This window comes from Gymnodinialimonas sp. JB5-7, from assembly GCF_055693405.1.
Genome location: NZ_JBVFUX010000012.1, coordinates 497793 through 608430 on the forward strand (window position 1 = coordinate 497793; position 110638 = coordinate 608430).

Annotated in this window: 116 protein-coding genes, 1 tRNA gene, 23 pseudogenes and 1 riboswitch (2 of these 141 only partly in view); of the genes and pseudogenes, 62 read left to right on the top strand and 78 right to left on the bottom strand. The window is 60.2% G+C overall.

The window, feature by feature from the left end:
• From ACZ1HK_RS10330 to rpsA, 4 genes and pseudogenes are all read right to left on the bottom strand, one after another.
• Positions 1-577, bottom strand: partial view of a DUF3179 domain-containing (seleno)protein gene (locus tag ACZ1HK_RS10330; RefSeq protein ID WP_472628647.1) — the 5' portion only. It extends 221 nt beyond the left edge of the window; 577 of the gene's 798 nt are visible here — the first part of the coding sequence; the start codon lies at positions 575-577; the stop codon falls past the left edge of the window.
• 141 nt (positions 578-718) lie between these two features.
• Entirely contained in the window at positions 719-934 is a 216-nt protein-coding gene (locus tag ACZ1HK_RS10335) for a helix-turn-helix transcriptional regulator (RefSeq protein ID WP_472628648.1), read from the bottom strand.
• Positions 935-1354: a hypothetical protein gene (locus ACZ1HK_RS10340; protein ID WP_472628649.1), complete on the bottom strand. Its 420-nt coding sequence runs from the start codon at positions 1352-1354 to the stop codon at positions 935-937. It abuts the gene before it with no gap.
• Between the two features lie 214 nt (positions 1355-1568).
• Positions 1569-3234 (bottom strand): annotated as a pseudogene (rpsA, locus tag ACZ1HK_RS10345) (30S ribosomal protein S1).
• A 320-nt stretch (positions 3235-3554) separates the two neighbouring features.
• On the opposite strand from rpsA, the gene ACZ1HK_RS10350 reads away from it, so the two are divergent.
• Complete coding sequence (locus ACZ1HK_RS10350) at positions 3555-3773, top strand: hypothetical protein (protein WP_472628650.1); 219 nt, start codon at positions 3555-3557, stop codon at positions 3771-3773.
• Here the strand turns inward: ACZ1HK_RS10350 and ACZ1HK_RS10355 are convergent.
• The 8 genes from ACZ1HK_RS10355 to ACZ1HK_RS10390 all read right to left on the bottom strand — a co-directional run bounded on the left by ACZ1HK_RS10355 (position 3770) and on the right by ACZ1HK_RS10390 (position 7732).
• A complete protein-coding gene (locus ACZ1HK_RS10355; protein WP_472628651.1) occupies positions 3770-4081 on the bottom strand; it encodes a hypothetical protein in 312 nt (103 codons plus the stop codon). The genes ACZ1HK_RS10350 and ACZ1HK_RS10355 overlap by 4 nt on opposite strands.
• Positions 4072-4428 (bottom strand): P-loop NTPase fold protein, encoded by a 357-nt coding sequence (locus ACZ1HK_RS10360; protein WP_472628652.1) that lies wholly within the window; start codon positions 4426-4428, stop codon positions 4072-4074. Before ACZ1HK_RS10360 ends, ACZ1HK_RS10355 begins: the two co-directional genes overlap by 10 nt.
• The gene (locus ACZ1HK_RS10365) at positions 4392-4766 is read right to left on the bottom strand and encodes a hypothetical protein (RefSeq protein WP_472628653.1); all 375 of its coding nucleotides are present in this window, start codon (positions 4764-4766) and stop codon (positions 4392-4394) included. Before ACZ1HK_RS10365 ends, ACZ1HK_RS10360 begins: the two co-directional genes overlap by 37 nt.
• A gap of 87 nt (positions 4767-4853) precedes the next feature.
• Positions 4854-5063: a hypothetical protein gene (locus tag ACZ1HK_RS10370; RefSeq protein WP_472628654.1), complete on the bottom strand. Its 210-nt coding sequence runs from the start codon at positions 5061-5063 to the stop codon at positions 4854-4856.
• Between the two features lie 97 nt (positions 5064-5160).
• Positions 5161-5673 (bottom strand): type III secretion system chaperone family protein, encoded by a 513-nt coding sequence (locus ACZ1HK_RS10375; RefSeq protein WP_472628655.1) that lies wholly within the window; start codon positions 5671-5673, stop codon positions 5161-5163.
• Positions 5674-5776: 103 nt separating this feature from the next.
• The gene (cmk, locus tag ACZ1HK_RS10380) at positions 5777-6391 is read right to left on the bottom strand and encodes a (d)CMP kinase (RefSeq protein ID WP_472628656.1); all 615 of its coding nucleotides are present in this window, start codon (positions 6389-6391) and stop codon (positions 5777-5779) included.
• 525 nt (positions 6392-6916) lie between these two features.
• Complete coding sequence (locus ACZ1HK_RS10385) at positions 6917-7327, bottom strand: GFA family protein (protein ID WP_472628657.1); 411 nt, start codon at positions 7325-7327, stop codon at positions 6917-6919.
• 54 nt (positions 7328-7381) lie between these two features.
• Positions 7382-7732, bottom strand: a complete 351-nt coding sequence (locus tag ACZ1HK_RS10390; RefSeq protein ID WP_472628658.1) for a metalloregulator ArsR/SmtB family transcription factor — start codon at positions 7730-7732, stop codon at positions 7382-7384.
• A gap of 87 nt (positions 7733-7819) precedes the next feature.
• Between ACZ1HK_RS10390 and ACZ1HK_RS10395 the strand changes: the two genes are divergently transcribed.
• From ACZ1HK_RS10395 to ACZ1HK_RS10415, 5 genes are all read left to right on the top strand, one after another.
• Positions 7820-8713 carry an acyl-CoA desaturase gene (locus tag ACZ1HK_RS10395; RefSeq protein ID WP_472628659.1) on the top strand — a complete coding sequence of 298 codons (894 nt, stop codon included), beginning with the start codon at positions 7820-7822 and terminating at the stop codon, positions 8711-8713.
• The gene (locus ACZ1HK_RS10400; RefSeq protein ID WP_472628660.1) at positions 8710-9171 is read left to right on the top strand and encodes a hypothetical protein; all 462 of its coding nucleotides are present in this window, start codon (positions 8710-8712) and stop codon (positions 9169-9171) included. Before ACZ1HK_RS10395 ends, ACZ1HK_RS10400 begins: the two co-directional genes overlap by 4 nt.
• Positions 9172-9389: 218 nt before the next feature.
• The gene (locus ACZ1HK_RS10405) at positions 9390-9656 is read left to right on the top strand and encodes a hypothetical protein (RefSeq protein WP_472628661.1); all 267 of its coding nucleotides are present in this window, start codon (positions 9390-9392) and stop codon (positions 9654-9656) included.
• A gap of 490 nt (positions 9657-10146) precedes the next feature.
• Positions 10147-10449, top strand: coding sequence for a hypothetical protein (locus tag ACZ1HK_RS10410; protein WP_472628662.1), 303 nt, complete (start codon positions 10147-10149; stop codon positions 10447-10449).
• Between the two features lie 155 nt (positions 10450-10604).
• Positions 10605-10910 (top strand): hypothetical protein, encoded by a 306-nt coding sequence (locus ACZ1HK_RS10415; protein ID WP_472628663.1) that lies wholly within the window; start codon positions 10605-10607, stop codon positions 10908-10910.
• Here the strand turns inward: ACZ1HK_RS10415 and aroA are convergent.
• From aroA to ybeY, 8 genes and pseudogenes are all read right to left on the bottom strand, one after another.
• A pseudogene (gene aroA, locus ACZ1HK_RS10420) lies at positions 10907-12262 on the bottom strand (3-phosphoshikimate 1-carboxyvinyltransferase). The gene ACZ1HK_RS10415 and the pseudogene aroA overlap by 4 nt on opposite strands.
• Before the next feature lie 96 nt (positions 12263-12358).
• Positions 12359-13051 carry a tRNA (guanosine(46)-N7)-methyltransferase TrmB gene (trmB, locus tag ACZ1HK_RS10425; RefSeq protein WP_472628664.1) on the bottom strand — a complete coding sequence of 231 codons (693 nt, stop codon included), beginning with the start codon at positions 13049-13051 and terminating at the stop codon, positions 12359-12361.
• A 31-nt stretch (positions 13052-13082) separates the two neighbouring features.
• Entirely contained in the window at positions 13083-13559 is a 477-nt protein-coding gene (locus ACZ1HK_RS10430; RefSeq protein WP_472628665.1) for an ABZJ_00895 family protein, read from the bottom strand.
• 4 nt (positions 13560-13563) lie between these two features.
• Positions 13564-14747, bottom strand: a pseudogene (metK, locus tag ACZ1HK_RS10435) (methionine adenosyltransferase).
• A gap of 6 nt (positions 14748-14753) precedes the next feature.
• Positions 14754-14802, bottom strand: a riboswitch (SAM-SAH riboswitch).
• Positions 14780-15418: an apolipoprotein N-acyltransferase gene (lnt, locus tag ACZ1HK_RS10440; RefSeq protein WP_472628666.1), complete on the bottom strand. Its 639-nt coding sequence runs from the start codon at positions 15416-15418 to the stop codon at positions 14780-14782. (Overlaps the previous riboswitch by 23 nt.)
• A 394-nt stretch (positions 15419-15812) precedes the next feature.
• Entirely contained in the window at positions 15813-16337 is a 525-nt protein-coding gene (locus tag ACZ1HK_RS10445; RefSeq protein ID WP_472628667.1) for a hypothetical protein, read from the bottom strand.
• On the bottom strand, positions 16334-17242 hold the full coding sequence (locus tag ACZ1HK_RS10450; protein WP_472628668.1) for a hemolysin family protein: 909 nt from the start codon (positions 17240-17242) through the stop codon (positions 16334-16336). Before ACZ1HK_RS10450 ends, ACZ1HK_RS10445 begins: the two co-directional genes overlap by 4 nt.
• A 31-nt stretch (positions 17243-17273) precedes the next feature.
• Complete coding sequence (gene ybeY, locus ACZ1HK_RS10455) at positions 17274-17771, bottom strand: rRNA maturation RNase YbeY (RefSeq protein WP_472628669.1); 498 nt, start codon at positions 17769-17771, stop codon at positions 17274-17276.
• Positions 17772-17918: 147 nt separating this feature from the next.
• On the opposite strand from ybeY, the gene ACZ1HK_RS10460 reads away from it, so the two are divergent.
• Positions 17919-18062, top strand: coding sequence for a hypothetical protein (locus ACZ1HK_RS10460; RefSeq protein ID WP_472628670.1), 144 nt, complete (start codon positions 17919-17921; stop codon positions 18060-18062).
• Between the two features lie 9 nt (positions 18063-18071).
• On the opposite strand, the gene ACZ1HK_RS10465 is transcribed toward ACZ1HK_RS10460, so the two are convergent.
• The 3 genes from ACZ1HK_RS10465 to ACZ1HK_RS10475 form a co-directional block, all read right to left on the bottom strand.
• Positions 18072-19085: a PhoH family protein gene (locus ACZ1HK_RS10465; RefSeq protein WP_472630818.1), complete on the bottom strand. Its 1014-nt coding sequence runs from the start codon at positions 19083-19085 to the stop codon at positions 18072-18074.
• A gap of 228 nt (positions 19086-19313) precedes the next feature.
• Entirely contained in the window at positions 19314-19679 is a 366-nt protein-coding gene (locus ACZ1HK_RS10470) for a hypothetical protein (RefSeq protein ID WP_472628671.1), read from the bottom strand.
• Positions 19680-19698: 19 nt separating this feature from the next.
• Positions 19699-20274, bottom strand: coding sequence for an OmpA family protein (locus tag ACZ1HK_RS10475; RefSeq protein WP_472628672.1), 576 nt, complete (start codon positions 20272-20274; stop codon positions 19699-19701).
• Between the two features lie 475 nt (positions 20275-20749).
• Between ACZ1HK_RS10475 and ACZ1HK_RS10480 the strand changes: the two genes are divergently transcribed.
• Positions 20750-21076, top strand: a complete 327-nt coding sequence (locus tag ACZ1HK_RS10480; RefSeq protein WP_472628673.1) for a hypothetical protein — start codon at positions 20750-20752, stop codon at positions 21074-21076.
• 40 nt (positions 21077-21116) lie between these two features.
• Here the strand turns inward: ACZ1HK_RS10480 and miaB are convergent, their stop codons facing one another.
• Positions 21117-22433, bottom strand: a complete 1317-nt coding sequence (gene miaB, locus ACZ1HK_RS10485) for a tRNA (N6-isopentenyl adenosine(37)-C2)-methylthiotransferase MiaB (protein ID WP_472628674.1) — start codon at positions 22431-22433, stop codon at positions 21117-21119.
• 143 nt (positions 22434-22576) lie between these two features.
• Here miaB and ACZ1HK_RS10490 point away from each other — a divergent pair, with 143 nt between their 5' ends.
• The 3 genes and pseudogenes from ACZ1HK_RS10490 (at position 22577) to ACZ1HK_RS10500 (ending at position 25039) form a co-directional block, all read left to right on the top strand.
• Positions 22577-23455: a hypothetical protein gene (locus ACZ1HK_RS10490; protein ID WP_472628675.1), complete on the top strand. Its 879-nt coding sequence runs from the start codon at positions 22577-22579 to the stop codon at positions 23453-23455.
• 98 nt (positions 23456-23553) lie between these two features.
• A pseudogene (locus ACZ1HK_RS10495) lies at positions 23554-23877 on the top strand (calcium-binding protein); the annotation flags it as partial.
• Between the two features lies 1 nt (position 23878).
• Positions 23879-25039, top strand: a complete 1161-nt coding sequence (locus tag ACZ1HK_RS10500) for a Hint domain-containing protein (protein WP_472628676.1) — start codon at positions 23879-23881, stop codon at positions 25037-25039.
• Between the two features lie 55 nt (positions 25040-25094).
• On the opposite strand, the gene ACZ1HK_RS10505 is transcribed toward ACZ1HK_RS10500, so the two are convergent.
• The 5 genes and pseudogenes from ACZ1HK_RS10505 to ACZ1HK_RS10525 all read right to left on the bottom strand — a co-directional run bounded on the left by ACZ1HK_RS10505 (position 25095) and on the right by ACZ1HK_RS10525 (position 30675).
• Positions 25095-25559 carry an Hsp20 family protein gene (locus ACZ1HK_RS10505; protein WP_472628677.1) on the bottom strand — a complete coding sequence of 155 codons (465 nt, stop codon included), beginning with the start codon at positions 25557-25559 and terminating at the stop codon, positions 25095-25097.
• A gap of 143 nt (positions 25560-25702) precedes the next feature.
• On the bottom strand, positions 25703-26443 hold the full coding sequence (locus ACZ1HK_RS10510) for a trypsin-like serine peptidase (protein WP_472628678.1): 741 nt from the start codon (positions 26441-26443) through the stop codon (positions 25703-25705).
• A 181-nt stretch (positions 26444-26624) separates the two neighbouring features.
• Positions 26625-27952 (bottom strand): annotated as a pseudogene (gene glcF, locus ACZ1HK_RS10515) (glycolate oxidase subunit GlcF).
• A 12-nt stretch (positions 27953-27964) separates the two neighbouring features.
• A pseudogene (locus tag ACZ1HK_RS10520) lies at positions 27965-29148 on the bottom strand (FAD-binding protein); the annotation flags it as partial.
• 81 nt (positions 29149-29229) lie between these two features.
• Entirely contained in the window at positions 29230-30675 is a 1446-nt protein-coding gene (locus ACZ1HK_RS10525) for an FAD-linked oxidase C-terminal domain-containing protein (protein ID WP_472628679.1), read from the bottom strand.
• Positions 30676-30803: 128 nt separating this feature from the next.
• Between ACZ1HK_RS10525 and ACZ1HK_RS10530 the strand changes: the two genes are divergently transcribed.
• Both ACZ1HK_RS10530 and ACZ1HK_RS10535 read left to right on the top strand, forming a co-directional pair.
• Complete coding sequence (locus tag ACZ1HK_RS10530; RefSeq protein ID WP_472628680.1) at positions 30804-31217, top strand: CopD family protein; 414 nt, start codon at positions 30804-30806, stop codon at positions 31215-31217.
• A 64-nt stretch (positions 31218-31281) separates the two neighbouring features.
• Positions 31282-31632 carry a hypothetical protein gene (locus ACZ1HK_RS10535; protein ID WP_472630819.1) on the top strand — a complete coding sequence of 117 codons (351 nt, stop codon included), beginning with the start codon at positions 31282-31284 and terminating at the stop codon, positions 31630-31632.
• Between the two features lie 341 nt (positions 31633-31973).
• Here the strand turns inward: ACZ1HK_RS10535 and ACZ1HK_RS10540 are convergent, their stop codons facing one another.
• From ACZ1HK_RS10540 to ACZ1HK_RS10560, 5 genes and pseudogenes are all read right to left on the bottom strand, one after another.
• Complete coding sequence (locus ACZ1HK_RS10540) at positions 31974-32942, bottom strand: hypothetical protein (RefSeq protein ID WP_472628681.1); 969 nt, start codon at positions 32940-32942, stop codon at positions 31974-31976.
• A gap of 7 nt (positions 32943-32949) precedes the next feature.
• Entirely contained in the window at positions 32950-35019 is a 2070-nt protein-coding gene (locus ACZ1HK_RS10545) for a hypothetical protein (RefSeq protein ID WP_472628682.1), read from the bottom strand.
• A 2-nt stretch (positions 35020-35021) separates the two neighbouring features.
• Positions 35022-37781 (bottom strand): annotated as a pseudogene (locus ACZ1HK_RS10550) (DUF4159 domain-containing protein).
• Positions 37778-38599, bottom strand: a complete 822-nt coding sequence (locus ACZ1HK_RS10555; protein ID WP_472628683.1) for a DUF58 domain-containing protein — start codon at positions 38597-38599, stop codon at positions 37778-37780. The pseudogene ACZ1HK_RS10550 and the gene ACZ1HK_RS10555 overlap by 4 nt, the downstream one beginning before the upstream one ends.
• Positions 38600-38661: 62 nt before the next feature.
• A complete protein-coding gene (locus tag ACZ1HK_RS10560; protein WP_472628684.1) occupies positions 38662-39618 on the bottom strand; it encodes an AAA family ATPase in 957 nt (318 codons plus the stop codon).
• A gap of 187 nt (positions 39619-39805) precedes the next feature.
• Between ACZ1HK_RS10560 and ACZ1HK_RS10565 the strand changes: the two genes are divergently transcribed.
• The 3 genes from ACZ1HK_RS10565 (at position 39806) to ACZ1HK_RS10575 (ending at position 41667) form a co-directional block, all read left to right on the top strand.
• Positions 39806-40387 carry a DUF1285 domain-containing protein gene (locus tag ACZ1HK_RS10565; protein ID WP_472628685.1) on the top strand — a complete coding sequence of 194 codons (582 nt, stop codon included), beginning with the start codon at positions 39806-39808 and terminating at the stop codon, positions 40385-40387.
• 104 nt (positions 40388-40491) lie between these two features.
• Positions 40492-40884, top strand: coding sequence for a VOC family protein (locus tag ACZ1HK_RS10570; RefSeq protein WP_472628686.1), 393 nt, complete (start codon positions 40492-40494; stop codon positions 40882-40884).
• Positions 40885-40965: 81 nt separating this feature from the next.
• Positions 40966-41667 (top strand): helix-turn-helix transcriptional regulator, encoded by a 702-nt coding sequence (locus ACZ1HK_RS10575; protein ID WP_472628687.1) that lies wholly within the window; start codon positions 40966-40968, stop codon positions 41665-41667.
• Here ACZ1HK_RS10575 and ACZ1HK_RS10580 read toward each other — a convergent pair.
• On the bottom strand, positions 41664-42512 hold the full coding sequence (locus ACZ1HK_RS10580) for a cobalamin B12-binding domain-containing protein (protein ID WP_472628688.1): 849 nt from the start codon (positions 42510-42512) through the stop codon (positions 41664-41666). The two genes, ACZ1HK_RS10575 and ACZ1HK_RS10580, sit on opposite strands and share 4 nt — an antisense overlap.
• A 212-nt stretch (positions 42513-42724) precedes the next feature.
• On the opposite strand from ACZ1HK_RS10580, the gene ACZ1HK_RS10585 reads away from it, so the two are divergent.
• Positions 42725-43933, top strand: coding sequence for a cytochrome P450 (locus tag ACZ1HK_RS10585; protein ID WP_472628689.1), 1209 nt, complete (start codon positions 42725-42727; stop codon positions 43931-43933).
• Between the two features lie 182 nt (positions 43934-44115).
• Here ACZ1HK_RS10585 and ACZ1HK_RS10590 read toward each other — a convergent pair whose 3' ends face one another.
• The 24 genes and pseudogenes from ACZ1HK_RS10590 to ACZ1HK_RS10705 all read right to left on the bottom strand — a co-directional run bounded on the left by ACZ1HK_RS10590 (position 44116) and on the right by ACZ1HK_RS10705 (position 61835).
• Positions 44116-44469: a 3-hydroxyacyl-CoA dehydrogenase family protein gene (locus ACZ1HK_RS10590; protein ID WP_472628690.1), complete on the bottom strand. Its 354-nt coding sequence runs from the start codon at positions 44467-44469 to the stop codon at positions 44116-44118.
• Complete coding sequence (locus ACZ1HK_RS10595) at positions 44411-44728, bottom strand: 3-hydroxyacyl-CoA dehydrogenase family protein (protein WP_472630820.1); 318 nt, start codon at positions 44726-44728, stop codon at positions 44411-44413. The genes ACZ1HK_RS10590 and ACZ1HK_RS10595 overlap by 59 nt, the downstream gene beginning before the upstream one ends.
• Positions 44729-44857: 129 nt before the next feature.
• Positions 44858-45859: pseudogene (locus ACZ1HK_RS10600) on the bottom strand (FAD-dependent oxidoreductase); the annotation flags it as partial.
• Complete coding sequence (locus tag ACZ1HK_RS10605; RefSeq protein WP_472628691.1) at positions 45744-46181, bottom strand: enoyl-CoA hydratase-related protein; 438 nt, start codon at positions 46179-46181, stop codon at positions 45744-45746. The pseudogene ACZ1HK_RS10600 and the gene ACZ1HK_RS10605, both read right to left, overlap by 116 nt.
• Positions 46178-47071: a helix-turn-helix transcriptional regulator gene (locus tag ACZ1HK_RS10610; protein WP_472628692.1), complete on the bottom strand. Its 894-nt coding sequence runs from the start codon at positions 47069-47071 to the stop codon at positions 46178-46180. The genes ACZ1HK_RS10605 and ACZ1HK_RS10610 overlap by 4 nt, the downstream gene beginning before the upstream one ends.
• Positions 47068-47499 (bottom strand): acyl-CoA thioesterase, encoded by a 432-nt coding sequence (locus tag ACZ1HK_RS10615; RefSeq protein ID WP_472628693.1) that lies wholly within the window; start codon positions 47497-47499, stop codon positions 47068-47070. Before ACZ1HK_RS10615 ends, ACZ1HK_RS10610 begins: the two co-directional genes overlap by 4 nt.
• Entirely contained in the window at positions 47500-47958 is a 459-nt protein-coding gene (locus ACZ1HK_RS10620; protein WP_472628694.1) for a flavodoxin domain-containing protein, read from the bottom strand.
• Between the two features lie 49 nt (positions 47959-48007).
• A complete protein-coding gene (locus ACZ1HK_RS10625; RefSeq protein ID WP_472628695.1) occupies positions 48008-48352 on the bottom strand; it encodes a hypothetical protein in 345 nt (114 codons plus the stop codon).
• The gene (locus ACZ1HK_RS10630) at positions 48282-49007 is read right to left on the bottom strand and encodes a hypothetical protein (RefSeq protein WP_472628696.1); all 726 of its coding nucleotides are present in this window, start codon (positions 49005-49007) and stop codon (positions 48282-48284) included. The genes ACZ1HK_RS10625 and ACZ1HK_RS10630 overlap by 71 nt, the downstream gene beginning before the upstream one ends.
• 238 nt (positions 49008-49245) lie before the next feature.
• Positions 49246-49461, bottom strand: a complete 216-nt coding sequence (locus tag ACZ1HK_RS10635) for a hypothetical protein (RefSeq protein WP_472628697.1) — start codon at positions 49459-49461, stop codon at positions 49246-49248.
• 58 nt (positions 49462-49519) lie between these two features.
• Positions 49520-51178 (bottom strand): 2,3-epoxybenzoyl-CoA dihydrolase, encoded by a 1659-nt coding sequence (gene boxC / locus ACZ1HK_RS10640; RefSeq protein WP_472628698.1) that lies wholly within the window; start codon positions 51176-51178, stop codon positions 49520-49522.
• An 83-nt stretch (positions 51179-51261) separates the two neighbouring features.
• Positions 51262-52035: an alpha/beta fold hydrolase gene (locus ACZ1HK_RS10645; protein WP_472628699.1), complete on the bottom strand. Its 774-nt coding sequence runs from the start codon at positions 52033-52035 to the stop codon at positions 51262-51264.
• On the bottom strand, positions 52035-52328 hold the full coding sequence (locus tag ACZ1HK_RS10650; RefSeq protein ID WP_472628700.1) for an AMP-binding enzyme: 294 nt from the start codon (positions 52326-52328) through the stop codon (positions 52035-52037). Before ACZ1HK_RS10650 ends, ACZ1HK_RS10645 begins: the two co-directional genes overlap by 1 nt.
• Positions 52274-53548 (bottom strand): benzoate-CoA ligase family protein, encoded by a 1275-nt coding sequence (locus ACZ1HK_RS10655; protein ID WP_472628701.1) that lies wholly within the window; start codon positions 53546-53548, stop codon positions 52274-52276. Before ACZ1HK_RS10655 ends, ACZ1HK_RS10650 begins: the two co-directional genes overlap by 55 nt.
• A 12-nt stretch (positions 53549-53560) precedes the next feature.
• Positions 53561-54748 carry a thiolase family protein gene (locus ACZ1HK_RS10660; protein ID WP_472628702.1) on the bottom strand — a complete coding sequence of 396 codons (1188 nt, stop codon included), beginning with the start codon at positions 54746-54748 and terminating at the stop codon, positions 53561-53563.
• Positions 54749-54787: 39 nt separating this feature from the next.
• A complete protein-coding gene (locus tag ACZ1HK_RS10665) occupies positions 54788-55444 on the bottom strand; it encodes a hypothetical protein (RefSeq protein ID WP_472628703.1) in 657 nt (218 codons plus the stop codon).
• A complete protein-coding gene (locus tag ACZ1HK_RS10670; protein WP_472628704.1) occupies positions 55441-56013 on the bottom strand; it encodes an AMP-binding protein in 573 nt (190 codons plus the stop codon). The genes ACZ1HK_RS10665 and ACZ1HK_RS10670 overlap by 4 nt, the downstream gene beginning before the upstream one ends.
• Entirely contained in the window at positions 55982-56506 is a 525-nt protein-coding gene (locus tag ACZ1HK_RS10675; protein ID WP_472628705.1) for an AMP-binding protein, read from the bottom strand. Before ACZ1HK_RS10675 ends, ACZ1HK_RS10670 begins: the two co-directional genes overlap by 32 nt.
• Entirely contained in the window at positions 56487-56960 is a 474-nt protein-coding gene (locus ACZ1HK_RS10680) for a MarR family winged helix-turn-helix transcriptional regulator (protein WP_472628706.1), read from the bottom strand. Before ACZ1HK_RS10680 ends, ACZ1HK_RS10675 begins: the two co-directional genes overlap by 20 nt.
• Before the next feature lie 51 nt (positions 56961-57011).
• Entirely contained in the window at positions 57012-57710 is a 699-nt protein-coding gene (locus ACZ1HK_RS10685) for a crotonase/enoyl-CoA hydratase family protein (RefSeq protein ID WP_472628707.1), read from the bottom strand.
• A complete protein-coding gene (locus tag ACZ1HK_RS10690) occupies positions 57707-58471 on the bottom strand; it encodes an SDR family NAD(P)-dependent oxidoreductase (RefSeq protein ID WP_472628708.1) in 765 nt (254 codons plus the stop codon). The genes ACZ1HK_RS10685 and ACZ1HK_RS10690 overlap by 4 nt, the downstream gene beginning before the upstream one ends.
• Before the next feature lie 70 nt (positions 58472-58541).
• A complete protein-coding gene (locus tag ACZ1HK_RS10695; protein WP_472628710.1) occupies positions 58542-60161 on the bottom strand; it encodes a TRAP transporter large permease in 1620 nt (539 codons plus the stop codon).
• A complete protein-coding gene (locus tag ACZ1HK_RS10700; protein WP_472628711.1) occupies positions 60158-60742 on the bottom strand; it encodes a TRAP transporter small permease in 585 nt (194 codons plus the stop codon). The genes ACZ1HK_RS10695 and ACZ1HK_RS10700 overlap by 4 nt, the downstream gene beginning before the upstream one ends.
• Before the next feature lie 54 nt (positions 60743-60796).
• Positions 60797-61835: pseudogene (locus ACZ1HK_RS10705) on the bottom strand (TRAP transporter substrate-binding protein).
• A gap of 404 nt (positions 61836-62239) precedes the next feature.
• Between ACZ1HK_RS10705 and ACZ1HK_RS10710 the strand changes: the two are divergent.
• Positions 62240-62536, top strand: coding sequence for a MarR family winged helix-turn-helix transcriptional regulator (locus ACZ1HK_RS10710; RefSeq protein ID WP_472628712.1), 297 nt, complete (start codon positions 62240-62242; stop codon positions 62534-62536).
• Here ACZ1HK_RS10710 and ACZ1HK_RS10715 read toward each other — a convergent pair.
• The 6 genes from ACZ1HK_RS10715 to ACZ1HK_RS10740 form a co-directional block, all read right to left on the bottom strand.
• Entirely contained in the window at positions 62521-62709 is a 189-nt protein-coding gene (locus ACZ1HK_RS10715; RefSeq protein WP_472628713.1) for a hypothetical protein, read from the bottom strand. The two genes, ACZ1HK_RS10710 and ACZ1HK_RS10715, sit on opposite strands and share 16 nt — an antisense overlap.
• A complete protein-coding gene (locus ACZ1HK_RS10720) occupies positions 62706-63161 on the bottom strand; it encodes a hypothetical protein (protein WP_472628714.1) in 456 nt (151 codons plus the stop codon). The genes ACZ1HK_RS10715 and ACZ1HK_RS10720 overlap by 4 nt, the downstream gene beginning before the upstream one ends.
• Entirely contained in the window at positions 63145-63312 is a 168-nt protein-coding gene (locus ACZ1HK_RS10725) for a hypothetical protein (protein ID WP_472628715.1), read from the bottom strand. The genes ACZ1HK_RS10720 and ACZ1HK_RS10725 overlap by 17 nt, the downstream gene beginning before the upstream one ends.
• 105 nt (positions 63313-63417) lie before the next feature.
• A complete protein-coding gene (locus tag ACZ1HK_RS10730) occupies positions 63418-64005 on the bottom strand; it encodes a MaoC/PaaZ C-terminal domain-containing protein (RefSeq protein ID WP_472628716.1) in 588 nt (195 codons plus the stop codon).
• A gap of 150 nt (positions 64006-64155) precedes the next feature.
• On the bottom strand, positions 64156-64488 hold the full coding sequence (locus tag ACZ1HK_RS10735) for a hypothetical protein (RefSeq protein WP_472628717.1): 333 nt from the start codon (positions 64486-64488) through the stop codon (positions 64156-64158).
• Positions 64409-65341 carry an aldehyde dehydrogenase family protein gene (locus ACZ1HK_RS10740; protein WP_472628718.1) on the bottom strand — a complete coding sequence of 311 codons (933 nt, stop codon included), beginning with the start codon at positions 65339-65341 and terminating at the stop codon, positions 64409-64411. Before ACZ1HK_RS10740 ends, ACZ1HK_RS10735 begins: the two co-directional genes overlap by 80 nt.
• A 78-nt stretch (positions 65342-65419) precedes the next feature.
• Here ACZ1HK_RS10740 and paaI point away from each other — a divergent pair.
• The 7 genes and pseudogenes from paaI (at position 65420) to ACZ1HK_RS10775 (ending at position 71251) form a co-directional block, all read left to right on the top strand.
• Positions 65420-65850 (top strand): annotated as a pseudogene (paaI, locus tag ACZ1HK_RS10745) (hydroxyphenylacetyl-CoA thioesterase PaaI).
• Positions 65847-67152: pseudogene (paaK, locus tag ACZ1HK_RS10750) on the top strand (phenylacetate--CoA ligase PaaK). The pseudogenes paaI and paaK overlap by 4 nt, the downstream one beginning before the upstream one ends.
• Before the next feature lie 215 nt (positions 67153-67367).
• A pseudogene (paaA, locus tag ACZ1HK_RS10755) lies at positions 67368-68346 on the top strand (1,2-phenylacetyl-CoA epoxidase subunit PaaA).
• Between the two features lie 246 nt (positions 68347-68592).
• A pseudogene (gene paaB, locus ACZ1HK_RS10760) lies at positions 68593-68877 on the top strand (1,2-phenylacetyl-CoA epoxidase subunit PaaB); the annotation flags it as partial.
• A gap of 6 nt (positions 68878-68883) precedes the next feature.
• Positions 68884-69719 (top strand): annotated as a pseudogene (gene paaC, locus ACZ1HK_RS10765) (1,2-phenylacetyl-CoA epoxidase subunit PaaC).
• Positions 69713-70174, top strand: coding sequence for a 1,2-phenylacetyl-CoA epoxidase subunit PaaD (paaD, locus tag ACZ1HK_RS10770; protein ID WP_472628719.1), 462 nt, complete (start codon positions 69713-69715; stop codon positions 70172-70174). Before paaC ends, paaD begins: the two are co-directional and overlap by 7 nt.
• 14 nt (positions 70175-70188) lie before the next feature.
• Positions 70189-71251, top strand: a pseudogene (locus ACZ1HK_RS10775) (2Fe-2S iron-sulfur cluster-binding protein).
• Between the two features lie 149 nt (positions 71252-71400).
• Here the strand turns inward: ACZ1HK_RS10775 and ACZ1HK_RS10780 are convergent.
• On the bottom strand, positions 71401-71754 hold the full coding sequence (locus tag ACZ1HK_RS10780; protein ID WP_472628720.1) for a hypothetical protein: 354 nt from the start codon (positions 71752-71754) through the stop codon (positions 71401-71403).
• A 110-nt stretch (positions 71755-71864) separates the two neighbouring features.
• Between ACZ1HK_RS10780 and ACZ1HK_RS10785 the strand changes: the two genes are divergently transcribed.
• Entirely contained in the window at positions 71865-72791 is a 927-nt protein-coding gene (locus tag ACZ1HK_RS10785; protein WP_472628721.1) for a LysR family transcriptional regulator, read from the top strand.
• A 137-nt stretch (positions 72792-72928) separates the two neighbouring features.
• On the opposite strand, the pseudogene pcaF reads toward ACZ1HK_RS10785, so the two are convergent.
• The 3 genes and pseudogenes from pcaF to ACZ1HK_RS10800 form a co-directional block, all read right to left on the bottom strand.
• Positions 72929-74131: pseudogene (gene pcaF / locus ACZ1HK_RS10790) on the bottom strand (3-oxoadipyl-CoA thiolase).
• A gap of 95 nt (positions 74132-74226) precedes the next feature.
• Entirely contained in the window at positions 74227-74916 is a 690-nt protein-coding gene (locus ACZ1HK_RS10795) for a YjbF family lipoprotein (RefSeq protein ID WP_472628722.1), read from the bottom strand.
• Positions 74907-77099 carry a YjbH domain-containing protein gene (locus tag ACZ1HK_RS10800; protein ID WP_472628723.1) on the bottom strand — a complete coding sequence of 731 codons (2193 nt, stop codon included), beginning with the start codon at positions 77097-77099 and terminating at the stop codon, positions 74907-74909. Before ACZ1HK_RS10800 ends, ACZ1HK_RS10795 begins: the two co-directional genes overlap by 10 nt.
• A 552-nt stretch (positions 77100-77651) precedes the next feature.
• Between ACZ1HK_RS10800 and ACZ1HK_RS10805 the strand changes: the two genes are divergently transcribed.
• The 23 genes and pseudogenes from ACZ1HK_RS10805 (at position 77652) to ACZ1HK_RS10915 (ending at position 93882) form a co-directional block, all read left to right on the top strand.
• Positions 77652-78131, top strand: a complete 480-nt coding sequence (locus ACZ1HK_RS10805) for a hypothetical protein (RefSeq protein ID WP_472630821.1) — start codon at positions 77652-77654, stop codon at positions 78129-78131.
• Positions 78095-78547 carry a hypothetical protein gene (locus ACZ1HK_RS10810; protein WP_472628724.1) on the top strand — a complete coding sequence of 151 codons (453 nt, stop codon included), beginning with the start codon at positions 78095-78097 and terminating at the stop codon, positions 78545-78547. The genes ACZ1HK_RS10805 and ACZ1HK_RS10810 overlap by 37 nt, the downstream gene beginning before the upstream one ends.
• Entirely contained in the window at positions 78444-78758 is a 315-nt protein-coding gene (locus tag ACZ1HK_RS10815; RefSeq protein ID WP_472628725.1) for a UDP binding domain-containing protein, read from the top strand. Before ACZ1HK_RS10810 ends, ACZ1HK_RS10815 begins: the two co-directional genes overlap by 104 nt.
• A 12-nt stretch (positions 78759-78770) precedes the next feature.
• Positions 78771-80297 carry a Gfo/Idh/MocA family oxidoreductase gene (locus ACZ1HK_RS10820; RefSeq protein ID WP_472628726.1) on the top strand — a complete coding sequence of 509 codons (1527 nt, stop codon included), beginning with the start codon at positions 78771-78773 and terminating at the stop codon, positions 80295-80297.
• Positions 80297-80563, top strand: coding sequence for a DegT/DnrJ/EryC1/StrS family aminotransferase (locus ACZ1HK_RS10825; RefSeq protein WP_472628727.1), 267 nt, complete (start codon positions 80297-80299; stop codon positions 80561-80563). Before ACZ1HK_RS10820 ends, ACZ1HK_RS10825 begins: the two co-directional genes overlap by 1 nt.
• Positions 80520-81407, top strand: a complete 888-nt coding sequence (locus ACZ1HK_RS10830) for a DegT/DnrJ/EryC1/StrS family aminotransferase (RefSeq protein WP_472628728.1) — start codon at positions 80520-80522, stop codon at positions 81405-81407. The genes ACZ1HK_RS10825 and ACZ1HK_RS10830 overlap by 44 nt, the downstream gene beginning before the upstream one ends.
• A 161-nt stretch (positions 81408-81568) precedes the next feature.
• A pseudogene (wecB, locus tag ACZ1HK_RS10835) lies at positions 81569-82440 on the top strand (non-hydrolyzing UDP-N-acetylglucosamine 2-epimerase); the annotation flags it as partial.
• Positions 82441-82601: 161 nt separating this feature from the next.
• The gene (locus ACZ1HK_RS10840; protein WP_472628729.1) at positions 82602-83465 is read left to right on the top strand and encodes a class I SAM-dependent methyltransferase; all 864 of its coding nucleotides are present in this window, start codon (positions 82602-82604) and stop codon (positions 83463-83465) included.
• On the top strand, positions 83462-84328 hold the full coding sequence (locus ACZ1HK_RS10845) for a sulfotransferase family protein (protein WP_472628730.1): 867 nt from the start codon (positions 83462-83464) through the stop codon (positions 84326-84328). Before ACZ1HK_RS10840 ends, ACZ1HK_RS10845 begins: the two co-directional genes overlap by 4 nt.
• Positions 84329-84330: 2 nt before the next feature.
• Positions 84331-84945: an aldo/keto reductase gene (locus tag ACZ1HK_RS10850; protein ID WP_472630822.1), complete on the top strand. Its 615-nt coding sequence runs from the start codon at positions 84331-84333 to the stop codon at positions 84943-84945.
• Between the two features lie 67 nt (positions 84946-85012).
• A pseudogene (locus ACZ1HK_RS10855) lies at positions 85013-85270 on the top strand (aldo/keto reductase); the annotation flags it as partial.
• The gene (locus ACZ1HK_RS10860) at positions 85260-85790 is read left to right on the top strand and encodes a sugar transferase (protein WP_472628731.1); all 531 of its coding nucleotides are present in this window, start codon (positions 85260-85262) and stop codon (positions 85788-85790) included. The pseudogene ACZ1HK_RS10855 and the gene ACZ1HK_RS10860, both read left to right, overlap by 11 nt.
• Entirely contained in the window at positions 85771-85998 is a 228-nt protein-coding gene (locus ACZ1HK_RS10865; protein WP_472628732.1) for a hypothetical protein, read from the top strand. The genes ACZ1HK_RS10860 and ACZ1HK_RS10865 overlap by 20 nt, the downstream gene beginning before the upstream one ends.
• A gap of 84 nt (positions 85999-86082) precedes the next feature.
• Positions 86083-86586, top strand: a pseudogene (locus ACZ1HK_RS10870) (glycosyltransferase); the annotation flags it as partial.
• A 124-nt stretch (positions 86587-86710) separates the two neighbouring features.
• Positions 86711-87298 carry a glycosyltransferase gene (locus ACZ1HK_RS10875; protein ID WP_472628733.1) on the top strand — a complete coding sequence of 196 codons (588 nt, stop codon included), beginning with the start codon at positions 86711-86713 and terminating at the stop codon, positions 87296-87298.
• 63 nt (positions 87299-87361) lie between these two features.
• Complete coding sequence (locus ACZ1HK_RS10880; protein WP_472628734.1) at positions 87362-88219, top strand: class I SAM-dependent methyltransferase; 858 nt, start codon at positions 87362-87364, stop codon at positions 88217-88219.
• A 24-nt stretch (positions 88220-88243) separates the two neighbouring features.
• Positions 88244-89278: a thiamine pyrophosphate-dependent dehydrogenase E1 component subunit alpha gene (locus ACZ1HK_RS10885; protein ID WP_472628735.1), complete on the top strand. Its 1035-nt coding sequence runs from the start codon at positions 88244-88246 to the stop codon at positions 89276-89278.
• 15 nt (positions 89279-89293) lie between these two features.
• The gene (locus ACZ1HK_RS10890) at positions 89294-90277 is read left to right on the top strand and encodes an alpha-ketoacid dehydrogenase subunit beta (RefSeq protein WP_472628736.1); all 984 of its coding nucleotides are present in this window, start codon (positions 89294-89296) and stop codon (positions 90275-90277) included.
• Positions 90267-91064, top strand: a complete 798-nt coding sequence (locus tag ACZ1HK_RS10895) for a hypothetical protein (RefSeq protein WP_472628737.1) — start codon at positions 90267-90269, stop codon at positions 91062-91064. Before ACZ1HK_RS10890 ends, ACZ1HK_RS10895 begins: the two co-directional genes overlap by 11 nt.
• The gene (locus ACZ1HK_RS10900; protein ID WP_472628738.1) at positions 91036-91608 is read left to right on the top strand and encodes a hypothetical protein; all 573 of its coding nucleotides are present in this window, start codon (positions 91036-91038) and stop codon (positions 91606-91608) included. The genes ACZ1HK_RS10895 and ACZ1HK_RS10900 overlap by 29 nt, the downstream gene beginning before the upstream one ends.
• Positions 91609-91850: 242 nt before the next feature.
• Positions 91851-92576, top strand: a complete 726-nt coding sequence (locus ACZ1HK_RS10905) for a glycosyltransferase (RefSeq protein WP_472628739.1) — start codon at positions 91851-91853, stop codon at positions 92574-92576.
• A 221-nt stretch (positions 92577-92797) separates the two neighbouring features.
• Positions 92798-93178, top strand: a complete 381-nt coding sequence (locus tag ACZ1HK_RS10910) for a hypothetical protein (RefSeq protein ID WP_472628740.1) — start codon at positions 92798-92800, stop codon at positions 93176-93178.
• 323 nt (positions 93179-93501) lie between these two features.
• Positions 93502-93882 (top strand): hypothetical protein, encoded by a 381-nt coding sequence (locus ACZ1HK_RS10915; RefSeq protein ID WP_472628741.1) that lies wholly within the window; start codon positions 93502-93504, stop codon positions 93880-93882.
• Between the two features lie 183 nt (positions 93883-94065).
• Here ACZ1HK_RS10915 and ACZ1HK_RS10920 read toward each other — a convergent pair whose 3' ends face one another.
• From ACZ1HK_RS10920 to ACZ1HK_RS10945, 6 genes and pseudogenes are all read right to left on the bottom strand, one after another.
• Complete coding sequence (locus ACZ1HK_RS10920; RefSeq protein WP_472630925.1) at positions 94066-94413, bottom strand: hypothetical protein; 348 nt, start codon at positions 94411-94413, stop codon at positions 94066-94068.
• Positions 94388-95113, bottom strand: coding sequence for a polysaccharide deacetylase family protein (locus tag ACZ1HK_RS10925; protein ID WP_472628742.1), 726 nt, complete (start codon positions 95111-95113; stop codon positions 94388-94390). The genes ACZ1HK_RS10920 and ACZ1HK_RS10925 overlap by 26 nt, the downstream gene beginning before the upstream one ends.
• A gap of 209 nt (positions 95114-95322) precedes the next feature.
• Positions 95323-95399: transfer RNA gene (locus tag ACZ1HK_RS10930), tRNA-Arg, on the bottom strand.
• Positions 95400-95445: 46 nt separating this feature from the next.
• Positions 95446-96831 carry a sensor histidine kinase gene (locus ACZ1HK_RS10935; protein ID WP_472628743.1) on the bottom strand — a complete coding sequence of 462 codons (1386 nt, stop codon included), beginning with the start codon at positions 96829-96831 and terminating at the stop codon, positions 95446-95448.
• 48 nt (positions 96832-96879) lie between these two features.
• Positions 96880-98297: pseudogene (locus ACZ1HK_RS10940) on the bottom strand (dihydrolipoyl dehydrogenase family protein).
• A gap of 3 nt (positions 98298-98300) precedes the next feature.
• A complete protein-coding gene (locus ACZ1HK_RS10945) occupies positions 98301-99035 on the bottom strand; it encodes a TVP38/TMEM64 family protein (protein ID WP_472628744.1) in 735 nt (244 codons plus the stop codon).
• Positions 99036-99185: 150 nt separating this feature from the next.
• Between ACZ1HK_RS10945 and ACZ1HK_RS10950 the strand changes: the two genes are divergently transcribed.
• The 4 genes from ACZ1HK_RS10950 to yidD all read left to right on the top strand — a co-directional run bounded on the left by ACZ1HK_RS10950 (position 99186) and on the right by yidD (position 100584).
• Complete coding sequence (locus ACZ1HK_RS10950) at positions 99186-99713, top strand: 2-thiouracil desulfurase family protein (protein ID WP_472628745.1); 528 nt, start codon at positions 99186-99188, stop codon at positions 99711-99713.
• A 121-nt stretch (positions 99714-99834) separates the two neighbouring features.
• Positions 99835-99972, top strand: a complete 138-nt coding sequence (rpmH, locus tag ACZ1HK_RS10955) for a 50S ribosomal protein L34 (RefSeq protein WP_152448371.1) — start codon at positions 99835-99837, stop codon at positions 99970-99972.
• A 10-nt stretch (positions 99973-99982) separates the two neighbouring features.
• On the top strand, positions 99983-100366 hold the full coding sequence (rnpA, locus tag ACZ1HK_RS10960) for a ribonuclease P protein component (protein WP_472628746.1): 384 nt from the start codon (positions 99983-99985) through the stop codon (positions 100364-100366).
• Positions 100363-100584: a membrane protein insertion efficiency factor YidD gene (gene yidD, locus ACZ1HK_RS10965; RefSeq protein WP_472628747.1), complete on the top strand. Its 222-nt coding sequence runs from the start codon at positions 100363-100365 to the stop codon at positions 100582-100584. The genes rnpA and yidD overlap by 4 nt, the downstream gene beginning before the upstream one ends.
• An 8-nt stretch (positions 100585-100592) precedes the next feature.
• On the opposite strand, the gene ACZ1HK_RS10970 is transcribed toward yidD, so the two are convergent.
• Positions 100593-101399, bottom strand: a complete 807-nt coding sequence (locus ACZ1HK_RS10970; RefSeq protein ID WP_472628748.1) for an alpha/beta fold hydrolase — start codon at positions 101397-101399, stop codon at positions 100593-100595.
• 155 nt (positions 101400-101554) lie between these two features.
• A complete protein-coding gene (locus ACZ1HK_RS10975) occupies positions 101555-102082 on the bottom strand; it encodes a DUF3833 domain-containing protein (protein WP_472628749.1) in 528 nt (175 codons plus the stop codon).
• Positions 102083-102158: 76 nt separating this feature from the next.
• On the opposite strand from ACZ1HK_RS10975, the gene ttcA reads away from it, so the two are divergent.
• From ttcA to ACZ1HK_RS11020, 9 genes and pseudogenes are all read left to right on the top strand, one after another.
• Complete coding sequence (gene ttcA, locus ACZ1HK_RS10980; RefSeq protein WP_472628750.1) at positions 102159-103022, top strand: tRNA 2-thiocytidine(32) synthetase TtcA; 864 nt, start codon at positions 102159-102161, stop codon at positions 103020-103022.
• Between the two features lie 305 nt (positions 103023-103327).
• Positions 103328-103453, top strand: a pseudogene (locus tag ACZ1HK_RS10985) (hypothetical protein); the annotation flags it as partial.
• A 47-nt stretch (positions 103454-103500) separates the two neighbouring features.
• Complete coding sequence (locus ACZ1HK_RS10990; protein ID WP_472628751.1) at positions 103501-104610, top strand: EAL domain-containing protein; 1110 nt, start codon at positions 103501-103503, stop codon at positions 104608-104610.
• Positions 104611-104797: 187 nt separating this feature from the next.
• Positions 104798-106687: a membrane protein insertase YidC gene (gene yidC / locus ACZ1HK_RS10995; RefSeq protein ID WP_472628752.1), complete on the top strand. Its 1890-nt coding sequence runs from the start codon at positions 104798-104800 to the stop codon at positions 106685-106687.
• A complete protein-coding gene (locus tag ACZ1HK_RS11000; protein ID WP_472628753.1) occupies positions 106684-107421 on the top strand; it encodes an MOSC domain-containing protein in 738 nt (245 codons plus the stop codon). Before yidC ends, ACZ1HK_RS11000 begins: the two co-directional genes overlap by 4 nt.
• A pseudogene (yihA, locus tag ACZ1HK_RS11005) lies at positions 107418-108067 on the top strand (ribosome biogenesis GTP-binding protein YihA/YsxC). Before ACZ1HK_RS11000 ends, yihA begins: the two are co-directional and overlap by 4 nt.
• Before the next feature lie 128 nt (positions 108068-108195).
• Positions 108196-109052, top strand: a pseudogene (gene argB, locus ACZ1HK_RS11010) (acetylglutamate kinase).
• A 5-nt stretch (positions 109053-109057) separates the two neighbouring features.
• Positions 109058-109705, top strand: coding sequence for a ferredoxin (locus ACZ1HK_RS11015; protein ID WP_472628754.1), 648 nt, complete (start codon positions 109058-109060; stop codon positions 109703-109705).
• Positions 109702-110202 (top strand): SixA phosphatase family protein, encoded by a 501-nt coding sequence (locus ACZ1HK_RS11020; protein ID WP_472628755.1) that lies wholly within the window; start codon positions 109702-109704, stop codon positions 110200-110202. Before ACZ1HK_RS11015 ends, ACZ1HK_RS11020 begins: the two co-directional genes overlap by 4 nt.
• Positions 110203-110294: 92 nt before the next feature.
• Here ACZ1HK_RS11020 and ACZ1HK_RS11025 read toward each other — a convergent pair whose 3' ends face one another.
• Positions 110295-110638 carry the 3' portion of an amino acid ABC transporter ATP-binding protein gene (locus ACZ1HK_RS11025; protein WP_472628756.1) on the bottom strand. It continues 454 nt past the right edge of the window, so the window shows 344 of its 798 coding nt (coding positions 455-798); its start codon lies off the right edge, out of view — the gene reads right to left on this strand; it ends in the stop codon at positions 110295-110297.

Sequence of the window (110638 nt, forward strand, 5' to 3'; positions counted from 1 at the left end):
ACTGGCATGGCGTCGCGGTCGTGTCATACGGCCGGTCGTCAATCCGCACCCCGCCCCAGGACACGAGGTGCCAGTCGATCTCCCCTTCCACCATCAATTCCTCCAGCCCAGGCAAATAGGCGGTGAAAATATCGCGCTTATGCTCAAGGTAGCCCGGATAGGCCGGGATCTCCCAAGCCATCATATGATCTGCAAGCTCCGCGCGGGGCCGAAAGCTCTGCGGCTCCACGCCCAACAGGTCAACACTGGCCTCGGTCAGCGCCACAAAGACCTCGGGCCGCCACGTGAACCGCATCAGGTCCGTCACCAGCCACCCGACACGCGGGTCGCCAGAGGCCGCGATCGTGTCATAGGCCTCGGTGTCGATCAGATCCCACGCCGCCTGATCCCGCCCGATCTCCATGGCCCGCAGCAAGGCCGCCGTCAGGTCCGGTGACAATGGCCCCTCCGGCACCGCAGGCGGCTGGCCGAATTCTGCGATAACGTAGTCCGGCAACTCGCTCTGGGCCGACGCTGCATGGGGCGCAAGTGCCGTGAGAACAAGACCAATCGAAAGACGAAAATTTCGTGAGAACATGGCGCGCGACACCTTTGCGGGCTGGATAAGGTGCCGCACGCTAGCACCGCACCCGCTCACTCCTGCTTCACATTTGCTTCATCACCGATGCTGGCAGTCCGGGCCAGTCCGTCTCGATCAGGACGCCCTCAAACCCTTTGCCTAAGGGTCCCATCCAAAGACATCTTCGATGCCCACGCCAAATTCGCGGGCGATCCGAAACGCTCGTTCCAGACTGGGTGAATAATGCCCCTGCTCAATGGCGATAATCGTCTGCCGGCTGACCCCCACCGCCTTGGCGAGGTCCTGCTGGCTCATCTCACCATGGGCTTTGCGAAGCTCGCTCACCCGGTTTGTGATCGGCGGCTTCTGTTTCACTTACCCAATTTCCCGCCGATGCAGATAGAAAACGATCAACAGCTTCACGAGTTCAGTGATCGTGACGACGGCCAACAATCCATTGACGAATTGCAGGGGGCTCATGGGGGCAAAGGCTATCCAGGCCAACACCAGAAGACCAAGATAAAGCATCAGGGTGCCCACTCCTTCGGAAACCCTCTCGATCTTCTCCTCGCGCTCGTCCGGCAACAACGGCGCGCCCAACCGCTTCTGAAGCGTCCATGCCGCGACGAAGGCCGCGCCCATCGCAATGCCGATGATGACGGCAAGGCGCACAAACATCTCGGCCTGCCCGGTTGGCGCAAAGCCGAACAGCCCAAAAACCGTCCCGAAATGCCAGAGCATCGCAATCAGAAACCCGACTGTCACCGCGTTAGACGTCTTCAGATAGGCTGTCATATCACCCTCACATGTCAAAAATATTCGACATCTACCTAGTCCAAGATTTTTAACATGTCAAATATCTTTAACAACACAGAGCGCGGGACTGGAAAACCAATCCTCGTAACCCCTGCCACGCCCCGTTCCCCAAAGAAAAGGCCCCGCCGCAACCGGCAGGGCCTTCCTCAATTCTCGAAGCCTGAAGGCTTACTCGTCGCGCCAGCAGGCGCGCTTACTCGTCGTCGCTTTTCAGCGCGGCGCCAAGGATATCACCCAGCGATGCACCGGAGTCGGAGGAGCCGAACTGTTCCACGGCCTCTTTCTCTTCCGCGATCTCGCGCGCCTTGATCGACAGACCCAGACGGCGCGACTTGGCGTCGATGTTCGTCACGCGGACGTCCACCTTGTCGCCAACGCCGAAACGCTCAGGGCGCTGTTCCGAGCGATCCCGCGACAGGTCCGAGCGGCGGATGAAGGACTTCATGCCCTCATATTCCACTTCGATCCCGCCATCCTCGATCGCGGTGACTTCCACCGTGATGACCGAGCCGCGCTTCACGCCCTCAACCGATTCCGCAAACGGATCGCCGTCCATCGCCTTGATCGACAGGCTGATACGCTCCTTGTCGGTGTCGACCTCGGTGACAACCGCCTTCACGATATCGCCCTTGCGGTAATCGTTGATGACGTCCTCGCCACGACCTTCCCAAGTCAGGTCGGACAAGTGAACCATGCCGTCGATCTCGCCTTCGAGGCCCACGAACAGACCGAACTCGGTGATGTTCTTGACCTCGCCCTCGACCTGCGTGCCCTCCGGGTGGCTCTCGGCGAACACTTCCCACGGGTTGCGCATGGTCTGCTTGAGACCAAGCGAAACGCGACGCTTCACGGTGTCGATCTCCAGCACCATCACTTCGACTTCCTGAGAAGTGGAAACGATCTTGCCCGGATGGACGTTCTTCTTGGTCCACGACATTTCCGAGACGTGCACCAGACCTTCAACACCCGGCTCCAGCTCAACAAACGCACCGTAATCGGTGATGTTCGTCACGCGGCCCGTATGGGTGCTCTCCAGCGGGTACTTGCCGGAAACGGCATCCCAAGGATCGTCCTGCAGCCTGCTTCATGCCAAGGCTGATGCGGTGCGTGTCCTTGTTGACCTTGATGACCTGCACCTTGACCGTCTCGCCGATGGTCAGGATGTCTTTGGGGTCGTTCACACGACGCCAGGCCATGTCGGTCACGTGCAGCAGGCCGTCCACGCCACCCAGATCGACGAATGCGCCGTACTCGGTGATGTTCTTGACGACACCGTCCACCACGTCGCCTTCGTTCAGCTTGCCGATCACCTCGGCACGCTGCTCGGCGCGGGACTCTTCCAGGATCGCGCGGCGCGAGACAACGATGTTGCCACGGCGACGGTCCATCTTCAGGATCTGGAACGGCTGCTTGAGGCCCATCAACGGGCCCGCATCGCGCACGGGGCGGACATCAACCTGCGAGCCCGGAAGGAACGCAACAGCGCCACCCAGATCCACGGTGAATCCACCCTTCACGCGGCCAAAGATCGCGCCTTCGACGCGCTCTTCTGCGGCATATGCCTTTTCCAGACGATCCCAGGCGGCCTCACGGCGGGCCATCTCGTGCGACAGCACGGCCTCGCCACGGGCGTTCTCGACGTTGCGAAGGTAAACTTCGACTTCGTCACCGACCTCGATCGAGGGCGCTTCACCGGGATTTGCGAATTCTTTGAGTTCGACACGGCCTTCCATTTTGTAGCCGACGTCGATGATGGCTTGGCCCGCTTCAATCGCGATGACCTTGCCTTTGACAACAGAGCCCTCTTCGGGCGTGTCAACTTCGAAGCTTTCGTTCAGGAGGGCTTCGAATTCCTCCATGGTTGCATTTGCCATGTGGCTTTGGGTTCCTATTCGGTTTTGATCTGGCCGCGCGGTTGTCTCCGCCGGTCTTGGTTGGGTGCACACCTTTGGTGCGACAGGTTGGTCGTTGATGGCGGGGCCGGGAAAATAAAGAGGGCCGGAGAACGTCCGACCCTGCCCATCTCATGCCCACGACTTATCCGCCGAGTTGACGAGCGCGCGTATAGCTAGTGCGAATCCCAACAACGCAAGGCCCGAGGCCCGGTCCATCGCCGAACCGGCGGGATAGTACGGAGCCGTGCCAGGTGCGCAGATCAGTCGGCGGTGAATTGGCGGGTATGATCGAGCATTTCTCGGTGTTCTGGAAGGTAAAAATCCAACAAATTCTCGAAGAACCCGTGCGCATGCGCTTGTTCTCGATCAAGGCCCTCGCAATCCTCCCAAAACCTGGAATCTTTGGTAGTGGCGAACTCACTCGCTTTGCCTTTGACGAAGGAAAGGCGCGACCTGCTAATAGGGCCTGGGTCGAGCCGCTCTCCGTTCCGCCCCACCACTAACGAAAGGCTATTGGAATTCTGAGACCTGAGAAATGCTGTGAATGTGGCTCGCTGCAGCGTCTTGGTCGCCCATTTCTCAAGCGACGGAACTTTTTTGAGAAGGACAACCAAACCAACAACGGCACATCCACAGGCTTGCCCTGATGCGCCCGCACCGCCAACTCCACCCGCAACAACACCCGCTTGATCTGCCGCAGCGACAACCCACTCAGCGGCGCCAAATCCGCCGCCACCTTGGCCGCGCGCTCAACCGTAAACTCCCGCCCTTCCCCAAACGGCACCTGCGGCTCTGGCAATTTCAACGCCAAAGCCCGCGCCGCCTCACCAATCGTTCCTCTGCCGCCGGCAGCTTCAGCCGCATATCCACGAACTTGTCGAGATACGGCTCCGGTTCTGGCATTTCGTCATTCTTGTCTTTCGGCACCTTGGGATGCCACCCCACAAACCGATGCGCCGCGATGCGCTCCAGATGCTCCGAATTCACCATCAGCACGAACACATATCCGGGCCGGTCGAAGACCAGCTTCATCGCCTCCAGCAGAGTAATCGCGTAATCAGGGTGGCACCGATCCAACTCGTCGATCAGGACGACAACTCGTTTGCTCTTCTTTCGAAACGTCAGCGCCTTTCGCAAAGCGTCCAACTGCGCTGGCATCTCCTCTCGCGCGCCTGCTCCGCCTTTAACTGCGCAGCTATCGTCTCCGCCGCGAATTTGGACATTCCGTCTCCAAACCCATCGACGGCGGCCCGAAGTAGATCATTTGCCTCCGCTGCCTCCATGCTTTCGTTGACCGTTTCAAAGAGTTCATCGGCTGCCTTTCCAACAGCCGCTTTCACCACAGTCCGTCCAAGGAGAGCGCCGTATTTGATCCCCGCCTTCTTCGCTTTCGCCAGCCGGGTCTCTTCATCCTTCCCCAGCGCTCCCACCAACGCCCCGATAAACGTCACCACCGGATCGCCCGAATGGTCCGACTGCCGCGCATCGATCTCCACGACGACCTCACCAGCGTCGCGCAGCTCCTCCGCCCAGTTCTCCCGAAAGAACGTCTTGCCCGCGCCCGAACCCAGCCTCGATGGAAATCACTTTCGACTCCTCGGCACATCCGAGACTTCGACCGATTGCACCAACTTCGTGAAGGTCGTCCCGACCTCCCGAAACCCCAGAAGGTCGCCGTCCCAAATACCCGTCTGCTCTGTCACGCCCGTCGCTTTCGTGCTGCCTTGCCCGGACATCACGTTAAGCCAGACCGCCCGCGCCGCACCACGGGAAATGCGTTCAGTTGAACGCATCCGGATCCGTTCACGTGAACACATCGAAATCTGCTCAAATGAACGCACTTTGGAAATTTCTGCTCAATGAGCGCATATGCGTTCAAAGGAACGCAGTTCAAAGCTCCTCACCCAGCTCCAGAAGCTCCTCGATCAGGCCCCGCGTGTCGCCCCCGCCAAACATCACCGCGCCCGACGAATAGGTGTCGCCAAAGGTCTGCGCCAACGTCACCGTTTGCGCGATGCCAGAGATCAGCTGATCCGTCTCCAACGGCGACAGCGGATGGATGAACGTCGACCAAACCCTATTGTTTGCAATGGCATAGCGGGCATCGAGCGCTGTATCGAAGTTCGCCTGCATCAGCCGCAACAGCGCCCCGTCATCCAGACCCTCGGCCGAGGAGATCGGCACCAGAATGCGCATCCGGTCCGCGACCGGGTCCATGATCACCGTGACCGGGACATTGGCCACCGTGAACGACATCCCATTCGACTCGATCACCGCCTCCGGATCCAGCACCGTAAAGATTTCCGCCATCCGCTCCGGCGTCATCGGCGGCTCGGATTCCTGGGCTGAGAGGCCAAAAGGTAGCAATGAAATCAGAAAGATAAGAGATATGGCGCGGCGCATGTTCAGGTCTCCGGCGGCAGGTTTTGTGGCAGCAGCCTAGCCTGCACCGCGCCATCCCCCTAGACTCAATCGCCTCACCCCCGGTCACGAGACCGGCACCGGATCACGCGCCTTTTCGGGCCTCCACAGCGGCAATTGCGGCCGCCACAGCCTCATCAATGCTCAGATCACTGGTATCGAGCACGATCGCATCGTCTGCGGCCACCATCGGCGCTGTCGCGCGCTCCGCATCGCGGGCATCGCGCGCCTTCACATCGGCCAAAACCTCTGCAAAGTCAGCAACATGGCCACGGCTCGCGAACTCATCCAGGCGACGCTGTGCGCGCACCTCGGCGCTGGCCGTGACGAACAGTTTGACCTCTGCACGGGGGCAGATAACAGTGCCGATGTCCCGACCGTCCAGCACGGCACCGCCCGCGCGATTGGCGAAAGCACGTTGAAAATCAAGCAGATGCGCGCGCACCTCGGGAATGACGGCCACTTTTGACGCCGCCTGCGCCACATCTGCCGTCCGCAGCTTGTCCGGGTCGCTCAAATCCTCGGGCGTCAGCATCCGCGCCGCATCCTCCGCCCGCTCCCCGGCCAACGTACGCGCGCCCACCGCGCGATACAAAAGCCCCGTGTCCAGATGTCCAAACCCAAACCGGGCCGCAACCGCGCGCCCAATCGTTCCTTTGCCCGCCGCTGCAGGTCCGTCGATCGCAACCGTGAATCTCATAGCTTTCTGGTTCTCACATAGACGATGAGAAGTGCAATCGTGCTCAACGCCAACAGGACGCATATTTTACCTGCGTCAGATGCGTTGGAAACTCTGCACTGAATCAGTCCAGGATCAACAGCGAGGCTCGCTTCGAGCAAGGTCGTGCGACTGCTGCGTTTTCCGTCATGGTCGGCGCGACAGGTAGAATCAGTGGCAAGTAATACAAGAACTCGCCGTGAGATCCCGGATGTACGCCGCCAAAGAGGCCAGGCCATCGCAAGCAACGACCAGCGCAATGGGAAAGACCGTGTATCGAGCCGACCGCACGTCGCTGAGGTATATCGTCGCGACCCCGATCACTCAGCGTCGGCCAAAATAGCGTCGTCGCATCTGCTCAGCCGAATAGCCAAACAGCCTGCCCATCTAACGGCGATCAGGCCGCCGGCCTCAGGCACAAGCTGCGAGACCCAAAGCCACGATAATCCAGCAGTAAAGACAGCGCACGTCAACGCAAGCCAGACGCCTGCCACAGCCGCCATTCGGTCAACCGGCCACCCGCGTCGTCAGGTCGGGATCATAACCGGGCGCTTTGGGCAGATCATCGGTCAACTCGTAGTAGCCACCTTTGTCGTCGCAATAGATGTGGCCAGCCGTCTTCAAGCCAGGATCCCCGTCCAGCGTCCCTGCACAGATTGAGATATTCGCGCCACCGCCGTCCCAAAACAGGTTCGACCCACAGGTTCCGCAAAAACCCCGTTTTGCGGTGTCAGACGATACGTACCAGACCGGATCGCCCTTGATGGAGATATCGCCTCGCGCGACCGAGGTTGCCGCAACATGGTGGCCCGAAGTTTTGCGGCATTGCGTGCAATGGCAGGCGATCACGGGGCGCAATGGCCCATTGATCTGAAATTCAATCGCGCCGCAAAGGCAGGATCCGGTGATGTCGGTCATGGGATGCCCCTATCTTTGTAGGGGCAAGGTTAGCATCAAAGGCACATTGGAGTGTCACGTCACCGACGGATCAGCTTTCGGATCCGCCGCACCCGTGTTCCATCTCCTCGCGCACCTCACGCCGGATCGCGCGAGAGGGCGGACAGACCTCTTGCATGAAGGTCCACAGGTGACCCGGCAAGGTTTTCCTGCTCCATCCCGTACAAGAATGAACTGCCCTTCACGCTTCTTCCAGATCAGCCCCGCCGATTCGAGAACCGACAAATGCTTGCTGACCGCGGGCTTCGACATATCGAACCGATCGGCGATTGCACCGGCGTGCAGCGGCCTTTCCCTCAGATAAGCAAGGATTTTTCGGCGGGTGGTCGAAGAAAGGGCTTCGAAGACTTTCTCAGGGCTTGACATGTTTCACCAATTAACTCACAGGTTAAATAGAGATTTCACTTATTAGTTAAATGCTGAAGCGTGGAGGTGCAAGGGATGACTTCGAAATTGAGCAAAACAGATCGGGTAACGCCACGTCCCGACAGCTCTGCCACCCAAGGCCGTGTTGTCTGGGCCCCGGCAAAATCGCTTTGGTTCACCTCCATGGCGGCGATGGGCCTTGTTGGTGTGATATTCTTCCCGTCATGGGAAGCGGCAGGCGTGACCCTCCTCCTCATGCTGCTGACGCTTTGTCTGGGCCATTCGGTCGGCATGCACCGCTTGCTGATCAACCGCAGTTTTGAGGCGCCCATCTGGCTGGAACATATCCTGGTCTACCTCGGCACGCTGGTCGGCATGGCAGGTCCCATCGGCATGTTCCGCATCCATGAGATCCGCGATTGGCAGCAGCAACAGCCTGATTGCCACTCTTTCGCCAAGCACGATGTCGGCTTCTGGCGCGATGCACTGTGGCAGATGCACTACGAGCAGGTGCTCGATCACCCGCCAGTTCTTCACATCGAAAAGCGTGTGACAGGCGACCGCTTCTACCGCTTCCTTGAGGCGACGTGGCGCTGGCAACAGGTGCCGCTGGCGCTTGCGCTGTTCGCAAGCGGCGGCATCGGCTTTGTCCTGTGGGGCATCGGGCTGCGGGTGGCGGTGTCGTTGGCGGGCCACTGGGTCACTGTCCATTTCGCCCACACCCGCGGCGAACGCCCCTTCGTTCAGGACGACATCGCGATTGACGGGCGCAACCTGCCCGCCCTTGGCCTCGTGACCTTTGGCGAGGCCTTCCACAACAACCACCATGCTTTCCCGCGTTCGGCCCGCATGGGCCATGACGCGAGCCAGATCGACCCCGGTTGGTGGGTGATCCGCGCGCTGGCGGCCATTGGCCTTGCCTGGAACATCCGCACGCCAGACGGGGTCGAAGCCCCTGCCCTGAAAGGAGCGATCCAATGAAACTGATCGACACTGACCGCGTCTTCGCAGGCGCGCAAACCTCTGCCACGCAAGGACGCATCGTTTGGGACACCCCGAAATCACTTTGGACGCTCGCCCATATGGCAGGCGGCGCAGCGGCCCTGATCTGGTTCCCTAGCTGGGGCGGTCTTGCAGCCTTCCTTACCCTCGCAGCGATCACCTTGTGTGCCGGGCATTCGGTCGGCATGCACCGCCTTCTGATCCACCGCAGCTTCACCGCGCCCAAATGGCTGGAACGCATGCTGGTCTGGCTCGGCACCCTAGTCGGCATGGCGGGACCGTTCGGCATGATCCGCACCCATGACATGCGCGATTGGCACCAGCGGCAGGTGGAATGCCCACCGCATCCCGTCCCACGGCGCGGGTTGGCTGCGCGATGCCTGGTGGCAGATGCACTGCCGCTTTGCCCTGACGCACCCGCCGCGCTTCGAGATTGAGCCTGAGATCGCCGGCGATCCCTTTTATCGCTGGATGGAGCGCCACTGGATGGCGCAGCAGCTGATCCCCGCCGCGGTCCTGTTCGCGACTCGGCGGCATTGGGTGGGTCCTGTGGGGCATCTGCCTGCGCGTCTCAGTCTCGTTGATTGGCCATTGGGCGGTGGGGCATGCGGCCCACAAGGGCGGTCATCAGGGCTGGGAAATACGGGGACTTCCGGTGCAGGGGTATAACCTGCGCGGGCTGGGGTTCCTGACCTTCGGTGAGAGCTTTCACGGAAACCATCATGCGTTCCCGCATTCTGCTCAGCTTGGCGTGGAGGAGGGGCAGTTGGACCCGGGCTATTGGTTCATCAAGGTGCTGGAGGCTGTTGGGTTGGCGTGGGACGTGAAAGGCCCGCAGTCCGAGCCGGCGCGCGAGGGACTAATGCGTTTACCTAACCCCGCGCACGACGATGTTGGAGCTCTGATCAATGCGTTTCAGTGATGTTTTGCGCGGATGCCTCGCATCCTATGCGACCTGCGTTCTAGTTGGGGCTTTCATAGCGACGGCACGCGCCGCGCCGCCGTCAGAGGTGGTTGGGGGATTTTTCCTCGCCCTGCTGATTTTGGGGGGATATGGCCTGCTCTTCCTGGTTCCCGCGACCCTGCTGGCTTTCTTGAGCTACGGCGCGTTGAGGCTGGTCCTGAAACAGGCGTATTGGTGGCAAGCTATGCTCGTTATGTTTGCCTGGGCTTCACTGTTAATGCTGGCGCTTGAGGTGAGCCTGGCGTCCTTGCTTGCAGCAAGTGTGCTGGGAGTTGGCTTGGGCGGCGCATTCTGGATTGGGTCTGCTGGCATGCGATGGTCCGTTCCGCTTGCTGACACAGAGGTAGGGTAGGAAAAACGGTCGTGCGTAGTCTTGTTTTGATGGCAGCTCTGCTTTGGGCGGTTCCCTCCGCCGCGCAAACCCATTTCGGCTATGCGGGTGTTCTGTGTGGCCTGGAAAGCGAAGGTCGAGGATTTCGCCGCCGAAGTCGCGCCCTTCACCAACATCGCCCATGTCTGTCCGACAGGAGACATCGAGACCGACGCCATGCGCCTGTCCCGCGCATGGGAGCTTGGGATGACCCCGCTTTTCCACGTGGAGCCGTTCTTTTTCTCAGGCAATCAACGCAGGCGAACCTACGATCTGTGGACCGCCGGCCAGAGGTCTATTGCCCTAAGCGGTGTGCCACTGGAGGAGATCATCCTCTACGTCGCTGACGAGCCTATCGCTTCGGCGGTTCCGGCCGTCTGACATCTACGGTGTGTTGACCCGGATCCGTGCCGATCTTCCCGCCATACGCACCATGATCATTGATGGATATCGCGGCCCCCGCCACCCGCCTTTGATCTCCTCCAGCCTCGATTACTGGGGCTTCAACATGTACCTGCTGCGGGATCCCGCGGAGGATGCAGCAGTACAGGGACTACCTGCAGGATGTTCAAAACCTGACCCCACCTGGGGTGGAGCTTGTGTTGGTCATGGACGCAACCCACACAGCGATGCACGCCGAGGCCGGGCTCAGCCCCGAAGACATGGCGGACGTGGCGAGGAACTATGCCGCGCTTGCCGCCGAGACCGAGAATGTCGCGATGCTGTTGGCCTACGCTTGGCCAAGCGGCATTGAGTGGCAGGATGAATTGGGCGCGCGTGACCTCCCGCAGATCGTCCGCGACGCCCATGAACAGATTGGGCGTGCGATTACTGGGCGCTAGCGGGCATTCGCCAGATCCAGGCGCGCGCCGAGGTCGCGCATCAGCGGCTCGAATATTGGGAAGCTGGTCGATATTGGCCCTGCATCGTCGATTGTGATGCCCTGCTGGCTCGCAAATCCCGCGCAGAGGAAGGACATGGCGATGCGGTGATCAAGATGGGTGGCGACGGTAACGCCGCCTTTCACACCACCGGGGCCGCGGCCGTGCACGATCCACCAATCGGGGCCGTCTTCAACCTCAACACCAGCTGCGCGCAGGCCATCAGCCATCGCGGCGATCCGGTCACTTTCCTTCACACGCAGTTCCTTGACGCCGCGCATGACCGTGGCGCCCTCGGCGTTGGCCGCGACCACGGACAGGATCGGATATTCGTCAATCATCGACGCCGCGCGTTCGGGTGGTACCTCGATGCCCTTCATGTTGGGCGAGAAACGCGCGCGGAGGTCGGCGGCGGGCTCACCCCTTCGTCGCGCATATTCTCGTAGGTCAGGTCCGCGCCCATGTCGCGCAGCGTCTCGAACAGGCCCGCGCGGGTGGGGTTGAGGCCTATATTCGGCACCAACACATCCGAACCCTCGGTGATCAGCGCAGCACAAACTGGGAAAGCCGCAGAACTCGGGTCGCGGGGCACAGCGATGGATTGGGCGTTCAGCTCGGGTTGGCCTGTCAGGGTGATGACGCGACCCTCAGGCGTCACCTCGGTTGTGATCTCGGCCCCAAAGCCCGCGAGCATCCGCTCAGAATGATCGCGCGTGGCCTCAGCCTCGATCACAACTGTCTGCCCGGGCGCATTCAGTCCGGCCAACAGGACGGCGGATTTCACCTGAGCTGAGGGAACGGGTGTCGTGTAGCGCACCGGCAAAGGCTCGGCCGCGCCAACAAGGGTCATGGGCAGGCGCCCCTGCGCCCGGCCATAGGATTTCGTGCCAAACAGGGCCAGCGGATCAGTCACTCGCGCCATAGGCCGTGATCTGAGGGAGGCATCGCCCGTAAACGTCGCTGTAATCGGTGAGGTCGCCATGGCCCCCATGATCAGGCGAACGCCGGTGCCGGAGTTGCCGCAATCAAGGACGTCTTCAGGTTCTCGCAAAGCCGCCAACGCCGACCCCGTGGATATGCCACGTGCCGTCGTCATCGCGGACGACATCGGCCCCAAACGCACGCATCGCGGCGGCGGTGTCGAGCACATCCTGCCCTTCGAGAAGGCCTGTCACCTTGGTCTCTCCCACGGCCATCGCCCCCAGGATCAGGGACCGGTGCGAGATCGACTTGTCGCCGGGCACCTCCGCCACGCCTTTCAAGGCCGTCCCTTTGCGGGCTATCATGGGCTTGGGTTCACCATGTGCTGACATATGGGGCCTCTTGGCTGGCGATTGCCGGGCGGTGATAGACGGGGCGTGGACGGGCGTCCACACCCCTTGCCGTTGTGGGCGAATCCGACGGGCCTATCAGATCTTTCGAAAGGTCAGGTAGTGCGGTGTGCGGCCTTCGCGCAGTGCCTTTTGTTCGTACCGCGTGGAATACCAATCGGGCCAAGCTTCGCGCCAGTCTTCGGCACGCTCCGCCGTCCACTCAAACCCCGCGCGCGGGACCTCTTCCAGAGTCTGCCGGACGTAATCGGCAATATCGGTCGCAACGCGGAACTCCGCGCCGGGCTTCAAAGCACGGACCAGCGGTTCGAGATGCTCGGGCGTGACAAAACGTCGGCGATGGTGCCGTTTCTTGGGCCATGGATCCGGGTAAAGCAGAAAAGCCTTGGCGATGCTTGCTTCGGGCAACACATCGAACAAATCGCGGGCATCGCCGGGATGGACGCGCAGATTGTCCACGCCCGCCTGCCGGATCTTGCCCAGAAGCATCGCCACGCCGTTGATGTAAGGCTCACATCCGATGATGCCGACGTCAGGGTTCTGGGCCGCCTGATGCACCAGGTGCTCCCCACCGCCGAACCCGACCTCAAGCCAGACCTCCTTGCCGTCGAAGAGCGTCGCAAGATCCAACGACAAGCGGTCCGGGTTTGCATCCCAATCCACGGGGCCCGGCGAAAGCGCGTCGAGATCCTCGGCCAGATAGCGTTCCTGGCTGTCTTTCAGGTGCTGGCCCTTGCGACGGCCGTAGAAATTGCGGTGTGGGCGTTCCATGGCTGGCGCTTAGCGTTCCGCGACGGGGTGCTCAAGCCCCGCTGCGCTCTGCCCGTTTGATCTGGCCGCGGATCGCTGCCCAGAAAAACAGCCGGTAGACCAGCATCAGGAACACAGCGAGCAAAGCAAGGGGCAGGATCGCGATCACAACATCTCCACCAATCTCGCGCTGCAAGTCAGCAAGTGCGGCTGGATTTTGCGACAGGCGCAGGTAGACCACACCGCTCATCACCACAACGAGCAGGAGCGCGCCGATAACGGCCAACCCCCAGCCTTCCCCACCCGACATGTGACGCTGTTCATGGCGAAAGAAAGTCTGCGCCAGTTGCAGAGGTGGAAAGATCATGATCGCGATAAAGACGCCCATCGCAAACGGGCCGTTGGATAGCGTCATCGCAAGGTCTGGCGCGAATTGTGCCAACAGGTTGGAGGCGGCCCAAAGAAAGGCAAACAGTCCCACAACCGTCAGTGCAAACCGCATGACGTAGTATCCAAAGGACTTTTGCATCCCCTCAGAGCGCACCCTTGATCGCATCAACCAGATCGGTGCGTTCCCATGAGAAGCCACCATCCGCCTCAGGCGCGCGGCCGAAATGCCCGTATGCCGCCGTGCGCTGATAAATTGGCTTGTTCAGGCCAAGATGGGTGCGGATGCCACGGGGCGTGAGATCCATGACCTGGCCCAAGGCCGTCTCAATCTCGGCCTCATGGACTTGTCCGGTGCCATGCGTGTCGCAATAGATCGACAGGGGCTTGGCCACGCCGATCGCATAGCTCAGCTGGATCGTGCAGCGATGCGCAAGACCCGCCGCAACCACGTTCTTGGCCAGATAGCGCGAGGCGTAGGCCGCCGAACGGTCCACCTTGGTCGGGTCTTTCCCCGAGAAGGCGCCGCCGCCATGGGGGGCCGCGCCGCCATAGGTATCGACGATGATCTTGCGGCCCGTGAGGCCGGCGTCGCCGTCTGGCCCGCCGATGACGAACTTGCCGGTGGGGTTCACGTGCCATTCGGTTTCGGCGCTGATCCATCCATCGGGCAGCTCTTGGCGAATATAGGGTTCAACGATCGCGCGCACGTCGTCGGAAGACTGAGGCTCTCGTCAAGGTGCTGGGTGGAAAGCACGATGGACGTGACGCCGACCGGCTTGCCATCTTCATAGCGCACTGAAAGCTGAGACTTCGCGTCGGGGCCAAGGGCAGGCTCCGCCCCCGATTTGCGGACATCCGCAAGACGCTTGAGCACGGCATGAGCATAGTGAATTGGGGCGGGCATCAGCTCGGGCGTTTCATCAACGGCGTAGCCGAACATGATGCCCTGATCGCCTGCACCTTCATCCTTGTTATCCGCTGCATCGACGCCTTGCGCGATATGGGCGGATTGCTCGTGCAGAAGGTTGGTGATTTCCACGGTCTCGTGGTGGAACTTGTCCTGCTCGTACCCGATGTCGCGAATGCAATCGCGTGCGATGGCATCGATACGGCCCATATATTCCTTAAGCTTTGCCTGATCACTCAGACCAACTTCACCACCGATGACAACGCGGTTGGTTGTTGCGAAGGTCTCGGCCGCCACGCGCGCCTCGGGCTCTTCCGCCAGGAAAGCATCCAGAACGGCATCCGAGATCCGGTCGCAGACCTTGTCTGGGTGGCCTTCGGACACGGATTCCGAAGTGAAGAGGTAGTTGTTACGCGCCATGGGGAGTGCTCCATTGTCTGTTCCGTCCCACGTCAGGAAGCCGTTGTGGGATTTGCGAAGCGCTTACGCGCCTTTGCGGATGGGTTCAATGGCCCTTGCGGAAGCGCGGCCAAGCAATGCCGACGGCTGTGACAAATACGGCAAGCACAATCACCGGCAAGATGGCCCACGCGAGAAAACAGGGTCGGCGGCAATGCGGCTGGCAGTTGGGCATCAATCACGCCCGCCACATCCATGGGTAGTGCCTCGACAATCTGACCATGCGCATCGATCACAGCTGAGATGCCCGTGTTGGCCGCTCGGATAAGGGGCAGGCCCTGTTCCGCCGCGCGCAATTGCGCCAAGGCGAGGTGCTGGTACGGCATGGCGAAGCTACCGAACCAGGCGTCATTAGTGACCTGCACCATCCAGTCCGGCCGCTCGACCTGCCCAATGTAGTGGGGAAAGATCGCCTCGTAGCAGATCATGGGAAAGGCTCGACCTAGTGGACCAAGGTCCATCACGGCCGGCCCCACACCCGGACGGTATCCACCTGAAAGCTGCTGTGCCAATCCGGCAAGACCCAGATCGTCGGCAAGTTCGCGCAAAGGCATGTATTCGCCAAATGGCACGAGATGGTGTTTGTCGTAGACCTGCACGACCGCCCCATCCGCATCGAGATGCGCCAGCATATTGCGCGGCTCAATCCCGGCATATCGCTGCCCCCGATCAGAACTTCGGCGCCACCGGCGGCCTGTGCAAGCCGCGCCCGCGCGTCGTCCGAACTGCGCAGGATTGTCGGAAGGCTGGTCTCTGGCCAGATCACAAGATCGGGCTGACCCTCTGAGGCTGTCAGGTTCAGGCCGCGATCAAAGAAGACCGGGATCATGTCCGGTTCCCACTTCAGGTGCTGCGGCGCGTTGATCTGCACGACTCGGATCGTTGGCGCCAAAGGCGCGGGCAGCGGGCCTGTCCATGGGATAAGAGCAGCGGCAATGCCGGCCGCGATCGGAAAGATGAACAAGATTGGGAAGCGAGAGAGCAACAAGGTGCCGGCAAATGCTGCAATCAACACGGCAGAAAAGGTCAGCGCCAGCGGCCCCCAAAGCTGGAGAGCACAAGAACCTCGGTACTTATCAAGCCATGACCGGGCTGCGCCCACGGCAATCCACTCAACACACGACCCCGTGCGGCTTCGGCAAGCGTCAACGCACCTGCAAACACAACGGCGCGCGCGCCATTGTGCGGGCAAAGCAGCGCCGAACCTAGGCCAGCCACTGCCCAAAAGAGTGCCAAGCCACCGGCCATCAAAATGATGGCGAAAGGCGCCATCCAGCCATGGGTTGCCGCATCTACGAAAAAGGGTTGGACGATCCAGTGCATGGCCACGCCGAACCATCCCAAACCCGCGAACCAGGCCCGCCACGCAGCCGATCTTGTATCAGGTGCCGTCGCCACCAGCGCGCACACCAAGGCTAGCGCTGGAAACAGCAGCGGCCAAAGATCAAAAGGAGGAAGCGCCAGCGCGGCGAGGGCCCCGCCAAACGCCGCCGAAAGCCGTCCTTGCCACCGCCCCAATCCCTCAAGGCGCGCGCGAACGCTGTGGCTCACTCCGCCGCCTCTTTCGGCATTCGGACACGAAGACGTTTGATCCGACGCGGATCAGCGTCGATCACCTCAAACTCTACCCCGGACGGATGGGGAACAACTTCACCACGCGTCGGGACGCGCCCCGACAGCAAGAAGACAAGACCGCCGAGCGTGTCGACCTCTTCCTCTTCGGCCTCGTCCACCAGGTCCATGCCGATTTCACCCTCGAACTCGTCAAGCGGCGCGCGGGCCAACGCTAGGAACGCACCATCCTCTTCCCGCATCCAGGGCTGCGCCTCTTCAACGTCATGTTCGTCTTCGATTTCACCGATGACCTGTTCAATCAGATCTTCGATGGTCAACAAGCCGTCGACGCCGCCGTATTCATCGATGACCAACGCCATATGCGTACGCTCGGTCTGCATCTTGGTCAGCAAGACACCGATGGGCATCGACGGGGGTACGTACAGGACTGGCCGAAGTCGTTCGGACAGTGTGAAGGCCTCCTCCTCCCCGTTGAAGCCGTGCTTCAAGGCGATATCCTTCAGGTGCACAAGCCCGACCGGTTCATCCAACGTGCCATCGTAAACCGGCAGGCGGGTCAAACCGCTGTCGCGAAAGACCTGGACGAGATCGGGAAGGTCAACGTCGATCGAGACTGAGACAATCTCGGCACGCGGGATCGCCACGTCTTCCACGCGCATCTTGCGGAGGTTGGACATCGACGGAAGCGGCGGGCCAAGTTGCGCGGGCGCGGCCTGACTATCCTGTTGAAGGTCGTGATCAGGTTCAGCGGCCGCAGGTGCGGTGCCGAACAATCGGGCGAAAAAGCCCGGCCTCTGGGCCGGTGCATCGTCACTCTCCGGGGCGCGCCACGCGCCGCGGGAGACGACGGATCGGGATTTGAGCTCATGGCTCCTTTCCAAGAAACAAACCGGGCCAGAATTGCCCGTGCCTCTAATATGGGTCAGGGACCCCCAGTGTGGCAAGTATACGTGTTTCAAAGCCTTCCATCAGCGCGGCATCTTCGTCGGTTTCGTGGTCGAACCCAAGGCAATGCATAAGCCCATGCACGATCAGATGGGTGGTGTGGTGAACGAGCGATTTGTTGCCTTCACGGGCCTCACGCGCGCAGGTCTCGAAGGCCAGCGCGATATCGCCAAGCTCCGCAGGTGGGCTGCTTGGGTCAGTTTGCGGGAAGGTCGGCATCGCGCCCGATGTGGCAGGCGCGCGATCTTCTGCAGGCCACGAGAGGACATTTGTAGGCGTGGGCTTGCCGCGAAAATCTGAATTCAGCTTTGCGATCCTGGCGTCACTCGCGGCCAGCACCGACAGAGCGCAATTATCAGGGTTCAGCGAAAGCGCCTCAAGGGTCGCAGTCGCAGCATCCGCAACGAGTGCTTCCAGATCGAGCGCCTCCCAAGCTGGGTCTTCAATGAGAATGTCCAATTCCATGGGCTTCGCATAGGCCAAGCCCTTTCAATGGGCAATTGTCCTCATGCGGCGACAGCAAACATGGGAACTCGAAACAAGACGCCAAACTTCTGCCCCATTGTTTCGGCATTGGGGACAAAACCACAAAATTGATGAGGCAAAGCACCTATGGATAGCATCCCTCTATCCCTAATGACCTTGGGCGACGCCATCGGCGTCACGGTCGCTGACAACCCGATCCTTCTGGTCTTGGGGATCGGATTGGCGACTGCCATCTGGCGTTTCAGTGGAAAACCAAAACAGCCGGAATGAGCCGCCCGCTCAGCCCTGTGGCGCGTCCTTATCATAGGCTTCGATGATCTTGGCGACCATCGGGTGGCGCACGACGTCCTTGGCCGTGAAGTAGTTGAAGCTGATGCCGGAGGTCCCCTTGAGGATGCGCTCAGCCTCGCTAAGGCCGCTCGTGACCCCGCGGGGCAGGTCGACCTGAGATCGGTCGCCCGTGATCACCATCCGGCTGCCCTGCCCCAAACGGGTCAGGAACATTTTCATCTGCATCGAGGTTGCATTCTGCGCCTCGTCCAGCACGACATAGGCATTCGAAAGCGTCCGACCGCGCATGAAGGCGAGCGGTGCGATTTCGATCGTCTTTTCCTCGATCAGCTTCGCCAATTGCTTGCCAGGCAGGAAATCGTTCAGCGCGTCGTAGAGCGGCTGCATGTAGGGATCGACCTTGTCCTTCATGTCACCGGGCAGGAAGCCAAGCCGTTCGCCGGCCTCAACCGCCGGACGGCTAAGAATGATCTTGTCGACATGGCCGCCCATCATCTGGTTCACGGCGACGGCTACGGCGAGGTAGGTCTTGCCGGTGCCAGCCGGGCCGATGCCGAAGGCGAGTTCGTTCTGGAACAGCGCACGGACATAGGCTTGCTGTGCCTGGGTCCGCGGCTCCACCGTTTTCTTACGGGTCCCGATCTCAAGATCGCCGCCCTTGAACATCTCGATCTGGTCGCCGTCGCGCACGCCGGTGCCTTCATCAGAACCGCCAAGGCGAACGGCGGCGTCTATGTCGCCGGGTTCGAGGGATTTGCCGGACTCGACCCGGTCGTAGAGAGCCTGAAGGATATCGGCGGCGTGGTCGCGTGCCTCGCCCAGAATGGCCAGCGCATTACCGCGTCGCAGGATATGGACAGATAGCAGGTGCTCGATCTGCGCGAGGTTGCGGTCAAACTCTCCACAAAGCTCGATCAGAAGCCTGTTGTCGGGGAATTCGAGAAGGCGTTCCGAAGAATCGCTGGCAACTGGGGTTTCGCTGGAGGGGTCTGGATGAGGCAGCGGATTGATTGCCAAGGAAAACTCCGGTCAAGGCGTGCGCACCCCGGACCATCCGGAGTGTCTGGCTAGTCTGAGTCCGACCCCGCAAGGCCCACCTTGTCCACCGTCGATCTGCGATTGTCACCAATATTTCGTATGCGCGCGGGTGTGACCCGCCACACCTGCCTCATTTGCAAACAAAACAGGCGGCCCCAACGGGGCCGCCTGCAACATTGCCAAATCGGCAAATTAGCGAATGCGTGGCACGCGATCCGGGATGCCTGGGCTGCCGGAGCTGTAATCGCCGACGATCGAGCCCGGAGGTGCGGGCTGGGTGCAAACCGGCAGACCCGAGCGTGGGTCAAGGCGGCGCGACCAGTAGCCCTCAAGACCATCGTCGATCATCCAGATGTGACACCCGTCCGGATCAATGAAGATACCCGCTTCAAGCCGCGACAGCGAACCTGCATCGCGGCCCCGGTCTTCACCGATGGCAATGACGGGCGGCTCACCGTTCGGGCCGACGCGGGCCGCGGTCGTGCCTTCGAAGCTTTCGACGCAGCCCATCAGGGCAAGCGGCGCAACAGCCAGAAGGGGAAGTTTGAAAAAGCTCATCTGTTTGTCCCTTTCCGGTTCAGCGGTAGCACACGATTTCAACGCGACGGTTGCGCGCCATGTTGGCAGCACTGTCGTTCGGTGCAACCGGGCGGCGTTCGCCATAGCCGATCTCACGCGCAACGCGCGCGCCGACCGAACGTGCGACGTTTGCCACGGCTGCAGCGCGACGCTCACTCAGGCGGATATTGTATTCGTCCGACGCGCGGCTGTCGGTATGGCCGTAGATGGCGTAAGCAAACGCACCGGCACCTTGGAAGAACTGCTGAAGGTGCGCACGACCGGACGAGGTAAGCCGCGCACTGTCGGTGTGGAACATCGTATCCGTGTTCGCCACGCCGCACGGGTTCACGTCCAGGCAAACGGGCATGCCGTTTTCCGGGTTCACGCGACCCTCCATATATCCTTCGATACCACCGTCTGCCACCCAGTGCAGACAGCCATCGGGATCAACCCAAAGGCCGGGCTGAACCTGGCCGCTTACGATGATCTGTTGTTGTGCAGCTGCCGGGGTTGCGAGGGCAAAGAACGCCCCTGCAACCAGGGCCGTCGCACCAATCGCACCTTTGAGTGCGCGAGTCAGAGTGTTGATCACACCTGCATCCCCCTGTTGTTCCGATTCTGCCGACCTTGCCTGCGCAAGTTTCGGTCGTTCAAGTTTCCCTCGCGGCAGTTTTCGAGCGGCTTGGCAGCACCATTTCTGAAAACGCCTTAGATTACGGCACGATAGCACCTTATCCACACATGGGAAGGGGTTTAATCGCGTATGAGTTGCCTAATCGGAAACAGCAACGGGCCGATTCGGCCATTTTTTCGCGCCAAGCGACGCACGTTCCGATTTTTGCGTTACACCAAGGTCTGGAGCCACGCCTTCAGTATTGGACTCGGAAACAATCCACCGAATCGAGACGAACTGTAGACCAACCAGCCGAATCTTAACCTTTTGGTAAGATGTGATGCGCGTTTCCTTCGCTGCCATGCTACCGTGATCGCGTTCTGGCCGTGATGTTTCGTCTGCCTTCGGGGAATTAGCCCTGAGCATCGCGGCCCGTATGATTGGGGGAACAGGTATGTTCAAAAACTTTGCACCCGCCGCAATCTGCGGCGCACTTCTGGTTGGCGCATCCATGCCGGCCGCTGCCACCACCTATGAATATCGGATGGTGGTCAACACCGTCCACGTCACGGTCAGTTGCTTCCGTGGCCCATTCTCCGAGGTCATTTGGGATCGGCCAAACCCGGTGTTCATCGACAGTCTTGTCAGCGCTGGCTACACCTTCCCGGAAGCCCACGCCATTGGTGAGCGGGTGTGCCGTGATCCGTCAACCGTGGATCGGCCTGATGCGGCCGTTCAGGTCATGTACCAGATCATCGCTGAAAACCCGCCGGGTCGGTAATACACCGCCCCAGGCCCAGATCTTTGAACACCCGCCTGGTCTACACCAGGCGGCCACGGAGGGAGTTTGAGCGGCTCTCGACAATCTCGACAGGGGCGATCTTGCCACGCAGGTCTGACGGTCCATCAACGTGGACCGCATGCAGGTATTCAGATTTCCCAACCATCTGCCCGGGCTCGCGTCCTGACTTCTCGAACAAGACCTTTACCTCGCGCCCGACCATGGCATCCTGAGTGGCCTTTTGCTGCTCACCCAACAGCTCTTGCAGCCGTTGCAATCGCGCGCTGGCCTCGAGCTCCGGCACTTGGCCGTCACGCTCCATTGCAGGCGTGCCAGGACGTGCCGAATACTTGAAGGAATAGGCCGTGCCATAGCCCACCTGCCGCACCAGATCGAGCGTATCTTCGAAATCCGCGTCCGTCTCACCCGGGAAGCCCACGATGAAATCGCCAGACAGGTGCAAATCGGGGCGCACGGCGCGAATACGTTCGATCAAACGCATATAGTCATCGCGTGTGTGCTTGCGGTTCATCGCCTTCAGGATTTTGTCGCTACCCGCCTGCACCGGCAAATGCAGGTATGGCATCAGCTTGTCGCAATCGGCGTGGGCAGCAATCAGGTCATCGTCCATGTCGTTGGGATGGCTGGTGGTGAACCGGATGCGGTCAAGCCCATCAATCTTAGCCATTTCACGGATCAGCCGCGCAAGGCCCCATTCGGCACCATCCGCCCCTTCGCCGTGGTATGCATTCACGTTCTGCCCAAGCAATGTGATCTCGCGCACGCCAAGCTCAACCAGCGCCTGCGCCTCACCCATCAGGCGCGCAGCGGGGCGGCTAACTTCAGCTCCGCGCGTGTACGGAACGACGCAGAATGAACAGAACTTGTCGCACCCCTCCTGCACTGTCAGGAAGGCCGTGGGCCCGCGCGTTGTGCGCAACTTGGGAAGATGGGCAAACTTGTCTTCTTCCGGAAAATCGGTGTCCAAAGCTTTTTCGCCCTTGTCGAGCGCTTCCATCATCTTGGGCAGGCGATGGTAGGTTTGCGGGCCAACCACCAAATCGACCATGGGCTGACGCCGCATAATCTCTTCGCCTTCTGCCTGCGCAACGCAGCCCGCGACCCCGATCTTCAGATCCGGGTTAGCCTCACGCAGGGGACGGAACCGCCCGAGTTCGGAATACACCTTTTCCGCTGCCTTTTCGCGGATGTGACAGGTGTTAAGCAGGATCATGTCCGCCCCATCGGGGCTATCGACCTGCTCATATCCTTCGCCGCCCAACGCTTCGGCCATACGCTCGCTGTCGTAGATGTTCATCTGGCAGCCATAGGTCTTTACGAAAAGTTTCTTTTTCATAAGCAGTGCGCCACCCCGAGGTGTAAGAAAAACTCAATCGCGCCCATGTATCGTGAGCCTGCCCCCGCATCAACCAACGCTTCAATTGCAAATGATGCACGAGGCAGGCATTTTGAGGAAAAGACAGTGCGAGCAGACACCAAATGGAATTTTCGAGCCTGAGCGACTTCAAGGGTGCTGCGGCCTCTTCCCTGGGGAAGGGTCCGTATGCCGTGTTGATCGTTGAAGACCGGGTGGAGTTTCAGAGCTCACTCGATCATCTGCAATCGCTCGGCTTTGGCGCAATCCTGATCGTTGCGCCCGAAGAACTTACCGTGCCCGGCGCCCCGTCAGACTCAAAGAGCAAGCAACATGTGATCCGGCATCCGTCGCGCAAGCCTGGGGCAACGGAAGACGTGGTAAACGCCCTCATCGAAAAGGTGCCCGGTCAGTGGATCCATTATTGCTACAACGGCGAATACCTTTTCTTCCCCTTCTGCGAAGACCGGACGGTGGGCGAGTTGGTGACATGGGTAATGGAGGAACGTCGCGAAGCTGTCCTGACCTACGTCATTGATCTTTACGCAGGCGATCTGACGGCCCATCCAAACGCCGTCGACCTCGATGGCGCACTTCTTGACAGCTCGGGCTACTACGCAGACACGCGCAAGGGTGGTGTGGATGGCGACGATGTCATGGAACGGCAGCTCAACTTTTACGGCGGCCTGCGCTGGCGGTTCGAAGAGCATGTCGCAAAGCCAAAGCGCAAGATTGATCGGACCGGCCTGTTTCAGGCCAAACCGGGCCTGAAGCTGCGCGAAAATCACACGCTGTCCGACGAAGAAATGAACACCTATGCCTGCCCCTGGCACCATTCGCTTACGGCGTCGATCTGTTCGTTTCGGGTCGCCAAGGCATTGCGGACCAACCCCGGATCGCGCCACGACATCAGTGATTTCCGCTGGCATAAATCGACCCAATTCCACTGGTCGTCGATGCAGTTGATGGAGTTGGGCCTCATGGAACCAGGTCAGTGGTTTTAGACTAAAATTAAGGGCACTTTGGATTTCATCCTTTACCGCAATTTATTCGGATTGCGGGAGCTTCCGCTCGTATTTCCAATGCGAGAAGAGGCTGGGTCATGGCCACGATCAATGGCACAGGTGGCGACGACACCCTAAACGGCACGTCAAGCAACGACACGATCACGGGCGACGGTGGGAACGACAGCATAACCGCTGGCGGCGACGGAGATTCCGTTGACGGTGGCTCGGGCAACGACACCATCCGTGGGGACGGCGGCAACGACACGATCCAGAGTGGCGAAGGCGACGATTCCATCGACTCCGGAGCAGAAAACGACTCCGTGGACGCGGGTGAAGGCAATGACAGCGTTTTCGGAAGTGGTGGAGCCGACACGATTGACGGGGGCACAGGTGACGACACGCTGCGTGGCGGAAGCGAGAATGACTCGATCCAAGGTGGCGAAGGTCAGGATCTCGATCGAGGGCGGTTCTGGTCAAGACACAATATCAGGCGGTGCGGGAAACGACTCGATTACCGGCAACGACGATGCAGACTCAATTCAAGGCAATGCCGGCGACGACACCATCGACGGCGGAAGTGGCACCGATTCCATCGAGGGGAACCGTGGGCAGGATTCCATAAGCGGTGGAAACGACAGCGATACCATCCACGGCTACAACGACGACGACACCATTCGCGGCGATGCGGGCCAAGACAAGCTTTATGGTGGTACAGGCGACGACGTCATTGATGGCGGTGCGGATGTCGACACCATCGAAGGTGGTCAGGGCAATGACACCCTCACAGGCGGCGACGGGGACGACACCTTCGTAATTCGCGACGGCCATGGCACAGATGTCATCACCGACTTCGCACCCGGCAAAGACAAAATCGCCTTTGATATGTCTGAGATGAATTCCTACTCTGACGTGCTTGCGCGCATGACGGAAGATGGTGGAAACACGGTCATCACGTTTGACGACGGCGATAGCGTCACTTTGCAGGGCGTTTCCAATGCGTCGCTATCGAGTTCGGATTTCGCGTATTCAGCTGGCCCTGTCTGCCTGATGGAAGGCACGCTGATCCAGACGGAACGCGGGGAAATTGCTATCGAGGCATTGCGGCCCGATGACATTATCTGGACCAAAGATCACGGGTGGCAGGCCATCCGGATGGTGACGTTCGAGCGGATGAAATTCAAACATCGCGATGACCCAGCAAAACCGATCCTGATCCCGAAAGGCGCCTTGGGCCAGGATGCGCCAAAGACCGATCTCATCACCTCTCCGCAGCACAGGATTCTGCAGGTCTATCCAAAGACTGGCCGCGAAGTTCTCGTCCCTGCCGTAAAGCTCATTGGGCGCAACGGTATTCGACGGATGCGGGGCAAGAAGTCGGCGCATTACTTGAATATTGTGATGGAACGCCACTCGATCATTCAGGCTGCGGGATGTTGGGTCGAATCCCTACTGGTGACCTCTCGCAGCCTCGAGCGGCAAGGGGCGGCTGCGCGCAGGTTGATGGATCACTGTCGCAACATGAAGCCCGCACGACGCATTGAAGACAATGGGGTGCGGCCAAGACGGTTGCGCAGGGCATGATACAAAATGGGCGGCCCAAAGTGGGCCGCCCAAAGCAAAGCGATGTCAGGAGCGATTAGGCTTCGACGGTGTCCGCCTCGATTGCCTTGGCACCGCTGGTTCCAATCTCGATACGGCGTGGCTTGAGCGCCTCAGGCACCTCGCGCACCAGATCGATATGGAGCATTCCGTTCTCCGCAACAGCGCCCGTCACACGGACATGATCAGCAAGCTGGAAGCGCTTTTCAAACGCACGGGTCGCGATGCCACGGTGCAAGTAGGTGCGCTGCTCGGCCTCGTCTTTGTCTTTTTTCGCAGCGATCACCAGCTGATGCTCGCGCTGCTCGACGCTCAGATCAGCCTCGGAAAACCCCGCAACGGCAACCGAGATGCGATACGCATTCTCATCGGTCTTTTCGATGTTGTACGGCGGGTAGGAATTGCCTCCGGCATCCTGCGTCAGCACACGGTCGAGCATGTCTGCGACACGATCAAAGCCAACGGTTGCACGGTAAAGCGGTGAAAAATCATAAGTGCGCATGGGTTATCCTCCATTGAGCGACAACGATATGGATGGGCTGCCCTGTTCTAAGGCGCAGGCCCGTTTGCGATGAATGCCGGCCCGCTCAGCGGCGCCGACTACGTAGATGTGGGAAGCGATTTTGGGGCTTTCAAGCCCCCGAATTACGGTCTCACAAAACGAGCGCCAATCCCGTCGCGGGTGTCGTTTGAGGGTGAGACAAAGCTGGTCGATCCGCCAAATGTTGTGAAGGTTGCCGTCGGTCCGGCGGCGTTCATCTGATCCATGAGAGTTTCAAGCTGGCCGTCCAGCATCACGGCGAGGGAGATGTCTTCCCCATCCGCCTGTCCGCTGGCTGACATGACGGCAATGACTTGTGCGCGTCCTTGGTTAACGTAAAGGACGGGCGCACCCGACGTTCCTTGCGCAACCTCGCAACTAAGCGACCTCACCGAACCTTGCCGGGCCAAAACCTCGCACCCTTCCTCGATGGATGCGTAAGCCGCGCGATCCTCGCCATACGACACTACGGTCACGGCTCCGTCGGGGACACGCGTTTCAGCGGCACCGATATGTGGAATCGTCGCCGGTGAGATGGGCTGGCGCAATTCCAGCAGGGCCAGATCGCGCCCAATCATCTCAATCTCTGGTCCACGCTCATGGCGGTAGCCGGGCATGACAACGGTGCGGCGCACCTGGCGGATGGATTCCGCGCGCCCATTCCTCAATCCGGCAAGGAAGGTGAGATTTTCGGCATCAATCGGCGCGTGCGTTTCGGGATGATACACGCAATGCGCCGCCGTCAGAACAAGGTCCGGCGCGATCAGAGTGGCCGAGCAGAAAGAGACACCGGTATCGAGCCGTCCAACGGCTCGCCATTGGCGTGCCTCTGTCGCACTTGCCATGTCACGCAGCCCACTTTCCCCGTCGCCTGGCCGCACTTGCGGCAGAACCTGCGCCGAAAGCGGGATAGCTAGAAGACACGCGACAAGGGCAAAGTACACGCGGTGCATTGGCAAACTCCGAAATAACACTTCGGCCGGAGCTAACCGTTAACCGGGGCGAAAATATGACTGCCGCCAGGCGCTAACGCAACATCGGAACCGCAGGGTCTTCCCGGCCACGATCGAGTGCTGCGGGCCGCGGACCGCCGGTGGCCCAATCCAAAAGTTCGACCGTATGGACGATGGGGATCTCCGATGCAGACCCAATCTGCATCATGCATCCGATATTCCCTGCAGCGATGATATCGGGTCTCGTAGCCTCCAACGTCTCAACTTTGCGGGCCTGAAGCTGTTTCGAGATTTCTGGCTGCATCAGATTGTAAGTGCCGGCACTTCCACAACACAGGTGGCTGTCAACAGGCTCCATAACCTTGAAGCCGGCGCGCTTCAGCAGATCCTTCGGAAACGTTTTGATCTGCTGGCCATGCTGCAGCGAACAGGCCGCATGGTACGCGACGCGAACCCCTCCCCGCTTTGCATAACGGCGCTTTCGGGCAGCAACTCCATCAAGACTTCACTGACATCCTTCGCAATGGACGCAACCGCTGCCGCGTCTTCCGCCAGGTCCGCATCCTCGCGGAACATATGCCCGTAGTCCTTCACGGTCGTGCCGCATCCGGAGGTATTGATCACAATTGCATCCAGTCCCTGCCCTTTCATTTCATCCGCCCAGGCGCGGATGTTCTTGGCAGCTGTCGCGTGGCTTTCCTGCGTTTTTCCCATGTGATGGGTCAGCGCCCCACAGCACCCCGCACCCTCGGCCACAACGACCTCGGCGCCCAATCGGGTCAACAGGCGGATCGTGGCATCATTGATGTCGGTATTCAGGGCTTTCTGAGCGCACCCTGTCATCAAGGCGACGCGCATTTTCCGCTCGGCCACGGGAAAGACCTGCGGGTCGTCGTTCCGGCTGACGGGCGGGATGTATTTTGGCGCCATCTCAAGCATCGCGCGCAGCCGCGCGTCCGGCATCATCCAGGCGAACGGCTTGCCAATCTTCGCCCCCAGAAGCGCCAGACGAAACCGCGTCGGGTAAGGCAGGATTTGTGCCAGGGTCCAGCGCAGGACCCGCTCAAAGAAGGGCCGCTTGTAGGTCTGCTCGATATACTCCCGCGCGTGATCCACGAGGTGCATGTAATGCACGCCGGACGGGCAGGTTGTCATGCAGGCGAGGCATGACAAGCATCGGTCGATATGCTTGACGGTCTTCTCATCCGCCGGACGCCCATTCTCCAGCATGTCCTTGATCAGGTAGATGCGTCCGCGCGGACTGTCCAACTCATCGCCCAGAACCTGATAGGTTGGGCAAGTGGCTGTGCAGAACCCGCAATGCACGCAGGTCCGGAGGATCTCATTGGACCGCGCCGTGGCGGCATTTTTCAGCTGCTCCGGTGTGAACGTCGTCTGCATCGTTTCAACCCCCATCAATCCGGCATTCAGTATGCCGCGTGGATCGAACTTCGCCCGCAGCCCCGCCGACAATCGGGCGACACCTGGGGCCTCCGGTTGGAACGCGTTGACCTGGCTTAGAACGGCATCGGGCGCCTTGAACAAGCTTGCGTGGCCGCCGGTCTTCGTGCCGCACATTTGCTGAAGCGAATTGTGGAACGCGATGATGCCAGCCTCTGCGCTCATCTCACCTGTCGCCAACGCCTGCGCGGCTTCAACGGCTCCGTCGTGGCTCAGGCGCACCCAGGCCAGCCCCCGGCCCAGTCCAACCGATAGTCGAAGTGAACTGACTGGCTGGCACCCGCCAGAAATGTCTCAACCATGTCCGACGCCTTCATCGAAATGCGCCAAACCGCGGCAGACCCCTCGGCAAAGTCCGTCACATCGCGCAGGCGCGCCCACAGCGCAGCGGAGGCTTCGGGGCTATCAATCACTGTGATATCACTGCCGATCAGAGCTGTGAGTTGCTTCACGCGGTAGTCGACTGAGCCTTCCAGCCCCTCAACCCGGATGTACGCAGCTTCGCCCGGCACATAGGCCGCCCCGTTCACATCGAACGGAGAGGTCATGGCCTTCGTCATCACATCAAGCGCGGCAGAGGCGGAATTCACCTCAACCGCAATCGTCGCCCCGTTCAGCTTCGGCAACACCTTGAAGGCAACCTCGCTCATCACACCCAAGGTGCCCCAGGAGCCTGCCATCAGCTTTACCAGATCGTAGCCTGTGACGTTCTTCATCACGCGCCCACCGTTCTTGATCACGGCGCCTGCGCCATCCACGAACCGCACCCCAATGAGAGAGTCGCGGCACGCCCCCGCCTGTAGCCGCCGAGGGCCGGATGCATTGGCCGCCACAACGCCGCCAATCGTCGAAGTCCCATCGCGCCCCAAAAGGCCGCCCATCTGCGGCGGCTCAAACGGCAGCATCTGTCCTTCACCCGCCAGCAGCGCCTCAATCTCAGCCAACGGCGTCCCGGCGCGCGCAACCAAGGTCAACGCACCAGGCTCGTACAGTTCAACGCCGGCCATACCAGCCATAGTCAAGACTTCTCCCGGAGCGGCAGTTCCGATGGATCGCGTCCCACCGCCCACCACGCGAAGCGGGCCTTTGGCATCCGCCACCATGTTGGCCAGTTCGGCCTCATTCGCGGGGCTCAACATCATGCCCGTCCCTCTTTGTTCCAGAAATATGCTGGGGGAGCGCGAGGGGGTGAAACCCCCTCGCATTGGTCGACGCCGTCAGGCGGCGAAATCCTTCTCTCGGCGCTCTTGCGACACATCCAGCGGGAAGACCTTGGCGGGGTTCAGCAACCAAGCCGGGTCAAAGACATCCTTCACCCGCATCTGCGCCTCCATATCCGCGTCTGTGAATTGCGCGCCCATCAGATCGCGCTTTTCGATCCCGACACCATGCTCACCCGTCAAGCAACCGCCCACCTCAACGCAAAGCCGCAGGATATCCGCTCCACACTGCTCGCAAAGCTCAAGGTCTCCGGGCTTGTTGGCATCAAACATGATCAGGGGGTGCATATTCCCGTCGCCAGCATGGAACACGTTGCCCACATTCAGCCCATATTTCGCGGAAATCTCCTCGATCCCCTTCAACACACGCGGCAGTTCGCTGACCGGGATGGTCCCGTCCAGGCACATATAGTCCGCGACCTGCCCGACGGCGCCAAACGCGCTTTTGCGGCCAAGCCAGATGCGACCAGCCTCCTCTGCCGTTTCTGCTTCGCGCAATTCTACCGGGTTATGGGACCGCGCAATCTGCTTGATCAGACCAAGCTGCGTGTCAATTTCGGCCTCGCTGCCCTCGACCTCGACGATCAACAGCGCTTCGCAGTCCGGGTAGCCCGCTTTCGCGTGCCGTTCGGTGATTTCAAGGATGGGGCGGTCCATGAACTCAATCGCGACGGGCAGAACCCCCGCCTTGATGATGTCACTGACACAAGCCCCAGCCACTTCATTGGAGTCGAACGCGATCAGCACGGGCCGCGCCCCTTCCGGCTTGCGCAAGATGCGTAGGGTGGCTTCGGTCACTACACCCAACTGCCCCTCGCTGCCGCAAATCAGACCAAGCAAATCGTACCCGCCAGAATCCAGATGCGCGCCACCGATCTCGATCACCTCACCTTCCATCGTGACCATCGTCACGCCCAGAAGGTTGTTCGTGGTCACACCATATTTCAGGCAGTGAGCGCCGCCGGAATTCATCGCGATATTGCCGGCAATCGCGCAGGCAAGCTGCGAAGACGGATCCGGCGCATAGAAGAAGTCTTCGGCCTCCACCGCGCCGGTGACCGACAGGTTTGTCCGCCCCGTCTGCACGCGAATAATGCGGTTGTCGTAGTCCGTTTCCAACACCCGGTTCATGCGGGCCACGCCCAGAATAACCGAATCCGCAGTCGGGAGGGCCCCACCAGCAAGTGACGTGCCAGACCCGCGCGGCACGACGGGCACCCCTTCCTCGTGGCAAATCTTCAGCGCTGCGGCGACCTCTTCAGTGCTGCTTGGCAGGATCGCCGCTAGCGGCGGGCATTTGTACGCTGTCAGCGCGTCGCATTCATAGGCGAGCGTCTCAGCCTCATCATGGATCACAGCCGATTTCGGAAGCACCTTCTGGAGCCGCTCAACAATGCGAGATTTACGCGCCAGAACACTGGCATCGGGCTTGGGCATTTCCATCGGCGTTTCTCCTCAGGCAATCGAATTGGTAAAAATATATAACCAATCCGGAGATTTGGCAAAGGATTTCATCTATCGATCGCGTCTCACCTTGCAGGCGCATGGAATTGACCTCAGAACCCAGAGCCATGGAATGGGTCAAGGTCTTGCATCTGTTGTGCGTTCTGGGGTGGATGACCGGCATCTTTGCCGCGCCCCGCGCCATCATTTTCTGGAAGCGCGAATATGCAGCGACCGGTTCTTTCGGCCCTACGGGCGACCTGACGATCCGCATTTACCGCTTTTCCCTGGGCCTTGGGTTCATTGCGATTCTCTCTGGCCTTTACCTTGCCCACCTTTGGGGCTGGCCGACCTGGAGCCATGCCAAGATCGCTGTGGTCGCCGCCCTGGCCGCCCATTACGGCTGGACCGGTCGGCTCGTTCTGCGCGCGAAGAACGGCATCTTCACCGAGAGTGATCGCTGGCTACGCGTCTACAATGAAATCAGCGTTCTGGGGGCAATCGGTGTTCTGATCCTCGTCGTCTACAAACCTTGGGGCTAGGCGGCCAATCGCTCTTCACACCTTTGTTGCTTTGAACCTGAACGCTGCCGTGTATCGTGAGGGGATGAAGTACATCATTCCCCTCCTTCTGCTCGCCTTGCCAGCCCAGGCCGACCCGGCTGAAGTCGTGGGCATCGAAGCGCAGCCTGCAGCGGAGGGATGGCGCTTTTCCGTGACACTTGCCCATGGCGATACTGGCTGGGACGATTACGCCGATGGATGGCGGGTTGAACTCGAAGATGGGACTGTAATTGGCGAACGCCCGCTCGCGCATCCGCATGTGAACGAACAACCCTTCACACGGTCAACCTCTGGCGTCGTGATCCCAGAGGACGTCACACAAGTGTACATTCGGGCGCGCACGAACGTGGATGGATGGGCTGACGATACGACCCCGTTCGCGCTTCCACGCTGAAAATCGCCTTAACTGCGCCGCAACTCGTTCCCGAAATCGCCGCGATATGCCTGCATCCATAGTCCACAAGAAACGGAGGCAGTCCTATGCTCGACACCTACAAACCGCACCATGCATCTCGCAAACCCAAGGCCGCGGTCGCGACGCGCCGTTGTCACCGTTGCCGGTCGAGCGGGATGTGTCCGTGCCGGACCTGCGGTGGCTCGGGCAAGATTTTCGCTGGTGCAGACCGGGCCGGGCGCCCATCATTCCGGACGTGCCAGGGCTGCTCAGGCCGCAGACAGATGCGCTGCACCACGTGCAACGGTGCTCTGTTCATCTGAGGCGGCAGGCGCGGGCGGTTAGGCGCCCTGCGCACCAAGCAATGCAGCAATTGCCGGGATCAGGCTCGACTGGAACAGCGCCAAGGCGTTCCTGCCGCCGTACACGGAAAGCGAGCCCGCCTCCGGATCAAACTGCACGCCATCGGGTAAAGCGCAAACCGTATATAGCTTTTCCGCCCAATCATGGCCCGACCATTCGAGATCGTGGAAACCGTTCAGATAGTCGATGTCGACAGTGAAACTGCCAGAGCGTGCGACGTTGGAAACCGCGCGCTTTCGGTCAAACGGCAAGTGCTTGTCCATCCGGATCAGTTCGAGCCGTTCTGCACGTGCAGCAAGTGCTGCAAATGGTGTGGGGTCAGGGCCTTTCACCGCGTTCAACCAAAGACGCTCCAGTCTGTGGCTTGGCAAGCAATCCCAATCGGGTAATGTCAGGCTTTGCAGGCGCAACTCGGCCAGTGCATTGCAGTCCCTCAGAGCGGAAATCCCTTTCGAATAGCCCATGACATAGAGCGTCTTGAGCCGATCCAGCCCCGCCAGACCCGATAAATCGACCGCCTTGGAGGCCTTTCCTTCCCGAATGAGAGACAGGCCTTCCAGTTCTGACCATCCGCCCAGGATTTCGCGCAAAGGGTATGCGGCGCGGATCTCCAATTCTGCGGTCTTTAGTTTGCGCAGCGAGGCAAGCGGCGGCGCGTCGGCAATAGCCGGAACCCCGTAGTGAAGCTGCAGGTGTTGCACGTCTGGCAGTGCGTTCAACCCATCCAGATCAACCGTCGCGAAACGGTCCAGCGACGCATAAAGCCTTAGGCGCATATTCGGAGATGCGAGAAAAATCGCGTTCAACGCCTCAAGTACGGCGCCGGGCACCGTTGCGAATTGGTCCGACAGGCACTGCAACGTGACGACCAGCGCATCGTCTCGCTGCAGATCATGTTTGAGGTTTTCCAGATCCTCGACAGTCGCAGCAGGTAGCTCGATGATCATGGCCGCACTACGCCCGTCCTTCGCGCAACCATCCCGCCAACATCAAGCCCGCCGCGATGACCAGGAACAGCCACGCTGACACCAAGGGCGTGACCGCCACATCTGTCGTGACATAGGCTTCGCGGGTCGTCAGCCCCAACCAACCGCGCCCATGGGCCACCCGGCCCTCTCCAACACGGCGAATATCTGGCAGGCCATCCTCCAAACGGAACGTCCGCCCGCCCGTGGCCTCCGCCAACGGGTCGATTTGATCAGCACCGGCAATCGTCACCTCAAATTCGCGGGGAGCTGCGGGCCCCAGTGCGATGACACGTTCCAGATCCCCTTCGACCAACCGGTACAGCCCTTGCTCGGCCCCCTCGATCTCAGCGGTAAATGCGCCGGGCGCGGTCTCTTCCAGCAAAACCTCAATCTCTTCGCCATCGGGCGTCGTCACGGAAACGGCACCGGCGCTATCGGCCAGGGTACGGCGCGTGATCAGGATCGTTTGCCCTTCAACCTCGGCAATCAGGGCTTCCTCCTCAAGGTCGGGCTCGCCCATCATCCAATGGGCAAGGCGGCGCAGGAGTTCCAGTTGCGGCCCGCCGCCCTCATACCCGCGATCCCAGAGCCAGGCGTGATCCGACGCCAGAAGCGCGACACGCCCCTCACCCACACGATCAAGCATCAAAAGCGGGGCGCCATTTACGCCTTCCATCACCGTTTGCCCGCCCTGTTCGGTCAACTCGATCTGGCGGAACCAGCGCCCCCAAGGGTCATCACTTGTGGGCAACGGCGTATGTTCCATCTCAAGGCCGGTGGTCACGGGGTGGCGCGCGCCCAACTCACTGATGGTCGGCAAATAAGGTTCTTCCAGAACACGTGCCGTGGGCCGCCCGGGCAGAATATCGGCCAAGGGCGTGCGAAACAGCGACGAGGCACCGGCAAAGTCAGGCCCCGCCGCCAGCAAAAGCGCCCCGCCGTCCTCAACATACCGCCGGATATTGTCGAGGTAGAGCATCGGCAGAATGCCGCGACGCTGATAGCGGTCAAAAATGATCAGGTCGAATTCGTCCACCGCTTCCATGAATAACTCACGCGTCGGAAACGCGATCAGTGAGAGTTCGGAGACCGGCACCCCGTCCTGCCGATCCGGCGGGCGAAGGATCGTGAAGTGCACAAGATCGACGGACGGGTCGGACTTCAAAAGGTTCCGCCACGTGCGCTGGCCCGGGTGCGGCTCACCACTCACCAACAAGACGCGCAGGCGGTCCCGGATTCCGTTGATCTGCACGACAGCGGCATTGTTACGTGTCGTCAGTTCATCCGCCGCTTCAGGGACCGTGAACTGGATGACGTTCTGACCTGCATGTTCAAGTGTCAGCGGCAATTCAAGGCTTTCGCCAACAGGAACCGTATAGGTTTGCGGCGCGCCGCCATCGACCGAAATCACGATATCTGACCGACCGCCAATCACTGCCGGTGGCAGCGCACCCTGGTCCTCAATCCGCAAGGTAAGCGTCAATTCTTCCCCGATGATCCCAAAGGCTGGTGCCGTCTCGATCACCAAGCGCCGATCCCAATCCGTCTCACGGCCGGTGATCAAGGCATGGATCGGGGCAGGCATGTCTGGAACAAGCTCCGCATCATGCAACCGGCCATCCGTGATCAGCAAGGCGCCAGCCACACGGGCACGCGGCTCCTCCGCCATCATCCGCTGAAGCTCCGCCATTAGTAGCGTGCCGGAGTTTTCTTCGGCATCGCGCACGCGGGCAATCCGCGCCTCCATGCCAAGGTCTTCAATCTCCGCCTCCAGCGCCTCCAGCGCCTCGGCGGTCTGCTCCGGTCTGTCACTGATACGCTGCGACGCGCTTTCATCAACAACGACCAGAACGATATCCGTCAGCGGCTCTCGCTCTTCGTTTTGCAGCGACGGGTTGATCAAAGCCGCCAAAAGGGCGGCGCCCGCCAGCAGGCGATAGGGCCAACCGGACAATCCACGCCAGATGCCAAGCGCTGTCATCAGCACCAATGCGATCCCCAGCCCGTAGATCACGGTCCATTGCAGCAAGGGGTCAAACAGGATCTGGTTTTCCATGGTTATTGCCCCAACCGATCCAAAAGCGCGGGCACGTGCACCTGATCGCTTTTGTAGTTGCCCGACAGGACGTGCATCACAAGGTTCACTCCAAAGCGCAGGGCAATCTCGCGCTGGCGCTCGCCGGTCTGTCCGCGACCCACCGGGAACATCGGCCGCCCGCTTTCATCCTGCGCCCAGGCCGCAGCCCAATCATTCCCGCCGATCAAAACCGGCGTGACCCCGTCGTTGAGATTGCGGAAGGGCATGCCCTCGATTTGCTCCGCATCGGCGGGAGCGGCTTCAACCCAGACATCGCGGCTGATGTGACGGCCGGGAAAGTCCTGCAGCAAGTAGAAGGTGCGCGTCAGAACATGATCATCCGGGATCGGCTCCAGCGGCGGAATATCAAGCGGTGCCGCAATCAACTGTAGCCGTCGGCCCTCTGGCGTGCCGGACCCGAACCGCCCGACATGGGCATCGCGCGTGTCGAACACGATCATCCCACCCCCGCGCAGATAATCGTTCAGGCGACGATAGGCCGCCGCCGAAGGGATGTCCTGGTTCGGCGTGATCGGCCAGTAGATCATCGGGAAAAAGGCCAGCTCATCCAGCTCAAGATCAATGCCAAGCGGTGGGGCGGGCTCTACACTGGTGCGTTGATAAAGCGTGTTGGAAAGCCCCTGCAAACCAGCGCGCGAGGTCTCATCAACATCGGCATCGCCCGTTAAGACGTAGGCGAGGGTCGCCTCGGAAGTGGCCAATAGCGCAAGCTCCTCTTCCACCGAAAGGCCCTGCGCATCCGCGCCCTGCGGAAGCGACAAAGCGGCCAATACCATTGCCGCGCGAGTCAATCCACCCAGCCGACCAGCTAGCCAAAGCGCCGCAATTGCATCAATCAGCAACAGGACCAAAGCACCGGTCAGGAACGCCGCCATCAGGTCGGTGGGCTCCACAACAACCATTCCTTCCACCGGAACACTCGCGGGCCATTGCGCCGCGGCAAGGGCCATTCCTTGCGCCATCACGTTGCGCGCCAGCCGCCGATCTTCACCGGAATAAAGCCCTGGCAGCAACTCCGCCGATAGCGGCGCCGTCGCCAAATCCTCACCCAGCACACCGGGCCGCGTCCCGGCGTCGCGTAGGACGCCGTAGCCATCCAACACCTCTTCCGGTGTCCAGACGGTGCCTTCCAAATCCTCGACATCGGGCGCAACCGGGCGGGTTGACACGGCCAACCGTTCAAGCATCTGCACGAAAAGACCCGACAACGGCAGAGTCGACCACTCAGCATTCGCCGTTACATGAAACAAAACGACACTGCCCTGGCCCAAGGACGCGCGGGTCACAAGGGGCGTGCCGTCCGAAAGGCTGGCAATCGTGCGTTCGCTAAGCGTTGGGTCGGGCTGCGCCACAACCTGGCTGGTGACCTCAACATCTTCCGGAATCGATAGGCCGAAAAAGGGCGTTCCCTCGGCGAAGGGCTCCAGCGATTTTGGCTCCCCCAAGACATGGCGCCACCGACTGTTCGCCCGCCGATGCGCAACCGCACCGGCATCAACGGTCCGGCTTCATCCCGTGCGACATCGGATCCTGCCAGACGCGTTCCCGCAAACCGTACCAACAATCCGCCGCCTTCGACCCATTCAATCAGGGCCTGCTCTTCCTCGGACGCAAAAGTGGCCACGTCCGCCATCATGATCACATCAGGCGACGCGACGAGGATATCCGACAGAGCGCCTTCCATGAGGTCGGCGGTCGGCTCCAACGCTTCGCGCAGATAGTGCAGCGGCGAAAGAAGCGCTTGCTGTTCATCCTCCGCCCCGCCGGAAATCAGGGCCACCTGACGACGCTGCAATGCATCGTCGGTCAGCGCCACGGCGCCCGCATGGCGCTCAGAGCTCAGCTCAAAACGGGTGATGCGGTTGCGCAATTCCGGCGGTAGGTCGAACTCGACCTGAGCGACCATCGCACCCGGTTCGAAGGTGGCGCTTGCCTGCGCCAGGTCGCGGGGCAAACCGGAAGGGTCCAGCCCATACGCCATAACCGCGACATCGCGCGGCGTGTCCGATCCGATCCGGGACAAATCCGCTCGGACCGCGCCATCCTCGAACCTTGGCGGCGCAAGGGCAATCAGATCCCGGTCGCCCTGGAACACCGACAAAGAGCCAAGACTTTCGAAAGCCGCTCGTCAGCTCAGCACGCCCATCATGGGCCACGCCGTCCGAGAACCAGAACACCTCGATCGGGCCCTCCAGCGCCTCGGCCAATGTTGTGGCTGCCGCCATGTCGGGGGCGAAAGGCGCGGGCTCGAACGTAGGCACGCGCGGCGCCCAAGCGCCCGCCGTCTGAAAGGCCAGCTCGCCAGCGGGCAAATCGGTCAGCTGAACAACGGCCACTTCGCGCCCGGCGCGTCCGGCATCATCCAAAAGCAGACCCGCCCGGTCCAAACGCGATTGCCAGTCGCGGGCCGATGCCCAGGACCCATCCATCACAATCAGCAATGGCCCATCGCCCGCCGCACGGTCGACTTGCGGGTTCAGCACCGGGCCAGCAAAGCCGATGATGGCAGCAGAAACCGCCAACATGCGCAGCAGTAGCAACCACCACGGCGTTTTGTCCGTCTGGCTTTCATCGTCCTTCAACCCAAGCAGCAGCGCGATGCCGGGAAACCGCCGCCGGATCGGCGCGGGTGGCACCGCGCGCAACAGCCACCACAAAACCGGCAAGGCGATCAGCGCCAGCAACAGCAACGGCGTGGCGAAGGCGAGCGATCCGATCATTGCCGCTCCAACACTTGATAAAGCCACAGCAGCGCAGGCTCAGCCGGGCCATCCGTGTGATGTACATGGAACTGCCAACCCGTGCGCCGCGCCATCGCGCGCAGTGCATCCTTCCGCGCGGCCAACCGCGCCAGATATTCCTCACGCAGGGATTTTGCCTTCAGCGTCTCAAACCGGATGGCGCCAGACATCGATTCAAACAGGGTCCGCCCGTCAAATGGAAAGGCTTCCTCGTCCGGGTCCAGAACCATCACCAACGCGCCTTTGACCCCGCGATCTGCGGACCGGCCAAGCACCTCTTCGATCGCACCGGGCTCCCCCAGGAAATCACTGAAGAAGACCGCCCGCGCGCCGCTTGGCATCATCTGCGGCTTGGGCGCGCCATATTCCGGTCGGTCCTCACCATCCATCAGCGCCGCTGCCATTCGCATCAGCTGCGCTTGCCCGCCGCGTGGCGGCTCTGCCAGATGGGTCAGCCCCACGCGCTCTCCGCCCCGCACGGCAATCACGGCCAACGCCATCGCAAGCGTTTGCGCACGCCGCAGTTTCGATGGCCGGGACTTGGCACCAGAGTAAGTCATGGAGGCTGCGTCATCGACGCCGATCATAACCGCTTGTGCCGCTTGCCATTCCGTCTGCCGCAGGAAATGCCCGTCAGAGCGTGCTGATCGCCGCCAATCTATCGCGCGGTAACTGTCACCCGCTTCTGCCGGGCGATATTGCCAGAATTCATCCCCCGTCCCCGCACGCTTGCGGCCGTGAACCCCCAACAGAACCGACGCCGCCAGATGCTGCGCATCTGCCAAGAGGGCCGGCATGGAGGCTGCAACCGCCTCTGATCGGGATCGCAGCGTGTCCGGAGTATGAAGGGAAAGTTCGCTCAAGCGGCGGCCTCGATCCGGGTCACGCGCGCTGTCACTTCGTCAATGACCTGCTCCAAGACCGCACCCTCTGCACGGGCCGCGAAGGTCAGCGCCATGCGATGTGACAGAACAGGACGGGCAAGCGCTGCCACATCGTCCGCCGACGGGGAAAGCCGCCCGTCCAAGAGCGCGCGCGCCCGCGACGTCAGCATCAATGCCTGTGCCGCGCGGGGGCCCGGCCCCCAGGCCACGGCATTCTTCACAACGTCCGGTGCATCCGCCTCATCCGGGCGACAGGCCCGCACAAGATCAAGGATCAGCTCAACAACCGCTTCGCCCACCGGCATCTGGCGCACAACCTGTTGCGCCCTGATCAGCTCTTCGCCACTGAACACCTCGCGTGAAACGGCTTCTTCCGTGCCGGTCGTTGCGATCAAAATACCGCGCTCCGTCTCCCGGTCGGGGTACGGCACATCGATTTTCACAAGGAATCGGTCCAACTGCGCTTCGGGCAGCGGATAGGTCCCTTCTTGCTCAATTGGGTTCTGCGTTGCCAGAACATGAAACGGCGCAGGCAGCGGCCTGTGCTCGCCAGCAATGGTCACTTCCCGTTCCTGCATCGCTTGCAAGAGCGCCGACTGCGTCCGCGGCGAGGCGCGGTTGATCTCATCGGCCATCAACAGCTGGCAAAAGATCGGCCCCTCGAGAAACCGGAAATTGCGCGATCCATCATCTGCTGTTTCAAGCACTTCCGAGCCGAGGATATCCGCCGGCATCAGATCGGGTGTGAATTGAACCCGGTTGGCCGAAAGCCCCATGACCGTCGAAAGCGTGTCCACCAGCAGAGTCTTCCCAAGGCCCGGCAACCCCATCAACAGCGCATGGCCGCCCGACAGCATCGCTGCCAGCGACAGCTCCACAACACTTTCCTGCCCGATGATCCGTTGCCCGATCGAGGCCTTCGCCTCCCCCAATTTGGCCCCCAGGGATTCGATATCGGCGATCAGCTGCGGGCCGGGAAGTTCAGGGGGGTCATGGCAATGCTCCGCTGGGACGTTAAATATGCATGTAATAGGTAGAGACCTATGCCGCCGACCACAAATGGCAAAAGCCAAAGGCGGACAAATGATCGTGAAAGCGCGTGCGTAAGGGAGGGCCGCGATGAACCCGGCAACAGATCAACTGCTCAAAGCAGCGCAGGATGCCCAGAAACAGGGCAAATTGCCCCCGGTTCACCTGTGGAACCCCGACTTTTGCGGTGATCTGGATATGGAGATCAAACGCGACGGCACTTGGTTCTACGAAGGCACGCCGATTGGCCGAAAGCCGCTGGTGCGTCTGTTCTCCACGATCCTGAAGCTGGAGGACGGCAAGTATTTCCTCGTCACCCCCGTCGAAAAGGTCGGCATCCGCGTGGAAGATGCCCCCTTTGTGGCGGTCGACATCGAAGCCATCGGCGAAGGCCCGGGGCAGTCCATCTCCTTCACCACAAATGTCGGCGACACGGTGGTCGCGGGACAAGACCATGTCATTCGCGTTGATCGCGACGAGGCGGGTGAGCCCTCGCCCTACGTCCATGTTCGTGCGGGGCTGGAGGCGCTGATCGACCGCAAAAGCTTTTACCGCCTGGTCGATATGGGCGAGGCACATGAAGTAGACGGGACCGAGATGTTTGGCGTCTGGTCGGACGGCACGTTCTTCCCGATCATCCCCGTGGCAGAGCTGGATCTGAGCGACGCCTGAGCGAAATTCCTAGAAAGCAGAACCCTCCGACACGCTCCTGACACAACCCTGTCAGGAGGGGGTGCTAGACCCGCTCCATCACAACCTCAGATGGAGCGATACACATGTCACATACTTGCATGAACCCTGGCTGCTGGTTCGAAATCGCGGTCTCAGACCTTGAAGCGGCGCGCAAATTCTACTCCGCTGTCCTGCAAACCGAGCTTGCCATTACCGACGACATGGGCCCGAACCCCGTCGTCTTCTTCCCCCACAACGACGAAGATCCCGGCATCGGCGGCCACCTTTACCCGGGGACACCGTCCCGTGACGGGAATACCATTCATCTCATGGCCCCACCGGACCTCGACGCCATGCGCGAAAGGATCACGGCGGCGGGCGGCACGGTTGAAAGCCCCGACATCCCGATCCCGTCCGGCGCGTTCTTTTACGCGCGCGACCCGGACGGAAATTCCATCGGCTTTTTCAATTTCAACGCCAAGCAACAGGCAGCCTAACGCTCCTGGCGGGTCGCGAGAGTGCGGCCCGCACGCCCGTATCCCTATCGCACAGCCTCAACCCAAGGTAGAAACGCCCCCATGCGCCGCGCTGACCGCCTCTTCCGTCTGATTGATCGCCTTCGCCCCGGCAAACTGACCACGGCACGAGAATTGGCCGAGGCCATGGAAGTCTCCGAACGCACAATCTACCGCGACATAGCCCACCTTCAGGGCTCTGGCGTTCCAGTCGAGGGTGAGGCAGGCCTGGGCTACATGATGCGCGATGGCTACGACCTTCCGCCGCTCATGTTTACTGAAGAGGAAATCATCGCCCTCAGCGTGGGCGCCCGCATGGTGCAAACCTGGGGCGGGACAAGCATGGCCCGCGGGGCGCAACAAGCTCTGGAAAAGATCACCGGTGTGATCCCTGAAGCGACGCGCGACAAGGCTGACAGGTTGCAATTCAAGGCATGGGCCAGCCGACCGATGGACGCCCAGACCCGCATCACAATCGACACGGTGGAAGCCGCAATTCGCGCGCCAGAGCGGGTCATGCTAGACTATGCCGACGAAAAAGGTGCCCGCACCGAACGCCCGATCCGCCCCCTCGGCCTGTGGTTTTGGGGCGCTGTTTGGACATTGGTTGCATGGTGCGAATTGCGCAAAGACTTCAGGATGTTCCGCCTGGACCGGATTCAAACGGCAACCGCGCTTGGCCCTTACGTGCCCGAGGCCAATCAGACCCTGGACGCATTCTACGAAAGTGAAGAGTTCAGAGGTCGTCCGATTGACGCCCGTTAAGTCGCGTTTGACATCGCGCGCTCTTCGTAGCGTGCTTTCGCGAAATCAAGCGCCGTGTCCAGATCGGACACCGCCGTCTCCAATCCGTCAATAACACCATCGTAGAAAGGTATTTGCGCCAGGGCCAATGGGTCTTGAGTGACCGCGCCCGCCACGACAATGGCCAGCGCCGGCCGACGTGCGTGCACGTCGGCGATAAGCCGGTTCAACGCATCCATCGTCAACGATCCTGCGCAGCTGATACCCAGCACCGGTCTGTCATCGGACAGGATCTGCCGCACCAGGGTGTCATGGTCCAACCCAACCAATGCACTCACATCCCACCCCAGACGGCGAAAATGATCAGCGGCCATAAGCACACCCAACGTATGGGTTTCTCCTGGCGTCGCAACGAACAAGGCTTCCTGCACATTACCCGTCAGCCGCGGAGCCTCACCACCCGGCAAGTTTCGCAAGATCGCATGCATGCGCGCGCTCGCCATCGCAACTTCGGTGAAAGGCAGCTTGTCGCAATCCCAAAGCCGCCCAAGTTCCCGCGCGGCAGGCGCAAAATAGGACAGACAAAGATCACGCACTGTCAGCCCTGCGTTCATCAGATCATCAACCATGGCCTCCGCATCGTCGCTTTCGGCATCAGCCAGAAGGCGTGCCATTGCACTCACACTCGGATTTGGAAGAGCAGCCATAGCGTCTGCCGAAAGTTCGGCCTCCCTTGGTCCCGCTGCAAGTTTTGCCAAAGCGAGCGCTGCTAGGTCGCTGATCCCGTCCTGGTCCGCCAGGGCCTCAGGATCATGCGAAGTCACCTTGCCGCGTCTGCTGCGGGTCTCATCGAAATGGGTCGTCACGTCAGGTCTCTCCACCTGAGCGGAGGAGGGAATCAGCCGATCCGGAGGCTTCCCCTCACGCTCCCCATATGTATACCACGGTATCCACTTAATGTGTCAACTTTTGTTTACATCTCGCTTTTCGCAGATGGACAGCCGCACTGCGTGATGCACGTCTTCTCCTTGTTATCTCACGGCTTTTGCTGCAATATTTCCGGAACGGAGGCGCCACCATGCTCGACATTTCCGGCTTCGATTTGAATGCGATTGATGCCGCGTTCATCGAATACCCCTACCCCACGCTTGCGCAATTGCGCCGTGACGATCCGGTTCACCACAATGCAGATGGATCCGTTTTTCTAACGCGCCATGACGATTGCCTTGCGACCTATCGCTCCCGCAACATGCTCTCCGACAAGACCGAAGCGTTTGGTGCAAAGTTCGGGGAATGCCCGCTCAAGGTCCATCACACGACGAGCCTGATTTTCAACGATCCGCCCTATCACACCACGGTCCGCAAGCTGATTGCCGGGGCGTTCACGCCACGCAAACTGGCCGAGATGGAGCGCTTGATTGAGGGCATCGTGGAACGCCTTCTGGACCGCGTTGAAGATCTCGGCGAACTCGATCTGATTGCGGATTTCGCGATGATGCTGCCCACCGAAATCATCAGCTTCATGTTGGGCGTGCCCGACGACTATCGCGCCGAGTTACGGGGCTATTCCATAGCGATCCTGGGCGCGTTGGACCCGGTGGTTCCGCCAGAGCGGATGGCAGCGGGCAACAAGGCGGTGGAAGATTTCGGCGCAATCCTGTCGGAGCTGATTGATCATCGACGCGCAAACCCGGATAGCGCGGGTGAAGGTGAGGTGCTGGAAGCGCTGATCTTTGGCGAACACGATGGCCGGCGTCTGACACAAGAAGAACTCGTCCAGAATTGCATCTTCCTGCTGAATGCCGGGCACGAAACGACCACGTCTCTTGTCGGAAACTCCATTGGCCTGTTCCTCGATCACCCCGACCAGCATCGACGCCTTCTGGACGATCCAGCCCTGATCGGAACGGCCATCGAGGAATGCTTGCGCGTCGAAAGTCCGCTCCAGATCGGCAACCGCTTGGCGGCTGAGGACATTGCTCTGCCATCAGGGCACATGGTTCCGAAGGGCACCTATATTCACACCTCGATTGCAGCGGCGAACCGGGATCCGAACGTCTTTGAGGACCCCGACACATTCGACATCGCGCGCAAACCGAACCCGCACATCGCCTTCATCACCGGCATCCATGTCTGCCTCGGCGCAAGCCTTGCACGGATGGAGGGGAAGATTGCTTTGGGGCGGTTCATCGAGCGGTTCCCGAACCTGGCCGCCTCCGGCGCACGAGAGCGTTTGGGGCTGGCGCGGTTCAGGGGCTACACGTCCCTACCAATCCGGGTGCGTTGAGGGCGCTTATCAAGGTTGATAAGCGGGGTTAAGCAGCTGATCCAAAACCAGTTTCGAAAAGTATTAACGATTGACGTGGCGTGTTTCGGGGCGCCCCACATTCCCTGAACCCGTAGCGCAAACAGCGCGTTCGGGACGCCTCCGGCGGGCATTTTCATGGAACAAAGATGGGCAGGGCGCACCTAACCCCGCGACCATTGCGAAAGGGGCAAACCGCGTTCGGCGCAGTCTGCGAGGACCGGTGACAGCTTCCACGCAACCGGGTCTTCGGCCTGCAACGCCGTGATCCGTTCCACGATATGTGGCACGCCAAGCGTGTCGGCATAGTGCATCAAACCACCGCGCCAGCGCGGGAAGCCGTAGCCAAAGACCGTGACCAGATCAATGTCGGCCGCAGACTGCGCGATGCCCTCGGCCAGCACATCCGCAGCCTCGTTGATCATGGCCAATGTCAAACGCTCAATAATCTGCGCTTCGTCATATTCGGTCCGTTCGATGCCCGCAAAATGCGCCTCTTCCAGCGCCAGATCGGCCACGATCGGATCTTCGACCTTGCCACCGCCCCCGGGATAACGATACCAGCCGGCCCCGACTTTTTTGCCAAGCTTGCCAAGCTCCACCATGCGATCCGCAATGGGGATGTAGCGCCTGTTGGGGTCTCGGGTCGCATCTTGCTCTGCGCCGCGCGGCATAGCCGATGTCGAGGCCGGAGAGGTCGGCGACCTCATAGGGGCCCATGGCATAGCCGAAATTCTCCATCGCCTCATCGACTTCCCATGGGGTCGAGCCATCCATGAAGACGGTATCCGCCGCCTCGCGATAGCGCGAATAGATGCGGTTGCCGATGAACCCGTCACAGACACCCGCCAAAACCGGCACCTTCTTGAGCAATTTGCCAAGGGCGTACCCCGTGGCCAAGGCATGTTCCGAGGTCTGCGCGCCCTTCACAATCTCGAGCAGACGCATGATATGGGCCGGCGCGAAGAAGTGGAGGCCAAGAACACGGGACGGATCCCGTGTGGAGGCCGCAATCTCGTCTACATCAAGGTAAGACGTGTTGGTGGCCAAAACCGCCGCGGGTGACAAGGCCGCGTCGAGTTGGGCGAAGATGGCCTTCTTGACCTCCATATCCTCAAAAGCAGCCTCGATGGCGAGCGGCGCATTGGCGGCCTTGCCGTAGTCGGTCGTTGCGGTCAGCCGGTCGCGCAGCGCCTCCGCGCCATCTGCAGACAGGCGCCCGCGGTCCATGCCGGACTGGATCAACTTGCCGATATTCGCCTCGGCCCGGTCAACGCCATCCTGATCCGTTTCCAACAAAGTGACCGGAAGCCCAATCGACAGGCATGCATAGGCGATGCCCGCCCCCATTGTCCCGCCGCCAACCACGGCGATTTCTGTCAGCTCTGGCGCGGCGGAGAAATTCTTTGGCGGCTTCGCGGCCCGCTCAGCAAAGAACATATGGCGAAGTGCGCGGGATTGGTCCCCTTGCTTGAGGTCCATGAACGCGGCACGTTCCTGCTTCATCGCCTCGGCAAAGGGCAGCGAAAGCCCCTGTTCGATCACCTCAACCGCGCGCAGCGGCGCAATTTGACCAGGGGAGCGTTGGGCGAGCCTTTCGCGGATCGCTGCAAACGCCGCTTCGTCATGGGCGGGCGCGGGCAGTTCCCACGTGGGAACCACGCATTGCAGTTCCTCGGTGTTGATCATGTCGGCGGCCTCGACCGGATCATCTTCGACCGCATGGATAAGCCCAGCCTTGAGCGCATCGATAGCGCGCAAGGGCCGCCCGAACGCGATCATGTCGAGCGCCTTATCCAATCCGCACAGCCGCATGGCCCGCTGCGTACCGCCCGCGCCGGGGATCACCCCAAGGGTGACTTCCGGCAGGCCGATCTGCGCCTTTGGCCCGGCGATGCGCATTCGGCACGCCAGCGCGATTTCGGCACCGCCGCCCAAGGCGACGCCGTTGATCGCGGCGATCCACGGCACGAAAGCTGCGTTCTATGGCATCGCAAACATCGGGCAAAAACGGCTCCAAAGCCGCACCGTCGAATTCCTTTGCATCGGCGCCAGCGGCGAAAGCACGCCCGGCCCCAGTCACGATCACACGGTCGAAATTCTCGCGCTCGGCCCAGGTCACGGCTTCCATCAGCCCTTCGCGCATCGCCTTGCCGATCGCGTTGACGGGCGGATTATCGAGGGTGACGAAGCCGGTCAGGCCGTCGGCGCGCATAGAAAGGCTCATCATGGCTCCAGGGGCAGGAATGCGTGTTGGTCAACAAGGGCAAGCAGATCGGTCACGGACGCGGACAACGACGCGCCGGAGGTGTCGAGCACGGCATCGGCACGACCATATTCCGCCTCGCGCCCGGTCAGGATCAAGCGCAGCTGCGCCATGGCCTGTGGGTTGCCGTCCATGGGGCGGGTGTCACCTTGGGCCCGGACGCGTGCCATATGCTCCTCCGGCGTGGCTTTGACCCAGATCGTGTGAAACCGCGACAGAAGGGCGGTAAACGTCCGCGCCTCATCAACGATCCCGCCACCCACCGCAACGATGGCGCGGTCCTGCTCGGCCACGATGGCATCAAGGGCGTCAGCCTCAAGCTGGCGATAGCCGTCCGCGCCATAAAGCGCCATGATCTCAGCCACGGGCATGCCACCAGCAGCCTCAATCTGCTTGTTGAGTTCGATGAAAGGCACGCCGCGTGCCTGTGCCAGAGCGGCCCCAAGAGTCGACTTGCCGGCCCCGCGCAGGCCGATCAGGCAGATGCGGTTGGCCTTTTCGGCATCCGCCTGGTGCAGCAGCGCCTGCACACGCGCTTGCGTGTCCGTATCCGCACGGGCAAAGGCGGCCGCGATCCGCGCGCAATCCGGGCTCAGCGTCTGCCGCGCCACGAGAGCCTCGATGGGCAAATCAAGCGCGGAGGCCACGCGCAGCAACAAACCGATGGAGATATTGCCTTCCCCGCTTTCAAGCTGCGCCAGGTAGCGGGGCGAGACGCCCGACGCTTCCGACAACACACGACGGGACATGCCTTTGGCCGCACGCGCCGCGCGCACGCGATCCCCGACCTGCGCTTGCAGGGCGATTACAGCGCTATCGCTGGCAACGGGCGGATGGCCGGATTGGTCTGTCATGTCGGGATATGAGCCTCAACAAGGGTGCGGATATCGTCGGGCGCGGGGCGCGACTTGAACTGATCGGCAATGATGAAGACGCAGGTGAACGCGCCCTCGAAACAAGTCGTACCATCCTGGACGCCGTCGACGCGGAAGGTGATCGACTTGGTGCCAAGGGCTGACGGCCAGGTGTGGCAGTGCAGGATATGGCGCGGAGTGACGGGGCTTTTGAAATCCATCTCCATCCGCACGAACGGCGTGCCGACATTGCGATCCAACTCCATCTCGAACCAGCCCGCATCAGCATAATGCGTCGCCCACCAGGCGTTGATCGCATCCAGCGCGAACCACGGCAGCCGCGCGGTATACGCGATCCGCGCCGGGTCGCAATCGCCCCAAGTGACACGGATGTCATGCACGAGGGCCGTCTCGGGGCGGCGTTGCATTCAGGCGGCCTCAGCCTTGGCGAGCCCCATGATCTCCTGCGCCCATGGCACGGCGATATCTTCCGGCAGATCGGGGGAGGAGGCATCGTGGATGCCGCGTTCGCCCACCATCTTGGCCCCACATTCCACCAGCTTCTCCATCATGATCTTTGAGCCGAACGCAAACGTTTCCGAGAAAACCATGTCGCCCAAACCGAAGATCGCGAATTTCACGTGAGACAGGTCAGGCTTCTCCGCCTCCAGCTTGTCGTAAAACGGCTGTGCCGCCATGGGCAGATCGCCATTGCCGTAGGTCGAGGTGACAACAAAGTAGAACGTCTCCCCGTCCAGATCGGCAGGATCAATGTCACCCAGCGACGTGATGGTGCAGTCGAAACCGTCGCCCAGATCGGCCTCGATATCCTCGCACAGGATCTCGGCCGTGCTGGTTTCGGTACCGTAGAGAAAGTGGATATTCATCGCGCTTTTCCTTTTGTCGGACGCGCCTGAAGGCGCGTCCCGTAGGCCCTCAGGCCATATGCAATTTAACGTATTCGAAATCGCCAGGCTTGTTGTCGATCCCCTGTTTGGGCGGCGCAATCCAGCCAGCAAATTCACCGGGCTCGTAGCACGGTACCATCAGCGACTGGATATAGGCGCCGTCCTCTTTCGTGGGCAGCCATTTGTCGACATTGGCGGCCCATTCCTCGTTGGAGATCAACGCGCCTTCCGGGTTCGCCTTTATTGCGCTGAACACGCCGATCTGGCGGTGGAACGCCTGATCCGGCAGCTTCAGCTCAAACTCAACGCCGGTCTTCTGGATCGTCTTGTTCCAGCGCCGTAAGGCCGCCCGAGGCGTCGCGGATGTAATCATCCCGCAGCCGCATGTTGATCGCCGTCAACGCGGGCACTTCCTTGTCGAAAATCTTGCCGTCTTCCAGCACCTTCACCACGTAAGTGGCGTCCGTCAGCTTGTGATCATCATCGATCCGCTGCTCCATATAGCGACCCTTGATGCCCGCGTTGAATGCATTGGCCGCGTTGGTCGAAACCTCTTGCCCGAACAGATCGAGCGACAGGGAATAGTGCAGGTTCAGCTTCTTCTGGATCGTCGGCAGGTCGATCACACCCAGATCACGCACGCGGCCGATGTCATAGGGGTCCGTAATCCCGGCCTCTTTCATCGCCTCGCAGGTGCGCTGCACGATGCGACTGACGCCCGTCTCACCCACAAACATGTGGTGCGCTTCCTCGGTCAACATGAAGCGGCAGGTGCGGCTGAGCGGGTCAAACCCCGACTGCGCCAGCGACTCAAGCTGCATCTTGCCGTCACGGTCCGTGAAATAGGTGAACATGAAGAAGCTCAGCCAATCCGGCGTTTCCTCATTGAACGCGCCGAGCATCCGTGGCGCTTCGTCCGAGCCGGACGACCGGCGCAGCAGATCATCCGCTTCCTCCCGGCCATCCTTGCCGAAATACTTCTGCAGCAGGTAGACCATCGCCCAGAGGTGGCGACCCTTCTTCCACATTCACCTGGAAACAGGTTGCGCATGTCGTAAAGCGACGGCGCCGTTAGGCCGAGGAAGCGTTGCTGTTCGACCGAGCCCGGCTCAGTATCGCCCTGGATCACGATCAGACGTTTCAGCATATTCCGGTATTCGCCCGGCACTTCCTGCCAGGCAGGCTGACCGGCATGTTCGCCCATCGGGATCGTGCGGCCTTCAACGGCGGGGGCCAGCAGAACACCCCAGCGATATTCGGGCATTTTCACGTAGTCGAATTTCGCCCACCCCTTAGGGTCGACCGACACAGCTGTCCGCAGATAGACCATCGACTTTCCTGGAAGTTCTGCGGGATCAGGCGGTTCCACCAATCCAGGTATCCCGGGTGCCATTTCTCCAGCGCCTTCAGGACCTTGCGGTCACTGGACAGGCCCACATTGTTGGGGATCTTGGTATCGTACGAAATGTCTTGTGCGGTCATGTCTTGCTCCCAAATCTTCTAGAAGATTTGAACAGGCCGAACCTCTAAGAGGCCTCGGTTACACCCGTTCCATGTTGTAGTCGCCCCGGATGCCCGAGCCGTAGCGCTGTAGTGCGCCGTTTTCGCCAACCGCGTTGGGTCGGTTGAAAATCCAGTTTTGCCACGCGGTCAGGCGCCCGAAGATGCGTGTCTCCATCGTCTCGGGTCCCGCAAACCGCAGGTTCGCCTCCATGCCCGTCATCGCGTCGGGGCTGAACGAGGCACGCTCTTCAAGGATGATCCGGATCTCATCCTCCCAGTCGATATCGTCCATGATCATCGTCACAAGGCCATGCTCTTCAGCTTCTTCGGCCTCCAACGGGTTACCGATCTCGTCCCGCATGGCCTCAACCGCTTCCGGTGTCGCCAAGAACCGCGTTTGCAGGCGCGTCAGGTCATTGCCCATCGGATAGGTGCCAAAGTTATCAGGCGTCAGCGTGATCGTGGCCATCGGGCGATTGTCGCCCTCAAACTCATCTTCCATCATGTAGCTGCGGTCCGCGGCCCAGATCAGCTCGGCCAGCACACCTGCAAAGCAGGAGCCGTGTTCAACCAGCGTCACCAGACTGCGCGAGGTCACATCAAGGCGCTTGAGGACGCGCTTCCAGTAGTGCCGGATCTCGTTGGCCAGCCAGTGATCCGCATTTTCCCGCAAAAGCGCCTCATGGGCTGCAACCGCTTCCGGGTCGCCCTGCGTTCGCAACGTCCACAACCCACATTCCATTTCATTCAAACGCAGATGCAGGATCGCATCCTCGAACTCACGTGCGAGGCGCAGCATGTATCCCTGATCGCCCTGCGCCTGCACCGCGTCCATGTCGGCGGGGGCCTCACCCTCCGGCCCGCTCAATGTGATCGTGGCGGTGCGGGCCGCGCGATCCACTTGCACTTCGACCAGCGTGTAGGAAAGCGAGCCATCGTCGGCCACGGCCTTCGCAAGCGGGCCAAGCTCAATTCCAGTGGCGTCCGCCTTGTCGCTCGCCGCCGCAAATTCCGCAGCACGTTCAGCCACAACCTCATCAAACCGACTGTTCGGCACGGCCTCATCCACCAGCCGCCAGTCAACGGCCCGCTTGCCTTTCACGCCCTCTTCCGTCGCACAGAAAACGTCCGCCAAATCGCGCCGCACCTTGCGCTTGTCAGTCACCCGGGTCAGCCCGCCGGTGCCGGGCAACACGGCAAGCAGCGGCACTTCCGGCAGCGAGACGGAAGACGTCGCATCGTCCACCAGCATCAGGTGGTTGCACGCCAGCGCCAGTTCATACCCGCCGCCCGCGCACGCGCCTTTGATGGCCGCGATGTACTTCTGCCCGGATTCTGCCTCCGCGGCCTCGTAGCTGTTCCGCGTCTCGTTGGTGAACTTGCAGAAATTCACCTTGTGCGAATGGGCCGCGCCACCAAGCATGCGGATATTCGCCCCCGCACAGAACACCTTGTCCTTGCCCGACTGCATCACCACGACCTTCACCTCCGGATGCTCGAACCGCATCCGCTGCACGATGTCATTCAGCTCGATATCAACGCCCAGATCGTAGGAATTCAGCTTCAGCTCATAGCCCTCGAACAGGCCGCCGGTCTCGTCCACATCCATCGTCAGGGTCGCAACCGAGCCGTCATAATCCACCCGCCAGTGGCGGTATTTGGAGGGGTCGGTCTGAAAATCGATGACCTTGGACATGGGAATCTCCTGTTGCGCAGATGCAGGATAGCGCCACTTTGCCAGCCTTCAAGCATTAAGATGCCGAAAACTGGCCCAATAACTTACATTAATGCATTATGATGCATAAATTGGAGAACATGAGCCAATGTCACTGCCTCCTGCTCAAGATGCGGGACATGCTGGCAATCCTCCAACACCTCCACCTGCGCATGGGCCACATGTCGGCGAACAGCCTCCATCTGCGCGAGCGTCCCGTACTGGTCCTGCCGCCCCTGCATGGCCAACAGGGGGCAGCCGACCTGCGGGAGCACGGGTTCGATCTGCCACGTGCGAAACTGCGGATGCAGCCAGACATCGGCCCACCCCCGAAACATCGCCACCGGATCACGGTGATATTTTGCCATGCGCGCGGCCATATCGCTGTCGTCAAACTGGGCGTTGACCCTTGCGATCTCCGAAATGCCTTCCTCCTCGGTGAAGAAATGCGGGGCGACCAGGATGGCGGCTTCCGTGTGCGCATGAACGCTTGCACAAATCGCTGCAATCGAGGCGCCATCAGAATGGCCGAGGTAAATCGGGCGCGTGATCCCAAACGGGGCAAGGACCTTCGGAACGATCGCGACAGCCTCGTGCGTCATCCAATCGAGATCACGCGGCAGATCTGCGGCGTCCGACTGGCCGTGACCCGCACGCGAATAGGCCATCACCGGCAGTCCCGTGGCCTCCTGCAACCGCTGGGGAAAATCGCGCCATAACGCGACGCATCCCAGCCCCTCATGCATCAACACAACGGCCCGCCCGTCGCTTGGCTCAGGCCCCCAACAGCGACATTCCAGCCGCTTGCCACCGACCGAAACGAAGCCGTCGCCCCACATCAGCCGCGCAGCTTGAAGCGTTGGATCTTGCCGGTCGCCGTCTTCGGCAAATCGTCCACATAGTCCACCCAACGCGGGTATTTCCACATGCCGATCTTGTCCTTCACGAAGTCCTTCAGCGCCTCCGCCTCCGGCGCCTCCGCGCCATCCTTCAGCACCACATAAGCAGCAGGCTTATCCAGCCCCGCCTCATCCGCGCGGGCCACAACCGCAGCCTCCAACACCGCAGGATGGTCAATCAGCGCGCTTTCCACCTCGAAAGGACTGACCCAGATGCCAGAGACCTTGAACATGTCATCTGTCCGCCCGCAGTAAATGTATCGCCCGTCCTTGTGACTCGTACTTGTCGCCTGGTGCGCGTCCAGGCGCCTTCAAAAGTCGCCTGCGACTTGCTGCGCCGGTTCCAATAGCCCTCCGCGCTCGATGGGCCACGGACGAGCAATTCGCCGACATCCCCATCGGCGACATCCTCGTCATGCTCATCGACCAGCCGCACCTCATATCCCGGCACGGCTGTGCCGCTGGTCCCGTACACGCAATCACCGGGGCGGTTGGACAGGAAGATGTGCAACATCTCGGTCGATCCGACGCCATCCACAATTTCCGTTCCCGTCAACCGCTGCCAGCCTTCGCCGACCTCGCGCGGCAGGGCCTCTCCGGCCGAGGTGCAGAGCCGCAAGGCATGATCCGGCGCATCTGGCGCGGCCTGCACCATCGCCGCAAACAACGTCGGCACCGCGCACAGGATCGTCGGCTTGAAGTCCGCCATGATGCCATAGACCGCATCCGGCGTTGGCCGCCCGCCGAACAGAATGGTCGTGGCCCCGGCCGACATCGGGAAGGACATGCCATTGCCCAGCCCATAGGCGAAGAACAGCTTTGCCACCGAATAGACCCTGTCGTCTTCGCGGATGCCCAGAACCTGATCACCAAACGTGTCGCATGTGGCCTTCAACGAACCATGCACATGGCGTACACCCTTGGGCTGGCCGGTGGACCCGCTGGAATAAAGCCAGAAGGCCAGCTCATCCTCATGGGCCTCGACCGTTTCGACCGGCTCTGCCCCTTCGATGAAATCGCGATAGCTTTCGGTCATTTCCGGCGCGTCACCAATCACGAGGATGGCGCGCAGATACCGGTTGTCGCGCGTCGCAGGCTCCACCACCTCCCACATCTCCTCGGACACGACGAGGATGGAGGCCCGGCTGTCCGACAGGATCGTCTCATAGACATCCGCGCTCAGCAGCGTGTTCAGCGGCACCGGGATGGCCCCGGCCTTCATCGCGCCCCAAAAGACCACGGGAAACTCGATCTGATCCCGCACGATCATCGCGATGCGTTCTTCCCGCCGCACGCCGTGCCGGTAGAGTGCGCCAGCGAAGCGCGCGCAATGGTCGTGCAGCTCTTGGTAGGTCAGTGTCCGCTGGCGTCCGTCCGCCTCGATGAAGGCGGTCTTGTCGCCCCGCCCCTCGTCCAGATGACGGTCCACGAAGAAGCGTGCTGCATTTGTCATCTCTGGTCCTCCTCAATGCACCTTCAGGATCACGGCCATGGCCGAGTCCCCAGCGGCACAGCCCTGAAACAGGCCTGTCCCCCCGCCGCGCATAGTAAGTTCTTCTATAAGTTCTATCATCGCACGCAGCCCTGTTGGCCCTTGCGGATGCCCCCAGATCAGCGAGCTGCCAAAGTTGTTCATGGAGCGCCAGTCGATGCCAAAGGCGCGTGCAAAAGCGATGTCGTTTACGGCGAATGGATTGTGCGACTTGATCGCATCGACCTGATTGATCAAAAGCCGCGCCCGGTCCAACGCTGCAATACTCGCCTTGATGGGCGCCGCCGGCATGAACCCCTTCTCTTCGCGCGCCTGGGCAATCGCAATCACCTCAACCAGCGGATGATCCACGCCACCGATGTCCCGCGCGCGGCCTCTATCAGCCACGACAACCGTACCCGCGTTGCCATCCGCCGGGTGCGTCTGGCTCGCAAACGTGATCGTGCCCCCCGGCACTACGGGCCGCAGACCGGCGATCTTTTCGGCATTCGCAGGCTCCACGCCTTCATCACTCTCCAGCCGCGCAACGGTCTTGCGAAAGCGCGCATCCGGCACGTCGAGCACCGGCATATACCGCCGCTGAAAGGCGCAATCGTCCGCCAATGCATCGTCGTATTGCGCCCGACGGTGCAGGGTCAGCTCATGCTGTTCTTCGGTCGTGATCCCCTCGCGCCGGGCCACGTTTTCGCCCGTCTCGATCATCGCATTGCAGGCCCAGGGGTCATGGCCGAAATTATCCATGACGATGTCTTCCGACGCCCCGGTCCCTCCCGGTCCATGGGGTGCCGGAAAGTAGACGTGCGGGCCGTTCGATGTTCGGTCACCGGATACGATCAGCGCCTGTTCGGCCCCCTGCAACGTCTCTCCCACAGCCGTCGCCAACAGCCGCGCGCCCGTGGCACACGCTTGGCTCACCATCGGCGCGGCCAGCCCTTCGGCCCCCATCATCGCGGTGAACCACGGCCCACCGTAAAAGCTGCCCTTCTGAATCACGGTCTGCCCGAAAGCGGCAAAATCGAAACTGCCGGGGGGCAGATCCATCCGCGCGATCTGCGTCTTGGCGAGATGGGCCGCAAATTCGACCGAGTTCAGGTGCGCAAGGCTGCCCTGCCATCTGGCAAACGGCGTCGACCAATAGGCACCATAAGGAATGTAAGTCATCAGCCAGCTCCAATCGTGATGGTGGCCGGGTCCGCGTCGTCATAAAGCCGCGCGATCAATTCGGCGCGCATGGCCTTGATCCGGGCGAAGTTCAGATTGCCCTTGGCCGTAATCTCTCCGTCCGCGATGGACGGCGGTGCAGACAGGATAAGCGCGCGGGCGATCGGTCTGGGCCGAGCCACCGGTGAAGCGCGAAAGCTTGGCCCGGATCGGCAGCGCGTCGGCCAGCAGGGCACCGCCATCTTCTTCCGCCTGGTCGCGCAGGGCTTGCGTCGGCACAATCAACAGCCCCACCTGATCGCGCCCCTCCCCGGTCACGATCACGTCCTGGGCCAGGCCTTTGAGCGCCACCAAAACCTCCAACCGCAGCGCCGCTGCCCGTACCCAAATGCCGGTGCTGAGTTTGAAGTCTTCCGAGATGCGCCCATCGAAGGCGAGGCCCTGGTTCGGGTCAGACGGATCGACAAACCGCATCGCGTCGCCCGTAACGAAAAAGCCTTCGTCGTCAAACGCCTCCGCCGTCTTCTCCGGCGCACCAAGATAGTCAGTGAAGATCGACGGGCCTTTCACGCGCACCTCCAGCCGGTCCTCGGCTGGCACCAGTTTCACATCCACACCGGGCAGCGGCACGCCAACCACACCGGACCGCTCCGTCGGCTCATGCTGCAAAAGCGCTGCAGGGGCCGTCTCCGTCAAACCCCAGCTTGAGGTGAAGAAAGGGCTGGGTCCCGGCCTCTTCCGCCATCGCCCACAGATCGGCCCAGACATCCTGCGGCAGGCGACGCGCCCGCATAAAACAGCATGTCGAGATCTTCGAAGAACGCCCGCGCAAAGCCCGGATCGTCGCGCATCGCGTCGCGCAACGCGGCAAAGCCCACCGGCACGTTGAAGCTGATCGTGCCCTGCTTGATCCGGTTGTTCTCGATCGTTTTGCCGATCAGCGCCGGGATCGGCTTGCCACCGTCGATATAGAGGCTGCCGCCATTGGCCAGCACGAGGTTGAAATTGTGCGACCCGCCAAAGACGTGGTTCCACGGCAGCCAATCCACAAGCACGGGCGGACGGTCGCGCAGAAACGGCAGGCAGGCGGCAATCTGCGCCTGATTGGTGGTCAGCATCCGGTGCGTTGTCAGCACGCCTTTCGGGGCGGACGTGCTGCCCGACGTCATCAGGATTTTGGCGACAGAGTCCGGCGTCACGGTGACATCCAACGCGCCGCCAGCCCTTGCCAGATCATCCAATGTCAGTCCGGGCCCAAACGCCATGATCGGTCGCGCATCCGCAAACACGTCGCGCTCCAACACCTCGGCCAGTGCAAAGCCATCCTCTGACGAAGACCGCCGCAGGCCGGATAAGCGCCGCGATCTCATCGAGCCGCGCGCGCGCCGCCGGGATCGCCGCATATTGCTCGGCCACCGGGCAATACGGCACGCCCGCATATTGCGCGGCCAAGGCCAGCAGGCCATGGGCCACCGAATTGCCCGACAGGATCATCAAGGGGCGGTCCGGGCCAAGGCCAAGGTCCAACAGCCCCAGCGCCAACGCGCGGGCACGGTCGCGGGCCTCCGCATAGTTGACCTTGCGCCAGCCATCGCCGGACCGTTCCGCCAAGAACACGGCGTCGGGCGTCACATCGGCCCAATGGTCCAACCAATCCGTCGTGCGCGCGGCAACCTCCCGCAGCGGGTCCCGTGCGCGCAGCAGGATCGTACCATCCGGCCGATCTTCCCGGATCACATCATGGGGCTTGAACGCCACGGCGCACCTCCCCCTCTTCTGCCTCCGGCCCCGCTTCCTCCACCGCATTCAAACCGTCAATCAACGCCCAAATGGCGGGCTGATCCAAGGCCGCTGTCAGCTTGGCGTCAAACGCCATCAACGCGCCCCGCGCCTCGGTATAGTGCGCGCGCCCAGCCAATGTCGGATGCAGTTCATAAGCGCGGCGATCCCCCTCGGCCTGCCGGCGACTGATCCAACCGGCCTGCTCCAATGCATCAATGATCTGCACCAGATTGGGCCGCTCGATCGCCAGCACATCCGACACATCCGCTTGCCGCAAACCCGGCGTTTCCACCACAACCGACAGCACGGAATAGGACGCACGGCGCAGCCCGTAAGGCTTCAGAACCCTATTCACCGCCCCCATCACAGCGCTCGATGCGCGCTGGATGTTATAGCCGACAAGGCGGCGGAGGTCGGCGTCACTGCTCATTCGAATTTCGGCGCCCGCTTCTCAAGGAAGGCGCGAAAGCCTTCTTCCGCGTCAGGTGAGGTCTGGGCGAGTGCGGTGCACAATGCCTCGGTAAAGAACCCCTCCTCCGGCGCCATGGCGTTGATCCGCGCGACCCCGTGGATGGCGAAGTAATTCGACAACCGCGCATTCGACGGCGATCTGTTCCGCCAACTCCCGCGCCGTCTCCATCGGGTCGTCGGCCACGTAGTGGCACAGGCCCAACAATGCGCCCTCGTCGGCGCCATAGCTCCGACCGGTCAGCATCATCTCGGTCAGACGATCCGGCCCGATGATCCGCCCCACCCGGACCGTCGCGCCACCGCCCACAAAGAAGCCGCGCTTTCCTTCGGGCAGTTGAAACTGCACGTCCGGCGCGGCCACACGCACGTGACAGGCCGAGGCCACTTCCAGCCCGCCCCCGATCACCGCACCCCGCATGGCCGAAACCATCGGCAGACCGCCAAACTGGACCTTATCAAGATGCGCATGCCACATCCGCGAATGCGCCATCGCCTCATCCGTTGACCGCTCAACCTGCTCGGCCAGATCAAGGCCCGCGCAGAAATGGTCCCCCTCACCGGTCAGAATGCCAACCCGCACGCCCTCGGGCGGCGCGGCACAAAACCCCGCCAGTTCCGCAATCAGCGCATCGTTCATCGCGTTGCGCTTTTCGGGCCGGTTCAGCGTCAGCGTGGCGATGGGGCCGTCTATGTCGATCAGCAAACTCACCGCGGTGGCAACCGTGTGGCGCCATCCAGGCGGATGACTTCGCCGTTCAGGTAGGGGTTCTGCACGATATCGGCGACCAGCTGGCCGAATTCCGATGGCGCGCCGAGGCGGTGCGGAAAGGGCACATTGGCCACAATGGCCTGCGCCGTTTCCTCCGGCAGGCTCTCCATCATTGGCGTGTTGAACAGCCCCGGCGCAATCGCGTTCACGCGAATGCCGGGCTTGGCGAGCTCACGGGCCAGCGGCAGGCACATGGAGGCAATCGCGCCTTTGGAGGCCGCATAGGCCGATTGCCCGACCTGACCGTCCTGATACGCCGCACTTGCCGTGTTGATCACCACGCCCCGCTCCCCGGTCTCCAGCGGCGGCAGGTCCATCATCGCCTGCACCGCGTAGGTCATGACGTTGTACGTGCCGATCAGATTCACCTCGATCACGCGGCGGAACAGGTCGAGCGACGTCTTCCCCTCGCGTCCCACGATCCGCGCCGCGTGGCCGATGCCCGCGCAGTTCACGCAGATCCGCGCCGCCTGCCCGAAGCGTGCCATGGTCGAGGTCACGGCGGTCGCGGCATGCTCCGCGTCTGTCACATCGCATTGCTGGGAATAGCCGCCGATCTCGGCCGCCACCTCCCGCGCGCGGTCGCCGTCCATATCCAGAACGGCAACATCTGCGCCCTTGTCCGCCAGGTAGCGGGCCGTGGCCTCCCCCAGCCCACTCGCGCCACCCGTGACGATGGCGACTTGTCCGTCGAGTTGCATCCGGCCTCCCAATTTTTGCGCTACCGCCTTGGCTACTTGAGCGCTCCTTCAGCATCCGATTCCCGGGTAGTTATATCACATAATCATCTACCACGTGATGAAGACCAGCGTGATCACCGGGAACGCCACCAACAGCACCACGCGCAGCAGATCCGACGCGATGAAGTAGAGAACCGCGCGATAGGTCGCGGTCATCTTCGTCGTCTTCTCCATCGCGTTGATGATGAACAGGTTCATGCCCACCGGCGGCGTGATCAGGCCCGACCTCGACCACGATCAGCACGAGGATGCCGAACCAGATCGCCACCTGTTCTGAGTTGATCCGGTTCAGCGCGCCTTGGTTCACCCGCCTGAGTTCCAGCGCGCGGGTCTGGTCTCGGGTCAGTTCTTCCCCCATCGCCAGCGCCCGCAGCGCCTCGTCCAGCGGCACGATATCCGCCTCGAAATGGGCCATGATCGTGTCGAACTGCACGGTCTGCGCAAGGCTCAGTTGCGCCCCTTCGCGGTAGGTGGCCAACAGCGCATCTATACTGTCGCGCGTCATGTCCGGCACCGACAGCAACGCCTCCATCCCCCGCGCGGCGTGCAGCTCGGCCATCGAGACAAAGCCGAAATCAAGGCCCTGCATCACCGGCCAGAAGATCGGGATTGTCAGCAGGATCATGGAAAGCGAGTCCATGAAACAGCCAAGGATCAGGTAGAAAATCAGGATCAGGATCAGGATCGTGTAGGGGCTGAACCCGGATGTCGTCACCCACTCCGCGATGCCCTGCGGCACTTGGGTCAGCGCGAGGAACCCGTTGTAGAAGGCCGCGCCAAGGATGATGAAAAAGATCATCGCCGTGGACCGTGCAGTCACCATGAAGCTGTCGACCAGCGACGCCCGGTTCAGCCCGCCGTTGAAATAGGCAATCAGCCCCGTCCCGAGCGCGCCCACCGCCGCGCCCTCCGTCGGCGTGAACCAACCCGCGTAGATGCCGCCGACCACAGCGCCGAAGACCAGCAGCACCGGCCAGATCTTCGCCAAAGCCGCAAAGCGTTCGGAGTACGGCATACGCGGCCCAACGCCCGCGCTTTCGGGGTTCAGCGCCACGTAGACCCGGATCGCGATGATATAGCCAAGGGCCGCAATGATCCCCGGAATGAAGGCCGCCAGGAACAGCTTGGCGATGTTTTGCTCGGTCAGGATCGCGTAGATCACCAGCACGATGGACGGCGGGATCAGGATGCCAAGCGTGCCCCCCGCCGCCAGCGCCGCCGTCGAGAACCCACCGTCATAGCCATACCGCCGCAACTCCGGCAGCGCCACGCGCCCCATCGTGGCCGCCGTGGCCAGCGACGATCCGCAAATCGCCCCGAACCCCGCGCACGCCCCTACGGCCGCCATCGCCACGCCGCCCTTGCGGTGGCCCAGAAACCCCTCCGCCGCCTTGAACAGCGCCTGAGACATGCCGCCCAACGTCGCGAAATGCCCCATCAGCAGGAACATGGGGATGATCGTCAGCGAATAGCTGGAGAAGGTGGTGAACGTCTCGGACTTCAGCCGCCCGAACGGCACCTGCGTATCGCCCGTCACCATGATCAGGCCAACAAGCCCGGTGAAAAACATCGACAGGCCAATCGGCACCCGCAGGAAGATCAGCGTCAGAAGGAACGGAAACGACAGAATGCCGATCAGCTGGTCGCTCAATGCTCCGCCCCCAAATCAGGAGGCAGGACCGTGCGGCCCGACACCATCTCGATGAACCGAACCACGCCCAGATAGACGGCCACCACAGCCGCCAAAGCCGCGCCCACAAAGCCGATGGCGTAGGAATACCAGACCGGCAGTTGCAGCTCCAACGTGGTCTGGCCGCTGTTGAACTTCGTCATCAGCCCGCCGAACAACTGCACCGCAATCAGCACCATCACCGCGCCGAACAGCACCTCCGTCACGCCGCGCAACCAGCGATTGGTGCGCTCGGACATGGCCGAGGTGAAAATATCCACCGTCGCATGTCCCCCGGTGATCTGACAGATCGGCAGAAAGGCGAAAATCACGAACGCCACGCCCGCCTCGATCAGCTCAAACGTGCCAAGGATCGGCCCCACGCCCGCGTCGATCATCCATTGGCCCAGGCCCGCGAGTACGCCGTCCTCAACCATCCAGTGAAACAGCCGATCCAGCAGCCGCATCACGATGTTGAAGACCGTCAGAAGAATGAGCACCGACAGCATGATCCCACCCAGGATCGCCATCAGGCGCGACAAAAACAGGAGCGCGCGATGCATGAATGTCCCCGAAAGAAGAAAGGGGCCGCGTGTGCCGCGACCCCCTCACTTAGCTTATTGAGCGCAGTCGCCTGCCATGAGCTCTTGCGCGCGATCGATCAGCGCCTGGCCGTCCAGCCCGCTGCCGGCCACATCGTCGATCCAGCTCTGGTAGATCGGCTGCACAACCGGCATCCACACCTCTTGCGCGGTCGCCTCATCAATCATGATGATGTTGTTGCCCGCTTCCACGGCCAGCTCACGCGCCGGACCATCAGCATCGGCCTGCGTGCCACCCGCGAAGATCGAGAACTCAAGCCCCGAATTCTCATCCAGGATCTGCTTGCAGATCTTCCGGCATGTTGTTGTAGGCGTCGTTGTTCATCGCCAGCACGAAGGTCAGCGTGTACAGGCCGTTGCCCTCAAACCCGGTATGGTTTTCGACCAGTTCCGGCACGCGCAACGCCGCCGTCACTTCCCACGGGATCGTGGTGCCGTCGATTGTGCCACGCGACAGACCTTCCGGCACCGCAGGCACAGGCATGCCGACAGGCGTTGCACCGGTCAGTTCCAGCAACTGGTTCACGAGGCGAGAGCCACCGCGGATCTGCATACCCTGCAAGTCCTCGGGCGTTTCCACCGGATCAGCCGTATGGAACATGCCGGGGCCATGAACCCAGGTGCCCAGCAGATGCACGTCCGAGAACTCTTCCTGCATGCTCTCTTCGTACATCGTCCAATAGGCGCACGACGCTGCACGCGCATCGGCGACCATGAACGGCAGCTCGAACACTTCTGTCGACGGGAAACGGCCCGGCGTATAGCCCACCACCGTCCAGACAATATCGGCCACGCCGTCGATCGCCTGGTCCATCAGCTCTGGCGGGGCACCGCCCAGCTGCATGGACGGATAACGCTCGATCTCGATGCGCCCGCCCGAGGCTTCCTCGACCTGATCGGCCCAGACATCCAGAACCAGCGCCGGAACGTTGGCCTGTGCGGGCAGAAACTGGTGCAGCTTCAGCGTGACCTCTGCCTGCGCAAAGGCACCAGTGGCGGCCATCGCCCCCACGGCTACGGTGCCGAGCGCCGTCATAAGGGTTTTGGTTTTCATGTATCTTCCTCCCTAAAAACTCGGTGAGGCGCGGGTTTGCCCGTGTCTGTGTCGGCGCCGGTCACGATCCGACCTCCATTAGATAGATATGATGCATAACTATTAGCGTCTGTCACCATATTCGATTGCTCTGCCCTATCCTTTTGCGCTTTCGCCCAGAAAAGGAAGCGCGCTTATCATCTGCCTTGGCCAACACAGCCGGGGGCGGTAGAATCACCCCATGTCTGAAATCTACACGATGCCCGGCCATCTGATACGGCGTTTGCAACAAATCTCGATCAGCGTCTTTGCAGACCGGATGAAATCGCTCGGCCATGACCTGACCGCGCCGCAATTCGCGACGCTGGCGGTCCTGTCGAAATCGCCCGGCATCGACCAGGCGACGCTGGCCGGCCTGATCGCCCATGATCGACCCGACCATCGGCGGCGTGGTCGAACGGTTGGAGGCCAAGGGCCTGCTCACTCGTCGCCGGAACGAAAAAGACCGCCGTGCCATGGTCCTCGACCTGACCAACACAGGCGCCGCGCTGCTCGAGAGCCTCGTCCCGGAAGTGCGCGCCCTGCAAGACGATATCCTTCCGGGCCTGTCCGAGGCGGAGCGTCGCGAATTCGTCCGCCTTGCCGCCAAGGTCGCCAAGATCGGCAATGACGCCGCCCGGGCGCCGATGGTTCTGCCCCCGGACGCTCAAGACGCAACCTGATCGGGTTGCGCGGGGCCAAGCGCGTCCAGCAATTCCGCAACCCGCGCCCGGCACATCACTTCAGCGCGGCCTAGCCCCAATGCGGCCTCTGCCGCCGGGTTCGACCGCAACACCAAGCGCCGCCAGCCATGCAGAACCAGCACGCGCAACGCGAACCTGATCAAGCGGATCATCTGGCACTGCCGCCACGGCGGGTAGTGCGCGCGCCAGTGCCGCAAACTCTGCCTCGCACGCTGCCTCCTCCAGGACCTCGCGGACCCAGACTCGGCCAATTGCCGCGCTCGGGCGCGGCAACGAGCCAATCGTCCGGCAAATCCACATCCAGCCCACAGACCAAAGCAAAACTGCGAGAGATCGGCACGGCCGAAACGGCTTCCGGCAGGAGCGCCAGCGCGTCCGGCGCGTCCGGCGGGAACCCCACAAGGCGGCACGGCGCAAGGTCCACCTGCGCCCCATAGACCCGGTCCGCCACGGCCCGCGTCTGCGCCTTCGCGCTGTCGGTCAGCCGATGAAATCCCACACGGCCCTCGCGTCGGCTATCGACCCAGCCATCGCGCTTCAACCGGTGCAACGCCACCCGCATTGCCTGCGGCTGCAACCCGATCCGTTCAACCAGGGTCGACAAGGACCAGGCCAGAGACCTCTCCCCGCCCCGCCTGCGCACAATCGCCGAGACACGACACGATCACAGACCACAATTTCAGCGGGCTCGCCTCTGACAAGGCGTTGGCGAGCGCAAGCACCGGGTCGTCGGACTGCAAGGGGATCACGTTCATTTCGCCACCATCGTCAGCAACTCATATTCCGCAACCGGCTCATCATCCTGATTGCGCACATCCGCGTGCCAGCGGACCTCGCCGTAGTCCTCATTCCGCGACTTCTTATCCATCGCCGTCAGATGAACCCGGATGCTGTCGCCCGGGCTGACGGGCTTGAGAAACCGCAAGCTGATCCAGCCCGGTATTGGCCAGAACCGGCCCTTCATTCGGCTCCACAAACAGCCCCGCCGCAAAGCTCAGGATCAGATAGCCATGCGCCACCCGCCCCGGGAAGAACGGGTTCCGCTTGGCGGCTGCCTCATCCATGTGCGCGTAAAACGTATCGCCCGTGAAATGCGCGAAGGTCTCGATATCCTCCAGCGTGATCTCGCGGGCCTCAGTCTCCAGAGTCCGCCCAACCTCCAGATCGCCAAAGCGCACCTGAAACGGATGCACGTCGGCGGAACGCTTCGTCCCGCCCGGCACATACCGCCCCGTCACGGCGGCCAAGATATCCGGCGAGCCCTGCACAGCGACCCGCTGCATGTAGTGCTTCACCGCCCGGATACCGCCCAGCTCCTCTCCGCCGCCCGCGCGCCCCGGCCCGCCATGGGTCAGATGCGGCATCGGCGCACCATGCCCCGTCGCCTCTTTCGCCGAGTCCCGGTTGTTCACGTACACCCGCCCGTGCCAGGCCCCGATGCCCTGCACGACCTCCCGCGCGACATCGCCCGGAATGGGTAATCAGCGAGGCCACCAAAGACCCTCCCCCCGGTTCGCCAACACGCAGCGCATGGCTCAGATCGCGATAGGGCATCAGGGTCGAAACCGGCCCGAACGCCTCCGTCTCATGCACACTGTTCAGCTGCATCGGGATCGGCGCAAACGAACAGCGTGCGGCGCCACAGATACGCGCCCTTCGTCGACATCACCCTGCGGCGTAAACCCGGCTTGCCGCCAAACACCAGACTCCGCCTCGCGGATAATCACGTCGGCCATCTTCTCACGCACATCCTCGCCGCTGTGCTCATGCGACGCCACCGGTCCCATCCGCACGCCTCCGCGTCGCGCGGATCGCCAACCACGACCTTCGACAACTGCGAGCGACAGCCGATCAACGAGCGGCTGGAGGAGCGGCTGAGGCACCATCACCCGCCGGATCGCCGTGCATTTCTGCCCCGCCTTCGTGGTCATCTCCCGCACGATCTCGCGCACCGCGATGTCGAATTCCGGGCTCTCCACCGTCACATCCGGCCCCAGGATCGAGGAATTCAGCGAATCCTGTTCCGCCGTGAACGGCACGCCCAGCGGCAAGCCGCCCTGAAACCACGCCCGCCGTCGCAGCGGAGCCAGTGAATGTCACCGCATCCTGCGGCCCCAGCACGCTCAAGCCCTCGCCAACACCACCCGTCACCAACTGCAACGCCCCGTCGGGCAACACGCCCGCCTCCAGCATCAGCCGCACACACAGCTCCGTCACATGACACGTCGCCGTCGCGGGCTTCACGATACTCGGCACCCCCGCCAGAAACGCAGGCGCAATCTTTTCCAGCATCCCCCAGACCGGAAAGTTGAACGCATTGATGTGGAACGCCACGCCCAGCCGCGGCGTATAGATATGCTGCCCGCCGAACGCCCCAGTTTTGCCCAGCGGCTCCCATGCACCATCGACCAGAACATGCCCCTCCGGCATCTCGCGGCCGCCCTTTGGAGGCGAAGACAAACAGCGTCCCGATCCCGCCATCCACGTCGAACCCATGGTCCGCCTGCGTGGCCCCGGTCGTGAATGACAGATCGTACAGTCGCCTGCTTGTTCGCATTCAGATGCAGCGCCAAAGCCTTCAGCATCCGCGCCCGGTCGTGGAAATCCATCGCCCTGAGCGCCGGCCCGCCGACCTCCCGCGCATAGGACACCATGCCCGCCACATCGAGGCGTGTCATTGCCCGCCTCGGCAATCACCTCGCCCGTGGCCGCATCCGCAATCGGTCGCGCGCCTGGCCCGGCCTCAACCCAGACGCCTTTCGCGAAGCTTCCAATGCGTTGCATGATTTTCCCCTCCCGAAAAATCTTGTAACACTTTGCGAGATGCGGCAGGCTGACGCAAGGGGAGAGTTCGCGATGCCAATCACGCCAAAAGAGCGCGCCGAAAAAGCGCCGCCGCCATGTGGAAAGGCGACCGCGCCTCCGCCTGGGTCGGCATGGAAATCGCAGACATCGACGAAGGCCGCGCCACCCTGACCCTCAAGATCCGCGAAGATCACTGCAACGGCCACGGCATCGGCCATGGCGGCGTGACCTTCATGCTGGCCGACAGCGCCTTCGCCTTCGCCTGCAACTCCCGCAACGTCGCCACCGTCGCCCAGCACAACACGATCAGCTTTCTTGCGCCCGTCCGGCTCGGCGATACGCTGACCGCCGACGCCCGCGAGATCACGCAATCCGGGCGCTCCGGCATCACCGACGTCACCGTCACCAACCAGGACGGCGTGATCGTCGCAGAATTCCGCGGCGCGTCTCGCGCCATCGGCGGGCAACTGTTTGAGGAAAAGACATGAGAGACCTCACCCCATCCCGCGATACGCTCGATCCGATCGAGATCGCCTCGCGCGATGAAATCGCGGCCCTTCAGCTTGAGCGCATGAAATGGTCCCTCGCCCACGCCTACGACAACGTGCCCTTCTACCGCAGGCAATTCGACGCGAAAGGCGTCCATCCCGACGATCTGCAAAGCCTCTCCGATCTCGCCAAGTTTCCGTTCACCGTGAAATCCGATCTCCGCGACAATTACCCCTTCGGCCTCTTCGCCGTGCCGCGCGACCAGATCACCCGCATCCACGCCTCTTCCGGCACAACCGGAAAGCCAACCGTCGTCGGTTACACCAAGGGTGACATCGAGATGTGGGGCAACATGGTCGCCCGCTCCATGCGCGCTTCCGGCACCGCCCCCGGCGACATGGTCCACATCGCCTATGGCTACGGCCTTTTCACCGGCGGCCTCGGCGCCCACTACGGGGCCGAAGCGCTCGGCTGCACGGTCGTCCCCGTCTCCGGCGGCATGACCGCGCGGCAAGTCACTCTTATAGAAGATTTCCGACCCGACCACGATCATGGTCACGCCCTCCTACATGCTCAACATCCTCGAAGAGTATCACCGCCAGGGCCTCGACCCGCGCTCGTCCAGTCTGGAGGTCGGCATCTTCGGGGCCGAACCCTGGACCAACAAGATGCGCGCCGAGGTCGAAAGCGCGTTCGACATGCACGCCGTCGATATCTACGGCCTCTCCGAAGTCATGGGCCCCGGCGTCGCCAACGAATGCGTGGAGACGAAAGACGGCCTGCACATCTGGGAAGATCACTTCTACCCCGAGATCATCGACCCGCAGACCGGCGAAGTCCTGCCCGACGGCGAGATGGGCGAACTCGTCTTCACCACCCTCACCAAGGAAGGCCTGCCCATCATCCGCTACCGCACCCGCGACCTGACCCGGCTTCTGCCCGGCACGGCACGGGCGATGCGGCGGATGGAAAAGATCACGGGCCGTTCCGACGACATGATCATCCTGCGCGGCGTAAACGTCTTCCCCACCCAGATCGAGGAACAGGTCCTGACCGTCGACGGCCTCGCCCCCTACTACCAGATCGAACTGCTCAAGGACGGCCACATGGACGCGATGAAGGTCCATGTCGAAAGCCTGCCCGAAGCAGCCGATGGAGAAGCCCGCGCCGTGCAAGCCGCCACGCTCGGCCATCGCATTAAAGAGGTCGTCGGGATCTCCGTCGAAGTAATCGTCGCCGAACCCGGCGCGGTTGAACGCAGCCAGGGCAAGGCACGTCGCGTGGTGGACAATCGCGGCTAAGGTCCGCGCGCCGCGCTCAATGCGTTACAAAATTCTACTCGCGCACGTTTCTGTGTAACATTTCAATGGACCGACCCACGCCGATCTGCTAAAAGCGTTCACGTGGACGGATAACGATGCGTTCGCATGAACGGGTCGAAATCTGCTCAACTGAACGCAGTTTTCTCAAATTACCCGCTCAGATGAACGCAGTTTTGCTCAGGTGAACGCATCTCATGTACGCACAAATGGTCAAATCCGAGGCGACGCAGGACGATCCTGAAAAGCTCGCCGCCTTCCAGGCCCGCATCGACGCAGGCGACAAGATCGAGCCGAAAGACTGGATGCCTGAAGGCTACCGCAAGACTCTGATCCGCCAGATCGGCCAACACGCCCATTCCGAGATTGTCGGCCAACTGCCCGAAGGCAACTGGATCACCCGCGCTCCCACGTTGGAGCGCAAGGCAATCCTTCTGGCCAAGGTGCAGGACGAAGCCGGGCCATGGCCTCTACCTCTATTGCGCCGCCGAAACGCTTGGTGTCAGTCGCGATGAGATGACGGAAATGCTCCTCGACGGGCGCATGAAATACTCCTCCATCTTCGCCTATCCGACGCTGACCTGGGCCGATATGGGCGCAGTCGGCTGGCTCGTCGACGGCGCCGCGATCATGAACCAGGTGCCGCTTCAGCGCACGTCCTTTGGCCCCTACGCGCGGGCTATGATACGGATTTGTAAGGAAGAATCCTTTCATCAGCGGCAGGGCTTCGACATCATGATGAAGATGTGCGCCGGTACACCTGCGCAAAAACGCATGGCCCAAGACGCTCTCAACCGCTTCTGGTTCCCCGCCCTGATGATGTTCGGTCCCTCGGATGCCGACTCCAAGCATTCCGCCCAAAGCATGGCGTGGAAGATCAAGATGAATTCCAATGACGAGCTGCGCCAGAAATTCGTCGACCAGACCGTTCCACAAGCCGAATATCTAGGCCTTACCGTCCCGGATGAAACGCTGGCGTGGAACGAGGAAAAAGGTGGCTACGATTTCGCCGAGCCCGATTGGAACGAGTTCTTCGAGGTCCTCAAAGGCAACGGCCCCTGCTCCGCCGAGCGCATCGCGACCCGCCAAAAGGCGTGGGACGACGGGGCTTGGGTTCGGGACGGGCTGATGGCGCACGCCGCCAAGAAACGCGCGGCGAAAGTGGCGGCAGAGTGATGCACGACGGCGACGCACTCCTCTACAATTGCCCGCTTTGCAACAGCTCCTTTCAAATGGGTCCGAGCCGTTACACCGGTAAGTTCATCGCCCGTTATAATCTTCAGGTCTGTAATGGTTGCTTTCGAAGCAATTGGGACGGCTGGGGGCCTGCGCATGAGCCCAAAATAATTGCTCACCTGAGGCAAGAAGACATCGAAGTTCCAGCCAGAAATTCGAAGGGTTGGATACCCAGAGGTGATTGAAGTGACCGACCAACAAGAATGGCCCCTGTGGGAAATCTTCATCCGCGGCCAACACGGTGCCTCGCACCGGCATGTCGGCTCGCTCCACGCACCCGATTCCGAGATGGCGATCAAACACGCCCGCGACGTCTATACCCGCCGCAAGGAAGGCGTCAGCATCTGGGCCGTGCCCTCGTCGGCGATCGCCGCCTCCAGCCCATCCAAGAAAGGGCCGATGTACGACCCGGCGGACGATAAGACATATCGCCACCCGACCTTCTTCGACATTCCCAAAGATGTGGGATCCGATGTGATGAGCGTTGCGCCCACCGCACAAGACAAAACGGCGCCCCTGGATATCGATCCTCAGGTCCATGTCGAATTCCTTCTGCAACTGGGTGATGACGCCCTCATCCTCGGCCACCGCCTCAGCGAATGGTGCGGCAAAGCTCCGGTGCTGGAAGAAGATATCGCGCTTGCCAACACTGCGCTCGATCTCATCGGACACGCACAGATGTGGCTTGGTTATGCGGCAGAACTCGAAGGGGCCGGGCGCAGTGCCGACAGGCTCGCCTTTTTCCGCGATCCCTATGATTTCCGGTGCTGTCTTTTGGTCCAGCAACCCAATGGCGATTTTGGCCAGACGATCATGCGGCAGTTTCTGTTCGATACCTACCACCTCGCCCTCTTGCGGATGCTGGCTACCGGCAAGGGGCTTGTGGCCCATCGCAGCTTCGCCTCCGCCGATCCGCGTATCGCCGAGATTGCGGCGAAGGCCGAAAAGGAAGTGACCTACCAACAGGAACGCTCCGCCGATCTGGTGATCCGGCTCGGCGACGGGTCCGAGGAAAGCCACCGCCGGATGCAGGCCGCGCTGGACTCCTCTGGCCCTATACGCGCGAGTTGACCGACCGCGATCCGGTCCGCGTCGCGGCGGCCGAGGCGCGGCTTATCGGCGACCCGGGTGGGCTGACGCCGATCTGGGATCATCAGGTGACCCAGGTGCTCAACGCTGCGACCCTCACGCCGCCCGACCTGTCGCATTTCCAATCAGGCGGCCGCGATGGCCGGCGACACACCGAGCATTTGGGTCATCTGCTGGCGGTGATGCAAAGCCTGCCGCGCAGCCACCCCGACGCCACATGGTGAAGCCCGACACCGACCAGATTTGGGACTGGCTCGATGCCGTCCCCGACCCCGAAATCCCGGTGATTTCCATCGTCGATCTCGGCATCGTCCGGGGCATCTCATGGCAAGGCGACACGCTTGAGGTCTCTGTCACACCCACCTATTCCGGGTGTCCCGCCACCGCCGTGATCGAGCTGTCGATCACCGACGCCCTGGCAAAACATGGGCTGACAAACACGCGCCTCAAGCGCCAGATCGCTCCGCCCTGGACGACCGATTGGCTGTCCGACAAGGGCCGCGCCAAGCTCACCGAATATGGCATCGCCCCGCCCAACCCGGCAGGCGGCCCGTCCGAATGCCCCCGCTGCCAGTCGCAAAACGTCGAACGGATCAGCCAATTCGGCTCCACGCCCTGCAAAGCCCAATGGCGCTGCACGGACTGTCTTGAGCCGTTCGACTACTTCAAGTGCATCTGAGGACACGCTCTCCTTTGGCCAAATTCATTCCCCTCACCGTCACCGACATCCACCGCACGACGGCGGACGCCATCGCGGTGCGCCTCAAGCCCGTCGACGGGTCCACCCTGCCCTTCACGCAAGGTCAGTACCTGACTTTCCGCGAGACCATCGACGGCACCGAAATCCGCCGCGCCTATTCCATCAGCGCGGGCGTCACCGACCAGACGCTCGAAGTTGGCATCAAGCGCGTCAAGGGCGGCGCCTTCTCCAACTGGGCGCATGACAATCTCAGACCCGGCGACACGATCGAGGCGCTGTCGCCCATGGGCGCGTTCCACACGCCCCTCTCACCCGACAACGCCAAGCACTACCTCGGCTTCGCCATCGGCTCGGGCATCACGCCCGTTCTGTCCATCCTCCGCTCGGTCCTCGCGGTCGAGCTGCACTCACGCTTCACGCTCATCTACGCCAACCGCGCCGCGCGCGACGTGATGTTCCGCGAGGAACTTGAAGACCTGAAGAACGAACACCTCACTCGGCTCAACATCGTCCACATCCTCAAGAATGACCCGCAGGGCATCGACCTGTTCACGGGCCGCATCGACGCTGAAAAACTCGACCAGATGTTCAAGATCTGGGTGCCGGTGCGCTCGGCCGATGCCGCCTTCATCTGCGGGCCCCGAACCGGCGATGGAGATCATTGCCGCCACGCCTCCAGGCCCACGGCATGGCGAAGGACGCGATCAGATACGAGCTTTTCGCAAGCGCACAACCCGGCCAACTCCCGCAGCGCACCATCGCTGACGACAAGGCCACCGGCACCAAAGCCACCATCATCCTCGACGGAACTGCGCAGGCCATCGACATGGCGGCTGGAGAAACCGTCCTCGACGCCGCCCTGCGCGCGGGTCTTGATGCGCCTTATGCGTGCAAAGCCGGGGTGTGCTCGACCTGCATGTGCACGGTCCGCGAAGGGGCGGCTGAAATGCTGACCAACCACGCGCTGGAAGACTACGAGGTTGCGCGGGGGTTGTGCTCAGCTGTCAGGCGGTGCCGACGGGTGACGAGATAACGGTGGAATATCTCGATCACTAAGGTGCCGGAGCACCTGACGCACGAAACGCCACCCTGTTACAGGGCGGCGCTCCGCATTTCGGAAGGCTCTCAGAACAAAGCCCGGTTGGAAGAGGTCACAACCGCCGGGTCGTCGCCCCATCGGCGCAACCGAAATTCCCGTTTCTGGCTCAGCTGACGCAAAATTCGCAGTCAATGGCGCGCAGGAACCCAAGGCGCTGCGCCGGGGAAAGGTGCTGCATTGTCGGGTTCGTCCAATCCGCGTCCAGCGCATTCAATTCAAGGGCGTCGCGGTTGATCGCAAGAATGAAGGCCTCGACGTAGGCGGTGCCCGGGGCGTCCAGTATGACGTAATGCGCGTCGCCCTCTGCAAAGCTCTCGATCACGGACACCCGAAGCGTGTCCATCAGCCTCAGGTCTGCACCGTCATAGGCATCGTCGATTTGTACAGCGAATTGGTCGGCTGCCGCGGGAAGGGCCAGCATGGTGGCAAGGAAGGTTGCGGGGATCATGGAACGTTTCATCGGAGTCTCCTGTCATGTTCGTCGGTTAGCAATGAAGAGAAACTGCGATCTCCACGCCCCCTCCGACAAACGAGATTGCTTTCCCGCTTGGGCAAGTTATTCTTGTGTGAATGAACAAGCGTCTTCCTTCGCTGACGTCGCTGCGCACATTCGAGGCCGCTGCCCGCAACCTCAGTTTTGCCAAGGCGGCCGACGAACTCTTTGTCACGCCTGCGGCGGTCGGCTTTCAAATCAAGCAATTGGAACAAGAGCTTGGCGGTGCGCTGTTCACCCGCAAGCACCGGGCCATCGAATTGACCGACAAGGGCCAGGTCCTGCGCAAAAGCCTTGGGCAAGTGTTCGAAACCATTCAGGCGGCGTGGGACGAAGCGCACGAACCGCTCCATGAAACCGTCCTCAAGATCAGTGGTCCGGCCAAGGCGGTGCATTCCTGGGTCATGCCGTCGCTTGCCAGCGCAAGGGCGCAGCGTCCCGATATCAAGGTGTCGTGGGATCTGAGCAAACAGAACCGGGATTTACTGACGTCCGAATTCGATATGGCCATTCGCTGGGCGCAGGAACCCGACCCGGGGCAGGGCGATCTGGTTTGGGCGCCGTTGCTACGCACATGGTTCACACCGATCATGCGTCCAGACGTGGCCCGGTTTGTCCGAAAGCCCGCCGATATGAAGAAGCTTGGATTCATTGATGTGGAATTTGCGACCGACGCCGACAGCGATGACACGACTTGGAACGCATGGCATCGCGTCAACGGGCTGGAACCGCCCACCTCTTACGCCGTGAGTTGCACCGATACGGCGAGCGCTGTGGAAACGGCGATTGCGACTGGGCATGTAGCCATCGCCGGCTCCTTTTTAGCCAGTGCGCATTTGGACTCGGGGGCGCTCGTGGCCCCGTTCAACACCGCGATTTCGCCGTATTCACGGTTTTGGCTGGTGTGCCGCGACGGGCATGCAGGACACGCCCGAATATCAATGGTTCCTGGAGGCCGTTCGCGAAGGGTGCCAAAGCCTTTGAAGCGGCCTCGGCGGACATGAGGCTCTACTTTCCAAATGGAGAGCCCGTTGGCACAGAACGGCCTTCCAAATCTAAGAAATTAGTAAAGAAATTCTACATTATCTCTTTGTTTCAAATCTCTTAGACCCACCTTATCAACCGTGATAAGCATGCCGCCTCATACCGCCTCCAATGCCACTGCGATGCCCTGTCCCACGCCGATGCACATCGTCGCCAGCGCCCGCTTCCCGCCGTTCAGCTTCATCTCCAACGCCGCCGTCCCCGTGATCCGCGCGCCGCTCATCCCCAGCGGATGACCCAAGGCAATCGCCCCACCGTTCGGGTTCACACGCGGGTCGTCATCGGCAACGCCAAGCTCCCGCAGAACCGCCAAGCCTTGCGCCGCAAAGGCCTCGTTCAACTCGATCACATCAAGGTCCGAGATCGACAGCCCCAGCCGCGCCATCAGCTTTTGCGACGCTGGGACTGGCCCAATACCCATCACCCGTCGGCGGCACGCCCGCAACGGCCCCGCCCAAGATCCGCGCGATTGGCGTCAGCCCGTGTTTTTGCGGCGGCAGCTTCCGAGGCAATGATCAACGCCGCAGCGCCATCATTCACACCGGAGGCGTTGCCCGCCGTAACCGATCCGCCTTCCCGGAACGGAGCGCGCGAGGCGATGCCAGCTTCTCCAGTGTCGTGGCGCGCGGATGTTCGTCGCTCGAGACCACAACGTCATCCCCTTTACGCTGCGAGATCGTGACGGGAACGATCTCGTGCGCCAACCGACTCAGCGGCGCTCAGCCGCCTTTTCCTGCGAGCGTAGCGCGAACGCATCCTGATCCGCTCGCGAAACCTGGTAATCCTCAGATACGTTCTCAGCCGTTTCAGGCATGGAATCGATCCCATACTGCGCTTTCATCACCGGGTTCACGAAGCGCCAGCCAATCGTCGTGTCGTGGATCTCCGCCTTCCGCGAGAACGCGGTATCGGCCTTGGGCATCACGAACGGTGCGCGCGACATTGACTCCACACCGCCTGCGACCATCAATTCAGCCTCGCCAGCCTTGACCGCCCGCGCGGCTGCAATCACGGCATCCATGCCCGACCCGCAAAGCCGGTTGATTGTGGTGCCGGGAACCCCCTCCGGCAAACCGGCAAGCAGCGCCGACATACGGGCCACATTGCGGTTGTCCTCGCCCGCCTGATTGGCACATCCGAACCACACATCCTCCACGGCGCCCCAATCAAGCTGCGCATTGCGCGCCATCAACGCGCGCAGCGGAACCGCCCCCAGATCGTCCGCTCGGACGGATGCGAGTGCGCCTCCGAACCGTCCAATGGGCGTGCGGATATAGTCGCAGATGAATGCCTCGGGCATGGCGGCCTCCCTTTTTCCCGGAACACGCTAGCAGGCCAGGCGAGTGGAGGAAATGCGTTACGCCGACTGGCAGCTCAAAATATAGCGGTAACGCTTCAGCGATGCAGACGCTCGATCCGCAAGTGCCCAAGATCGGGGCCGGCATATTGCTCGGACGCCCAGGCGAAACCGCTGCCATCAATCCAGTAGCGGTTCTCAAAATCAGCCAAATCGGACCCCGGTTGCGCGGCACACCGCTCCACAACACGGGTGAGCGTCCGGACGCGGCCGAATATGTTGACCTGTTCCGCGCCGACGAAACCGACCTCGCAGGAATAGGCCAAAACCTGCGTCTCCACGTCTCCGACGACGCGCGTGTGCACACGCGGGGCAGACCCGCCGCTTCGCTGGACCAATGCCCGCCGGATCGCCGAAATGTCTGCAGAATAAAGGTCGAACAGATATCCGCGCGTGGCGCGCAAGACACCCTCGCGGCTGAGCGTGACAGTTACATCGTCATCGCCTTGCCAGGTCTCATTCGCCCCGTTGGTCGCGATGCGCGTCAGAGTGGACGCCGTTCCAAGGGACTGACTTTCCAGCAGGATCAACGGCACACCGGCCCGGTCGATCACATCGCGCGTCAGTACCGCACGCGGATCGACAGGTGCCGCCACCGGAGCGTCCCGGTTCAGAAGGCCTGATCCAAGTTCGCGTGCCACGCCCAAAAGCGGATCATTCGCACGGCTTCCGCAGCCTGCAAGAACGGCCAATCCAACAAAAGCGGCAATGACGGACTTCAGCGCCATATCATCGCCTCCGTCTCTTCAAAGGACGGGCGCGTGTAGTCGATGACCATATCGTGCAGCCGCCCTTCAACATCCAGACGTGCGCCCCCGTCGCGCAGAACAGGTCGGATCAAGCCGCTGCGGCTGTCGCGCGTTGAGGTCCCGGTGAACCAGGCAAGCGGGATTTCAATGGTCAGACCCTTGTCAAAGGACCCCTCGCCAAAACTCTCGAACGAGACGTCTGTGAAGGTAGCGAAGGCACCGACGCGCCAGCCATTGTCAAAGCTGCGTTCCAACGCAATGGTCGTGCCCCAATCGCCGGCAAGATACCGGCCTGCATCAACTTGCAGGTCGAAGCCATTGTTCAAGCGATAGTAGGCTGAGACATGGCCGGAGGTAACGTCATAGTCCCGCAACCCGAACAAGCCGTCATATTCGCGCTGCCAGACATGGTTCAGTTCAACCCCAAGGCCGAGGCGCGATTGTGCCGGTTGCCAAAGCAACTCACCTGAGACGCCTGCAAACATGCGCTCCAGATAGCCGAAGCTGACACGGCTATAGAGGTTTTCGCCGGGCCGCCCATAGTGGCTGAATGTCAGACGGTCGATGTAGACGTGGCTTTCCTGATGATAGAGCGCCCCGTCGGAGCGCACGACTGGCGGCGGATTGGGCGGAGGTGTGTTCGTGATTTCCGCCTGATCCAGCGTGCCCATGATCGGCGCACGCACCAAGCCTTCGGCCACAAATCCATTTCCGAACCGGTATTGCGCGGAGAATTCGACACCAAGGTCGAACAGAAACGGATTGTCGGGGTCAAAGATGGACGTGTTGACATAAGGGCCGATGCCCCAGGTAAAACGTTGGCGTTCCACCGCAACATCCAGCCCGCTTGGATCCGGCGTCGTCCGGGCATCCTCGATCTCGGCAACGGCAAGCGCAACCTCGGCGCCACCGGGATCGAATTCGAAGAGCTCAAGATCGCTGCGCGCAATGCGCACGCGGCTGGTATCGAGGCCTTCCACCACGAAAATGACTTCGAACACCTCAACCGACGGTGGCAAAGCCGCACTCATCGCGCGCAGAACACGACCAAGCGCCTGGCTTTCGTGGTTGTAGCGCGTATTGCGGACGCGGATGGTGGCCCGGTGGGCGTCCAGTGTAAGCCGTTCGAGGTGGAGACCTTGATCTTCGAACAATTGTTCGAAGTTGTCCCTAAGGATCGGCCCACCGCCGGGCTGTTCCACCCAGTCCGTCGTATAGGGCACGGCGGACGGTGCCCGCGCAGCCACAGGCCGAGGCGCGGGATCGCCCGCGCTTGCTGGCACGGGTGGGTTGTTGGGGTTGAGCGCCAATTGCAAGCTAAAGCCGATGGTCTCGCCACCGAGCACGAACGCGTTTGCTGTTACCCCGTTCGAGAAGGAGTAGGTTGCCCCAAGGTTGAACCCCGATGCTGAAACGGGCAGACCGCCGGCAGCCTCTCGCGCGTAAAGGTCCGACGAGTACTCCAATTGCACCCGGACGCGGTCGCTGGCCTGCCACTCAATTCCACCGAAAAACGCCGCATCCCCGCGGAAAAATTGATTTGCGTTAACCGTCCCACCATTGCCCGCATTTCCGGAAGGGCGCGTTTCAAACCGGTCGTCGAGCACACCGAGCGGATTGGTAAAGCCGTTGCGGCCACCAAGTCGGCCCCAACCCAAGCCAGCGGAAATGGCGACGCGGTCATATTCGCCAAAATGCCGGGTGGCGACAATGTATTCCCCGGAATAGAGACCAGTTCCTGCAATATCGCGAGCACCAACCGCGACGGCTGGAATCCACCCTCGCTCTTCAATGATTTGCCAGTGCAGATCGAAGCTACGATCGAACAAGACATCACGACCGACAGCGTCGGTGATGTTGATACCGCTATACCGGAACGTGGCCGTAACATTGGGCAGCACCTGGAATGCCAGCGTTCCACGCGTGCCCAAAGCGGAGTGTGAAACCGTGAAGGACAGTTCACCATCGGCGAGTGACGTCGCACTCGGCATATCAATCAGACCAGGAAGACCGTAGGTGTTAACGCTTGGGCTTGCAGCCAGACCGGCCGGTTCGTTCGCGAGCACAACTTGCCCGCCGCCACAGATCAGGATGAGCGACAGGGCAGCGCATTTAGCGGATGCGCGAGGTTTTGAGAGCGCCAGCGTCACCGAACTCCCCAAGATATGGTCCGCAACGGTTATTGGAAGCAATGAGTATCTGGTTTGTTGGCAAAGCAGCAATCCCAAATGGAAAAGTTTCACATTCTGCCGGTGCAATAAAGCAGCGCAGGCCGCTGCACCCACTCGCATCGCGTATGGCATGGCCCTGCCGGCATGGTGAAGATCGGCGAAAGGCGGCCGAGCTTGTGCTGATTATTCGTTCCAAAGGGCAGGGCTTTGTCGGCGACACCCCACGCCTGCCTCACCGGCGGCACTTACAGAATCGGATCGAGGCCTTTAAACGGAGGGGCCGCCCGGCGGTGCGAGGCAATGACCGCCGAACAGGAAGTCCAAGGAAAATGACGGCAACTTCACGCCTAGAGAATTTTGTAAAGCGAGTCGGATCACGTGACGCGATCGTAGGTATTCTGGGGCTCGGTTACGTCGGAATTCCTTTGGCGCTATCGGCATCGAATGCTGGCTTAAAGGTCATCGGTTTTGATGTCTTAGCTGAACGGGTCGATCGGCCTGAACCACGGCGAAAGCCCAATCAAACACATCGCAAACGAAGAAATCGCGGGGCTTCTTCACGCACGCTTCGAGGCAACATCCGACTTTCGGCGTGCCAGTGAATGTGACGTATTGATCATTTGCGTTCCCACTCCGTTGAGCGCTCATCGGGAGCCTGACCTCAGTTTCGTCACCGCAACAATGGACAGTATCGCGATGCACCTTCGGGCCGGGCAACTGCTCAGTCTCGAAAGCACCACATGGCCGGGCACTACGGAGGAAGTCTTGCTCCCGTATGTTGAGCGCGCGGGTCTAAATGTTGGGGAAGACTTTTTCCTTGCCTATTCTCCGGAACGCGAAGACCCAGGAAACGCGCAATTCAACACGCAGACCATTCCGAAGGTAGCTGGTGGCCATACACCGGCTTGCCTTGAAGCAGCCGTTGCTTTCTACGGGACCTTTATCGACACGATTGTGCCAGTCGAAGCTCAACAGCTGCGTCTGAAATGGTCAAACTTCTCGAAAACATCCACCGCTCCGTGAACATTGGACTGGTCAACGAAATGAAGATCGTGGCCGATCGTATGGGCCTCGACATCTTTGAGGTCATCGATGCCGCTAAGACGAAGCCTTTTGGATTCACGGCGTACTACCCTGGCCCAGGGATCGGAGGGCATTGTATCCCGATCGACCCTTTTTATCTGACATGGAAGGCCAGAGAGCACGGCGTCCACACCCGATTCATTGAGTTAGCCGGCGAGATCAACGCAAGCATGCCGCAATATGTTGTCGACAAGACGGCGCGCGCACTGAACGAACAGGGCAAATCGCTAAACGGAGCCTCAAATCCTGGCGTTGGGTATCGCCTACAAGCGCGACGTCGACGACATGCGCGAAAGCCCATCTGTATTCGTGATGGAGATGCTGCGCGATTGGGGTGCTGTCATCAGCTATTCTGATCCGAACGTTCCCGTTTTCCCTGAAATGCGCGAACACAAGTTCGACCTGTCCTCTGTTGATCTGACCCCTGAGACCCTCAGGCGCTTCGATGCTGTGATTTTGCTGACGGATCACACCGAATTCGACTACGATCTGATCAAGGAAAACGCGTCGATCCTAGTCGACACTCGCGGTAAGTTTCGCGGTGACGACACAATCGTTCGCGCCTGAGGAGGCCGCGCCATGACTAAAACCTACGCCTTGATCGGTGCAGCGGGATACATTGCGCCACGCCACTTGAAGGCGATCAAGGAAACGGGCGGGGACTTGTCCGTTGCCTATGACGTTAACGATAGCGTTGGCATTTTGGACAGCCACTTCCCCAAGGCGGCATTTTTCACCGAATTCGAGCGATTTGACGCCCATGTTGCGAACCTGAACAAGGCCAAAGCAGGGATCGACTATGTCGCGATCTGTTCGCCGAACTACTTGCACAAGTCGCACTCGTCCTTTGCGCTGAGGGCCGGTGCCGATGCAATTTGCGAAAAGCCGTTGGTGTTGAACCCAACAGACATCGACGATCTGCAGTCATTGGAGGGCGACACAGGTCGGAAGGTTTTCTCCATCCTTCAATTGCGCCTGCACCCGGCTATAATTGCACTTCGCGATAAGGTCGCAAACGGACCAAAGGACAAGATCTACGAGGTTGACTTGGGCTACTTCACATCGCGTGGCGCTTGGTACCACGCATCGTGGAAGGGCTTTGACGAGAAGTCCGGTGGGATCGCCACAAATATTGGTGTGCATTTCTACGACATGCTCGGCTTTGTGTTTGGCGATGTTCGGTCAAGCATTGTCCATCACCGCGGCACCGACGCCGCGGCGGGTTTCATCGAATTGGAGCGCGCAAGGGTTCGCTGGGTTCTTTCCATCAATCGTGATCACTTGCCCGACCACACCCCTGCCGGTCAAACAACGCACCGTTCCATCACTGTAGAAGGTGAGGAGATCGAGTTTTCAGGTGGCTTCACTGACCTTCACACATCAAGCTATCAAAATGTGCTGGATGGGCAGGGCTACGGATTGGATGTCGTCCGCCCGTCAATCGAGCCTGGTCAGCACGATCCGCACGTCTCCGATCGAATTGCGCCGCGGCGAACAGCATCCAGACATCGCGAAGGTTTTGGCCGCATGATCGATCCGTCCGCCTTCGTCCACGAAAGCGCCTTTGTTGATGAAGGCTGCGAAATTGGCGCAGGCAGCAAGATTTGGCACTTCGTTCATGTCTTGCCGGGGACACGCATTGGCCGAAACTGCGTTTTGGGACAAAATGTAATGGCCGGGCCTGACGTCGACATCGGCGATGGATGCAAAGTGCAAAACAATGTTGCGCTTTATAAGGGTGTTACATTGGAAGAGGATGTGTTTTGCGGCCCGTCCTGCGTGTTCACGAATGTCCTGACGCCGCGCGCGAATGTGGAGCGAAAGAATGAATTTGCGCCGACACTTGTGAAAAGAGGCGCCACGATCGGCGCCAACGCAACAATCGTCTGCGGAAATACGCTGGGGGCATATTGTACGGTCGCGGCCGGTGCCGTGGTCACAAAGGATGTCCCCGACTTTGCTCTAGTTGCTGGTGTGCCAGCGAAACGCATTGGCTGGGTTTCGCGCACTGGCGACGTCTTGGGCGATGACCTGATTTGCCCTCGGTCCGGAGAGCGGTATGAACTGACGGGAAGCACCCTCGAACTGATCGTTGGCACATCCTGATGCAATTCATCGACCTCGCTGCACAACGCGACCGGATACGGGAACGGATAGACGCGCGCATCAAGGCCGTTCTTGACCATGGCAAATTCATTTTGGGCCCCGAGGTGCGTGAGCTTGAAGACGCGCTCGCGACCTTTTGTGGCGCCACGCATTGCATCGCCTGCGCGAACGGCACGGACGCCTTGCTACTGGCACTAATCGCATTGGATGTCGGAGACGGCGATGCGGTTTTTCGTGCCTTCTTTTACGTTCGCGGCAACCGCTGAAGTTATCCCTGGTCTAGGTGCGACACCGGTTTTCGTCGACATTGATCCCGTCACGTTTAACATGGACGCCGCCAGTCTCTTGCGGGCGATTGACCATGTTAAGCATCTCGGGCTGCGTCCAGCGGTAGTCATTCCGGTCGACTTGTTTGGCCTTCCCGCAGACTACGACATCCTTTGCGAAATTGCGGCCGAAAATGGGTTGAAGATCTTGGCGGACAGCGCCCAAGCTTTTGGTGGGACTGTCCGTGGCAAGAAGACAGGCCAATTGGGCGACATAACGACAACGTCCTTTTTCCCAGCAAAACCATTGGGTTGCTACGGGGACGGCGGCGCGCTTTTTACGGATAATGCCGAACTCGCAGCGGTTTTGGACTCGCTGCGTGTGCATGGCAAAGGGACCGAGAAATACGACAATGTCCGCATCGGGATGAACTCGAGGTTGGATACGATCCAAGCAGCCATTCTGCTTGAAAAGCTGGCAATCTTTGAAGACGAGATCGAAGCACGCCAAGCCGTTGCAGAACGATATACTGCGCGGCTTGGGAACCGTTACGCCACTCCAATTGTGCCGCAAGGATACCGCTCGGTATGGGCGCAATACACGCTTCGCGCCCAAAGCCGCACAGAACGTGATGCTATCCTAGAGCATCTGAAATCGCAAAACATACCTGCGGTCGTTTATTATCCGCGGCCATTGCACACTCAATCGGCTTATGCTGATTTTCCGCGTGACCCAAATGGGTTAGTCGCAAGTGAAGATGCCGCCGCCACTGTCTTTAGCCTTCCTATGCACCCCTACCTGGACGCCGAAACGCAGGATAAAGTATGCGATGCCCTTCTTTAGTGCGCCCAAAATGGTGAAGGCAATCGATCCGGAAAACAAATTTCGGCGTGTATACTTTCGTGCCTTCAGAGTTGAGGTGAACACCTAAGATGAAGGTCATAACTGTTCTGGGCGCGCGCCCGCAATTCATCAAGGCGTCCGTTGTTTCGCAGGCGTTTCAAATGGCTGGAGATGTGGAAGAGTCGATCCTGCACACTGGTCAGCATTTTGACTCCAACATGTCCGATGTTTTCTTCTCAGAATTAGGTATTCCCGCGCCGCGTTGGTATTTGGGGATCGCTTCGCTTTCGCACGGCGCGATGACGGGTCGACAATTGGAAAAGATCGAGGAGGTTCTGATAGCGGAACGTCCAGATCTGGTTCTTGTTTATGGCGACACCAACTCCACGCTTGCCGGTGCGCTTGCCGCCGCGAAACTTCATATACCGGTAGCGCATGTCGAGGCGGGTTTGCGCTCTTGAACCGGCAGATGCCGGAAGAGATCAACCGGGTCATGACCGATCATGTGTCGACGTTGCTGTTCCCACCAAATGAGGAAGCACAGGAAAACCTTGAAGCAGAAGGCATTGAACAGGGTGTGCATCAGGTCGGGGATGTTATGTTGGACTGCGCTCGAAAAATGTGGGCCAAGGCAGAACAGACGACGGACATCGTAGAAAGACTAGGCCTGTCGGAGGGTGCTTTTTCGCTATGCACTGCCCACCGTCAGGAAAACACGGATGATCCAACCAGACTTAAAGCGATTTTCACTTCACTGCGGACCCTGGCAGAAAATGAACCCGTGGTTTTGCCGATGCATCCACGCACGGAAAACGTGCTCCGAACACGCGGTGTCTACGAAGAGTTCACCAAAGGCCTAACCGTTGTCGAGCCCTTGGGCTTCTTGGACATAACTGCGCTGATCAAGACCGCACGACTGGTTCTGACCGACAGCGGCGGGCTGCAGAAAGAAGCTTACTTCCACCATACCCCAGTTTTGATCTTGCGAGACGAGACTGAATGGACCGACCTCGTCAATCTGGGATGGGCGCGCATCGCGCCGCCCGTTGACGCAGGTGCTATCCTTGAGCCTGCTGACGAATTGGCAAGACAACCGCGCAACTCCGTTGCCACCCCTTTGGCGATGGGCATGCTTCCGAGAAAATCGTGGAGCACATTCGTACTCTTGGCGCGTCTGCCTGAAGGATACCCGGAATGCCGACCACGCCGAAAGATCCAACTGCGCTGCCCCCAAAATGGGGGAGCGTGGAATGGTTTCAGATCAAATTTCAAACACAAGATCAGTCTTCAGGCGCTTCATACTTTGGGCATTCTGCAAGCGCCTACCAAACCATGCGCCACGAAGAGTTGGTTGCGCTGTGCCAGGAGAAACTCGGCTTCGAACCACTCCACATTGTCGACTACGGATGTGCCACAGGAGATCTGACCGCCCGTTTTTCCGCAGCTTGGCCACAGGCCAACACCCGCGGGTATGATTTTGTGCCAGAATTGGTCAAAGCTGCTGCGGACGCAAACGAAGGCATTGAGTTTCGCGTTGGCGGATTGCCTGACGTCGAAAGGGTTGCCGGTGACAGGACCTTCGTAGTCTTGTCGGAAGTCCTATATTACCTCGACGAACAGGCGCAGGCCCAGTGCCTGGAGCGTCTTGTTGCCTCGGCTGAAGGTGAACTTGCGGTGGTTTTCACCAGTGTCGTGGGGGCAAAGTATTTCACCCCAGACTCCGCGACTGAGCTTTTCAAGCGGGCTGGGTTTGAAGTTGAAATCCACATAACCTCTTTGCCACGCTACAAGAAACTTATCGGCGCTGCCTCAGCCTATGAGGGCCTTCTGGCAAAAGTCAGTTCCGGCACCTACGGCGAACGACGCTCCGAACGACTGGCCACGGCGTTATGGAAAGTCCCACCATTGCGTTGGTTGATGGTGGCATTTCGAAGCGGGACGCGGATGGTTTGCCGGTCGAAACGGTTACTCCAGATGGCGAAGCGTTTCGAAGACACTGGCACGAACCGTCAGCGTGCGCCCAGTAATCTGGTTCTAATCGGACACCTGAACCGATGAGCAAAGACAGGGTCGGACCAGATTTTATTGGAATAGGTACGCGGCGATCTGCCAGCACGCACATGCACCAACTGTTGAATGCTCACCCACAGATCGAAAAACCGGAAGTAGGCTTGCACGCCTTTTCGTCTCCCGAGATGGACGGCTCAGGGGTTTATAGGGACGCGTTCCCAAGCTCAAGGGTTGGAGGAGTTCGCGTCGATATATCTGTTTCATACCTCTACCCGGAAAACACAAAGGATGTTGCTTTGGCGATTGGACGCAACTTTCCTGATGTTCGTCTATTCGCAACCCTCCGCGACCCGGTCGCACGCGCGTTCTCGGACTACATGCGATCTATAATGCTGAAAGAAATCGACAGTTCGCTTGGCTTCATTCAGGCGTGTGAGCGACACCCGGAATTTATTGAACGGTCTCGCTATATCCGCTTGTTTGAGCCGTACTGGGATGTTTTCGGCAAGGACGCGATCAAGCTCTTCTTCTATGAGACAATGCGTAAGGATAGAACGGCTTATTGCAATGACATCGCCGGGTATTTCGGGATAGCTCCAGGCCCGTTGCTGGAGCCGATCAAGGGCGAGACCGGTCACGCACATGCCGTGCGACACCAAGGGCTTCAGCGTTTTGTGTTGGGGAGCAAGCAAGCGCTCCGCGCCGGTGCGCGTGCGATTGGAATGGAAAAATCGTGGAACTCCGTCACCAGAACGTTGCAGCCTGCATACCAGAAAATCCTACGTTTGAACGGACGCGAGGTATCGATGACTGCAGTGGAGCGCAAATACGCGACTGACAAGCTAGGGTCTGACACCAAGGACTTTATGAAGGCCGTGCCAATGCCAAACGACGTGAGGTGGCAGGTTTGAGCATGTTCGATCCAGGGAATGGTCTGGGCTTTGGATGCGATCCGTTGGGTGGTCACAACTGGGGCGTAGTCGACCCGAATGAGATCATGGCCGCGATACCATTGGCGCTTGATGAAGGCGTTCGGCTTTTCGATACGGCCGATTGCTACGGAAATGGGCTTTCCGAAGAGCGTTTGGGACGCGCCCTGGGCGCGCGCCGCAGTGAAGCCACCATTGCTACGAAGTTTGGGGTGCGTGTCGGTGCTGACGGCAAGGTACGGATTGAAAATGACCCGGCATGGATTCGTAAGGCAATTGACGGGTCGTTGCGCAGACTTGGGGTCGAACTTGTCGACATCTATCAACTGCATTGGTGGGACAAAGTCACACCAATTTCGGATATTTTCGGGACATTGGAAGACTTGAGGCGTGAAGGAAAAATTCGTGCCTACGGTGCTACGAATGTTGAGGCTGACGTACTCTTACCAGGGCTAGAGGAAGCAGACGTACCTGCATTTGTCAGCTATTCTTGCGAATACAGTCTCGCGCATGCTGTCCGTCGCGCCGAAATAGATCGTATTTGCGCGACGGGACATACAGCCTTTTTGTCGTGGGGTTCGCTTGGGGAGGCATCCTGAGCGGGAAATACACGTCCTCTGACCAGCTTGACGAGACCGATCGCCGGTTAAAACGAAGCCTGACAGTCATTTCCACGGAAGCAAACTGGAACGGAATCTTGCCATTGTCCGTGCAATCGGCGAAGTGGCGGCCGAACTGGGTAATGGTGTCACGCATGTTCACGTGGCGCTTGCGTGGATCAGGGCAAGCCTTGGCTACGGCCTTTGTCTGGCCGGCATCAAATCGCGCACTCAACTTCTCGAGCTTCTTCCAGCCTTCAGCCTAACGCTATCAGACGCGCAAACGGCAAAGCTAAGCGCCCTAACCGAGGGAAGTGCGACGTGAGGCGATTGGTCGATTTCATCCTGGCTGCGTTTGCCTCGGCTTTGACCTTACCCCTTGTGCTGTTCGCTCTTCTCAGGATCTACCTTGCAGACCCCGGCAACCCCTTTTCCTTTCCCAACGGGTCGGGAAAGATGGAATAGCATTCACGCTGTTCAAGGTCCGAACAATGGTCACGGATGCATCTGCTTCAAAGGTCGATACGACAGTAAGCGGTGACACGCGTTTGCTGCCTGCGGGACAGCGTATCCGTGACTACAAAATCGATGAGTTGCCCCAATTTTGGAACGTTTTGGTCGGCACAATGAACTTGGTAGGGCCCCGCCCCAATGTACGCCGAGAGGTCGATCTCTACACCGAGGCCGAGCGGAAAATCTTGTCGGTGAAACCCGGGATCACGGACTTTTCGTCGCTGATTTTCTCGGATCTTGGAGAACGGCTTGCCGGCTACGATGACCCCAACATTGCCTATAACCAGGCTGATCCGCCCGTGGAAGGGTCGCTTGGGCGTTTTCTACGTTGAAAATCGAACTTTTGGCATGGATATATCCCTGCTGTTCTTGACCTTCGTTGCCGTTTTCAAGCGCCAGCGCGCTCTTGACGGAGTTGCACGGTTGCTGCAGCGGCACGGCGCAGATGAGAGCCTGGTTGCACTGGCAAACGGGCAAGTGGAATTGACCCCATTGCCACCGTTTGGTGGAGATTCCATCGTCGAAAGCCGTGGAGTTTGAATTGAGGGTGTGGGTCGTCAAATATGGTGAGACCATCCCCTTCTTTTCTGGTCGACAAGACAGTCGCCTGTTTCGGTCGGTGCCGTTGCAAAGGAATTCGCGACCCGGGGGCACGATGTGACGTGGTGGACTGGAAACTTTGAACATCAGACAAAGGCTTTTCTCACGTCGATGGATCGCAAGGAAATCGCGGCACCCCACGATGTCGAATATGAAGGGGCCCGGTTGACCTTACATTTGGTCAACTCCCCTGGATACCAAAAGAATGTTTCGTTTGCGCGCTTTAGGGACCACAGGATCTTCCGGCACAACCTCTCAGAAGCAATGAAACGTGCACAAGTGCCGGACGTCATTGTTGTCAGCTTCCCACTCCCTGAGATTGCCGCAGACTGTGTGAAATACGCCAAGCAGCACGACATCCCATGCATCGTAGATGTCCGCGACCTTTGGCCCGATGTGATCGAATACAGGGTGAAGGGCCGCGTGCGTCTGTTCCCTAGTGCCGTTTTCAGCGGATTTCGCAAGCGCGTGGCCAGAACACTTCGCGACACCGATGCTGTCTTCGCTCTTTCCCCAAAATACCTTGAATGGGCAGCCGCCACTGCCAACCAAGCAAGCATAGCTGAGCAAGAGAACCGGATCTTTCCGCTAACCTCAGAAAAGGCCAACGCCCTGCCAGACGACGTTGCGGCGATCCAAGCCGAAGAATGGCGTGCTCGCGGGTTGGACACCTCACGACGCATATTTTGTTGGGCGGGTTCGCTCAGGCTCGCAGAAAACCCACATCGCCTTACTGGATGCCATCGATGCTTTGCCGCAGCCTGTGAAAGACAAAGTCCAGTTCGTGATCTGCGGCCGAGGCGATCTTGAAGCCAGGATAGGATTGATGGCGTCCGAAGGGTCGCACGTGCTCTATCCCGGCTTCGTCTCCAAGCGGGAGCTCGACGCCCTCTATGCTGCCAGCGACGTAGGCTTGTTGTGCTATGATGACGAAGTGTTCTTCAACGGAAACTACATAAACAAGTTTGTGGAATACCTCGCAAATGGCCTTCCCGTTTTGGCGACGCTGAGCGGTCATCTACGTGAGCGTTTTGGCGACGAGCCGTTCTTTTTCCCAGTTGATGGAACCAATTCAACTGGCATCAAGAAGGCACTTGTGCAGATGGCCGACACTCCTCTGACCTCGGAAGCGAAAGATCGCGCACGACAGGTCCACGCGGAGGTTTTTGACTCGTCTTTGGTCATCCCTGCCTATTGCGATGCCGTTGAGGACCTGACACACCAATACGCCAGAGGTTAATGCAAAGAGTGCGACAAGAACCTCCGGTACGATGCGCGCACCTCCAGGAGAGATATGATGCTAATGGATATCGCTGAACTCCGCGCTTTTGCGGAACAGCTGGACGGACGCAAGCATGGTGAATTCGTGCCGAGCGAAGAACGCAAACGTCTTGAGGCGGAGTTTCACGACAAAAACATCGTGAGCCTGAAAGAAGCTCAGCAAAGCGATGCAGTGGATACGTACGAAGCAGTCTACTCGAACCGGAAATACTACCGCGCCGTTGAGGGCAGCTACGAGTATGCTGAAGAATGGATCAGGCAGAATATGCCGGGCAAGGTTGTGCTGGATTATTGCTGCGGGATAGGCGGAAGCTCCATCAAAGCCGCACAAGCTGGCGCGTCCCTTGTGATCGGCATTGATGTTTCAGGGTTCTCTCTTGATCGCGCGGAAGAGAGAGCGCGGGAGGCCGGTGTTGCCGACAAATGTGTATTTGTGCAAGGCGATGCGGAAAATACAGGGCTTCCGGAGGAATGCATTGATCGCGTGATCTGCAATGGGGTTCTTCATCACCTCGACGTCACCCACGCGTTCCCCGAGATTCAACGCGTTTTGAAGCCTGGCGGGCGCGTTTTTGCAATCGAGGCGCTCGACTACAACCCTGCCATCAAGCTTTATAGAATGCGCACTCCTCAAATTCGAACGGAATGGGAGAAAGCCCACATCTTGTCGCTCAGTGATTTGCGCCTTGCGCGAAATTACTTTGAGTCGGCCGAAGTCAAATACTGGCACATTACCGGCATCCTCGGTCCACATTTGCCAGGCGGCTTCCAGCGGGTCTTGAATGGTTTGGACCGAGTACTTGAGCGCATCCCACTGGTTCAACTAATGGCATGGATCTTCACCTTTCAGGCTCGTCAAACCGATGCGAGCCGGTGGTAGCAGCGGACCACAGGATCAAAGCCAATGACCCTCGACCTCGGCACACTCGCCGACCCCGCCTACCACACCGAGGCGCTCGACCTCCGCAATCATGCGACCGACGCCTTACTGGCCCAATTGCGCAAGATGATACTGATCCGCCGTGCCGAGGAAACGATTGCTGATCTTGCACTTAGTGGCGAGGCCAAGTGCCCGTGCCACCTTTGTATTGGGCAAGAAGCCGCAGCGGTCGGTGTGGCTTCGGCTCTGGGCCCTTCTGACAGGCTCTATGGCGGGCACCGGTCGCACAGCCAATTTCTGGCAATGGGTGGGTCAGCCAAAGCTCTACTCGCAGAAGTTCTCGGTAAAGAAGAGGGTTGCTCAAACGGCATGGGCGGATCGATGCATCTTGTGGCAGAGGAGCATGGGTTCGGTGGATGCGTCCCGATCGTTGCTGGGACTGTCCCAATTGCCGTTGGGGCTGCTCTGGCATTCAAGCAACGCAAGACAAGGGATGTTGCTGTCGCCTTTTTTGGCGATGGTGCCTGCGAAGAAGGCGTGGTGCAGGAGTCGCTTAATCTTGCGTCCTCCATGGAATTGCCTGTTTTGTTCGTCGTCGAGAACAACCTGTTTGCAAGCCACCTCGACATCCACCTCCGCCAGGCAGGCAACCGCACGGCCCGCTTCGCGGAGGCGAACGACATCCCCGCGCATGTTGTTGACGGCAACGATTGCGTTGCTGTCTACGAAGCTGCTGCAGTGCTCGTCGAGCGCGCCCGAGCCGGAGGGGGGCCAGGGTTTTTGGAGGCGGTCACATATCGTTGGCGCGGACATGTCGGTCCTGACGAAAACACGGATGTCGGTTTGCGCAGGTCTGCCGAAGAAATACGCGCGTGGAAGGCCCGCGATCCAATCGCACGCCTAGAAATGTCGTTAGTCACAGAAAGACAGGTTGGTTCCGACAACGTTGCAGCGCTGCGCGAAAGCGTTGAGGAAGAAATAGGTGATGCGCTTTCGGCAGCACGCGCCGCGACCTATCCACAAGAACAAGTCCTTTTGGATTTCGTGTATTCGCGCTGAGTGGGAGGCAAAGCATTGGCAAAAACCACCTACGGCGAAGCGATCCGGCTAGGGTTCGAATATCTTCTTTCCAACCATGACGATGTCGTAGCAATCGGTCAGGGTGTCTGGAGCCCATGGTATGTCGGCTCGTCAATGACAGACCTGGACAAGAAGTTCGGCCGGGATCGCATCATCGACACGCCGGTTTCGGAATGGGCAACAACCTCAGCCGCTGTCGGAGCAAGCCTCAATGGGTTGAAGCCCATCGTCATCCACCCGCGTGTAGATTTCATGATCCTCGCCTCCGACAGCCTGGTGAACCAGGCTGCAAAATGGCGTCATATGCTGGGGGGCAAAAACGGCCCCGGCGTTACCGTTCGTGGAATCGTCAATCGCGGTGGCGAGCAGGACGCCCAACATTCGCAAGCGCTCCATTCCTGGTATGCACATATCCCCGGCTTACGGGTTGTGATGCCCGCCACCGTTCGAGATGCCCGCGATCTGTTGATTGCGGCCACCCTATCTCCGGACCCTGTCCTCTACATTGACGACCGCTGGCTCTACGATCTTTCGGATGAGGTGCCAGAACCGGCGGACGTAGAACTTAGAGATATCGGCAATCAGGTTCTAAGAGTGGGCTCCGACATTACTTTGGCCGGCGCGTCCTGGACGACAGCTTTGGCTTTGGAGGCTGCAGACCTCCTCGAAAAGCGCGGCGTTTCCGCAGAAGTCGTCGATCATCGCATACTCAATCCATTCGATCCTACGGCGCTTGTGCAAAGTACGAAAAAAACCGGCCGGCTCTTGGCAATAGATGGATCATGGGCGACTTGCGGCCTTTCGTCCGAAATACTCGCGCGCGCAGCTGAAGGGTGCGATCCCGGCGATTTCCTGGTCACCCCGCGACGAATTTGTTTGCCAGACGCACCGGCGCCGTCCAGCCGTGCACTTGAAAGACTGTATTACCCTACTGCTGAGATGTTAGTAGAAGCCGCAACCGACATGTGTGACGGTTGAGATGCGACTTCGGGTATCAACCCTGCTTTCCGTACTGGGCGCCGCACTTCTTTTTGGCGCTGTCGTAGTCTCTTTTCAGGTTTTTGTATCAACAACGTACGCTTACCTTGGCTTTCGCCCAACAAGCCAAGCAATTTCATATCTGTTTCATATTCCGGTTTTTATGGCTCTGATTTTAGGCATAAATCAGTTACGGTCTGAAAGTATTAGACTTCTTTTGACAATCCAGATAATCGTTCCTGCTTTGGGTGTATTCTTACTACATGCGAATGGCGTTGCTTCAACGAGAACCTTTCTGATGGTTATTGGCGCAATTACACTTGTATGCTTGTTTGCATTGCCACTTCAGAGAATCCAGTACTCCATCCGCTTGGTCAAAAGTGAAACATCTTTGGTTTTGGTCGGAGTATCTGCGATTTTGGTTTACCTTGCTTTGCTGATCCAGCAAAGAGGTGTCGGAAACATCGTTTTATCTTTCAGCGAAGTTTACGAATATCGTGCCGTTGCGTCAGGCTCATATGCCGTGTCGCTGCTGCGCAGTGTGGCTCTGACCTTTGTGGCGCTTCTATTTTCCTATGCACTCCTTACGAAACGTCACTTTTTGGCGCTTTTCTGCATTGGCGCCTACATCTTGTTCTTCATCTATTCGGGGCATAAGCGATTCATATTTCTGATTCCTTTCATCTACATGGTGTATTGGGTCGTTTCCCATGGGCGTCCGCACTATTTGATCGCCATCTATCTTGCCCCGATCTCTCGTGGCGACAGCGCTCTATCTGGCGTTTGATTCCTCACAATTGCTAAATTTTGTGGCACGCAGATCAATCTTGATTCCCAGCCTTCTTACCGAATTCTATGTTCAATACTTTTCCGACTACGGAGCACTGTGGTTTGCCCACTCCAAGGTCGGTCAATTACTTGGCAGCTATGACCCCACACTCCCACCGCCTGCTCAGATGGTGGGAACAGCATTCTTCAGCCAAGGTGCAAACGCAAATGCGAACTGGATTGGCAGCAGCTTTATGAACATGGGCACGGTTGGCATTTTTATATATGCTCCATTTGTAGCACTTCTTTTCGCGCTGCCCGGCATGCTGACCCATAAGCTCAACCGTCAAATGTTCCTGATCGCTGGCGTCGTGGTTTATTCATCATTCATGCAAAACAATGACCTGGTGTCGGCGCTACTCTCGAACGGTGTGGCAATGTTTGTTATCGCATGGGGTCTATGGGGAAATATTGAAATCACAAGCTCCAGCACTGCCGACAAACCCATACCTGCGGATCCGCAGAGCACGCCGTTCAGATCGCTTGCGGCAGCGGCAGATTAGGCTATGGCCCGTATCTGCCACATAACTTGCGTGCATCCCTGGCGGGACACACGGATATTTCTCAAACAGTGTCGCTCGTTAAGTGCGCAGTCACATGAAGTGATTTTAGTCGCACTTGACCGAGCCGAACCTGTACCATCCGGCGAGTATGAAGGCGTCCGGGTCATTGGAGTTGGCCGCGAAAGGATCAGGGGCGCATCGGCCGCGCCACAAAAGGGGCGGCACGCGTCATCCGGAAAGCAGTGCGCGAAAACCCCGACATCGCGTTTTTGCATGATCCAGAGTTGATCCCTTGGATTCCTTATCTTCGCATGCATGGCATCAAGGTGGTATTCGACTCCCATGAAGATTTCGTAGCCCAGAACGCCTCTCGGGATTGGGCAAAAGGGTGGAAGCGCCTGCCGGTTTTGGGTATCGCGGCAGTCTTGCGATTGATCGTGAATGCATCCGCCAACCGAATTCTTACCGCCACAGAGACCATTGCAGAAAGCCATCCTGAGGGCCGCACTTTCGTTGTAAACAACTACCCGATTGAAGGTGAACTCGGCCCGTCTTCCAAAGAATCGAACGGGCCACAAACACCCCTTTCGGACCGTCCCGCACGCGCAATCTATGTCGGCGGAATGAACCAGATCCGTGGTCTGAGAGAGGTCATCGAGGCACTTGATCTGTGTAACGCAGTGGACGGTCTGGATCTGTTGGGTGGCTTTGGCAGCGACGCTTTTCAAGCTGAATTGGAGGCTCTGCCCGGATGGCGGAAAGTTACTTTCCACGGCCAGTGTGACCGAAGTGAAGTAGCCCGGCTGATGGAGCAGGCACGCTTCGGAATAGTCACGTTCCACCCCTTGCCCAACCACATTCACGCAAAGCCGAACAAATTATTTGAATATATGTCCGCGGGCCTGGCAGTCCTGCATTCGGACTTTCCTTGTGGCACACGATTTCTGAAGCACCCAAACGTGGTATAGCCGTTAACCCAGAACAGGCGAGCGACGTCGCGCGCGGCATGGCTGAATTGGTGGACCATCCCAAATTGAACGAGATGGGGCGTAGCGCCAGGGAAATCATCCGTACTGAGTTCAATTGGGAGGCAGAGGCAAAGGATCTTTTCCAGATCGTAGATGGGTTAATTGATGGAACGCACTAAGCGGGCACTCGCGCGCGCAAAGCCCCTCCGGATCGTCGCACCATGAAAGCCAGTCGCATCTTGAGACATGTTGGCAGCAACGCTGTCATTCAGTTGCTCAACATTGCGACAAGTCTGATTGTCATCATCTTCTTGGCATTCGATGAACTGGCTATGTTGGCGATCATCATGCTGGTCGCCGGCCCTCTAGGGCTTCTTGGCACGCTGCGACTTGAGTGGATCATCTTCAACACGCGAAGTCCAAGTGCGTCCCGCCTTACGGCTCAGGCAGGTTTGTTCACGTCACTATTGATGATGCCTGTCGCGCTTCTGCTCATGGTCGGCTTCAGTCGCCTGGGCTGGCTCAACTTTGGGTTACCGGAACCAGCGTTGATCTATCTTGGAGCTCCTTTTGCGGCAGCTTCTCGACCCATCGTCTATTGACGGCCTATCACCTGTCGCGCAGGCTCGATCCGAGCAAATGTGCGATTGCGACTGGTCCATGCCAGTACGCGCTTCTGCCTTTCCATTATCCTGTGCAGTACGCTCCAAACCGCCGAAGCCGTTTTGATTGGGGAGCTTCTGTCTGTCGCCTTGTTCATGGCACTCTGCGGCCAATTGCGTGTGTTTCGGCGGCTCTACAAAAGACAACGGACGGCCTGGACCTGGCTTTGGCGAAAGCACCGCCGAATGATGCTGAGACTCGACGCCAAGCGCAATCCTGGCCTCAATCGCTGCAAACCTTTCCCCGGTCGTAATAATCTCGCTTGTTGGCGTTGAAGCGGGGGATTACTTATACGATCCAGCGTCTTGCGGGCATTCCGGTGAAATTCGCGCTGACCACAGTCGGAGAAATCTGGCACAAGATGGTCCAACGCGGCGACCAACGTGCCGTCGCCCTGACGCATCGCCCACTTTCGATTGCGATCGGAATGCTATCGGTCTTCGTCGGCATGTTGCTGTTAGTGAATGCCGCAGTATTGCTGGCGGACTGGCTTGGCCGGACTTGGGTACACGATGAGCGGCTATCAGCCTCTCACCCAAGCGGTATTCGCGTATCAACTCTTCTTCGCCGCGACTCTTTCGGTCAACCTGTTCAACCGAGTGCTCGTGATGAAATCGGCAATCCATCTGAAGTTGATCTTTGATGTCGTTTACGTGTTGGCACCCGTGTCATTGATGATCTTGCTGCCGCAGACGTCCGAAGGTAGGGGCATTGAGACTCACGCTTTTCTATTTGTCTCTGCTGCAAACAGCGGCCTATGGCCTCTTAGCAACAATCATCTTCCGAGTTGCGACTTGGGATGTCCCGGAAGAAATTGGACGAACCACTACGCGTTAGATCGCGACACCTGCTTGAGCCTCAGTTTGACCTCACGCTTTAGACGCAATCTCACCAATCTCGCGAAAAAACTGAGGTCACGGTACTGGGGCACTTCATCTTCACCGCCGCACGCGATTTCGTACCATCCGTCAAATTTGGTTAGGGCTTCGACGCCGCCAACCGTCCAGCCACCTTCACGCAGGAAATTTAAATAGTCCCGCAGTCTTTGAACGCGCACATCGTGCTTGCGAATGCGGCTGAAATCCGGAGCAGTGTCCAGAAGGGAAAACGAGTGCATAAACAATTGCAGAACGCCCAAGCCTCTGGTTTCAAACCGTTTCGTGATGTCCTTCAATAGCCACAAAGGAGTGGAGTCTCACATCCGTCTTGAGCAGTCTGCGAGGGAGGAATGGCAGCAAATGACTTGCCACAAGGTTGTAGTAGCTAACAGGCAATTCCAGAAATTCGCCCTGACGCACCCCCATATTGTCACTCCAGGTCTCGTGACTGTTCGAATGGGAACGGTTCATACTTGAGTCGATGTAGATCCCGTTTTCCTTTAGCGCCGTCACGGTGTCTGCGTTGATAGAATATCCGCCGGAACGGTGCGCAATCACCGGCTTTTGAATCCAGTTCTCGAGCATTGCTTTCCCCTCTCTGATCAGGGCGCTTTGCTCTTCCAAGGTCAACTTCGTCATGAAGTCTTTCTCTGGTGGAAATCGAGTTCTGGATTTCTTGAAATCGTTCAATTCCTGACTGTCGCGAGGATCGTAGCGCCAGCCTGGATGAGTGTGTAATTGTACATCATGCCCACGACCAACCAAGTCCTGGCACAGCTTCTTCATTCGCGCCTCACCCCAAAGCAGGTCCTCATACACGTCGACAAAGAATGTGGCAGAGGCATCATGCGCCTCTAGGATTTCGGCGATCTGGAAGACGCCCCAATGGGATCCGTCCTCGGTCAAACCAAGGATCATCTGCTCAAACGGATTAGGCCCATGTGACGCTTCGACATCCACGCTTGCCATAACAAATGGAAGGCGTTCTTTTTTCATCTCGAAGACCGAACCTGTCCAGCGTCGCAGGAGGAAAGTGGAAGTGCCACGCCCGTATTAGATACGATAGCGGCAGTGCGCGCCACCAAAGACAACGACCCTGCAAGGAGGGACCTTCGTCGAGCCTGGATCTTTCGACAAGGACACCCAACAGCCACGTACAAACCCGAGGCTTCGCCCGAGGGTTGCATGACTGGACGGAGAAGTGATGGCGCGCTGGGGAGGATTCGAACCCCCGACCCCTTGATTCGTAGTCAAGTACTCTATCCAACTGAGCTACCAGCGCACGATGCGGTCGTTTAACCCCGGTGTCCGTGCAGCGCAAGGGCCAATCAGGAGGTCATGCCAGCCGGCAGGAAAAGCGTAAAGATCGTCCCCTCTTCGTCACTTTTCTTGAGGTCCAGCTTGCCACCGTGACCCCGGATGATCTCAGAGCAAATCGCAAGACCCAGGCCCGTACCCCCTGCCTTTTGTGCTGACGAGAATGGCTTGAACAGGTTGTCACGCGCTTTCGCCGGAAGACCGGGGCCTGTGTCGCAAATCTCGATGCACCATCCATTGTCCAGTTCGATCGCCGAGATCTTGACCTCACCCGGCATATGGGTGGCGGCAATGGCCTGTCGCGCATTACGGACAAGATTTGAGAGCACACGATGAAGTTGTTCTCCATCCGCACGAACGTGCATGTCACGCGGCACGTCGGCGGTGTAGCTTACATCGCCATCGCCCTGCGCAAGGTTGTCATTGTCCAGAACATCATCGACCAACGGCTCAAGGGGCAAGCGATCCAACTTTGGCGCCGGTTCCTCCGCGCGGCCAAAGGCCAAGGTTGCTTCGGTCAGATTGATGGCGCGGTTCAACGAATTGATCAGCTTGGGTGCAATGCGTTGAACCGTCGGGTCCGGGACCGTCTCAAGCCTGTCGGCAACAAGTGTCGCAACCGAAAGCATGTTTCGCAGGTCGTGGCTGATCTTGGCAACGGCCTCCCCCAGCTGCGCCAGACGTTCGCGTTGCCGTAAAAGGCTGGTCAACTGCGTCTGCATCCCGTTCAACGCTTCCTCGGCGTTCCGCAACTCTCTCACGGAGCCTTGGGGCTGGATGATCCGGTTGGCGTCTTCCGGCGCCTCGGCATAGCTCATCATCGAGCTTACGACCCGTTTGATTGGGTTCACCATGAGAATGCGCACCGCCACAAACAACAGCAGGGCGGTAAAGATCGAAATTGCCGCAGACAGCACCAGGATCCGTTGTCCGTAGTCGATCATCGCCATCCGCAACGGCGCGGTTTCCATGGTCACCTCAATCAGCAGGCCCGCCTCGCGCACGGGCTCCCCGATCACCCGGATGTTCTGGTCCTCAGTCTCCAGTATGCGCATGGTCGCGTCGCGGATCAGCTCCCATGCGGGTGCGTCGCGCAGGTCGAACGTGCCTGAAATCGGCTCCATCCCATCGGTAGAAAGGATCAACTGACGCACGGCATCGCGCCGCAACACGACGTTCAGGACCTCGGCATTTTCCAGAAGCTCGTATTCCAGATCGTCGTCAATCATGCCGTCCGTCGCCAGCAGCGCAAGCGAGGCGATTTGCGCCCGTTCAAGGCGCGCCAGCAGGTAATCCTCGCGGAAGCGGGCGATGGAGGGGACGAAAATGAAGACCTCCGCCAGCATCACGAAGATGATGGTGAGGATCAGAAATCGCCCTGACAGTGAGTTGGCCAATCGCCGCCCCCCGAATGGGCCCGAAGGCCCTGTTGCGTGACCGGGCGCCTAAGGACGCCCGAACCGTTGCACGAACCGCACGACCTTCTTGACCGTGTCGCTTTCGAACAGCTTGGTGAGAAATACGCGCTTGCAGCCCGTTTGTTAATCTCTCCCAGCGTTGGGTAGGGCGCAATCATGCCGGCGACGGCGCTCATCTTCATCTTGTTTGCGATGGCCATAGACCAGATCTGAATCAGATCACCCGCCTGTGGCCCAACGATTGTAGCACCCACTGGCCTGCCTTTCACAACCATGACCTTGGCAAAGCCCTTCGTCTGACCGGTCGCGATGCCGCGATCGTTGTGGTGAAATTCCGCTTTTGCCACGAAAACCTTGTCACCGTGTTGGGCTTTAGCCTGTTCTTCGGTCAAGCCAACCTGCGCCAATTCCGGCGACGTGTAGGTCGCCCAGGGAATGTGATCGGTGCGTGCTTTGGCAGGCAGGCCAAACAACATAGGGCGAATGATGACACCGGCATGATATCCCGCGACATGGGTAAACTGGTAGCCACCGGCCACATCGCCAACGGCATAGACCCGCTTGTTGGTGGACCGCAGGCCCGCATCAACCGTCACCCCGCGACGGTCATAATCCACTCCGGCCTTTTCCAGATCGAGCTTGTCGACATTCACCTGCCGACCGACCGCCACCAGAAGATGCGTGCCCTCAAAGCGCGCGCCATCCTTGGTCTCGACGGTGATGGCGCCTTCGGATCCGTTGATCTGGCTGGCCAAGGCACCCTCGAAAATCTCGATGCCCTCCGCGCGCAGGTTTTCCAGCACGATGGCGGCGGCCTCAGGGTCATCCTTGGCCATGGCCTTGTCACCTTCAAGAACGGTGACGGCGCTGCCAAGGCGGCGATGGGCTTGCGCCATTTCAAGCCCGATGGGGCCACCGCCAATGATAATCAGATGCTCGGGCCGCTCACGCAGATCGAAGATCGTCTCGTTCGTGTGGTGTGGTACATCCGCCAGCCCCGGGATCGGCGGCACGAAGGGGCGTGAGCCCGTAGCAATCACAAAGCGCCGCGCCTTGATCGTGTCATCGCCCGCCTGAACTTCGGTCTCACTTATGAAACGTCCGAATTCACGGATGACATGGACACCAAGGCCCTCGAACCGGTCCTGGCTGTCCACCGGCTCAATCTCGGCAATCACGGCATGGACGTGGTCTTTTGCAGCGGCGTAATCCGGCGCAGGGTCATGGCCCGCCACGCCAAACGCGCCTTCTGACGTTTCATGGGCCTTGTGCCCGGCAGCCAGCAGGGCCTTCGATGGAACGCAGCCGTAATTCAGGCAATCCCCGCCCATCTTGTGGCCTTCCAGCAAGACCACTTTCGCGCCCATCTGCACGGCACCAGCCGCCACAGACAAGCCGCCAGAGCCTGCGCCGATGACGCAGATGTCCGTCTCAATCGTGGCCATGGATCAAATCCCTTTTTCGCCGCGCAGAGCTTTGAGCGCAACTGGAAGTGCCGCAAGTGCACACAGGCCAAGGATTGGAAGCAAGACCTGCGGCTCGAAGATAATGCCAAGGTTCGGGGTCTCGCCCCGCGCGAAGACGTCTCCAAGACCGGCCCCGACAGAGGTATACACAATCGCACCAGGCATGATCCCGAAGAACGTGGTGATCACGTAGCGACGCACCGGGACCTCAAACAAGGCCGGCAGGACGTTTGCGACGAAAAACGGAACGGCCGGAACCAGCCGCAGCAAGAACAGCGCCGACCACTGGTTCTCATCAATGGCGTCCTTGAAGCGCTTTGCGAAGCCTTCCGAGCCCTCCAACCGCGCCCCGATCCGCGCGCCAAAGCTGGTCTGCGCGGCCAGGAAAATGGCAGTCGCCCCAACGGTCGCGCCGGTGATATTGAACAAGGCGCCCGGAAAGGTCGCAAACAAGAACCCACCCGTCAGGGTGGCGATCGTAGCGCCGGGCAGCGAGAACGCCACGATCAACGCATAAGCCAAGATGAACAGGGCCGCAGTCAGCACATAATTGGCGTCCCGAAAGGCCAGCAGCGCCTCGCGGTTATCGGCCAGGGCCTGAAAACTGAGATAGTCCCGGAAGAAATAGTAGCCGATGCCCGCACCGATCACGACAGCGATCAGCGGAGAGTAACGCCCTAGTCCTGAGTTCTGCGGGTCTGACACGCTGTCCGACATTTCCCAATTTCCTTGTCCCGTGAGTTGGACCCTAGATGCGACATCCGGCGCAAGGGCGATATCCCCCCTCACGCGCGAGTGATGCGACGTGACGCGAATGCAGGATTTCGTGACCTTGCCCGCGAAAACTCGTAACAAACGGGCAAAGTGATGTTTCAGTTCCCTGGGGGATACGTGGAAAAGGTACTGATCAGCTCCTGCCTGATGGGCGCTCGGGTCCGCTACGACGGCAAATCCAAGACGTTGGAAAACCAGCTCTTGGCCACCTGGCGCGCCGAAGGCCGCCTGATCAGCCTGTGTCCTGAAATGGCCGCTGGCCTTCCTACACCCCGCGCCCCGGCGGAGATTGCGCCAGGCACCACGGCCCAAGCTGTTCTGCGGGGGCGTGGCGCCGTCTATGACAAGGACGGCCTCGATATGACCGCTGACTTCGTAAACGGCGCAAATCTCGCGCTGGAGGTCGCTAAAGAAAACGGCTGCCGCTTTGCTCTGTTGACCGATGGCAGTCCGTCCTGCGGCTCCTCTCGCGTCTATTCCGGTGATTTCAACGGCCAGACACATCAGGGCGAAGGTGTTGTTGCGGCAAGGCTGCGGGCCGCCGGGGTGCGGGTTTTTGCTCAACATCAATTGAACGATCTCGCCCGTGCGCTGGAAGAAGCGGAAAATTCCGGGCAATAGGCGATCTGGTTTGTTGACTCCGCCCCGGCCTTTGCCTATTGGCCGGGCTTCAATGTTATACCTGCCGTTCGAGGGTCGCATCCGGCGCCCTCCGGCCAACCAGTAATTCGGAGCGAGACACATGTCCAAACGCACGTTCCAGCCGTCCAACCTCGTGCGCAAGCGTCGCCACGGGTTCCGTGCACGCATGGCCAGCAAAGCCGGCCGCAAGATCCTGAACGCCCGCCGCGCCCGCGGTCGGAAGTCGCTCAGCGCCTGATCGGCACTTCATGTCGGATTTGAAGCCTCCGCCGAGCGTCGCCTCGCCGGGGGCTTTGTCTGTTCATACCTTGCGCAATCGGCCTGATTTCTTGCGTGCAGCCTCTGCCCGCCGAATGCCGTGCCCTGCCTTTTTGCTTCAGGCCCGCGAACGCAAACCGGGTGAAGCCGAGGGCATTCGCATCGGCTACACATGCTCCAAGAAGGTCGGCAACGCCGTCGCCCGCAACCGCGCCAAGCGCCGCCTGCGCGAAATTGCGCGCGCGGTCCTGCCCGTCGAGGGGCGTGATGGCTGGGATTACGTCCTGATCGGCCGCAAGGACGCCACAGCCAACCGACCCTTCACCGAATTGCAGGCCGACCTCGTCCGGGCCTTGCAGAAGGTCCATAAATGAGCCCGCTGGCTTTCATCATATCCCTCCCCATCCGCTTCTACCGGGCGGCCATTAGCCCGTGGCTTGGCAGCAATTGCCGATACCACCCAACCTGCTCCACCTATGCGATGGAGGCCCTTCGCAAACACGGTGCGCTCAAAGGCACATGGCTTGCCACCCGCCGCATCCTGCGGTGCCATCCCTGGGGCGGCTCAGGGATCGACAACGTGCCGGACTAAGAGCCCCTTTATGGCCTCAGCACCTGATCTGGCGGCTGCGTTGACGGCAAACGCGTTGTAATTTGCGAAGCGGACCGGCCAAGCATCACCTGCGCTAAATCCTTCATCCAGACTTCATCATCAAAATACCATGTATGCGAATTCACCCGGTCCTTCTTGGGCGGCTCGGGGCGCGCCTGATACCGGTTCGAACATGCCACATCCTGCTGAGATGGCTTGGCCAGCCGCGACAGACCAACACCGCCGACCCGGGGCTCTCCGTGGATCCATGTGGCAGACAAATCGAGGACACGGTCGATCGGACTGTAGTAATTCGTCAGTCGCTCGGTATGATCGTGCACCACCTTCTCTGCATCCTCGCCCGGTCGCATCCAGCTTGCGTCAATATCCGCTGCGACAAACGCCAACTGCCCAATTTTCTGCGCAGTGGTCAGGTTCGACAATGAATTCAGGAATACATACGAGCCCATGGAATGGCACAGCACATGGACCTTGGGTTTTTTGGCCATGGATTGAATAGGCTGAATGCCGTGGGTCAAAAGCGATGCCCCGATTTTCGGAACGTCCCGCCGGTCGGCACCGTAGCCTGTCAGGCGCTCGCGATTAGGCCAGGAATAGCCAACAACCGGCCCCTCAAAGCCATTGGCTTTCAACCCTTTTCGCAGCTTTCGCAGGCGCGTCAACATGGTCGCCTGGGTCGTGTTGAACCCGTGCACAAAGATCAGAACCTCAGGCACAACCATGGCGTTGGAGAGTTTGCCTAGCCAATCCGCTTGCGAAAGGCGGTGCCCCTTGTTGCTGTTATCGCGGGGCAAGTAGACGTAATTAGTATCTGACGAGATTTTGGTGGTGAAGGTATCACTGGCAGCGTCATATTCGCGCCGGGTAAAAAGAAATTCATAATGCAGCTCCGAAATGCGAATGGAGCCTTTTACCCTATTTCTGCAATTTCCCAAAATTCTCGCGTCAATTAGTGTCGCTCAAAAGTTATGATCACTTCGCCAATCGGCACGCCAAACCGTCTCATATAGGCGCGGTTGAGAAGACGATCCTCGGTCAACAGCCACATCCAATCGTCGAAGGTCACGCGCAAGGGCTCGCGATCCGGCAGCGGCAAGTCAATCGTGTATTGCCAGTTGAACGTATCCCCGACCTCGCGTCCCGTCGCCGTTCCGATCACACCGGGCGCCGACCCCACCCAAGTGTCCGGGCTCGTCTGTGTCAGGGTCCAGATGCGCTGCTCGGTCGAGCCGTCCTCGTAGACGAAATCCTCCACCAGACGCAGGTTTTGGCCGTCCCATGTGCCGTGAATGTCCACCGTGAAACGGCGGCGCACTTCGCCAAAGACATCCTGGAACTGGCCATAGGCCGTCAAACGCCCATCAAAGAACTCCTCAAGGTTCAATTGACGGTCGCTCAACGGCTGATCCGTAAGGGAGGGTCGCCCGCAGGCTGAAAGGCCGACTAGGGCCAGAATGATCAGAATACGTTTCATCATGATCGTGCATCTAAACCGCCAAGCCGCCCCGGCAAGCCATCTTGACGCACGGCCCCGGCGCCGCATAGCTGCGCCCATGCTCGATTCAGATCACGACGATATCCATCCGCTGTTCAATGGCGCGCCCTCCACGACGGAATTCAAGAAGCTGCGAAAGCGTCTGATCCGCGACACCCGCGACGCGATTGATCGTTATGGTATGGCGCGCAAAGGCGACCGCTGGCTTGTCTGCCTGTCCGGCGGCAAGGATAGCTACACCCTTCTCGCGACCCTGACCGAGCTTCAATGGCGTGGCCTTCTGCCGGTGGACATCCTTGCCTGCAATCTTGATCAGGGTCAGCCCGGCTTCCCCGCGACTGTCCTACCTGAATTTCTGGAACGGATGGGCGTGCCCCACCGCATCGAATACCAAGACACCTATTCCATCGTCGTCGACAAAGTGCCTGCAGGCCGCACCTACTGCGCGCTGTGCTCGCGGCTCCGGCGCGGCAACCTCTATCGCATTGCGCGGGAGGAGGGATGCTCCGCCGTCGTCCTCGGCCATCACCGCGACGATATTCTGGAGACGTTTTTCCTGAATCTCTTTCACGGCGGAAAGCTGGCGACCATGCCGCCCAAGCTGGTCAACGATGAGGGCGATCTGATGGTGCTGCGCCCACTCGCCCATGTGGCCGAAGCCGATTGTGAGACGTTCGCGCGCGCCATGAACTACCCAATCATTCCCTGCGATCTCTGCGGGTCGCAAGACGGCCTTCAGAGGCAACAAATCAAAGGCATGCTTGATGAATGGGAGGCACGCAGCCCCGGGCGTCGCGGCAAGATGTTCTCTGCCCTCATGAGCGCCCGGCCCTCACATCTTCTGGACCCGGAATTGTTCGATTTTTCGACACTTTTTCCAAGAAATACCGCCGCTGACACAGGCTCCGCCGAAGGCGATTAACGTGCTGTAAACCCTGTATGCGCTAACCCGAAGGCCACCAACTTCAGCGGGCGTTATTTATGAGCGATACAAGACCGGGCACAAGGCAACACATCAGCCTTTTGGCAAACTCGGCGTTGGGCCGGCTCGAAGTATTGGCGCTCTTCCCGATATTGGTTCTGGCGGCGGAATTCCTTGGGTTTCAGAATGTCGCATTGGTCACTGCACTCGGCTTGTCGGGTTTGCTGGCGGTGTCCGTTTTGCTGCCGCAGCGTGCAAGGCCTGGCGTGGTCACGTCCGGGCCGCAACTTGGCAAAGCTTCAATGATGGATGCCCTATCGCAGATCGCACAAAACGAAAGCCGCGATACCGTCTGCTTGATTTTGCAAATCGATGATTGGTCCAATCTTGTTGACACTTGGGGGCATGATTCCTCGCAATTCGTCGCCCAACGCCTTGAGGATCGTCTTAGGGCGGCACTTCGGGCAGACGATGTGCTTTGTCAGTTGGGGAGTCTCGCTTCGGGATTGTTCTGGGGGCCATGCCAGCCGCGCGGCTCGGCATTCGCGATACAATCGCGGCACGGCTGTCAGATGTCGCCAAAGATCCATTGCCACTTCACGGCGCAACAGTTCGCTTAACGGTCACTATCGGACATGCATCTTTGCGCCGCCGCGCAAACGATGTCGCCACCGCGACATTCAAAGCCGCCGAAGCCGCCCTTTCAGCGGCCAAGCTGCACGGCCCTGGCAGTATCCTCGCCTATGCCAACGGAATGGGCCGCGCCAAGGCGGCGGAATCTGACCTTGCCGGTGAAGTTGAAGACGCCATCCATTCCGGCGCAATTGATGTGTGGTTCCAGCCGCAAATCTGCGCACAAACCGGTGCTGTAACAGGGGTTGAAACTCTGGCACGTTGGCAGCATCCGCAACATGGTTTGCTAGGACCGGCTGAGATCATGCCTGCGCTGCGATCCGCCGGGCATATGCGATTACTTGGCCAAACCTTGACGCATCGCGCGCTGAAAGTGCTGGCCGAACTTGATGCTGCCCAGGCCCATGTGCCCACTATCTCGATCAATGTCTCCAGCGACGAACTTCAGGATCCGGACCTTCCCGACAGTTTCGCATTCGAACTTGAACGCTATGGTTTGAATGCAGACAGACTGGCCCTCGAGATTTCGCCTGACATAGCCGCTCAAGAACCGAGTGACGCGGTTGTGGCGAACCTGATCGCCCTGAAAGAAAACGGACATACGCTTGACCTCGAAGCAGTAGGAACCGGGGCGATCCCCTTGGCCGCGCTGCAAAGATTCTCCGTTGATCGCGTCAAGATCGACCGTTCCTTGGTGGTTGGAAGTGAGGCAGACCCGGACAAAGATCGCATGTTGCGCGCGATCGTGTCCCTGGCCGACGCGATGGAGATTCAGACAGTCGCCACCGGCGTCGAGACCTCGCACGAGGTTGACTTTTTGGCGCAGATTGGGTGCCATCATCTTCAGGGCTTCGGCATTGCACGCCCGATGAAACCGGATCAGATCCATGCCTGGCTCACTTCGCGCAGCCAAGCTGGCAGGACCATCGCACTGGAACAGCGCCGCGCGGGGTGATCCCCGTTGCGCAACTGCAATCATTACATGCTCGCTCAATCAACGTGAAACGACACCTCCCGCGCCGATTTCGCCCCTTGACCTTCACGCGCCCCTTCTGTTGAACCGCTGGGAATTGGCCAATCCCCCTTGGATTGGTCCAAATGCCTTTTATCTAAGGGCAAACGCGCGGAGAGGTATCGCCGAAATGGACGATCAGAACAGAAACCTGATCCTTGCCACAGGGCTCAGCTTTGTCGTCATTCTTGTTTGGTTTCTCCTGTTCCCGCCACCAGAGCCGGTGGAAGACCCCAATGCCCTGCCACCCGCGGCAGAAACCGGCGTCGATCCCGTCACCGGTGAAACAGGCATCGCGCTCACCCCACCCGTAGAAGACGCGGGCACAACGGTCGCCGCAGGCGATGAAGGCACGCCGGTCGAAGTGGCGCTTGCCGAAGCCGCCCGGATCCCGATTGAGACCCCATCCGTCGAAGGCTCGATCTCTTTGCTCGGCGGTCGGATCGATGATCTTTCGCTGCGCAACTACTTTACCGAAGTCGACGGCGACGAAATCGTCCGCCTCCTTGCCCCAGTTGGCAGCGACGATCCTTACTACGCACTCTACGGCTGGCGCCCCTCCTCGGGCATGACCTACGATGATGTGCCCACCTCAAATACGCCTTGGGAGCTTGAAAGCGGTGAAACGCTCACCCCCGACAGCCCCGTAACGCTCAGCTGGGACAATGGCAGCGGTTTGGTCTTCCGTCGCACTATCGAAATCGACGAAAACTACATGTTCCAGGTCACCCAGTCGGTCGAAAACACGACCGAGGTTGAGGTCGCTCTGGCACCCTACGGCATCGTGGCGCGCCATGGCCTGCCCTCGGACTTGCAGAATTTCTTCATCCTGCACGAAGGCGTCGTGCGCAAAGTCGACGGCACGCTGGACGAAATCAGCTACGATGATCTGCCCGACCTCGATGTGATTGACCGCGAAGGTGCCCCGGCAGAGCTTGTCGATGTCGAAGCCAATGGCTGGATCGGATTCACAGACAAGTACTGGATGACGACGCTGATCCCCGAAGATGGTCAGCCGTTCACAACCGTCATCAAATACGTCCCCTCCGCAGACATCTACCAGACCGAAGCGCGCCTCCCGTTCATGGCCATCGCGCCAGGTGAGACCGCAGAAGTGACCACTCAGCTCTTCGCAGGCGCAAAAGAGGCTGAGGTCATCCGCGACTATGAAAATGCGGAGCCGGGCATGATCGCCTCGCTCTTCGGGGCCGAACAGGACCCCGACCGACCCGAGGTTGCCCGCTTCATCGACTCGATCGACTGGGGCTGGTTCTACTTCCTGACCAAGCCGATCTTCTGGCTGCTGCACTGGCTGAATGGCTGGATCGGCAATATGGGTATCTCAATCATTGCCCTGACCTTCATCATCAAGGCCATCCTCTTCCCACTCGCCTACCGCTCCTACGTGTCGATGGCGAAGATGAAAGAGCTTCAGCCCGAGATGGAGAAGCTCAAGGAAAGCGCCGGTGACGACCGTGAGAAGCTTCAGAAGGGTATGATGGAGCTTTACCGCAAGAACAAGGTGAACCCGGCGGGTGGCTGTCTGCCGATCCTGTTGCAGATCCCCATCTTCTTCTCGCTCTACAAGGTGATCTTCGTCACGCTGGAACTGCGCCACGCGCCGTTCTTCGGCTGGCTCAACGACCTCAGCGCACCCGACAGCTCTTCGATCATCAACTTGTTCGGCCTTCTGCCAAATGCGGCACCTGAGCCAGAAAGCATCATGGCGCTGATCTTCATCGGCATCCTTCCGATCCTCCTTGGCATCACCATGTGGCTCCAGCAAAAGCTGAACCCGGCGCCGACGGATCCGACACAGGCGATGATCTTCGCATGGCTGCCATGGGTCTTCATGTTCATGCTCGGCAGCTTCGCATCGGGCCTCCTGGTTTATTGGATCGCGAACAACACGCTGACGTTCAGCCAACAATATCTGATCATGCGCAGCCAGGGGTACAAACCCGACGTCTTTGGCAATATCCGCAGAAGCTTCGCGAAAAAGCCGAAAGACGGGGCATGACCTGGACGCTCGACCAGATCTGGCGCTACCCGATCAAAGGGATTGGCACGGAGCTGCTGGATCAGGTCGCGCTGTCCGAGGGCCTGCCCCTGCCGCTCGACCGGGCTTGGGCCGTTCTCGAAGACGGCGGCGACGCGTCCGACGGCTGGCGGTCGTGCCGCAACTTCCTGCGCGGGGCAAAGGGACCGTCGCTGATGGCGGTCATGGCGCGCACGGACGGCGGCCTTGTGCATCTGTCCCATCCCGAGCGGCCCGATATCGCTATTGACCCGGCGCAGGATCAGGCTGCCCTGTTCGACTGGCTGCAGCCAATCTACCCGGCTGAACGCAAGGCCCCCGCAGCACTTGTCCAATCCCCGCCTGAGGGGATGAGCGATGCGCCCTTCGCCTCGATCTCAATCCTGAACCCGTCCTCCCTCCGCGCGCTCGGCCAGAAAATTGGCCAAACGCTCGATGTTCGCCGCTTCCGCGGCAACCTCATCGTCGACGGCCTCGCCGCGTGGGAGGAATTCGACCTCGTGGGCAAGACCCTGGCCATCGGCGACGCACGCCTCGAAGTCGTGGAACGCATCACCCGCTGCCGGGCGACCGAGGCGAACCCAGAGACCGGCAAACGCGACGCCAACACGCTGCGCGCCTTGGACGACGGTTGGGGCCATCAGGATTTCGGCATCTACGCCATGGTTCGAACCGGCGGCCCCATCGCCAAAGGCGACACGGTTAGCCTCACATGAACACCCTGCCCTTCCCACTTGCCGACGCCCCAGACGATGCAACGGCCGAACGCGGCCGCAAGCTATTCGCGGCAGGCGCGGATTTCCTCAAAGGCGTCGTCGCGATGGACGGCCTGCCCCCCGCCGACCGTACCGAAGTTTGCTTCGCAGGTCGCTCCAACGTGGGCAAATCCACCCTCATCAACGCGCTCACAAACCGCAAAGGCCTCGCCCGCGCCTCAAACACACCCGGCCGCACGCAGGAAATCAACTACTTCACGCTCACCGACAGCCATTACCTCGTGGACCTGCCCGGCTACGGCTATGCCGAGGCCCCCTACCTGTCGTCACGCAGTGGCAGGCGCTCCTCAAGGCCTACCTCCAGGGCCGCGCCACGCTGCGCCGGGCATTTGTCCTGATCGACGCGCGCCACGGCGCAAAGCCCGTCGATGATGAGATCATGACGCTCCTCGACGTCGCCGCCGTCCCTTTTCAGGCCGTGCTGACCAAGGCAGACAAGATAAAAGGCAAAGACCGTGAGACCTCGCTGAAACGCACGCGAGAGGCGCTTGCCAAACACCCCGCCGCCTTCCCCGAGATGATCCTGACCAGCTCGGAAAAGGGCGATGGCATTGCCACTCTGCGCGCCACCATCGCGACCCTTTAACCCCGATTAAGGTTAACGCGCGCTGCGCCTTTTCATCTTGCCCTAAAACTCCGGGGGTTTGGGGGCTGGCCCCCAAGACCTCTCCATCCTACCCTCCCGACACTTCAGCACGATTCCGGCGCCAGCCCATGAGAAAACAGATGACCCGCGACTACCTTGCAACCGCCCGCACGCTCAGCGAGGCGCTGCCCTACCTGCAACGGTTCAACGACGCCATTATTGTGGTCAAATTCGGCGGCAACGCGATGGGCGACGACGATGAGATGGCCAGCTTCGCGCGCGATATTGTCCTGCTGCGTCAGGTCGGCGTGAACCCGGTGGTTGTCCACGGTGGCGGCCCCATGATCAACGACATGCTTGCCAAACTGGGCATTGAAAGCACCTTTAAGGATGGCAAACGCGTGACCGACGCCGCCACGGTTGAGGTGGTCGAAATGGTGCTGTCAGGCCGTGTGAACAAGCGCATCGTACAGGCGATCAATGCAGAAGGCGGCAAGGCCGTAGGGCTTTCGGGAAAAGACGCCAACCTCATCACCTGCGACCCCGCCAATCCCGATCTGGGCTTCGTGGGTGAGCCGGCGCATGTAGACCCTGCCGTCCTCAACAACCTGTTCGAAGACGATATGATCCCTGTCATCGCCCCCTCGGCATGGGCCGCGCTGGCGAGACCTTCAACATAAACGGTGACACCGCCGCCGGTGCCATTGCGGCAGCCCTGCAAGCCGACCGCCTTTTGCTGTTGACCAACGTGGCGGGCGTCAAGAATGCCGACGGGGATGTTGTCACCGAACTCAGCGCGGCGGACGTCGATGCCATGACCACGGACGGCACCATCGCTGGTGGCATGATCCCAAAGACCGAAACGGCGCTCAAGGCCGTCCGCGCCGGAGTTCGCGCCTGCACCATTGTCGATGGTCGTGTCCCAAACGCTGTGCTGCTGGAGCTGTTTACAGAACACGGCGCCGGCTCAATGATCAGGGCGTGACGCACATGGATTACGAGACGATCGCAACCGCTGCCGCCGCCCACCACCTGACCATCGTGGGCGCCTTCCACCCGGGGCCCGATGACAACGCGCCAGATGGCGCTGGCACGCTCGTGCTCCTCGCCCCAATGGAGCCCGGCTTCTGGGCCTGGTTCCAGACACAACCCGAGGCGCAAGATGGCCAGCCCGATATGATGGATCGCTGGTCGCAGCGCGTCATTGACGCGATCGCCGACGAAGTCGATGCGGCCTCCCTCTTTCCCTTCGGTGGCCCGCCTTGGCATCCGTTTATTTCCTGGGCCACGAAATCCGGCTCGATCCATTCAAGCCCGGTCTCGCTGCTCGTCCACAATGATCAGGGCCTGATGATCTCCTTCCGCGGCGCGCTCGCCTTGCGAGAGAAGATCGAACTGACACCACCGCGTCTCACGCCGTGCTTGCTCTGCGCCGCCCCGTGTGAAACCGCTTGCCCCGTCGACGCGCTCAGCGAAGACGGCTACAACACCGCCGCCTGCCACGCTTTTCTCGATACGCCCGAAGGTGTTGATTGTATGGAAAACGGCTGCAAGGCTCGCCGCGCCTGCCCGGTCAGCCAGGACTATCCCCGCGACCCGGCACAATCGGCCTATCACATGCGGCATTTCCACCGATGACCCGCACGCTGATCCTCATCCGCCACTGCAAGTCCGATTGGACGGCCAATCAGGAGGATCACGCCCGCCCTCTGAACCCGCGCGGCAAGCGTGCGGCGCCCCGCCTTGGCGCCTTTCTGTCGGCCGAGGGGCTGGCCCCGGACATGGTGCTTTGCTCTGACGCAATGCGTACACGCGAAACCTGGGCCGGGATCGCCTCGCAATTGCCCGGCGCCCCTGCTCCGACGCTCAGCCGCGATCTCTACCTCGCGGACCCGCCTGCAATCCTCAGCGCAATCCGGGCCGAAACTGGCAACACAATCGCCGTGATCGGCCACAACCCCGGCATTGGTGAATTGGCCTGGGCCCTGGCGGAAAGCCCTCCGGGTGACGAGCGTTTCGGCATGTATCCAACCGGCGCAACAACTGTGTTCCGCATCGGGACATCGTGGTCAGACCTTGCCTCCGGCGACGTCATCCACTTCACCACCCCAAGGGATCTCCCTGATCCGGCGTGATCGCGCCCATCTTTGTTCCATGAAAATGCAAAAAGATAACGCCCGCCCCTCTTTGAAGGGACGGGCGCAATTGACGTGCAAATCGAACGCGTTCAGTGACCCAGGATCTGGCTCAGGAACAATTGCGTGCGCTCAGACTGCGGGTTCGTGAAGAACTCTTCCGGCTCGTTCTGTTCCACGATCTGACCAGCATCCATGAAGATCACGCGGTTGGCGACCTGACGGGCAAAACCCATCTCGTGGGTCACGCACAGCATGGTCATGCCTTCCTCGGCCAGCTGGATCATGGTGTCGAGCACTTCCTTGATCATCTCCGGGTCAAGGGCCGAAGTTGGCTCGTCAAACAGCATGATGCGCGGACGCATGCACAGCGAACGGGCAATGGCCACACGCTGCTGCTGACCGCCCGAAAGCTGGCCGGGGTACTTGTCGGCCT

Coding starts and splice junctions, on each gene's coding strand:
- ACZ1HK_RS10645 (WP_472628699.1), bottom strand. CDS start 52,035: ATGTGGGGCGACGGCTTCGTTTCGGTCGGTGGCAAGCGGCTGGAATGT.
- ACZ1HK_RS10690 (WP_472628708.1), bottom strand. CDS start 58,471: ATGCAACTCGACGGACAAGTCGCCATCGTCACGGGTGGCGCGAGTGGG.
- ybeY (WP_472628669.1), bottom strand. CDS start 17,771: ATGGAATTGGACATTCTCATTGAAGACCCAGCTTGGGAGGCGCTCGAT.
- ACZ1HK_RS10480 (WP_472628673.1), top strand. CDS start 20,750: ATGTTCAAAAACTTTGCACCCGCCGCAATCTGCGGCGCACTTCTGGTT.
- ACZ1HK_RS10910 (WP_472628740.1), top strand. CDS start 92,798: ATGAAAGCCAGTCGCATCTTGAGACATGTTGGCAGCAACGCTGTCATT.
- ACZ1HK_RS10375 (WP_472628655.1), bottom strand. CDS start 5,673: ATGCGCCGCGCCATATCTCTTATCTTTCTGATTTCATTGCTACCTTTT.
- ACZ1HK_RS10950 (WP_472628745.1), top strand. CDS start 99,186: ATGTTTCAGTTCCCTGGGGGATACGTGGAAAAGGTACTGATCAGCTCC.
- ACZ1HK_RS10655 (WP_472628701.1), bottom strand. CDS start 53,548: ATGACAAATGCAGCACGCTTCTTCGTGGACCGTCATCTGGACGAGGGG.
- ACZ1HK_RS10505 (WP_472628677.1), bottom strand. CDS start 25,559: ATGCGCACTTATGATTTTTCACCGCTTTACCGTGCAACCGTTGGCTTT.
- ACZ1HK_RS10715 (WP_472628713.1), bottom strand. CDS start 62,709: ATGATCCGCTTGATCAGGTTCGCGTTGCGCGTGCTGGTTCTGCATGGC.
- miaB (WP_472628674.1), bottom strand. CDS start 22,433: ATGAAAAAGAAACTTTTCGTAAAGACCTATGGCTGCCAGATGAACATC.
- cmk (WP_472628656.1), bottom strand. CDS start 6,391: ATGAGATTCACGGTTGCGATCGACGGACCTGCAGCGGCGGGCAAAGGA.
- ACZ1HK_RS10415 (WP_472628663.1), top strand. CDS start 10,605: ATGCAGCAGTACAGGGACTACCTGCAGGATGTTCAAAACCTGACCCCA.
- ACZ1HK_RS10820 (WP_472628726.1), top strand. CDS start 78,771: ATGACTAAAACCTACGCCTTGATCGGTGCAGCGGGATACATTGCGCCA.
- ACZ1HK_RS10340 (WP_472628649.1), bottom strand. CDS start 1,354: ATGACAGCCTATCTGAAGACGTCTAACGCGGTGACAGTCGGGTTTCTG.
- ACZ1HK_RS11000 (WP_472628753.1), top strand. CDS start 106,684: ATGACCTGGACGCTCGACCAGATCTGGCGCTACCCGATCAAAGGGATT.
- ACZ1HK_RS11020 (WP_472628755.1), top strand. CDS start 109,702: ATGACCCGCACGCTGATCCTCATCCGCCACTGCAAGTCCGATTGGACG.
- rnpA (WP_472628746.1), top strand. CDS start 99,983: ATGTCGGATTTGAAGCCTCCGCCGAGCGTCGCCTCGCCGGGGGCTTTG.
- ACZ1HK_RS10575 (WP_472628687.1), top strand. CDS start 40,966: ATGCGCCGCGCTGACCGCCTCTTCCGTCTGATTGATCGCCTTCGCCCC.
- ACZ1HK_RS10555 (WP_472628683.1), bottom strand. CDS start 38,599: ATGCCGGCCCTCTTGGCAGATGCGCAGCATCTGGCGGCGTCGGTTCTG.
- ACZ1HK_RS10785 (WP_472628721.1), top strand. CDS start 71,865: ATGAACAAGCGTCTTCCTTCGCTGACGTCGCTGCGCACATTCGAGGCC.
- ACZ1HK_RS10840 (WP_472628729.1), top strand. CDS start 82,602: ATGCCGACCACGCCGAAAGATCCAACTGCGCTGCCCCCAAAATGGGGG.
- ACZ1HK_RS10845 (WP_472628730.1), top strand. CDS start 83,462: ATGAGCAAAGACAGGGTCGGACCAGATTTTATTGGAATAGGTACGCGG.
- ACZ1HK_RS10810 (WP_472628724.1), top strand. CDS start 78,095: ATGGTCAAACTTCTCGAAAACATCCACCGCTCCGTGAACATTGGACTG.
- ACZ1HK_RS10595 (WP_472630820.1), bottom strand. CDS start 44,728: ATGGATGGCTCGACCCCATGGGAAGTCGATGAGGCGATGGAGAATTTC.
- ACZ1HK_RS10925 (WP_472628742.1), bottom strand. CDS start 95,113: ATGAAAAAAGAACGCCTTCCATTTGTTATGGCAAGCGTGGATGTCGAA.
- ACZ1HK_RS10615 (WP_472628693.1), bottom strand. CDS start 47,499: ATGCAACGCCGCCCCGAGACGGCCCTCGTGCATGACATCCGTGTCACT.
- ACZ1HK_RS10510 (WP_472628678.1), bottom strand. CDS start 26,443: ATGGCAAGTGCGACAGAGGCACGCCAATGGCGAGCCGTTGGACGGCTC.
- ACZ1HK_RS10370 (WP_472628654.1), bottom strand. CDS start 5,063: ATGCGTTCAACTGAACGCATTTCCCGTGGTGCGGCGCGGGCGGTCTGG.
- trmB (WP_472628664.1), bottom strand. CDS start 13,051: ATGGAACGCCCACACCGCAATTTCTACGGCCGTCGCAAGGGCCAGCAC.
- ACZ1HK_RS10620 (WP_472628694.1), bottom strand. CDS start 47,958: ATGAATATCCACTTTCTCTACGGTACCGAAACCAGCACGGCCGAGATC.
- ACZ1HK_RS10540 (WP_472628681.1), bottom strand. CDS start 32,942: ATGATCATCGAGCTACCTGCTGCGACTGTCGAGGATCTGGAAAACCTC.
- ACZ1HK_RS10740 (WP_472628718.1), bottom strand. CDS start 65,341: ATGCAACGCATTGGAAGCTTCGCGAAAGGCGTCTGGGTTGAGGCCGGG.
- ACZ1HK_RS10700 (WP_472628711.1), bottom strand. CDS start 60,742: ATGCATCGCGCGCTCCTGTTTTTGTCGCGCCTGATGGCGATCCTGGGT.
- ACZ1HK_RS10525 (WP_472628679.1), bottom strand. CDS start 30,675: ATGGAAATGCCCAAGCCCGATGCCAGTGTTCTGGCGCGTAAATCTCGC.
- yidC (WP_472628752.1), top strand. CDS start 104,798: ATGGACGATCAGAACAGAAACCTGATCCTTGCCACAGGGCTCAGCTTT.
- ACZ1HK_RS10585 (WP_472628689.1), top strand. CDS start 42,725: ATGCTCGACATTTCCGGCTTCGATTTGAATGCGATTGATGCCGCGTTC.
- yidD (WP_472628747.1), top strand. CDS start 100,363: ATGAGCCCGCTGGCTTTCATCATATCCCTCCCCATCCGCTTCTACCGG.
- ACZ1HK_RS10460 (WP_472628670.1), top strand. CDS start 17,919: ATGGATAGCATCCCTCTATCCCTAATGACCTTGGGCGACGCCATCGGC.
- paaD (WP_472628719.1), top strand. CDS start 69,713: ATGGTGAAGCCCGACACCGACCAGATTTGGGACTGGCTCGATGCCGTC.
- rpmH (WP_152448371.1), top strand. CDS start 99,835: ATGTCCAAACGCACGTTCCAGCCGTCCAACCTCGTGCGCAAGCGTCGC.
- ACZ1HK_RS10885 (WP_472628735.1), top strand. CDS start 88,244: ATGACCCTCGACCTCGGCACACTCGCCGACCCCGCCTACCACACCGAG.
- ACZ1HK_RS10850 (WP_472630822.1), top strand. CDS start 84,331: ATGTTCGATCCAGGGAATGGTCTGGGCTTTGGATGCGATCCGTTGGGT.
- ACZ1HK_RS10430 (WP_472628665.1), bottom strand. CDS start 13,559: ATGCAAAAGTCCTTTGGATACTACGTCATGCGGTTTGCACTGACGGTT.
- ACZ1HK_RS10625 (WP_472628695.1), bottom strand. CDS start 48,352: ATGATTACATCCGCGACGCCTCGGGCGGCCTTACGGCGCTGGAACAAG.
- ACZ1HK_RS10570 (WP_472628686.1), top strand. CDS start 40,492: ATGTCACATACTTGCATGAACCCTGGCTGCTGGTTCGAAATCGCGGTC.
- ACZ1HK_RS10610 (WP_472628692.1), bottom strand. CDS start 47,071: ATGACAGACCAATCCGGCCATCCGCCCGTTGCCAGCGATAGCGCTGTA.
- ACZ1HK_RS10565 (WP_472628685.1), top strand. CDS start 39,806: ATGAACCCGGCAACAGATCAACTGCTCAAAGCAGCGCAGGATGCCCAG.
- ACZ1HK_RS10360 (WP_472628652.1), bottom strand. CDS start 4,428: ATGCCAGCGCAGTTGGACGCTTTGCGAAAGGCGCTGACGTTTCGAAAG.
- ACZ1HK_RS10670 (WP_472628704.1), bottom strand. CDS start 56,013: ATGGCGTTTGGGCCCGGACTGACATTGGATGATCTGGCAAGGGCTGGC.
- ACZ1HK_RS10660 (WP_472628702.1), bottom strand. CDS start 54,748: ATGACTTACATTCCTTATGGTGCCTATTGGTCGACGCCGTTTGCCAGA.
- ACZ1HK_RS10390 (WP_472628658.1), bottom strand. CDS start 7,732: ATGTCAAGCCCTGAGAAAGTCTTCGAAGCCCTTTCTTCGACCACCCGC.
- ACZ1HK_RS10725 (WP_472628715.1), bottom strand. CDS start 63,312: ATGAACGTGATCCCCTTGCAGTCCGACGACCCGGTGCTTGCGCTCGCC.
- ACZ1HK_RS10500 (WP_472628676.1), top strand. CDS start 23,879: ATGACTCGATCCAAGGTGGCGAAGGTCAGGATCTCGATCGAGGGCGGT.
- ACZ1HK_RS10650 (WP_472628700.1), bottom strand. CDS start 52,328: ATGTTCAAGGTCTCTGGCATCTGGGTCAGTCCTTTCGAGGTGGAAAGC.
- ACZ1HK_RS10795 (WP_472628722.1), bottom strand. CDS start 74,916: ATGGCGCTGAAGTCCGTCATTGCCGCTTTTGTTGGATTGGCCGTTCTT.
- ACZ1HK_RS10680 (WP_472628706.1), bottom strand. CDS start 56,960: ATGAGCAGTGACGCCGACCTCCGCCGCCTTGTCGGCTATAACATCCAG.
- ACZ1HK_RS10975 (WP_472628749.1), bottom strand. CDS start 102,082: ATGATGAAACGTATTCTGATCATTCTGGCCCTAGTCGGCCTTTCAGCC.
- ACZ1HK_RS10880 (WP_472628734.1), top strand. CDS start 87,362: ATGGATATCGCTGAACTCCGCGCTTTTGCGGAACAGCTGGACGGACGC.
- ACZ1HK_RS10945 (WP_472628744.1), bottom strand. CDS start 99,035: ATGTCGGACAGCGTGTCAGACCCGCAGAACTCAGGACTAGGGCGTTAC.
- ACZ1HK_RS10530 (WP_472628680.1), top strand. CDS start 30,804: ATGGAATGGGTCAAGGTCTTGCATCTGTTGTGCGTTCTGGGGTGGATG.
- ACZ1HK_RS11015 (WP_472628754.1), top strand. CDS start 109,058: ATGGATTACGAGACGATCGCAACCGCTGCCGCCGCCCACCACCTGACC.
- ACZ1HK_RS10630 (WP_472628696.1), bottom strand. CDS start 49,007: ATGTGGAAGAAGGGTCGCCACCTCTGGGCGATGGTCTACCTGCTGCAG.
- ACZ1HK_RS10400 (WP_472628660.1), top strand. CDS start 8,710: ATGAAACTGATCGACACTGACCGCGTCTTCGCAGGCGCGCAAACCTCT.
- lnt (WP_472628666.1), bottom strand. CDS start 15,418: ATGCTGGCGCATCTCGATGCGGATGGGGCGGTCGTGCAGGTCTACGAC.
- ACZ1HK_RS10350 (WP_472628650.1), top strand. CDS start 3,555: ATGATCGAGCATTTCTCGGTGTTCTGGAAGGTAAAAATCCAACAAATT.
- ACZ1HK_RS10710 (WP_472628712.1), top strand. CDS start 62,240: ATGATCGACCCGACCATCGGCGGCGTGGTCGAACGGTTGGAGGCCAAG.
- ACZ1HK_RS10830 (WP_472628728.1), top strand. CDS start 80,520: ATGCGGTTTTTCGTGCCTTCTTTTACGTTCGCGGCAACCGCTGAAGTT.
- ACZ1HK_RS10545 (WP_472628682.1), bottom strand. CDS start 35,019: ATGGAAAACCAGATCCTGTTTGACCCCTTGCTGCAATGGACCGTGATC.
- ACZ1HK_RS10535 (WP_472630819.1), top strand. CDS start 31,282: ATGAAGTACATCATTCCCCTCCTTCTGCTCGCCTTGCCAGCCCAGGCC.
- ACZ1HK_RS10735 (WP_472628717.1), bottom strand. CDS start 64,488: ATGACCACGAAGGCGGGGCAGAAATGCACGGCGATCCGGCGGGTGATG.
- ACZ1HK_RS10385 (WP_472628657.1), bottom strand. CDS start 7,327: ATGACCGACATCACCGGATCCTGCCTTTGCGGCGCGATTGAATTTCAG.
- ttcA (WP_472628750.1), top strand. CDS start 102,159: ATGCTCGATTCAGATCACGACGATATCCATCCGCTGTTCAATGGCGCG.
- ACZ1HK_RS10470 (WP_472628671.1), bottom strand. CDS start 19,679: ATGAGCTTTTTCAAACTTCCCCTTCTGGCTGTTGCGCCGCTTGCCCTG.
- ACZ1HK_RS10490 (WP_472628675.1), top strand. CDS start 22,577: ATGGAATTTTCGAGCCTGAGCGACTTCAAGGGTGCTGCGGCCTCTTCC.
- ACZ1HK_RS10635 (WP_472628697.1), bottom strand. CDS start 49,461: ATGACCGCACAAGACATTTCGTACGATACCAAGATCCCCAACAATGTG.
- ACZ1HK_RS10780 (WP_472628720.1), bottom strand. CDS start 71,754: ATGAAACGTTCCATGATCCCCGCAACCTTCCTTGCCACCATGCTGGCC.
- ACZ1HK_RS10825 (WP_472628727.1), top strand. CDS start 80,297: ATGCAATTCATCGACCTCGCTGCACAACGCGACCGGATACGGGAACGG.
- ACZ1HK_RS10605 (WP_472628691.1), bottom strand. CDS start 46,181: ATGATGAGCCTTTCTATGCGCGCCGACGGCCTGACCGGCTTCGTCACC.
- boxC (WP_472628698.1), bottom strand. CDS start 51,178: ATGTCCAAGGTCATCGATTTTCAGACCGACCCCTCCAAATACCGCCAC.